Below are 115,343 nucleotides of genomic sequence, written 5' to 3'. Positions count from 1 at the left end.
AACACTGGGTATTGCTGGGCCGTAATGGTTCAGGTAAAACAACGCTGCTAGAGATGATGAATGGCTATGAATTTCCAACGAGAGGCACAGTTGATGTGCTTGGCAATCGCTATGGTCAATGCGACGTTCGTGAAGTACGCAAGAAAATTGGATATATTTCCCAATCGTTATTTGAAAAATTGAACCTAAATGACTTAGTCATCGAGGTTGTAGCGACGGGTGAGTATGCGTATCTCCGCTTCTATGAAGAGATTCCACAAGAAGTGAAAGATCGCGCATTTGCTATGCTGGAACGTGTACGACTTCCACATCTCGCTGGCCAACCACTGGGCACGCTCTCGCAAGGTGAGCGGAAAAAGGTCATGCTTGCCAGATCCCTGATGATGCAGCCAGATATTCTTATTATGGACGAGCCAGCTGCTGGATTGGATTTGTACGAGAGAGAGCTCCTCTTAGCGGACATCAACGATTTAAGTAAACAAGACATTACTGTTGTTTATGTAACGCACCACATCGAGGAAATCGTTCCTTTATTTACGCATGTCGCCATTATCGAACAAGGTAAATTGATTGCTGCAGGACGCAAAGAAGAAGTATTAACACCAGAGAACATTCGTCAAGCTTTCGCAATCGATATTTCATTGGAATGGTACCAAGATCGTCCGTGGATTAAAGTAATTGGTGGTAAATAAGCAAGGCAGATAAGCACTGAAAGCAAGAACGTAAATTACATTAAGGATGCGGCTATGACACAATTAACGACCTATATAGGAACCTCGAATCATGGATTTGCGCAATATGCACAAGACGAAATTCGCAAGTTGTTTCCATTGACCAAATTTACTTTGTTGATACCAACAGAGGTATTTTATTTCCAAGTTCCTGATGATGCCAATCAAGTGATTCCAGCGCTGCAAGATCAAGAACCTATTTTTCTACGTCATGTGCAGCCTGTTCATCAAGAATGGGAGCTTTCCCGTACGGATGCGGATATTGCGCATGTAAAGGCTTGGGTTCGTGAAGCCTATGCCTCTGGACTTTTTGTTTTTGGTGAGAAAATAGCTACGCAAATTCGCAAAGAAGAGCGGGCCGATGTGCCGTATGCTCCTTTTGCTATTAAAGCTGCGATCGATGAAATTCTTACAGCGGAGTGTGGAGCTGACCCCGTAGTTCGGTATGCGGACCACATTATTTCGGTTTATATCAGCGCAAAGAAGTTGTTCATCGGTATTTCCAAACCGGCAGAAAACTTGTCGGACTGGTCAGGTGGCGCAATTCGCTTCATGAAGGAAGAGGATCAGATTTCACGGGCAAAGTTTAAGCTTTTGGAAGCAGAACAGCGGTTTGGTATTGATTTTAGCGTAGCACGCAAAGCGATTGATATTGGAGCTGCTCCTGGTGGATGGACGTCATTGCTGCTAGAACGTGGCTTGAAAGTAACAGCTATCGATCCAGCGGCCATGAATCCTAGACTTCTCGGTAATCCGCTGTTGACGTTCTTAAAGAAAAATGCCGGAGATGTGAAGCTTCGCGAAAATGAGTTTGATTTACTTGTGTGTGACATGAGTTGGGACCCGCGGCAAATGGGACGTCTCGTGGCGGATCTGCTTTTCTCTTTACAAAGTGGAGGTACCGCGATCATTACAGTGAAACTCATGCACAAAAAACCGTTCCAAACCGTGCGTGATATCTTACGTATTTTTGAGGACTCCCTATTCCTCTTAAAAGCGAAGCAGCTATTTCATAATCGGGAAGAACTAACTCTTTATTTACAGAAGATATAAAATTTGGAAGATTAACTGGATTTTCTAACCACCCTCCCTTATAATCAAGTGCATTATGGCTTGCTTACAAGAGGGGGTTTTTAGTTATCGATATGCACACACCGCAGTGGCAGGGCTTGCTGATTGGAGGAAGATACCGACTTATCTCTCTGCTTGGTCAAGGGGGTATGAGTCAAGTGTATCTAGCCGAGGATGAGAAACTAAGAGGAAAGCGCTGGGCTGTAAAGGAAATCCTATTTTCAGATACAGATACGAACACATTTTTGGAAGAAGCAGAAATGCTCGCCAAACTTGGACATGCGCAGCTGCCTCAATTAGTGGACTATTTTATCACGGAAGAGAAAAAAGGGTATCTGGTGATGGATTACATCGAAGGCCCCACGTTACAAGATTTATTCGAACAGCATCATCGTGAGATGCCAATCACACAAATTGTCCAAATTGCTTTTCAACTCATTGATATTTTCCACTATTTACACACCTTTCAGCCTCGACCGATTATTTACCGCGATCTCAAACCTTCCAATGTGATGCTCAATGAACATAGCCAAGTGCGATTAATCGATTTCGGCGTAGCCAGGCAATTTAAGCAAGGGCAAGCATCGGATACCATGCAAATGGGAACCATTGGATTCGCAGCTCCTGAACAATATTTAGGTCAACAAACCGATGCTCGTAGCGATCTATACACGCTGGGATCCTTACTGTATTACTTATTATCTGGCGGCCACTACGCGTATCTCACTCCCAAGCCTTTGGGACAGCTGAAATCAGGGATTCCTGAAGATTTACTTACAACGATTCATCTACTTCTGCAAGACCAGCCCCAGAACCGCTGCCAAACTGCGATGGAAGTCAGACATAGACTTCGTTCTATGTACCCCGATGAGCCTTCTTCCAATTCAAAACAGAAACACACGTCTCCCATAAAAATTACAGACCAATTAATCGTCGTAGGCGGACTCTTTGCAGGTATAGGTGCAACATTTACAGCAGTAACCTTAGCGAGGATCTTGCATGCGCTACAAATTCCCAACGCGTTAGTCGAACACCCCACGATTGATCCTGATTTGTATATGCTGCTCTACGGTGATCGGCATGCCCCTGATACGTATAAATTCCCCTCACAGCTCCTACAAGACCCAACACTCATGCATACTTCAACGGTATGGACAAATGGTTTTACCACATGGGTACCCACAGACCCTGATGGCATGGCAGGCATTTGGCAATCGACAGATTCATTTAAGTTGCTGCACATGATCAAAAAGCCGATCGTCCTATGGGACGTTTCGACTCAGTGGGAGCACCCTGCTGTTCAGGAGCTATGCAATTGTGCGGATGAGATTATTGTCATGATAGATGCTTCGCCGGGCAAATGTTCACGACCAAGTTCGCGCAAATATTTGGATCTTTTTGAATCGTATCAGAAGCGTGGCATACCTGTGCATTATATTGCTAGAGGAAATATTCCTTCGCAATTCCGAAAAGAATGGGAGAGTTCTTTACCAGCGGTTCCGTTGTGTACGATGCCAGAAATTCCTAGAGACGATGTGCTGAACGCGATTTGGAAAGGGGAGTGCATTCAGGATGCTCCCACTTATTTGCCTACTTTTTTCGAAGCGCTCAAGCCATTTCTACGTGAAATGCTTCCAAAAGAAAGCCTTAAATCATTGGATCGGCCCCAAAGGAAATCTTTATTTTCTAAATTTAATAAGCTAGGTTAGGTTTTTTATTCAGCTGATAAATTGTCCAGGCGAGTAGGGTAGCAAAGCATGACCATAATAAATAAGGAACTAATAACCAAGCTGCCAGTTTGGAATAGGGAATAGTTGCATAAATTAACATAAACGTTGTGATTGCGACTAACACTGTGTCCAGAAAAGCTAGACGTACATTTTTTAATTTAAATTCAAAAAAGGTGAATGCTTGATTGGCTACATAGTTGATAAGCAAAATCAGAACATAACTAGTTGCAGCCTGCTGAAAGCCGTCTGTTGAGATGTAGACGATGGCAACAGAGGCTGAGATGAGCGCGTAGATAATGGCCCATGCGATTCCAAACAACTTGGCTGGCGGATTCCAACTTGGTTTTTTCAGAGTAGCGTAGTAAGTGAGATCTGTTGGGAATAGTACGCCTGAAATCGAGAAAAGTGCATAAGTAATCAAAAAAACGATGATAAACGTAAACACATGGAAGCACCTCCTGTGAATTGTATAGCTTGTTTTAATATATTCCGCAATAAGGATTAGTTATAACCAAATCTAGCCAAAAGTGTGGTATGATGAGTCATATTTTGTAGAGGAAATGAGGGGGGAACAGTCATGGAGCAGAGATATTCGAGAGAATCCAGATGTTTCAAAACATCGCGTATTTTTCCGACAGACGTGAATAATCACAATACGCTATTTGGTGGTAAGTTGATGTCCTACATTGATGACATTGCTTCCATTGCTGCACATAAACATTGTCGCAGATCGGTAGTTACAGCATCAACGGATTCGGTTGACTTTTTATACCCCATTCATACGTCAGATTCTGTCTGTTTAGAGTCATTCGTAACTTGGACAGGCAAAAGCTCGATGGAAGTTTTTGTTAAGGTCGTGACGGAAGATTTAAAATCTGGCGCAAGAAAAATAGCTGCCACTTCTTTTTTAACTTTTGTTGCCTTAGATGAAAACAAGGTACCTGTGGAGGTGCCTGATGTCATTCCAGAGACAGAAGAGGAGAAAAAGCTGCATGAATCCGCACCTCATCGTGCTGAGATGAGACGGCTTCGCCGCGTGGAAAGTAAAAAGTTGGCGAGCTTTTTCACGATGAAGTATCCGTGGGAATAAAGGGATTGATTTATTAGGGAAATGTGGTACAATTTGGGTAATTGAATATCGGACAAGCGGAAGCACCGCTGATGATGGAGTTGATCTCCCTCATCGGCGCGTGCTTTTTTGTTGTTCCGAAACGGGAAGGAGGACGTAAATGAAAGCCGAAACGACCACGCGTGTGGCTATTGTACTTGCCATTATGAGTTGTGTTCTCATTGGAAGTGGTGTGTACGCCAAGTTTTCGGGATAATCTCATGTAGGAAAAAGGAGATGTTAAAGTGAACAAACTGCAATTATACGTCTTAGATGACGATACGTCTTATGCGGAGCGATTAGCCTTATTTATTCGATCTACGGATGCTACTATGCAGCTGCAAGTAAAGCTTTTTACACATTCAGATGTGTTGCTGCAAGAGCTGCAGAAGCCCAATCTCACGGGTGTCTTGCTACTCTCGGAAACCTATTACCCGCTATTGCAGCATCATCGGACGTCTCTGTACAAGATGTTTTTAAGTGCGAATATCATGAATTCAAATGGAGCAGAGAAGGCACTTCCGTTCTTATTCCGATTTCAACCTCTGTATCAATTAATATCGCGTATTCAAGCCTTATATGCGGAGGGCATTCAGGTAGATCATCGTCATTCAACTGGTGTAAACAGGACGCGTGTAATTTCACTCTACAGCAGCAGCGGGTATTCCGGGAAATCGGTTACGGCCGTCCATGTCGCCAAGCAATTGGCATTTCGCGGGGAACGTGTTTTCTATTTGAGCTTGGAGACGATAAGTGCTGCTTCACGGTGGTTACAGGGTGAAACCGCAGGATTATCGCAACTGCTGTATTATTTGAAGAGCTCACCAGAGCAATTCGGTTCCAAACTAGCTTTACTGAAATCACATGATGCAAAGCTGCGCTTTGATTATTTGGTACCAAAAGAACAAATAAGGGAAATGCACGAAATGGGTGGAGATATTGTTCGTCAACTCATCACGTCCATTGTCGAGCTATCGGTGTATGATACGCTCATCATTGATCTGGAATCATCCATACATCCTCGTATTGTGAAAAGTTTGGAGATGAGTGACGAAATTATTTGGCTAGTCAGAGATGACTGTAACGATGCTTTCAAAACAGAGTCGTTATATACACAAATGAGTCATTTCCAGCCCATTCATTTTGTTATGTCGTGTTACAGGGGTAGTCAAACCAATTCATACGATTTTCTTGGAAAAGAAATGAGTTACAGACTTCCTTATATTCCAGAGTGGAAGGTAATCAATAGTCCAGAACAAATCTGGCATTCTGAGCTTTTTTCTGAGCAAGTATATGGGATGCTGGCGAATGTTCTGCAAAGGAATCTTTCGACACCGAATCTGATAGAGGGGGCTGGTTCCTTCGTTGAATCAACAGCTGTTTAATGAGTTAAAGCGGGAGATAAAAGAAAACCTCGATTTATCTAATGAAGTCAGCGATGCGCAATTACAGGGTCACATTGAAGAGTCCATCATTCGTATTGCGACTGGGCAAGGATGGACTTCGAGTGAAATTCAGGCAGGCGTCAAGCGCATATTTGACAGCTTTCGTGGACTAGACATCCTCCAACCACTATTAGATGATCCAACTGTGACAGAGATTATGGTCAATGGTCACACTTGCATTTTCTTTGAACGAATGGGTGCCGTGGAGCGTTATCCTTTCGAACTGGAAAGTGCAGAGAAACTGGAAGATCTGATCCAGATGATTGTATCAAAAGTGAATCGAATCGTTAATCAATCTACCCCGATCGTAGACGCCCGTCTAAAAGACGGTTCACGGGTCAATATCGTACTTCCTCCGGCCTCACTTAGCGGTCCCACATTAACGATTCGGAAGTTTCCAGCGAAGCCAATGAACATGTCAGATTTGATTCGAATGGGGAGTATCTCAGAAGAAGCGGCAGGTCTGCTGCGGATTATGGTTGAAGCGGGTTTTAATCTATTTGTTGGCGGGGGGACGGGGTCAGGGAAAACGACGTTTCTCAACGCGTTAAGTGCTTGGATTCCCGAGCATGAACGGGTAATAACGATCGAAGATTCAGCAGAGCTTCAGATCCAATCTGTGCCTAATCTCGTTCGACTAGAAACTAGGAATGCCAATACGGAAGGGAAAGGAGCGATCACTATGAGAGAGCTGATCCGTTCTTCGCTGCGAATGCGTCCTAATCGAATAATCGTCGGGGAGGTGCGGGGAGCAGAAGCATTAGATATGCTATCGGCGATGAATACGGGTCATGACGGAAGCTTGAGCACGGGTCATGCAAATACCTCCTTGGATATGCTAAGCAGACTGGAAACGATGGTCTTGAGTGCAGCTCCACTGCCTATCGAAGTCATAAGAAAACAAATTGCCTCCGCATTAGATGTTGTGATCCATATTGCAAGGATGCGTGATCGATCACGCAAAGTCACGGAAATTCATCAAGTCGTTGGAGTTATGGATGGCGAAGTGAAGCTTCAGCCTCTCTTTTTATTCGAAGAGGACGGAGAGACGCCAGAAGGCAAAATCATGGGTTCACTGCGTTATACAGGGCAAGCACTTTTCAATTTGGATAAAATCACAATGGCTGGAAAGACGCTGCCGGATTGGTTTATTCCAACCGTTATTTCGTGTGAAGCATCATGATGGTGTGGTTATTGCTTCTTATTGTAGGTGGTGGCAGTTGGCTGCTTCTGTTATATATGGAACGCCGGAAAACTTTGCGAACTACACAACCCATTGAACCATCCCCCATTCACAAATCATCCGCACTAGTTCCCTTCATGGATTACAACCACTATGAATTAACGTCCAAAGAGAAAGCCTATGCTATTCTTTTGCTTGCGGTACCTGCTTTCGTAATTGGATATATTTTCTACCAAAATGTCATGTTATCCCTCGCCTTTTCAGCAACTGGGTTCCTATTTCCAAAGATCCGTCGACAACAGTTGATTCACAAACGCAAACATATGCTGTATGTACAATTTAAGCAAGCGCTCAGTTGTCTTTCCTCTTCGATGACGGTGGGGAAGTCGATTGAGACTGCGTTTCGAGAGGCTTGGGAAGATCTTAAACTTTTGTACCCCGATCCTGCTTGTCTAATTGTTGTTGAGTTCGGTATGATCTGCCGAAAAGTTGATAATGGCGAGCCCATCGAGTCTGCTTTAAAGCATTTTGCTGATCGCAGCCATTTGGAGGACGTTCAGAGCTTTACAGATGTATTTCTGACATGTAAACGAGCAGGTGGGAATCTGGTAGAAGTCATGAAGCGAACAGCCACAGTGATTACTGAAAAATTAGAAATTACACAAGAAATTTCCGTGATGATTGCACAAAAACGTTTTGAATCTAGAGTGCTTGTTATTGCTCCCATTGCAATTGTTGCTGTATTGGCCTTTTCTTCGCCAGATTACATGGAACCGCTCTATAAAGGGAGCGGAATTCTCATCATGACAGTGTGCTTGTTGTTACTTGGAGCCTGTTATGCCCTTACTCAAAAAATTATGGATATCAAGGTGTAGCATGTGGATGTTGATCCTAGGAATAGTTCAAATTGTCATGGGTATGACCTTATATATGCTCGGTCGGCGGAAATATGGCGAACAACTTCATTCCCATGCCTATCCATTCCGACTTAAGTTGTTTCTTCCTTTTAGCTACTATTTGATTGATAAATTTCAATTATTGGAGAAAATGCCTGAGTTCACTTCGAAAATCCATCATAAATGTATGACCTTATACGGGAGAAGCTTGTCGTCGCAAGGCAGTAAATGGTTCTTGGCGGAGCTCATTTCAGCAGGAAGCTTATGTTTATGTATATTTACCTTTTTCGCCATCCTTGCAGGTGAAGATAGTTCATTATTCGTTTGTGGTGTGATTGCTGCTTGTGCGACACCGATGATGATGGTCCGTGACTTGGATACGAAAATACGAAAAAAACAGCAGCAAATGATTCTAGCGCTGCCTGAATTTTTGAGCACGATTGTCCTGTTGGTTAATGCAGGTGAAACGGTGAATCGCGCATGGATACGTTGCGTGCAGGCTAAACCTCATTTAGCGGATTCACCGCTTTTCAAAGAGCTGCTGGTCGCCGTGCATGAGCTTGAAATGAACATCTCTTTCACCAAAGTGCTAGAGGATTTCAGTAAGCGATGTGCCTTACATGAAGTCTCTTTATTCACATCAACGCTTGGGCTGAATTATAAAAGGGGAGGAAATGACTTCGCTGTCGCACTGCAATCACTGTCACTTGAACTGTGGCAGCGGAGGAAAGCTGTGTCTCGAACCTTAGGTGAAGAAGCATCTTCCAAGATGGTATTTCCAATGGTACTTATTTTTGTGGTGGTTATGGTGATCGTCGCTGCACCTGCGCTACTAATGATGAAACAATAAAGGAGAAATGTGGATATGAAGACTGTAATTGAATGCTTTAAGCGAGTGTGGAAAGAAGAAGATGGTCTAGGTACATTGGAGATTCTATTGATTGTTGCTGTGCTTGTCGCGATTGCCATTATTTTTAGAAAATGGATCGTCTCGTGGTTTCAAAAGCTGATTGGTGATGCAAACACAGATCTCAAGGATAATAGCGTGGTTGCACCGTGTGCGCCTAGCCCAACAACGAGCTGTGCGCCATAAACGGTTACTCGGCTTTACGAGAAGCGAACAGGGAAGTTTCACGTTAGAAGCATCCCTGGTGTTTCCAATGATCTTGATTTGTACGGTGTCTCTCTTATTTGTGGGTTTATATGCGTACCAACATGTGTATATCAAACAGTTAGCACGTACAGCGGCGGAACGGCTTGCCTTCACTTGGACGAATAGCTATAAAAATTTGAATCCGGGAAGTTTTAACCCGCAGGAAACAGATGGGCTGTATTGGCGTTTGACGCAGGATCACGCGACTGATTTATTTGGCTTCCTGAGCGGGAGCGGGGGCGCAAGTATAGCACTGCCAACACATCAAGGTGATGACCTTGTGGAACGAAAGCTGGCAAGAGCCTCGAGTTTACTCACAAACGGCGTTACCGGAACGGCAAGTTACAGGAATTATTTGCTCGATCATCAGGTTGAGGTGGATGTAAACAAGTCCTTTCTAATGCCCTCGTTAATGCGAAAATGGTTGCAAACACATACAACAAGTGGAAAAGCAATTGCCCATGTCGTCGATTCCGTTGAACTAATTCGCATGACAGATCTAACCCGCACTTATGTCCCTACATTGGTAGGCCGAATTTCTCCAGAGAAAGCAAAGGCCGCCCTTATCGAGCCTGAGAAAAGTAATTTGTCAGGACCCAAAGTTACTATTCAATCCGAGAGACAAGCCTCTACCTATTTACGATCTCTTGTGGGAGGCCAAGAGGTTGTTCGAACAACCGCATCGGGGAAAAGTAGACTGATAGACGCGCTAGATGCTCGCGGCATTGCCCATCAAGCCTTCTACAGTTTGACAGAAACTCAGCTGCGTACGGAACAGTTGCCAAAGGATGTTGAGCTGCTCCAGCATGATCCAACGGTGAAAGGTGTCGTATGGCACTTTTTCAAAAAAGATGCGAGTGGCAAAGGGATGCCAACAGATGCATTCCGTAAAGAGCTCGAACGCAAAGGGATCGTTGTTGTGATTCACAATTAAGAAGAGTGAGAGAGGAGATGACCTTGAGAAGATTTCTATATGCAGAAAATGGCGCAGTATCGGTATATTTAATACTTATTATCGTGCCGATTTTCTTATTTCAAGCCGTGTTAATCGATTTTGCCCGGATTAAAGCTGCCGAGAAAGAATCGGAATCAGCGGTTCAGGCTGCGTCCCGTTCTGTCATGTCATCCTTCGATTCAGATCTTCAAAAGAGAGGTCTCTATGGGATGGGTCTTTCACAGGAGAATTCTGAACAGTTATTTAGCGAAGTTTTTGCAAAAAACCTTTCTAGTGGTGTTACTGCCAATGCTTTTCATTTTATAGACACCAAAGTGGTGGAAGGCTCCATGCGTGTTACCCCCGTGTATGCGCTCGCTAGTCATGCCATTTTTCAGGGTCAGCTTCTCGAAGATATGAAGTTAAAAGGTCCTATCGAATTCTCGCTGGAAATTGCAGATAAATTTCAAAAAAGCGGAGTGAAAGCGCCATTTCAGATGGGATCACAATTTGCGGAAAATGCAGCGGAAGTTGAGAAACTTATCGATCAACGGGAAGATGCGCTAGATGAAGCGTGGCGCAGTACGGAAGCAATGCATGTCCGAATAACTACTACTCACCTTTACTATCAGAAAAGAATATCGGATTTAGATGCAATGGCTAACCGCATTGGACTCCATACGATTGATGAACTGAGAATCGAGATCAGTCAAGTTAAAGATCAACTGCAATCACTTTCGAACGCGATGAATCAAATGGATCTCTCGATGAGTGCACTGATGACAGCGAGCCCACAAAGTATTCAAGCGGCACTTTCCGCTAGAAGCAACCTTGAACAGCAGTATAGTACACTATCCCAGAAATTGAATGACCTTGAAGCTCTCGTAAAATTAATAATCCAGTACACGGCACTTATTGTTAGCACGAAGTTAGAGGTGGCAGCAAATGAAAGAGACATCTTACAGCATCAGCAGAGTATAGAGCCTGCTTTGCGACTGGCTAAGCAAAAGAATGACGATATTCGGGCAAAGTTAACGGCGATTGGTGGTTCTTCTACTCCTGCGAGTGATAGTCAAGGTGCGAATGATGTATTTCAACATATATCACTTATAGGTGATGACTATTTTTATGATTATCAGACCTCAGTGGCAAGTATCGCTTCTTTGTTTGCCGCATTTCATTCGAAAGTTGAAAGTATCTCTCTGTATACGGCTGAGAACACGAGACAGGTGAATGCAGCAAACGACGCTTATTGGACATTTGCAAATGATTTTTTTAGTAAGAAAAGCCCAATCGAGAAAGCGAGGATGGATGCGAACGATGGGACGAAGGCGAAAAAACAAGTGGAAAGAAATAAGATTCAAGCTGTTTTGGATAAAGCCAAACAAGCGATTGGCGGCTGCAGCCTGATTCCACAATCCAATGAGGAAGCCTTGTATAACAAACTACAGGGTGATACAAGTAATCTTGAAACAGCGAATGTACAAGGATTCTATCAGAAATATCGTCAAGTAAATGCGCAAGATGTAATGATCGGGAACGAAGTTGCCTATGATTTGGATAAAGCGGAATCAACGAGCGTAAGAGCAATGGATATACTGGGAGCGATTACCCAAGCGTCAGAAATGCTTAGGGACGAGTTGTATGTCAATGAATATGCACTGACGAAGTTCAACTATCGTACCTATGGGCTTGAGAAAGATCGGAATGGTCAAGCGAAATTGTCAAATGAGTTGATCGATCCCGGTTCGCACCCATTATCAAATCAAGAAGCTGAGTATCTTTTATATGGATTCTCCTCGTGCGCCGCGAACATCTCAGCTGCCTATGCAGAAATGTTTTCTTTGCGACTTGCAATTCGAACGGTAGATAATTTATTGGATCCCGAAAAAGAATTGCTTAACGTAGGTTCGCCTTTACTCGTATTATTAGTCGCTGCTGCGCAAGGTGCAGTAGAAGCTTTTGCAGATATGAACGCATTAGTGAAGGGGGAGTCCGTTGAATTATCTTCAAAGCTTTCAGTGGCTGTCTTAAAGTTAACGTACAAAGATTATTTGCGTTTATTTCTGATGCTGCACAGCGATAATACGAAGCTAATGGCGAGAATGCAAGCACTAATTGAATTAGAAACAGGTAAGGATCTTACGCAAGCAGCATCTTATATCCAGACCAATGCCACTAGTGAAATTAGATTGTGGTTCATTCCACAAATGATGAAGCTATTTAATGGATCAGATCTTCTAGGATGTAAAGTGGTTGGGACACAATGTCAATTTAATCGGACAGCGATTGTATCTTATTAAAGTGGGAGGAATGAGATTGCTTCGGAAAATGTACAAGGATCAAGAAGGGGGGATCGTGTTAGAGGCAGCTCTTATTTTGCCTATGTTCCTAACTTTTGTAGTTGGTCTGATTCTCTTCATTCAAATAGCCATAGCAGAAATGGCTTTACAAGCTGGTGTTTCTGAAGCGACGAAGTCGATTGCTGGTCAAGTATACCCAGTCCAACTACTAGTACAGGAAGCGAAATCGAAATATGATCAAAGCTCCGCTGCAAATGTGATGAATACGGTGGTAGATCATGTTCAGACGGCACGGAGCCAGGTAGTCAATGCTGAGAATTTTGTGGATCAATATGCGGCCTATATACCTGATTCCGTTCTAGCGCTTGTTCGTTGGGAGCAGGAAAAAAGAGAACTTGGTGAAGGAATGGCAGAAGATGAGTTGGATGCCATGTATGAGTCACAGGTAAAACCGCGTATCCTCGCAGCATTTACGCCAGTCGTATTCGCTTTTTGTGATGCGAAAATCTTACAAACAGGAAACTTTAAAGTCACTGCGGTGACACTTCCAAGCATGGTGCAGAATGAGGATTCATACTTTGGCGTGGAAGCTCAGCTTACGTATAAACTGCCGATCCCTTTTATAAGCCATACCATCGTGTTAAAGAAAAGGGCCTTTGAACGCGCGTGGGTAGGTTCGTCATCCATGTAAAACTGCTGTAACTGAATGCAAGGATGAATTTCGAATGAGGAGTGAAATACCATTTTACTGATCCATGGCATTTTTCTAATTTTTATTACAGTGGCCTTTGTTATTGATGTTCGACTTGCTAAACTGCCCAATAAGTTGACTATGAGCGGAACTGTGCTCGGCGTAGTGTTCCACACAATGAACGAAGGTTGGGAAGGGCTGATTTTTGCATTACTCGGTACGGGGACAGGCCTTGTTATCGTACTTTTCCTCTATGTTATTGGAGCTCTGGGAGCCGGAGATGTCAAGCTTTTTGCAGCCATCGGGGCGTTTATGGGGGTTTCATTTGTCATGCAAACGCTCGTGTATGCCATTCTTTGTGCCGGGATTATTGGCGCTATGCTCTTGCTCATTCAGAAGCAAATGAGAACGACAAGCGAGAAATTAAAGGGCTGGCTCATCTCAATATTTGCTTATCGTCATATAGACACATTATTCGAACTGAAACATCAAAAAAACATCAAGTTTCCATTTATGTATGCAGTTGCACCTAGTGTGGCTGTCACTTGGTACTATTCATTGCTATGAAATGAGGTAGTTGAATGACGGAAGAGGTATTTGGACTCTGTTACGAATTTGTATATCGGCATGGACATTATATGGAGCTATATAAAGAAGAAGGACTTTCCAACAGTGAGTTATCGGTCTTGCAAATCCGCATGCTGGAGGCGAACCAAGTGCCTAGATTGCTTCCACTTGACATCCTGGAGGTGGACGCTAAACTTCGTTTGCAATATAAACTATCTTCAAAACGTATGCTGACGCATGTACTGAAGGTTGAGTCATTCTCCGTGCATCAATTTGCTAAGCTCATGTACGCTATTGTGAGTACGCTGGATGAGAGTAACAATTACATGCTGTTCGAAATCAATTATGTTCTAAAAGAAAATTTCATTTTCATTGGCCAGGACTGGTCGGATATTTATATGACCTATGTCCCGATAGATACACAGCAAGTTGAGGAGGATGTGTTTCCTTCGATAACTAAGCTGATGTGTAAGCTTGCTTCACATATTTCGGAGGAAAAGCAGAATCAGCTGCACGCTTGGATCTCCATGACTTCCAGTTTGAGCAGCTTGCAGGCCTATAAAGATGCATTATTAAAGCTAATGGACGAGCCAGTTCTTATAACTAACACGATGCTAGAAACAACGATCCAGTCAAAAGAACCTTCTGTATTCAATGATATTCCATCAATCAGCAAGGTACCAATAGAATCCCATCTACCAAAGTTGCCAAAAGTAGAAGGAGAAGCAGGGCTGCCTAAAGCACACTGGAAACGGGATGAGTTGACTACAAATGAACATTCCCTCAATCAATCCAATACATATTCGACTAAACAATCTGTCTCTCCAAATGTCACTTCTCTACCAGCGAATAGTCAGAACGCAATGCCGAACATACATACAACAAAAAGCTCAGCTTTTAGCAAGAATGCCATTGCATTTGCATGGCTTCCACTACAACAACGAGCAAAATGGGTTGCCATTGCGGTACTCATCCTTACTATAGCCTTCCTCTGGCAATATTACGCCGCGGAACCCTCAGCTAGTTCATTACAACTCATAGCAGGAATAACTTTACTTTTAGGTGACGTAGGTTTCATTTTGCTAGTTTGGGGCTTTCCAGTCTTTTCAAAAGGAATAACAGCACAAGTTCCATCCTTACCTCATGAAGAAGTTGCTACTTTCGAGGCCACTTCAGAGCCTATGGATATTCAAGCCTATTATCAGAATCTCCCCTTGCATACCACGATTCTTAGTCCTCCGAAACATAATGCGACTGTTTTACTAAGCAAATTACCTATCCAAAAGAGCGGTCCTCGGTTGGAATTTGAAGCTGAGGGTGTGAGTAAAATAGTTCCCATTGACACTAGTCTTTTTATTATTGGTCGAGGCGATTCTAGTATACATGTAAATTGTGAGTTGGAAGTAGCCGGTGTTTCTAGAATCCATGCGGAAATTGTTCAAACGAGCCAAGGGTACCAGCTTCGAGATGCAGGCTCTACGAATGGGACGTATTTGAATGATCAACCACTGGTTATCTATCAAGCATATCCGCTAAAAGATGGGGATATTGTGCGAATTATTCGTCAAGAACTGACATTTCGACTCTAATACAAATAGTTCTACTTCCTGTCTGCCATGAGCAATGGTATAATAAGAAGTCGCGAGGAAAAACGTGATTATCTTAGAACTAGACAGGGGTTTGGTTTTTACAATATGAGTCTTTTAACAATTGAAGATTTAAGCCACAGCTTTGGTGACCGTACATTGTTCAAAAATGTATCGTTTCGTTTGCTAGCTGGTGAACGTGTTGGTATCGTAGGAGCGAATGGCGTGGGGAAATCCACGTTGATGAATATATTAACGGGCAAGCTTTTGAAGGATACAGGTAAGGTAGAATGGACGCCGAGAGTCCACTATGGATATTTGGACCAGCATTCAGTGTTGGCAGCGGGGAGAACGATTCGTGATATTTTACGAGATGCGTTCCTGCCTTTGTATGAAGAAGAGAAAAGAATGATGGCGATTACCGATAAAATGGGAGACGCCACACCAGAGGAACTTGAGGTTCTGCTGGAGGAAATGGGCGAAATTCAAGAGCGCTTGGAGATTGGTGATTTTTATCTGCTTGATGTGAAAATTGAAGAGATGGGTAATGGCCTTGGCTTGAATGCAATTGGTTTAGATCGTGACGTAACATCGCTAAGTGGTGGACAAAGAACAAAAGTTCTTTTAGCGAAGTTGTTATTAGAAAAACCAACAGTCCTTCTGCTGGATGAGCCTACCAACTATTTGGATGTTGAACATATTGAGTGGTTGAAAATGTACTTGAAGGACTATCCTTATGCGTTCATGTTAATTTCACATGATACGGAATTTATGAATGAAGTCGTCAATGTTGTCTATCATTTGGAGTTTTCCAAATTGACAAGATACACAGCGAATTATGAAAAATTCCTGGATATGGCTGAAATGAACAAGGCACAGCACATTGATGCTTATGAGAAGCAGCAGGAGTACATTAAAAAGCAAGAAGATTTCATCGCGCGCAACAAAGCGCGGGCATCAACGTCTACGCGTGCAAAGAGCCGTGAGAAGCAGTTAGATCGAATTGACCGTATTGAACGTCCAGAAACAGCTTTGAAGCCAACGTTCGTATTCAAAGAATCGCGTTCAAGTGGTAGAATCGTATTTGAAGCGCAAGATTTGGAAATTGGGTATGATCGTGCCTTGCTTCCTAGAATGAATGTGACGATAGAACGCGGTGAGAAAATTGCGATCGTCGGCTGCAATGGGGTCGGTAAATCCACACTGTTGAAGACGATACTTGGGAAAATCGAGCCATTCAGCGGTAAAACGTATCGCGGCGATTACTTAAGTCCTGCTTACTTCGAACAAGAAGTCAAAGCGCCTAGCATGACACCGATTGATGATGTGTGGAATTCATTTTCATCCATGACGCAGAATGAAGTCAGAGGAGCACTTGCACGAGTTGGACTTAAGAATGAGCATATTACCCGTGCGATGAGCATGTTAAGTGGCGGTGAGCAGGCGAAAGTTCGTTTGTGCAAGCTGCTCATGCAAGAAAGCAACTGGTTGTTATTCGATGAGCCTACGAACCATTTGGATGTTGTAGCCAAAGAAGAACTTCAAAGAGCTTTGAAAGAGTATAAGGGTACTGTACTTCTCGTCTGCCATGAGCCTGAATTTTATGAAGGCTGGGTAACACGTGTGTGGGACGTGGAAGAATGGTCTGCCAAAGTAACGAGTTAACCAATACGAATGATCGAATCGGAGGAGATAACAATGTTAACGCATGTTGTGTTTTTTAAACTCAAAGATCGCAGTCCTGAAGCCGTGGAAGTAACCAAAGCCGTTCTAACGAATATGGAAGGTAAAATCCCGGTATTACGACACATTGAGGTTGGGACAGACATTCTGCATTTGGAGCGTTCTTACGATATCGCACTGATTACGAAATTTGATTCGCTAGATGATTTGAAGGTTTACGATACTCACCCTGTGCATGAAGAAGTTAAAGCTCACATGAAAACAGTTCTTGATGGAACGTCCATCTGTGTTGATTTTGTAAGCTAACCTACGTTTGAAAAACATAGGAGAACAGTGTAGTATCCTTAGAAGAGGCTCGTTTCTGATGTTGTCAGGGGCTAGCAAATGTTCTGAGGCTGCACTGTTTTTTGTGTGTTTAGCGCAATACATACTTACATATAAAAAAAGGAGGAATCCGAGTTGAAGTCCCAATTAAATAGAGCTTATATGACGGAAGTTCTTGAAATGCTGCTGCGGACTCCTAGTCCAACAGGCTACACACATCACATCATGCAAAAGGTAGAGCTAGAAGTCAGTAAGCTTGGCTTCGAGCTTTCTTATACGAATAAAGGCTGCGGGATTGTTACTATTCCTGGCGCGAGTTCTGATCGCGTTATTGGGATATCTGCACATGTGGATACGCTTGGTGCTATGGTACGTTCTATTAAAGAGAATGGCACACTGAAAATCACATCGCTTGGCGGCTTTATGATGGGCGCGATCGAGAATGAATATGTGCAAATTCACACACGCGATGAGCGAGTTTATGATGGAACGATTCTGACATCTAGACCTTCTGTGCATGTGTATGAAGATGCGAGAGAGTACAAGCGTGATGAAGCGAATATGGAAGTTCGTATTGATGAGCTTGTCTCTTCCAAAAAAGATGTGCAGGCACTTGGCATCCGTGTTGGTGACTATATCTCTTTTGATCCTCGTGTGCAGGTGAAAGAAAATGGGTATGTCAAATCACGTCATCTGGATGACAAAGCTAGTGTGGCTTCATTGTTTGGCCTTCTCAAACTATTGAAAGAACAAGGGATTCAGCCATTCTACACCATCAAGTTGTTCTTCTCTAACTATGAAGAAGTTGGTCATGGCTCCTCATTCATCCCTTCAGATATTACTGATTTTATTGCGGTTGATATGGGAGCGCTTGGGGATGATTTGAGCGGCAGTGAACGCGATGTTTCGATCTGCGCGAAGGATTCGTCTGGTCCTTACGACTATGCGATGACGTCGAAAATGATTGAGCATGCCGAGAAGCTGGAGATCGGCTACGCGGTAGATATTTATCCGCGCTACGGATCGGATGCATCAGCAGCGTTAAGAGGCGGCCGCGACATTCGCGCAGCGCTCATAGGACCTGGTGTTCATGCGTCACATAGCATGGAGCGCACGCATATGGATGCCGTAGTAAACACGGCAGCCCTTCTTGCTGCGTACATCTTGGAGCCGGTACAAGGATGAATATACTTAGCGCAGTAGATATAACCAAAACTTACGGCGACAAGGTGCTCTTCGATGACATCTCGTTCACCCTAAACGAGAAGCAGCGCATTGGCCTCATCGGCGTGAACGGTACGGGCAAGTCCACGCTGCTGAAGATGCTGGCGGGTCTGGAAACACCAGATCGCGGCAAGCTTGTGCACGCGAACCATTTCCGCGTGGAATACTTGCCGCAAAACCCGGAGTTCGATCCGAACTCTACGGTCCTTGAGCAAGTATTTCACGGCGATTCGCCGCTCATGAAGACGCTGCGCGACTATGAGCTGGCCCTTGCTGAGCTTACGCTAGACGCCTCCAACGAGAAAAAGCAAGCGCGACTCTACAGCGCTCAGTCGCGCATGGATGAGCAAGGTGCTTGGGAAGCCAGCACCTTGGCCAAAACGGTGCTGACGAAGCTCGGCATCAGCGAATTCGACAAACCCGTCGGCCTGCTGTCCGGCGGTCAGCGCAAACGCGTTGCCATGGCGCGCGTGCTCATTCAACCGGCCGATCTGCTCATCCTAGATGAGCCGACGAACCATATTGATAACGAGACAGCCATCTGGCTCGAGGAGTTCCTCAGCAAGTGGCGCGGCGCTTTGCTGCTCGTTACCCATGACCGGTACTTCCTAGAGCGGGTCACTACCCGCATTCTGGAGCTGGACCGGGGCAAGATCTATAGCTACGAGGGGAACTACGAGTGGTTCCTCGAGAAAAAGGCGGAGCGGATGGATTCCGAAGCCGCTAGTGAAGATAAGCGGCAGAATCTCCTCCGCCGCGAGCTGGCCTGGCTCCGTCGCGGCGCGAAGGCGCGCACGACGAAACAGAAGGCGCGTATCAACCGCGCCGAGGAATTAAGGGACCGCAAAGTGGACGGTCCCGCTGACAAGCTTGACATGGCGCTGGCGGGCAGCCGCCTTGGCAAAAAGGTGATGGAGCTGGACGACGTCTCCAAGTCTTTCGCAGGCGGGAAGCAGCTGCTCAGCAGCTTCAGCTATATTGTGATGCCGAAGGACCGTCTAGGCATCATTGGTCCGAACGGCAGCGGCAAGTCGACGCTGCTCAATATGCTAGCTGGGCGCATTCAGCCCGACAGCGGCACGATTGAGACAGGTACGACGGTGAAATTGGCGTACTACACGCAAGAGAACGTCGAAATGGACGAGAAAATGCGTGTGATCGAATACATCAAAGAAGCCGCAGAGCAGATTCGCACGTCGGATGGTGAAACCATTTCGGCCGCACAGATGCTAGAGCGCTTCATGTTCTCTCCGAACTTGCAATGGTCGCCAATTGGCAAGCTTTCAGGCGGAGAGCGTCGCAGACTTTATTTGTTACGCACCCTAATGGGGGAACCGAATGTTTTGCTGCTCGATGAGCCGACCAATGACTTGGACATCCAAACTTTGACGATACTGGAAGATTATCTGGATCAATTCTCAGGGGCTGTTATTACGGTTTCCCATGATCGATACTTTTTGGATCGAACAGTTACCCATTTATTTGCGTTCGATGGCAGTGGTGGGATTGAGCCTTTTATCGGCACGTATTCTGATTATTTGGATGATAAGCGAGAACAAGAAGAGGCGGAGCAAGCGAGGAAAGAAGTCATTCGCCAAGCGAGCTCGAAGTCGTCTAGCGGCAGTTCTGCATCAGCGCCATCAAGTGCAAACGCAACTCCAGCTGCGAATCGTCCCAAAAAACTTTCGTTTAAAGACCAAAAGGAATGGGACGAAATCGAGAACACGATTGCTACCTTGGAGGACAAAGTCGACAGCTTGAAAAAGCAAATCGAAAACTCTGGAAGTAACTTCGATCTCGCTCGTGATCTCTATGAACAAGAGCAACAAACCGCTGCAGAGCTTGAAGCTGCAATGGAAAGATGGACTTATTTATCAGAGTTAGTAGAAGAAATAGAGCGAAATAAGTTATGATAGTAGAAGTAGTTCGAAAATCCGACTCGTTGAACATTTATTAAAAGAAAATATTATAAAGGTAGGTATATACACCACATGATTAATGTAAATAACGTGACGCTTCGTTACGGCAAGAGAGCCCTATTCGAAGATGCCAATATTAAATTCACACCAGGAAATTGCTACGGCTTAATCGGAGCCAATGGTGCAGGTAAATCCACATTCCTCAAAATTCTTTCCGGTGAGATCGAGCCGAACACAGGCGAAGTCAGCATCACACCAGGCGAGCGTATGGCTGTCCTGAAACAGAACCATTACGAATTTGATGAAATCGAAGTTTTGAAAACTGTTGTAATGGGTCACTCCCGATTGTACAAAATCATGGAAGAGAAGGATGCTTTGTATGCAAAAGCGGATTTCTCCGAAGAAGATGGCATGAGAGCCGCTGAGCTTGAAGGCGAATTCCAAGATCTTGACGGCTGGCAAGCAGAATCCGACGCAGCAGAGCTGCTAATCGGTCTTGGTATCCCAACATCTTTGCATGATACCAAAATGAAGGATTTAGATGGTAACGAGAAAGTTCGTGTGCTTTTAGCACAAGCGCTATTCGGTAACCCGAACATTCTTCTACTCGATGAGCCTACCAACCATTTGAACATGGAATCCATTAAATGGTTAGAGCACTTCTTGTCCCGTTTCGAAGGTACTGTTATCGTCGTATCTCATGACCGTCACTTCTTGAACCAAGTGTGTACACATATCGCAGATATCGACTTTGGAAAAATTCAAATGTACGTAGGTAACTATGATTGGTGGTATGAGTCTAGCCAATTGGCGTTACGTTTGACACGTGATGCGAATAAGAAAACGGAAGAAAAACGTAAAGAGTTGGAAGCTTTCATCGCGCGCTTTAGTGCGAATGCCTCCAAATCCAAGCAAGCGACTTCACGTAAAAAGCAATTGGAGAAGCTTACACTTGAAGATATTCGTCCTTCTTCCCGTAAATATCCGTTCATTCACTTTAAAGGTGAGCGTGAGGCTGGTAAGCAATTGCTTGCAGTCGAGAGCCTATCCAAAACAATTGACGGTGTTCAAGTATTGAATAATGTTTCGTTTACCCTGAACAAAGGGGATAAAGTCGCATTCGTGGGGCTGGACGGTATTGCCAAAACGACGCTTTTCAAAATTTTGATGGGCGAAATGGAAGCAGACAGCGGGACGTTCTCCTGGGGCATTACAACATCACAAGCGTATTTCCCAAAAGACAGCCAAGATTATTTCAATTCCGATTTAACTCTGGTAGATTGGTTGCGTCAATACTCCAAAGATCCGGATGAGTCATTCCTACGCGGATTCCTAGGACGCATGTTGTTCTCTGGTGAGGAAGCGTTGAAAAAAGCGAATGTTCTTTCCGGGGGAGAGAAAGTACGTTGCATGTTCTCCAAAATGATGTTGAGCGGTGCGAATGTGCTTATTCTTGATGAGCCAACGAACCACTTGGATTTGGAATCCATCACAGCACTTAACAATGGTCTTGTTGATTCCGACTGTACGATGTTGTTCGTCTCCCATGACCATCAGTTCATTCAAACGATTGCAAATCGCGTCATGGAGTTGACACCAAAAGGTATCATCGACAAAATGGTGACGTACGATGAGTATTTGGAAAACGAAGATGTGAAAAAACAGCGCGAAATTCATTACGCATAATCGATATAAGTAAAAAAGTATAAAAAGAAAAAAGCGCCCTGAAGTGTTACTCTCAGGGCGCTTTTAGCTACACAAAGTTGTCTAGCTTCCGCCAGTACGACGGCGTTGGTTATTTACTTTTTTGGTCATTTGGCTTTTCGCAGTTTGATTTGCATTTCCTGCTGCTTTCGGGTTAGCACGCGCTGCGGCTTGATCCGCTTGTTTCTGAGCTAGTTTGGCTTTGATCGCGTCGGCTAAGCTGACTTTTTTGACACCTTGTGATTCGACCTGGTCGGCTTGCTGGTCTTGAGGCTTGTCTGACATAAGAACACCTTCTTTACGTGGTATATTCATAGTATAATCGAATCAAAGAAAAGATGAAAGAAGGTGTGTGGGGATGTTTGATCCAACGATCTATGACAATATCAAAGTCGTGCTCGAAGGAGCCGTCTACGATTTGGATTTGGAAGGTAAAATCATCATAACACGAAGAGAAGATCTGATTGACTTGTCGTCGATGTCTCGCACATTTGCCATTGAGTTTGCACGTAAATTAGGACTTCCTAGCCAAGCCGAAATCTACTTGCATGTTCATTTAAGCGACTTGGCAGCTGAAATTCTAGAGAATCCTACGGCTAAACCGGGTTGTACACTGTTAATTAAACTTCACACGATCGTGAATGATCCCGAATTGGATTGCCCAATGATTGAAGCGCAATTGAATGCGATTTGGGAGCAGCGTCCGCGAATTACACAGCAAATTTCCTATTTATATGGGGAACAACCGGAGGAATACCGCAATCTCATTACGTTATCCTTTGGTCGCAAAATTGATGAGAGCCACCTCGATGACTTTTCTGATTTGATTGATTATGCCTTCGAAAGCTTGGTATGGTTAGATGGAAGAGGGTCGTTGTAAGTCATGCAAGAATTAACTCAGCAAGAATTGTTAAGCAAAGTAAATCAAGATAACGAGAAACCCTTTGCGGTTTTTATGTATACACCGCTTTGCGGGACATGCAAAGTAACGGAGCGAATGCTGGATATTATTCTGGCGATGAAGCCAAAGCTGCCCCTTGTTAAGTGCAATATCAATTTCCTGCCCCAAGTCAGTCAAGAATGGCAGATCGCCAGTGTCCCGTGTGTTGTCATCATTGAACAAGGAAAAGAAAAAGAAATGATCTATCGGATGCAATCCGTGGATGAGCTATATCGTAGGCTAATGCCATTAGTAGAACAAGAATAGGAGTTGTGTATATAATGAGTTTTCAAGTCGGAGATCGTGTTATTGCAGAATATAAAACAGGGGTTTATTTCGGTGAAGTTGTTGAGATGACCTCCAGCATGAAAGCAGCAGTTCGCATTCTAGCTGTGAAGGATCATCCTACACAAGGAGATTTACATAATCCGATGGATCCAAGTGTTGCTTTTTTTCATCAAAGAAGGGCATTATCCCATCAAGAGATTGCGTTAATGCCAATTGCAACGATTCGTCCTTATGCTGGTGAGGTGCCAGATTACCAACTGTCTCTGAAGAGAGCGCTAATGGCTCAGATTGATAAGCTGTCGGACATGGAAGCGTGGGCCCGACGCTCTCTGCAGGAGCTTGATCAGCTGAATAAAGAATATTTTCCACCGTCCAATTAGGAAACTTCTAGGTACAGTTTGGTGCCATCATTGTATTTAAAAATGGCTACATCACCAATGATCTCGATCATCGAGATCATTTTTAATTTTCTGCGAAATTCAAAATGCAATTCATATTCCTTTAATTTCGTTGAAAGTAACTCCATTTGGGAACGTTTATGAGTAAAATTCATCACAGGGATCGATTTATTTTTGAATCGGATCGTGTTTGCTTGCATGTTTAAGCCCTCCTTTACACGAATACTTCTGTTTGCTTACGACTTTACAAGTTTTAGGATACATTTCAAATGTTAAATATGTTTGCGTGCAACTATTAAAAAAGTTTTAGCAATTTATTATATGTGAATAATAACGCTACAGGGCTAGTTCCGATAAGATAAATTTTTGCGGGTCATGATTCGTGGTTGCGGGGAATGTTAACCCCATTTATAATAGATAAGATTGTATTCTAACAGGTTCTGGAGGGTCATAGAAATGACAGAAGCAAAACCAACTCGCATAGGCATTATTGGAGCCGGAAACATCGGAAACGTGCATATGGGGACGTTTAAAAACATAGCTGGGGCTCAACTTGCAGGGGTAACGGATGCGTATTTGCCGCTTGCTGAAACAAGAGCAAAAGAACATAACATTGAGCAGGTATATGCGAATTCAGATAAATTGTTAGATGACCCTACGATTGATGCAGTAGTCATTGCTGTATCGAACGAGTGGCATGCGCCACTTGCGGTGCAAGCGCTAGAAGCTGGTAAACATGTCATGCTTGAGAAGCCGATGGCGATTGATTTAGCGTCAGCACGTCAAATTGTTGAAGCGGAGCGTAAGGCAGGGAAGATTCTCATGATCCCGCATCAAATGCGTTGGGAAGCATCATCGATTGCGGTTAAGGAGCAGGTGGAGAAAGGCGCACTTGGACACATTTATCATGCAAAAGCGAGCTATCTCAGACGTAAAGGCATTCCAGGCTGGGGAACATGGTTTACCCAGATGGACAAATCAGGCGGCGGTCCTCTGATTGATTTAGGTGTACATATGTTAGATTTAACCCTCTATTTGATGGGGAATCCCAAACCGGTTTCCGTATATGGATCAACGTATGCAGAGTTCGGACCACGTAAGCAAGGGATTGGCACATGGGGGGCGCCGAATTGGCAAGGTACTTTTGATGTTGAGGATTTAGCTACTGCTTTGATTAAGTTTGACAATGGGGCAACACTTTCTTTGGATGTCAGCTGGGCGGGTCTCCTTGAAACCGATAATTTACCAGTTGTGCAATTGCTGGGTTCAGAAGGCGGAGCCTATTTGAAAGGCGCAAAAGGCAAGCTTTTTGCAGAAAAATTCGATCGCATTGTAGAGACAGAGCTTTCAGCACCAGCTGCGAATGATGATCCACGTGCACGTATGGTTCAGCATTTCTTGGCTAGTATCGCAAGCGGCTCTCAGCCGATAACGTCTGTTATGACTGGCTACACGAATAATTTGATCCTAGATGCGATTTACCGTTCGTCGCAAACAGGCGATGAAGTGAAATTGAACTGGGACATCGAGTAGACAGGGGCTGCAAGAAGTGAACTGGGAGTTATTTAGCATCATCGGTACGGTTGCCTTCGCAGTCAGTGGTGCGATCGTCGCGATGGAAGAGGAATACGATATTCTAGGTGTGTATGTACTTGGTCTTGTGACCGCATTTGGTGGAGGGATCATCCGTAACCTGTTGATTGGGAAGCCAATCGTACTACTATGGGAGCAAGGGATGTATTTTCAAATCGCCTTGTTTGCCATGACGGTTGTTTTCTTGATGCCAGTGAAATATATTCGAATGTGGAAGACCTGGGAAGCCTTCTTCGATGCGATTGGTCTAGCAGCCTTCGCTATCCAAGGAGCGCTCTATGCGACGAATATGGGGCACCCATTAAGCGCTATTATCGTCGCGGCGGTCCTAACAGGCATTGGCGGAGGGATGGTCCGCGATGTGCTGGCAGGTCGGAAGCCGCTAGTGCTCAAAGATGAAATTTATGCGGTCTGGGGTATGTTAGCGGGAGCATTAGTTGGACTTGGTTGGTCACAGGGCACATGGCAGTTAGCCATTCTATTTGCACTTATCATCATTTTGCGCATGTTCTCAGTTAACTACAAATGGAAACTGCCGAAACGCTCTTTGCGTGATGCTTTAGTGGAATCTACACGAAGATCAGATTCGTAGTCCAATTTACCTGCAGGGTAATCGCTTGAAGATAGGAGGTGTGTCAAATGGAAGCATCTTTAACACAGCAACAGAAAATTTCAGCAGAGACAATTGCAGCACGTATTATTTCCGTGAAGGAGCTGCTGCAAACAGAGTTAGATCTGTATGAAGTATCCAAGGATTCGGAGACCGGCGAACATTATTTGCATTACGCCTACATGCATCGCGATTTCTCGAATACGGGAGAGCCGGAATCTTTTCACTATTTAATGCCTATAGAGAACGATGATGTGCTTGGCATGATTTTTGGCGAGCAAGGATATGCCTACCCCGAACATTGGAAAGCTTCCTTTTTACGAAATGGTCCCGAGGGCTTCTACATCTGGTTTGATCCTTCTCATGAAGCTCAACAAACCGAAGATGAGGCTATTGCAGCAGATTTGCTTAAGAAACTTCGAACTTTTCATGATCAAGGAAATGTGGATCCGGAAGCTGTTCGTAAATTGTTAGAAGAAATGGATGAGACACGAAAGAAAGGCGAATAAAACGCGATAATAGCGTAAATTTGCCCAATAAATACGTTTGTATATGTGCTCCATAAAACTGCGATTGTGCAGCTTTTGTGGAGTTTTTTCATTTGTAATGGGGAAAAATGCGATTAGAAGCGGAACAACCGCATTTTTCCAACTAATAACGGGCATAAAGGGGATAGAAGCAAAGATCTTTCGCGTTATGTTTAGTAAAAATAAGGCAAATGGTCCATATTAACACTAGTGTCAATAGCTGATCAGAAAGGGGGACTCGTACATGGGTATGGCCTCGTATCATTTTGCAAATTTGGATATTCATGAGGAATTGATGCAAGAACTTCGCAATCTGGAATCTCGCATGAAAGAGGAATTAGGGTACGAAATTGCGCTAATTGCGTATACAAAGGAAGCAGATGGACTTCCAAGTAACTAGGACATCTAGTACATATAGAGAAAAGAAATAGGGGGGATGACGATGATAGCTGTGAAAATGTCAGTCATCATGACGGCTGCACTCGTCGGCTTAACAGGGTGTTCAGCAGCACATTCAAATCAACTAGAGAAGGCATCGGTGTCCATTCAAAGCGTTGGTTTATCAGATTCCAGCAATGCCACACGAAAGATGAATGCGAAGGATGTTAACAGCGGTACACAAGTCAATCAAACGACACAAGCTCAATTGGGCAAAGAAGAAAATCCACAACACCAGAACACGTATCTATCCATGAACCGAGAATTGGCAGATCAGGTGATGCAGGAGACACATCTTGGTGGGGCCTCCATTGCTATGACGGATACGAATATTTATGTGGCTGTTGATCTGGGGGAGCTGCAGGATAAACGGGCTACCGAGAAAGCCAAGGAACTAAGCAAAAATAATGATCCGGCAACAGAAGCGGGATTGTTCGGTTCAGGCGTTGGTGCGCAAATGGATTGGGTCTCAGCGAAACCACTGTCTTCAGAGAACTTGAATGCGATTCGACACGTGATTAAGAGGATTTATCCGGATTCGAAGGTGTATATCTCCTCGAACGAGCTTTTCGTCAATCGAATGATGTTCTATGACAGGCAGCAACAAAAAAATAAACGTATGGATACGTACCTATATGAGTTCAATACCATGGTGCACTATACGTTTAATAGCAGCAAATGAGTAATAAATTTAAGGTTCGTGCCTACTGCAGCTCGCGAATTTGTGAGTATGTACATAAAGAGGATGTGATGGTCGCGATCAATTATGAAACGGCATATAGTCTGGCACAGCTATACAATGATTTTCCTTCCAAACCTAGTTGTCCTTCTTGTGGTGAAGCCATTTCTTTTTACGCACATGCGGTTATCGAGGAGCCTTGGCTCACGTGAGAAGCTTGACAATTCGCGGTTTCCTGATAATAGTTAGAGAATATGCAATCAGGAAAGGACAATTACGCGATGATGTCAGGAGTATTGAAGATAGATAGGTTACCACAAGAAGTTCACTCCCACTTGGGAGAGCTTAACCGGATTGTACATACAACAGAGGATTATAAGTTGATTGGCTCAGCTGCCTATGAAGCACCGACAGAGGAGCTGCTTACGGATGCAATTCTTTCACTTTTCTTAGGCAAAAATGTGCTCCTGAAGGGACCGACAGGCTCGGGTAAAACGAAACTAGCTGAGCATGTTTCATCCGTGTTCAACCTACCGATGCACAGTGTGAATTGTTCCACGGATTTAGATGCAGAGGCTTTGCTAGGCTTTAAAACATTGACGCATGATGAACAGGGCAGAAGTGGAATTGCGTTCATTCCAGGACCAATTATGAAAGCAATGACGAAGGGACACCTGCTCTATATTGACGAAATCAATATGGCCAAGCCAGAAACACTCCCATTAATAAATGGTGTATTGGATCACCGCCGATCGATTACCAATCCTTTTACAGGCGAAGTGATTACGGCACATCCGAATTTTAGAGTTGTTGCAGCAATTAATGAGGGATACATAGGTACGGTGCCTTTAAATGAAGCGCTGAAAAATCGTTTCGTCACAATTGATGTCCCTTATCTGCAAGGCGAGCTCTTGTTCCAGTTATTAAAAAGTCGTTCTGTTTTACGTGATGAGAAGCTGATTCGCACTTTCGTACAGCTCTCAGCTGATCTGCTTTCTCTTATTGAGATGGGACAGTTGCCGGATGAAGCGGGATCGATCCGTGCATTGTTAGATGCCTGTGATTTGGCGGCATATATTCCTCCGATGAGAGCAGTGACCCGTGCAATCGCAGATAAGTTAGAGGATGAAAGGGAACGTGCAGCAGTACTCAATACAGCTGAAACGTTACTGTAACGCAATGTTCGTAGGAAGCCTAAGCCGTCTGGATGATAAAATCGATGCCATGCTGCATATGCAGTTGGTGGATTTGGCACGGTTATTTACGAAACGCGGTAAGCTTGAAGTGGAAGCAGCTTATCACGCGCATTATGATGAGTCAGCTAGGCAGATGACAGTGAGCCAATTCTGGTGGGACTATCCGTTGCGCGACAAAACAGCAGGCATGAAAAGCGATGTGTATCTGCGTTGTCTAGGCAGTGCCTGGTTTACAGGGAGTGAGGCTGTCACTGCCTACCTTCACTATTGTACGCAGGCTAAGTTCCCCAAGCTGGCCAATAGTTTATTTGCCCTTTGTGAGGATATGCGCTTAGAGCGGATTTGTCGTAGTCAGCGTCCAGGTACGGGAGCTGTTTTCGTACATCGGCATCGCATCTTAAGTGGATATTTCCAACATAAGCTCCGAACGCATTTGACTAAGAACGAGTTGTCAGATGCTGTTCTGTTATTCGTCTATGGTTGGTTTACTGGAAAGTCGTGGCAGCAGGAGCTGCCAGCATCTTCGATCGGGAGCGAGTTATCGAGCCGTTTAGCCGGGCTTTACGATTTGCTAGAACAAGTGGAAGAAGCAGCGCATACGGCTGATGTTGCAGCTTTATGTGAACGGATGCACAACATGCTGTCCGAGTGGCTAGAACGAGATGCAGCGACAGCGTATTTTTGGACGCAGCAGGGAAGCGGAATCGAGACGCCCTTGCATGCGGATTACAAAGGCGAGCTGAAGCGCGCGAAGCGGCTCGCGAATGAGGATGTGCTCCCCGAGCAAGAGGGGGAGCGTCAATTGCCCGGCCAAGAGCGGCTGCCGACTTGGCATCGCGAGAGCAGCGACCGCAGCCCAGGGCTGCTGCGGTTCGAGCTGGAGCGCGGCGCACGCACCGCCGCGCAGGGCTCTGCGCCCCGTGAGGGCGATGCCGCCGACCAGGCGCTCGCCATTACCCAGGGGCGCTCACAGCGCGCCCAGCGCACCGGCGCCGCCGCTGAGCGGCGCCAAGGCACTTCCGTGCCCGCATCCGCGGGGCACGGGGAAGCCGAGGTCGCCGCGTATGCGACGGCGACCTGGCTTGCGCCTGAACGTCCTACTGCTGCGCAGGAGGACGGGTTCAGGCGCCTCCGCGAGCGCGCAGCGCCGCTCGCGAAGCCCTTGCAGCGTGCGATACGGCGCACGCTGGAGCAGAAGCGGATCGCCCCGCGCGGCGACCGCCTATTCGGGCGGCTCGACAAGCGGCTTACGCGAGCCGTCACGCAAGAGCAGCCGCGCCTCTTCTATAAGAAGCGCGCGCCAGTACCACAGCTCGACGCAGCGTTCGCGCTGCTTGTCGACTGCTCGGCGTCCATGTATGACAAAATGGACGAAACCAAGCTCGGTCTCGTGCTATTCCACGAGACTCTCCAGAATCTCAGAATCCCCCATGAAATTGTGGGATTCTGGGAAGACGCAGACCGCGTCACAGAGCAGGAGGCACCGAACCTGTTCCAGGTTGCGCTGGACTTCGACTCCTGCCTCGCGGCCTCTAGCGGTGCGGCTCTCATGCAGTTAGAGCCGCAGCAGGACAATCGCGATGGCTTTGCAATTCGCGAGATGACGAAGCGGCTGCTGCGGCGCACAGAGCGGCAACGTATCCTCCTCGTATTCTCGGATGGGGAGCCTTCGGCAGCCAATTACAATGATGTCGGCATCCTGGATACGCATGAAGCCGTCCTCCAAGCTAGGCGCCTAGGTGTCGAGGTGATCAGCGTGTTTCTCGCCAATGGCACCGTGCACGAGACACAGCGGAACGCAATGCGCAATATGTATGGGCGCAGCAGTATCGTTGTACCACATGTCGAGGAGCTGCATGAACAGCTCGTGCCGATTTTACGCAAGCTCTTGCTGAAGTCAATCAGTACTTGATTCTTGTTCTAAATTCCTGCACTTGATCCTGCAATTGATCTCGCACTTGATCTCGCACTTGATCTCGCACTTGATCCTGCACTTGATCTCGCACTAGATCTCGCACTTGATCCTGCACTTGATCTCGTACTTGATCTCGCACTTGATCTCGCACTTGATCTCGCTCTTGATCCTGCACTTGATCTCGCACTTGATCTCGCACTTGATCTCGCACTAGAGCTTGTTTCACGCACTCGAATATCGTACTTAACATGCTCACTCGATCTTTAACTGGAAAACCTCCAGTTATTTTCATCATCTAGTTCTGAAATCACCAAATAACATCATAAACTCCAGTTAATTAATCGGATTTATTGCTTTTCTCTCCAAAATCGTTGAATTAACTGGAGAAAATCCATCTATTGGCTTGAAAACCTCAATAGGACGATAAATAGATGTATGTTTTCCATTTATCCCTACTCATTGAAGGTGCCTGAGCTATTCTAAACGTGACGCATATGAGACTTTCAATCGATCTGATCAACCTTTTGCCACGATCTCATCTATCTTTTGCCCTCAAAATCCAGTACAATAGATCAGGGTCATTCTAGGTAAATTTCGCCATACTCCGACAATTATCGGAGGAATTACATACGCAATTATCATTTATTTATTAAACTCATCATACCTTTAGGAGGCTTTTCATCTTATGTACGGTGCACCTTTATCAAACAAGTCCAAAAAAATCATGCTGCTTGGCTCAGGTGAGCTGGGTAAAGAAGTCATCATTGAAGCGCAGCGTCTTGGTATTGAGACGATTGCTGTTGACCGCTATGCGAATGCGCCAGCTATGCAGGTTGCACATCGCAGCCATGTCATTTCCATGCTCGATGGCGAGCAGCTTCGTGCGATTATCGAAAAAGAACGCCCTGACCTTATCGTGCCTGAGATTGAAGCGATTGCGACTTCCGTTCTAGTTGACTTAGAAAAGGAAGGCTACCGTGTTATCCCGACAGCGACTGCTTCTCGTTTGACGATGGACAGAGAAGGAATTCGTCGACTAGCTTCCGAAACATTGGGCTTGCGCACGGCTAAATATGAATTTGCTAACTCTCTTGAAGAGTTGCACGCAGCTGTTGCGGTCATTGGGACACCTTGCGTGATCAAGCCGATCATGAGCTCGTCTGGTAAAGGACAAAGCGTTTGCCGCACGCCTGAGGGTGTAGAAGCTTCTTGGAACATTGCGATGGAAGGCGGTCGTGCCAAAAACGCTCGTGTGATCGTCGAAGAATTTATCCATTTCGAATCCGAAATTACATTATTGACTGTCCGTTCCGTTTCCGGAACAACCTACTGCGAGCCTATCGGTCACATTCAAAAGGATGGCGACTACATCGAATCTTGGCAGCCGCACACGATGTCGGAGCAGCAAATCATAGATGCACAGCACATGGCCAAAACGATTACGGACGCACTCGGCGGACATGGGTTATATGGTGTTGAACTATTCCTGACGGCAGATGGCGTGTACTTCAGTGAAGTATCACCGCGCCCACATGATACAGGAATGGTAACGATGGCTACGCAAGATTTAAGCGAGTTTGCACTGCATGCAAGAGCTATTCTTGGGTTCCCAATTACAGGCATTCGCCTATTAACACCAGGAGCCAGCTACACACTTAAGGCAGATCGCGAGCAAGTTGAATACACTATTAGTGGTATTGATGAAGCGTTATCTGTGCCTAATACGCAAGTTAGAGTGTTTGGCAAGCCAGAAACCAAAGTTGGTCGTCGTATGGCAGTTGCACTAAGTTCAGGACAAACTGTGGAAGAGGCGCGGAGCCTTGCAAAAGAAGCCGCTAGTAAGCTCACATTAAACTACAACTAAAAATTAGTATGACTGCAGTAGCAGTACCTGTCTGAGGTCATCATCCGGAGGCAACCACTATGGAACCCAAAGCAGCAAGACTGTCTCGAACTGTGTTGACAGAAATTATTTTACCAGCGGACACGAACTACCATAACACCGTGTTTGGTGGTCGTGTTATGCAGTATATAGATAAAGTAGCAACAATTGCGTCTATGCGTCATTGTCGGAAGAGCGTCGTCACCGCATCGAGTGACAGCTTGGATTTTTTTGCTCCCGTGAAGCTTGGTGAAGCGATTCAGTTGGAAGCATTCGTAACATGGACGCATCGCAGTTCGATGGAGGTCTACGTGAAGATTGAGTCGGAGAACTTATTGACCGGTGAGAAGAAACACACAGCTACCTCGTTCCTTACATTTGTCGCTTTAGACGAGCAAGGACAGCCGTGTCCCGTGCCTGGCATTATTGCGGAATCGGATGAAGAGAAGCGATTGTTCGAATCAGCGGAAGCGCGTTTTACTGCCCGCAAGCTACGCAAAGAAAACCGTTTATAAGATGTTCATCTGAATGTTTATGCGAGCAGCTCCCCTTGTGGGGGGCTGCTTTTTCCATTTGGAAAAGGAAGGAATAATTGGGTAGCTATTGAATAGTAGTGAAGGAAGGTTCATAATGACTAGTTGGCTTTGACCAGAAGGGGACTATGATGAAAACGCAAATATATGTTGTCAGACACGCAGAATCTCTCTATATCGCTAATAGGGAGAGGGAAAGAGGGCTTACGAATAAGGGGCTAGAGGATGCATTAACCGTTAAAGCGATCTTGGATAAGGTAGACATTGATGTATTTCTATCGAGTCCATATGAGCGTGCTATTCAAACGATTAAAGCAGCTGCCGGTAATAAAGAAATTCGTATCTATGAGGATTTGCGAGAACGAACAATGGGTGATTTTCAGAAAATAGATTTTAAGTTAGCCAAGCAACAAGTATATGAGGACTTTCAGTTTTCATTTATAGAGGGGGAGTCGAGCCAAGAGGCCCAAGACAGAGCAATCCATGTTATCAAACATATTTTGACGGTACATAAAGGGTTAAATGTGGCGATTGGCACGCACGGCGACATCATGACCTTAATGATGAATTATTTTGATCCTCATTTTGATTATAAGTTCTGGGAAACAACTTCGATGCCGGATATATATCTGATGGAATTTCATGATCTTTCGTTAGTTGGGGTTAAGAGACTTTGGGAACGAAAAGATTTGCAACACTAGAACTTTTCAGTTCAATATGAAGTCAAATGGAAGAGGAATTGCTTCCTTCAAGTCATTTCACAGATAAGGATGAACAAATCGTGGACTTTGTTGCGATGAAACAACGAATAGGCAAGCGGTTTCCATTCTTATACGGGCTCCGTGTTAAACAGCTGATTCTCAAAAGACACATTATGAATTGGAACCCGACACTCAAATTTGTATCTGGTAGCAGTCCTCAGAAGCTTACTTATACACTGAAGAAGCATAAATCGATTTTGCGTCGTGTTCTCGGGAATACGGATCCTATTTTACAAGAAAATAAGATCGTGAATTTGAAAATCGCTTTAAAGCAGGTAGATGGGGTAGTGATACATCCTGGGGAAACGTTCTCTTTCTGGAAGCTAATCGGTGTGACTAGCAAGGAGAAAGGCTACATTGAAGGCCTTATGCTGTCATATGGCGAGGTGCGTGTTGGAACCGGGGGAGGGCTGTGTCAGTTAGCAAATATGCTATATTGGTTAGCCTTACATACGCCGCTGGATATTAAAGAGAGACACCATCATAGCTTTGATCTTTTCCCGGATGACCGCAGGGTGATTCCATTTGGGACGGGGACGAGTGTGTTCTATAATTACCTGGATTTGCAATTTTATAATCCTACTCCTTACCGGTTTCAATTTCATCTTCGTGTAACGGAAGAGCACTTAGAAGGTGTAATATACAGCGATTCGGAGCTGACTTTTAGCTATCGAGTGAAAGAGAAGAATCATGAATTCTATCAAAAGGATAGTAAATGGTACAGAGGCAATGAAATTTGGCGGCAAAAGATAAACAAACATGATGATTCGCTCGTGGATGAAGCATTGGTTAATGTGAATCATTCTGAGGTCAAATATATGAAATCTAATGAGTCACAGGAGACATAATGAACAGAGAACATGTGAAGGATTTCCTTCTATTCGGTTGGAAGCAAGCGTTATGCTGCATTTTCCCGGTTGTCATATTTTTGACATTGGCAGTATCTAAAGTGTTGCCATTACCGCTCCTGCATCGCTATGATTTCATTTTACTCGTATGCATTCTTGCCCAAGTTGTACTCGTGTGGACGAAACTGGAAAGTGTGGATGAACTCAAGGTTATCACTGTGTTTCACATTATTGGACTCGGTCTCGAGTTATATAAAGTGCACATGGGTTCGTGGTCATATCCGGAGGAAGGCTGGACCAAAATAGGGGGAGTTCCCCTGTACAGCGGCTTCATGTATGCCAGTGTCTCCAGTTATGTGTGTCAGGCATGGAAACGATTTGATTTGCATTTGATCCATTGGCCTCGAACATCGATTGCTATTATCATGTCGGTAAGTATTTATGCCAATTTTTTTACTCATCATTTTGCCTATGATATTCGATGGGTTCTCATAGCCTTAATCGTGATTCTGTTTTACAAATCGCATATTCGCTTTACGGTAACAACCAAAACGTATCGCATGCACACGATCCTTTCGTTTATGTTAGTCGCTTTCTTTATTTGGCTAGCTGAAAATATTTCGACTTTTCTTGGTGCTTGGCGTTATCCGGATCAAGAAATTTCTTGGCGAATTGTCCATTGGGGTAAAATAAGCTCCTGGTTCATGCTAGTGATTATTACGATCATTATTGTGGCGGAGTTGAAGCGGATTAAATATCCTGAGCAAGTTAAAGGTGCGAATTAGCCTGTGATTCAAAAGAAAGAAGACCCCAGAGCAGCTCTGAGGGTCTTCTTTATTGCAATTCATAGATTACTTAGCTCCGCCTTCAGCGAGAATAGTTTCCCAAATTGCACCTTTACCGTAAAGTTCTTTGTTCACTTTATCCCAACCGCCCAAGTATTCGATATTGAATAGACCAGCTGGAGTTGTGTAATTTTTCTCATATTGCTTAGCGACTTCAGGAAGCACAGAGCGGAAGCCTTTGTCAGCAAAAACTTTTTGAGCATCAGCAGAGAACAGGTAGTTATAGAACGCTTGAACAGCTTCGCGGTTACCGTGCTTATCTACATATTTATCGATAATTGCAACTGGATTCTCAATGGAAGTCGTGTATTGTGGAACCACTTCTACATATTTTTTGCCAGTTTGGATACGAGCAATAAGCTCATTCTCATAAGTGATGATCGCGTCGCCAACACCTTTATCGAACGTAGTTAGGGAATCAGCGCCACTCTTATCGAGAACTTTAATATTTTTGTAGATTTTAGCTACAAGATCTTTCGCTACGGCAGGATCTTGTTTACCAGCAGCTTCGGAGATTTTGAGTCCAGCTCCATAAACCGCATTAATGTCCCATTTAGCTCCACCAGATGTGCTTGGGTTCGGGATCAGAACTTCAACGCCTGGCTTTGTCAGATCAGACCAATCCTTAATACCTTTTGGATTTCCTTCACGAACGCCAATAGCGGCGATAGATGTCGTTACGAAACCTTTTTGCGGCGTGTTTTTCCAGTCATGTGTGATTAGACCTTTTTCCACGATTTTTTGAATATCGCCTTCGAGAGAGAGAGGAGCGATGTCCGCTTCAAAGCCTTGAATGATAGCTGTTGCTTGTGAACCAGAAGCCACATAGGATTCTTGGAATTCAACGGTCGTACCTGTTTTCTTTTTATAATCTTCTTTAAATTTAGGCAGGATCACTTCAAAAGAATCTTTTAGGATGGAGTAGGCTCCAATCGTAATTGTAACCTTACCGCCTTCGGTTTTGGGTGCTGCACTTGCAGCAACTGTTGCTGCGGCTGTTGGAGCGCTTGTGCTAGCGGTTTTCGTTGTGCCTGATCCGCAAGCTGTTAGGGTAATACTTGCTGTGAATAAGGCTGCAGTAACGAGTCCAAGTGTTTTGAAATTTTTCATGGTTAACAACTCCCCTTCTTGTCTAAAGCTTATTTTTTTGTAAAATCATATGAAGACAGGCTGCGGATCTTGTTTCGCCTGATTATCAATCCAGGTTGTACCTGATTGGGTGAATACAGAGATCTGGTGGATCAAGATGTTGACTTCATCGCCAACTTGATAGATGCGTTCTTTCACGGGCTGATAAGCGAAAAGCTTAAATTGACCTGTATCCATTTCCAAATACCATGAATCTCCGCGGAAGTGAACATGTGTGACTTTGCCTTTTTCGCCCGCTGTCGCCAAATGACTGACATTGTGCGGACGAACTTCGATATTCTCAGGTCGGATGAGCACATTCACATCAGGATGCCATTTGCCATCCTGTTGAAGATCAGCAAGAGTTGGGAATCCGACAAGCGGCGAATAGGAGGAGAGCACATTGGATTCGCCAATAAAGGAAGCGGCGAAAGGGGAAGCGGGTTTCGTGTAAATCTCCCATGGACTTCCTTGCTGTTCGATTTTTCCGCCTTGGACCAAAATGATTTCATCAGCAACTTCGATCGCCTCATCCTGATCATGGGTAACGAAAAGCGTCGTCACTTTAAATTCACTGATGAGATTTCGCAGCCAGACGCGAAGTTCTTTACGGATCTTGGCATCAATCGCGGCGAAGGGTTCGTCAAGAAGGAGCAGCCGCGGTTCGGGTGCTAATGCTCTAGCGAAAGCAACGCGTTGGCGTTGGCCGCCAGACAGCTGGTGCGGATATTTGCGCTCATGACCAGCGAGACCCATTAAGTTCAACAGGTAAGAAACACGGTCTTGAATCTCAGCTTTCGATTTCTTAAGCACTTTGAGCCCATAAGCGACGTTATCAAATACAGTCATATGCTTGAAGAGCGCGTAGCTTTGAAATACGAAGCCAATGCCTCTTTCCTGAACAGGGAGATGAGTCGCAAGCTTGCCATCGAAATAAATATCGCCGCCAGTTGGACTTTCAAGTCCTGACAACATCCGTAGGATGGAGGTTTTACCGCCACCGCTCGGTCCAATCAATCCAACAAGATGCCCTTCTTGTATTTTGAAATTAACATCTTTGATCGCATGAAATTCACCGTAATGTTTATTTAAGTTGGTTACTTCAATGTGCATGTGGGGATCCTCCTCCATGAGTTCTCGTTGCTTCGCTTCTGCGTTTCAACCACTCTAACGCTAACAAAATCGTGATGGATATGAGACCTAATACGAAAGCTACGCTATTAGCAGCAATGAGCTGGAACTGCTCAGCATCTTGATATACGAGTGTCGTAGCTGTTTGAGTTTGATTAATAATGTTGCCTGAGACAACAAGGATAGATCCGAACTCACCAAGTGAGCGAGCGATGGTTAAAATTAACCCATACACGACACCCCATCGAATACTCGGCCATGTGACTTGGAAGAACGTGCGAAAAGGGCCTGCGCCTAAAGTTGCCGAAGCTTCCTCGGACTGAGTTCCGATCTCCTCAAGTAAAGGTACTACTTCACGTACCATGAGAGGGAAGGTGATGAACATGGTCGCAATCACCATACCTGGAATCGCATAAACAATTTTCATGTTATGGTCTTCAAGGAATGTGCCTAATGCTGTGTTTGGACCGAAGATTAAAATAACCATTAAACCTACAATGATAGGCGATACAGCAAACGGCAGATCGATTAGAGCATTAATGATTGGTTTCAACCAACGTGAAATCCATGAGCCTCTAACAATTTCTAAAGAAATATAAATGCCAATAATTGCGTTAAGAATAGTTACAATGGCGACAATGATGGCTGATATCTTCAGTGCGTGAAGTGCTTCAGGGCGTGTAAGTGCATCTAGGAAAGCGCGTGGACCATCTTCAAATGCGCCAAATGTTATCCCTAAGAAAGGCAATATGATTAGTAGGAATATGACCAAAAAAGAAATGCCGATCAGTAATCTTCTCATGCTATCCGCCCCTTTCCGCGTGTCCCGATATGGACTGCCCATAGAATCAGGACGGAAAGTGTGAGGAGGACTAGCGAGATAGCAGCTGCGCCTTCAGGATTGTAGTTCTGCGTTTCACCATATATATAGACCGATGCCACCATTGTTTTCCCGGGTAAATTACCTGAGATTAAAGCAATGGCACCAAATTCTGCAAGTGATCGAGAAAAAGCGAGCATGCTGCCAGCAATCGTACCAGGTAATAGTGCTGGTAATACGATGCGATAGAATGTATAGAACCTGTTTGCTCCTAGTGTAAAGCTTGCTTGTTCTTCTGCTGGATCAATCTGCTCCAATAGCGGTTGAACCGTTCGTACCACGAAGGGAAAAGTAACGAAGATGAGACCGATCACGATGGCAGTTTGATTATAGAGAAGTTTAATCCCTACAGAGTCTAGCCAAGATCCTAGTGGACTTTGTGGACCTAGTAGCGTTAGAAACATTAATCCAGCAACTGAGGTTGGGAGTGCGAAAGGGAGGTCGACCATGCTGTTCAAGATACTCTGTCCTCGGAAACGATATCTGACAAGTACATAGGCGATAATCGTTCCTATTATTGCTTGAATGACTGTTGCTATAATGCTTAGCTTAACTGTTAATACAATTGACTTCCATGCTAAAGGTCCTGTGACTTCTTTCCAAAAAGGCTCCCATCCTAACGAAAATCCTTTGACGTAGATGGTGGCAATGGGGATAAGAAGAAACACAATTAAGTAGCCTATAAGCACGGATCGAACCGTCGCCTTGAAAACCTTGTTCTGCATGGAACACCACCTATTCTCATAAAGCATACCAACTTACTTGGTTTTATTAAAATGACTATAACAGCGCCAGGATTATTCTGTCAATATCTAATTTAGGAAAAAATAAGTGAGGTCAAGTTTTTTGCCATATATAGTAGTAATAAAATAAAAAGAAAAAGATTTATGAAAAGACTCGCAGTAGGGAAGGCTACATGTACAAGCTGTATTTTAAAAATGCATGGATAAATATGTGAATTGTGCATTGACACCAATATTTTGCCATGCTAAGATATGTTTACATTCTAATTCCGAGTAAATTCATAAGAATAATATGAGTAATGAAAGGGAGTTACCAGCATGGAGCATGCCATCACGATTCAAAGCGAAGATGTCGAATTAGCCGCAACATTACATTACCCTACACAGCAACCCACAGCGGTTAAAGCCGATTGTCAGCGTTGGCCCTTAATCATCATTTGTCACGGATTTATTGGGAGTCGAATCGGTGTGGACCGGCTTTTTGTTAAGGCGGCTCGTTCTTTTAGTGCACAAGGTTATTTAGTTCTTCGTTTTGATTACGGCGGATGTGGTGAGAGTACTGGGGATTATGGCGCAGGTGGCCTAGATGTCCTCATTGAGCAGACTCGCCGAGTTATTGATTATGGTGTTTCAATAGATTGTGTAGATCTGAGTCGTGTTATTCTACTTGGACATAGCTTAGGTGGAGCCGCGGCAGTTCTAACAGCAGCGAAAGATCATCGTGTTAAAACACTAGTTCTTTGGTCAGCTGTTGCACATCCACACAACGATATTATGCGAATAGTCGGCAAAAACGAATATGAGAAACTGCCTTTAGGTGGTTCGATCGATCATCATGGATATAAACTGACAAGTCGATTCTTTGAATCTTTATCTCAGCATCAACCTTTTGAGCAATTACGTAAATTTACTGGCGATGTTTTTGTTGTCCATGGCACTGCTGATGAAACGATACCCGTCGATTATGCGCCTTTATATCAGAAGATGTTTTGGCTGCGTAAAGAAGGTCAATGCGACTTAGAACTCGTGTATCAAGCAAATCATACGTACTCGACGACACCTTCAACGACAGAATTGCTGGAGAAAACAGGAGATTGGCTGAATTATATGTATAAACGAAACAATGAGTGGAATGATTGGACAATTTAAATTGACTTGGAGGCATGAGAATGGCGAAACCACTAGAGCTGGATGAAATTTGGGTAGAGCGCATTAAGCAAATATTAGAAGGTTTAGAATACGGATCTGTGCAAATTGTTGTCCACGATGGCAAGATTACACAGATCGATAAAACGGAAAGAAAAAGGTTTGAAACGTCGGCAAGCCCGCAAGCTCAAACCCCTTTGCAAGCTGTGAAATCAAATAAACAAAAGAGTAAAGTATAACTTCATAATGCACTTATTCAGGTGGCCCTCATTCCTTCGGAATGGGGGCTGTTTTCATTCCTAAGAAAGCGTATACTAAAGAGGGAGAACAGCGGGATTTGGAAGGAGAATCTTATGCGTAAAGGGTACTTTATTTGGGAAGATACGCAGGGAATCAAGCACTATGTGTACGAGTGGCTTCCTTCGGAAGACATGGATATAAAGGGACTCGTGCAAATTGCCCATGGGATGGCAGAAACGGCTGCCAGATATGAGCGTTTGGCTGAAGTGTTAACACAGAATGGCTACGCAGTTTATGCCAATGATCATTTGGGTCATGGACAAACGGCAGGTTCCCTGGATGCCGTTGGCAAGTTTGGCAAGAATAGCTTTCATGCTATGGCTGATGTCATGGGGCAAATCACTATACAAATTCGGAATCGCTATGATCATAACAGCGAGTTACCTATACAAGATGATAAACGAGATCACTTGCCACTATTCGTTCTGGGGCATAGTATGGGGTCATTTTTAACCCAGTACTATATGGTCTCCTATATGGAGCGTTATCCGACTCATGTGCAGGGGATTATGTTGTCGGGGTCAAATGGAAAAGAAGGTGCAGCGCTGAATGCAGGGATTGCGATTGCGACTGTTGAAGCAGCGATTCGAGGGGATCATTTTAGAAGCTTGATGTTGACCGCGCTGTCTTTCGGAAACTTTAACGCTAGATTTAAGCCAAACCGAACGGCATTTGATTGGTTGAGCCGAGATGACCATGAAGTTGATGCCTATATGAAGGATCCCTATTGCGGCGGTATCTTCACTTCTGGTTATTTCAGAGATTTCTTTAAAGGTCTGAAGGAAATTCATCAACCGCAGCATGTAAATCGTATTCGGAAGGATGTCCCTATCTATATTTTTTCAGGTGAGGAAGACCCGGTTGGTGGGCAAGGAAAAGGTGTGCGCAGACTCATTCGCGAGTACGAAAAGCTTGGGATTCAAGATATCAGCTATAAGCTGTATCCAGGCGGCAGACATGAGATGTTGAATGAAATTAACCGCGATGAGGTAATGGGGGACATTGTTGCGAGGTTGGATAGTTGGATGGCAACTTAGTGGAAAGCATAGATGCCAGATTAACATGAATAAATTGCTGAAAAAGCTGTTCTAACTGGTCAAAAAGAGCCAGTCGGAGCAGCTTTTTTCTGCGCGAAATTAAGCGTTTCGCTCTAGTTGACTACGAATGCCTTCGCGATCGATTTGAATCCAGTATTCTACGATTCTATCATTCTCTACGCGATAAACGGCGCTAGCAATTTCGATAATCGTTTGACCTGTTGGCGGGTAGCCATCAACTTCTCCGATATGCTTACCAGTCTGTTTCCATCGCACATAGACACGATTCTCTTGAGCTAGGAGTTCCTGAATTTCTAATTGAAAATCGCCATAGACGGCGAGCATCTCACGCACATGCTCCGCATAATTCGCTGGTGATCGATGAACAGTCGTTTCATTTTCAGCGGTCATTTGATGGGCTAGCACTTGTTCAGCCATGAAGTCATGAGCCGCATCGGGCTGCTTGCCAGAACGAACGAGTTGGAAGAACTGTTGGACGAGATCTTTTGGGGATATAGGCATCTGTGTTGGCTCCTTCAGCTAGAATGGAATAGTGATAAGTATTGAAAGTATAGGGGAATGTAGAGCGGAGTTCAAGAGGCAGATCTGCCTAGTGAGCGTTTTTGCTAGCGTTGAAACATTTAGGGATACATGCACGTTTATGAAATAGGTAAATGTTGTTTGTGGGGTCATAAAAAGAAGGGGGAGTACTATTGCGGAGATTACTAAGTTTGATTGTGATGATGGTAATCGGTTTAACTATCATGACAGGAATTAATTCATCGACAGCTTATGCTTGTTCTTGTGCCCAACCGCAAACGGTTGAAGAACAATTGAGTCATTCGGAAGCTGTTTTTGCTGGACGTGTTCTTGAAGTGAAGGGGCAAAGTAACTCAAAGAGCGGTATGACGAAGGCAGCGGTATTTGAAGTTAGCCGTATTTGGAAAGGTGGCACGGAATCTCAGATCACTGTTCATACTGGAAGTGGCGGTGGAGATTGTGGTTTTAATTTTGAAAAAGGGAAGGAATATTTGGTTTATGCGCATCCCTCAACGATGTACGGCAATAAAGAGTTGCTAGTAACTATCATTTGTGATCGGACAAAAGGTTTAGATCAAGCGCAAGAGGATCTTGCTGCCTTAGGCGTGGGAAAAATTCCGACGGAACAAGTTCGGATTGATGGAGGAGATTCGGGTCAGATAGACCCAACGATCTGGATCGCGCTGACTGGTGTTGTAGTAGTCGGCATTATTGGAGCTACGATTGTCATTGTTCGGCGGAAAATGAGATAAAAGAAGCCCCCTTCGCGTTGCGCAAAGGGGGCTCGCTTGTGGCTGCTGATCTAAGCCAGCAGCTTCTTAAACTCCGCGGTCAGCAGCGGCACGACCTCGAACAGATCGCCGACGATGCCGTAGTCGGCCACTTTGAAGATCGGCGCCTCCGCATCCTTGTTGATGGCGATGATGACGCGCGAAGAGCTCATCCCCGCCAAATGTTGAATGGCGCCGCTAATGCCGCACGCGATGTAAATTTCCGGCGTCACGACCTTGCCGGTCTGGCCGATCTGCATCGCGTATTCGCAGTAACCCGCGTCGCAGGCTCCGCGGGATGCCCCAACAGCGCCGCCTAAGACGGCAGCCAGCTCTTCGAGCGGCTGGAAGCCATCGGCGCTGCGCACGCCCCGTCCGCCGGAGACCACGATCTTGGCTTCAGCCAAGTCGATCGCGCCGGACGTTTTCTTGACGACCTCCCGGATGATGCTGCGCAGGGAGGGAGCGGGGTAAGCAACATCGATAAGCTGTGCTTGACGCGAAGCGTCAGGCTCAGTGGCTGCGATGTTGTTCGGTCTTATCGTGACGACCCATGGCGCGTCAGGGTCGGTAAACGCTTTCTTTTCGACTGCTTTGCCCGCGTAAAGCGGTCGGGTGAACAGCACGTTATCGCCGCTGCGCTCGATGGCGGTAACGTCGGAGATTTGGCCAGCAGAGAGGGACGCTGCAGCCAAAGGAGCAAGATCACGGCCGATAGCCGTGTGGCCGAAGTATAGTGCTTGCGGTCCTGCGATAGCAGTAACAGCAAGCAATGCGCTTAGATAAGCTTCCGAGCTATAGCTCTCAAGCTGCGGATCTTCAACGACATAGATGGCTTCTGCGCCATAAGCGGCAAGTTCGCCAGCTAATGCTTTCGTACCTGCACCGCCAATCAAGACAGCAGCCAATGTATCGCCATCAGCAGCAGATAGCTGCGCTGAACGTAATGCCTCAAAGGATACTTGACGAAGCTTGCCACTGCGAGCTTCTGCAACTACGAGAAATTGTTTTGCCATCGTTGTAGCCTCCCTAAAATAAATAGTTTCGGTGGGTAACCTGTATGTTCGGGATGTCGTTTAGATCACTTTGGATTCGTTACGCAGTGCTTGAACGAGTTCAGTCACTTGGTGAGGGAGATCGCCCTTGAGGATGCGACCCGCTTGACGTTCGGGTGGAAGAGATAGAGCCAGTCGAGCTGTTTTGGCCAGGATCGCGTCTGAACCTGGAATATCATCAAGGGTTAAGTGCTGGAATGGTTTCTTCTTCGCCTTCATAATGCCAGGAAGAGAAGGATATCTAGGTTCATTTAAGCCTTGTTGCGCCGTAAATAGTGCAGGGAGAGGAACCTCGATCACTTCGATATCGCCTTCAGCATCACGGTGAACGACAGCTTCATTACCGGAAATATCTAGTTTTGTGATCGACGCTACATGGGGGAGTCCGAGCAATGTAGCAAGTCGTATGGCGACTTGGCCAGCACCGTTATCGACAGAGAAATTACCACCAAGCAAGAGGTCGACGGATTGTTCGCGCAAATACGCGGCCAAAATCTCAGCAATTTCAAATTCATCGCCCAAAATCCGATCATCAGTAATCAAGACAGCCTCATCCGCGCCCATCGCAAGAGCAGTTCGAAGTGCTTCCGCTGTTCGATCAGGTCCGATCGATAGAAGCGTCACTTTACCGCCATGCTCATCGCGAAGCTGAATAGCTTGCTCGACAGCATACTCGTCGTAGGGATTAATGACGAACTTCGCGCCATCCTCTTGAATAACGCCGCCTTGCAAGACGATTTTCTCCTCTGTATCAAACGTTTGCTTCAATAATACAAAAATGTCCATAGCCAAGCTCCCTCCTGAATATACATGAAATAAGAACTTTAAATGGTGGTCTTTGAAGCCATGCTTACGTCTCAATGCCTCTCAAGAAAAAATCAAGTGTAGGGCCAACCTGTGCGGTTAACGAATATTTCTGGCCAGAAATTAGCCAAGAGGTAACGACTTCATCCATGCCTCCAAAAATCAGGAGTCGCACAAGCTTAACATCCAGATTGGAACGGAAGCTGCCGTCATTCTTTCCTTTTTCTAATATATTTTCAATGAGGATAATATATCTCTTTAGGGCAAGACCAATCTCTTGGCGAAGCTCCAAATCACTTTGACGAAGCTCAATTTGCGTGAGGTAGGCCATATGAATGTTATTTTCTAGCTCGCTAAAATGAATTTCACAGATTTTGCGCAACGCATCCTTCGCGCTCGTGCTTTCACGAACCGCCAGATTGAATTTCTCTACAAGCTCGCCTAACTTCTCTTGAAAAAGACTAGTTAAGATATCCTCCTTCTTCTTGAAGTAGAGATAGATGGTGCCATCTGCGACGCCGGCTTCTTTGGCGATACGCGAAACTTGGGATTTATGAAACCCATTTTCCGCAAATACCTTTAACGCGCCTTCGAGAATCGCATAATACTTGTCTGGTTTTTTGCCACTTGTCAAGGAGATCACCTCGGTGTTAGAATACAAATATCGGTGAATGAATACTCATTCATTTTTGTAATTTCATCATAAAATACGCAGTACGCCTTGTCAACGACTTATTCCGCTTAACCAAGCAAGTAGGGAGGTTTGTCGGCTTACTCTTCACATGGAAGCAGGTTTCTACTCTTATTTTAAAAGGGACGAATGGAATTTGCTTTTTTACGAATGAGGAATGTAAGCGTTAACAAAAACGTCTATTAACAAATTAAATAAAAGGAGGGTCCTCCATGACCGGTACGCTGATTCAGTTTCTCCTTTTTCTGGCGGTTACGGGTTTGGCACTCTACGGGTTCGGCCGGGTTGTGTATCACCGATACTTATACATTCAGTTGGGGAAATCGGTGGATTTGAAGAAGGAAGCTAGCTTAAGGCTCAAGGGGTTTGCGGTTCAAGTGTTTGGCCAGACGAAGTTATTGAAGGATAAAAAGAGCGGCATTATGCATATCGTGATTTTTTATGGCTTCATTATTCTACAGCTAGGCGCCTTGGACCTTATTTTAAAAGGACTAATTGACCATGGGTTACCTATTCCTGGTTATGACTACTTCACCCTTATGCAGGAAGTGACGGTTGGGTTGATCGTACTGGCCATGGGCTACGCGACTTACCGACGCTATGTTGAAAAGCTAAAACGCCTTAAGCGAGGCTGGAAGCCAAGTATTGTTGTGTTTTTTATCATGTTCCTGATGTTATCTGTTGTGATTAGCGGTGGCTTTGAACGAGTGCGTGAGGGGCTTCCGGCATCTGGCTTCGCACCACTCACATCCATTTGGGCAGCGATGTTCGATGAGATTTCAACTTCAGCGGCGACCATTGGTTTCTATGCGGGATGGTGGATGCATCTATTGATTCTGCTTGCTTTCCTCATATATGTGCCGCAGTCCAAGCATTTTCACATTATAACCGCTCCGATCAACATCTTGCTGCGGCGCACAGAGCCGACAGGGAAGCTTGCTTCACTGAATTTGGAAGATGAAAATGCGGAGACATTCGGAGTTGGCAAGATTGAAGAATTTACGCAAAAGCAGATGCTGGATCTCTACTCCTGTGTAGAATGTGGTCGTTGTACGAGCGTATGTCCTGCTAACACGACTGGAAAACTGCTATCACCGATGCATCTGATTACGAAGCTGCGCGATCATTTGACAGAGAAGGGTGCTGCCATTACGTCGAAGTCGCCTTGGGTGCCGGCCATGGTGTTTGCACCAGAGTCGCAAGGGAACCCACTTGAGGTTGAGCTTATCGGAGGTGTGATCACCGAGGAAGAGCTGTGGGCTTGTACAACCTGTCGAAACTGTGAGGATCAATGTCCAGTAGCGAATGAGCATGTGGATAAAATTATTGATATGCGCAGGCACTTGGTGCTGACGCAAGGCAGTATGCCGCATGATGGGCAGCGAGCGCTGCAAAATATCGAAAGACAAGGCAATCCTTGGGGGATTTCCCGCAATGATCGTGTGAAATGGGTCAAAGAGGTTGATCCGGAAGATGCGCTTGAAGTGCGAACGGTTAAGGAGAATCCAACGTTTGAGTATCTGTTCTTCTTGGGCTCCATGGGTGCCTATGACAATCGCAGTCGCAAAATAACACATGCATTCGTGAAATTAATGAAGGAGGCTGGTATCTCTTTTGCCATTTTAGGAAATGAGGAAAAAAATTCAGGTGATACCCCGCGTCGGATGGGGAATGAATTCCTGTTCCAACAGCTGTGTGCGGATAATATCGCTACTTTTCAAAAGTACAAGGTCAAGAAAATCGTCACGACATGCCCGCATACGTACCACACGTTCAAAAACGAGTATCCCGAATTTGGCTTAACGGCAGAGGTTTTTCATCATACAGAACTGCTGGATCTATGGGTGAAAGAAGAGCGCTTGACTCCGCAATTCGAGGTCAATGAACGCATAACGTACCACGATTCTTGTTACTTAGGTCGCTATAACGAGGTGTATGAGGAGCCACGCAACGTGTTGCGGGCGATTCCTGGTGTGGAACTTGTGGAACAAGCGCGTTCTCGTGAGAACAGCATGTGCTGTGGAGCGGGCGGAGGCATGATGTGGATGGAGGAAACGGCGGGTACTCGTGTAAATGTGGCGCGTACGGAGCAACTTCTGAGTGTCAAACCAACGGTGATCTCCTCGGCGTGTCCTTATTGTTTGACGATGGTGGAGGATGGTACGAAGCTGAAAGAAGTCGAGGAGCAGGTAAAAGCAAGGGATATCGCAGAGATTCTGGCACAATCGGTGTTTGGTCTATCGAAAAACTAAGAATATGCTTTCGAAGCCAGTTTTTCTATCGAAAAACTTAAGTGATGCTTTCGAAGCCAGTTTTCTAACGAAAACTTTAAGGAGATGATCTCATGACAACTATTCGTACAGCAGCGGTAATCGGTTCGGGTGTAATGGGTTCCGGTATTGCTGCTCATTTGGCCAACGTAGGTATTCCTGTCTTATTGCTAGATCGTGTGCCTGATCAGTTAACGCCGCAAGAAGAAGCAGCAGGGTTTACGCTAGATCATCCTAAAGTACGAAATCGGTTTGCAGTCGGTGCCTTGGAGAAGCTTGGAAAGACTAATCCGGCTCCCTTGTATAGTGAAACTTTTGCCTCGCGCATCACACCAGGGAATATTGAAGATGATTTGTCAAAGCTAAGCCAAGTGGACTGGATCGTCGAAGTCATTATCGAAAATTTACAGGCTAAACAAGAGCTTATTGCTCGGATTGAAAAAGTGTGGAAGCCTGGAACGATTGTCTCATCGAATACGTCGGGGATCTCAATTAATGCCATGGTTGCAAATGCGAGTGCTGAATTTAAAAAGAATTTTCTAGGGACTCATTTCTTTAATCCGCCACGCTATATGAAATTATTGGAAATTATTCCGAATGAACAAACAGATCCAGCAATTATATCCTTCATGCATGATTTTTGTGAGAAAAAACTTGGTAAAGGTGTTGTGCAAGCGAAAGACACGCCTAATTTTATAAGTAATCGGATTGGTACTTACGGTTTGCTAATTACATTGCGTGAAATGTTGGCCAATGGCTATACGGTAGAAGAAGTAGATGCGGTGACAGGACCTGCCATGGGGAGGCCGAAAAGTGCAACTTTCCGCACACTGGATCTCGTTGGACTCGATACATTCGTGCATGTAGCGAACAATGTGTTTGATCTTGTAACGGATCCGGTAGAGAAGGATGTCTTCGATACGCCTGATATTTTGAAACAGATGGTGGTCAAAGGCTGGATTGGGGAGAAGCAAGGTCAAGGCTTTTATAAGAAAGTGAAGACGGCTGAAGGTAAAGAAATTCAAGCTTTGAACTTGGAAACGATGGAATACGCAGTAGGTCGCAAAATTAGCTCAGCATCGTTGGAGGCTGCCAAACAGGCAAAGGGGACTGCCCAGAAGCTGAAAGCCTTGCTGGGTGCGAAGGATCGGTATTCGGATCTGGCGTGGAACATTTTGAAGCCAGTATTGCTATACGCAGCTGACAAACGCGACGAAATTGCGGATAACATCGTGGACATCGATAATGCGCTCAAGTGGGGCTTTAACTGGGAGTTGGGTCCTTTTGAAACGTGGGACGCAATTGGACTGAAACGTTCGGTGGAACGCATGGAAGCGGAAGGCAGCACCGTGCCGGAGTGGGTGAAAGCGTGGATTGACGCGGGTCATGACAGCTTCTATGAGCGAAAAGAGGGTCGCACATTCGCGATCTTGAATGGGGAACTTCGTGAGGTGGAGTCGCGGCCAGAAATCATCTCATTGGCGTCTCTTAAGCAGCAAAACAAAGTCATCCGCTCGAACAGCGGAGCGAGCTTAATTGATATTGGTGACGACGTAGCTTGCTTGGAGTTCAACTCTCCCAATAATGCAATTGGGGCTGATATTCTCACGATGATTCAGCAGAGTGTCGATGAGGTGCGTAGTAATTATCGAGGGCTAGTTGTGGCCAATGAAGGTAAAAACTTCTGTGTTGGCGCTAATCTGATGCTCTTATTGATGGAAGCGCAGGACGGCGAGTGGGATGAAGTGGATGGCATCATTCGGTTATTCCAGAACGCGATGTTGAAGTTGAAAAGACTGGATAGACCAGTTGTTGCTGCTCCTCATAAAATGACGCTCGGCGGAGGCGTGGAGGCTTGCATGCCGGCGGATCAAACGATTTTCTCAGCGGAGACGTATTACGGACTCGTTGAGACGGGAGTAGGACTTATTCCTGCGGGGGGCGGTTGTAAAGAATTAGCACTGCTGGCTAGTCAGCAAGTGAGAGATCCGGAAGTTGATCTACAGCCGTGGATCAATGCAGCGTTCGAGACGGTGGCAATGGCGAAAGTATCCACGAGCGGCCATGATACGAAACGTCTCGGGTATATGCGAGCGCAAGATTCCGTCGTCGTGAATCCAGATCATCGGATTTATGAAGCGAAGCAAGCTGTGCTTCGGATGGATGCCGCTGGTTATACAGCTCCAGCGGTGGAGAAAATTCGCGTGGTTGGCGAGAATGGAAAGGCCGTTATGCAGGTTGGTGCCTATTCGATGCTGAAAGGCGGCTACATTAGTGCACATGACCAGCTGATTGCGAATAAGCTCGCACATGTGTTGGCTGGGGGAAATGTGCCTGCGGGTACATTGGTGACGGAGCAATATATGCTCGATTTGGAGCGTGAAGCTTTCTTGAGTCTATGTGGTGAGATCAAGACGCAGCAGCGGATGCAGCATATGCTCGCGAAGGGGAAAGCGTTGAGGAATTAAGTTGCTGGCGTTGACACACGTCAAAATGAGCTCAGGATGAGACACAATTTGTGAAGTATGATCCCCAACTATTCCTAATGAGGTGAGTTCGATGAAGGAAGCCGTCATTGTATCCATAACACGTACCGCCGTAGGGCGAGCAAAAAAAGGCAGTTTTGCGCAAACGCGCGCGGAAGATCTAGGTAAAGCCGTACTCGAAGAGGCTGTACGGCGCGTTCCTGGGCTCGACAAAGGTGATGTCGAGGACATTATCATCGGGTGCGCGATGCCCGAAGGCGAGCAAGGGCTGAACTTCGCCCGCACGATGTCGCTGTATGCGGGCTTTCCTGTGACCGTGCCGGCCATCACGGTCAATCGCTTCTGTTCCTCCGGCTTGCAGGCCATCGCCTATGCGGCGGAGCGCATTATGCTCGGCCACGCCGAGGTGGTCATCGCCGGAGGCGTTGAGAGCATGAGCCACGTCCCGATGACGGGCTTCAAGCTCTCGCCGCATCCGCGGCTGGTCGAGACCATGCCCGAGGTGTACATGGGCATGGGGCATACGGCCGAAGCCGTCGCAACGCGCTTCGGCATCTCGCGCGAAGCGCAGGATGGCTTCGCGACGCGCAGCCATCAGAAGGCAGCGGCGGCCATCGCAGCCGGCCGCTTCTCAGACGAGATCGTGCCGGTGAGCACGACCGTGAAGGGCGTCGACGAACGAGGCAAAGCCTACGTTCGTGAGTACGTGTTTGCCACGGATGAGGGCGTTCGCCCCGATACATCCGTGGAAGGTCTAAGCAAGCTGAAGCCTGCGTTCAGCTTGGGGGGCTCTGTGACGGCGGGTAACGCGTCACAGACGTCAGACGGCGCTGCGGCGGCCGTGCTGATGAGCCGAGAACGCGCAGAAGCGCTCGGGCTGAAGCCGATGGCGACGTTCCTGTCCTTTGCGCTTTCCGGTGTGGAGCCGGAAATTATGGGCGTTGGGCCCGTCAAAGCGATCCCGAAGGCGCTCCAGATGGCTGGAATTACACAAGATCAAGTTGATCTTTTTGAGATTAATGAAGCTTTTGCTTCACAGTGCGTGCATATTGTTCGCGAACTGGATATAGATGAAGAGAAGGTTAATGTGAACGGGGGCGCAATTGCACTGGGCCATCCACTTGGCTGCACAGGTGCAAAGCTTTCAACAAGTTTAATTTATGAACTGCAGCGCCGAGGCGGCGGGTATGGTGTTGTGTCGATGTGTATTGGCGGCGGCATGGGAGCGGCTGGTGTGTTTCAAGTTCATGCAGTGGAATAATCACAAAAATATCTTATCTTTCATATGTGTTTCTAATCATTATCCCAAATCATAAGGAGAGTTGACTCATGACGAACAAAATCGTAGGCGGAAGCTTTGTTATATCGGATCTTGATTTTCATTCCATCGTAACACCGGAGGATTTCACGGAAGAACATCGCATGATTGCAGAAACAACACGTGACTATGTGAATGGGGAAGTTATGCCGAATGATGAGCACTTGGAGAAGCTGGATTATGATTTGACCGTTAAACTCATGCGCAGCGCAGGTGACTTAGGGTTACTAGGAGCAGATGTGCCAGAAATTTATGGCGGCCTAGGGTTGGATAAGGTTAGCTCTACGATTATCAGTGAAAACTTAGCGCGTGCTTCTTCTTTTGCCTTATCCATTGGCGCGCACGTCGGGATCGGAACGCTGCCAATCGTGTTCTTCGGAACGCCAGAGCAGAAGAAAAAGTATCTGCCTGATTTAGCTACTGGAGCGAAAATCGCTGCCTATTGTTTAACAGAGCCAACTTCTGGATCAGATGCCCTTGGTGCCAAAACGACGGCTCGACTATCGGAAGACGGAAAACATTACCTTTTAAACGGTTCGAAACTTTATATCACTAATGCCGGATTTGCTGACATTTTCATCGTCTATGCGAAGATTAATGGAACAGACTTTACTGCTTTTATCGTGGAAAAAGGTGATCCAGGCTTTACCATGGGACCTGAAGAAAAGAAGATGGGGATTAAAGGCTCATCGACACGTCCATTATTTTTTGAAGATGTAAAGGTACCTGTAGAAAACCTGCTTGGAGAAATTGGCAAAGGTCATCTGATTGCTTTTAACATTCTAAATATCGGTCGTTATAAGTTAGCTGTTGGTTGTCTAGGTGCATCTAAGGAGACGATTGAGCTTGCATCGAAATATGCCAATACGCGCCAACAGTTCCAAACACCGATATCGCGATTTCCTTTAATTGGTAAAAAGTTGGCAGAAATGAACATTCAAACCTATATCCTAGAGAGTATGGTATACCGGACGACTGGTTTATTTGATACGATTCTCAAGGATATTGACCATTCTAGTCCAGAGGCAGGCAAAATTTCGGCTAAGGGTATTTCTGAGTATGCGTTGGAATGCTCGATCAATAAAGTCTTTGCTTCGGAAGTTCTTGACTTTGTTGCGGATGAGGGATTACAAATTCATGGCGGTTACGGCTTTATTCAAGAGTATAAAGTGGAACGGATCTACCGTGACTCGCGGATTAATCGTATTTTCGAAGGGACGAATGAAATTAATCGCTTGCTCATTCCGGGTACCTTAGTGAAGAAAGCAATGAAAGGTGAACTGCCTTTGTTGCAAAAAGCTCAAGAGCTGCAAGGTGACTTACTTGGCTACATGCCAGGCCAAACGTTCGAGGGGACGTTAGAAGAAGAAGCTCATCTTGTGAGCATGGCGAAGAAAGTATTCCTCATGGTAGGCGGCCTAGCTGTACAGAAATACGGAATGGCTCTTGAGAAGAATCAAGAGGTGTTGAGCAACCTGGCTGATATCATGATTCAAATTTTTGCTGCAGAAAGTGGACTGCTTCGTACCCAAAAACTCATTGACAAACAAGGCGAAAGTAAGGCGAAAAACGCCATTCAGATCACGACGGTATTTATTCATGAGGCTTTTGACAAAATTGAGGCATATGCGAAAGAAGCACTCAGTACGATGGAAGAAGGAGATGTGCTTCGGACTCAACTATCTATACTCAAGAAGCTCTCTAGACGCAGCAGTGTCAATACGGTGGGGTTGAAGCGCGACATCGCCGCACGTGTAATTCAGGGTGAGAAATTCATCGGATGAGTCTTGGGAGTCAAGAACCTGAAGGGGATGGTTTTGTATGAGGGAGACAAAGCCTTGGCTGCGTCATTATCCAGCGGAAGTGGCGCCGACTTACGAGTACCCGAAACATAATCTAGCACGTCTGTTGGTTGATTCAGCACATCAATTTCCCGAACGGCCTGCCTTGTATTTCTTGGGGAAAAAGCTATCGTATCGCGAATTGCTTCATGCGTCTTATCAATTTGCTCACGTGTTAATGGATCTTGGGGTACGTCCAGGGGAACGGGTGTCGATTATGCTGCCGAATTGTCCTTCGGCAATCATTGCGTATTTCGGCACGTTAATGATGGGTGGAATTGTCGTGATGACGAATCCGCTTTATGTGGAGAGAGAGCTGATTCATCAGCTCTCTGATTCAGAAGTTGTCGTCATAATCACATTGGATTTGCTATTTGATCGCGTTCAGAAGGCAAAATCACGGACATTCTTGCGCCATGTTATCGTAACTTCGATTAAGGATTATTTACCGTTTCCTAAGAATCTTCTATATCCGATTAAAATGAAAAAGGATGGCGCCAAGCTCGATGTGACCTATGGTGAAGGTGTTTATGCATTCAAGAAGTTATTGCGAGCAGCTTCGGCTGAGCCGATTTGTGTAGATGTCAACGCGGACGAAGATATTGCTTTACTTCAATACACAGGTGGAACAACAGGGCTCTCTAAGGGGGTCATGCTGACACACACCAATTTAATTTCAAATACGTATCAGACGAGTCATTGGTGTTATCAAGTCGAACCTGGCGGAGATCGTTACTTAGGTGCCATTCCGTGCTTCCATGTCTTCGGTTTGACGGTTCTTCTGAACCAAGCCATGTATCGCGCAGGCATGCTGATTCTCATTCCTAAGTTTGATATTGATATGATTCTTGATACCATTCACAAATTAAGACCGACCATTTTCCCAGGTGCACCTACCATGTATGTCGCGTTAATCAATCATAAACGGGTGAAAGAAGTTGATATTTCTTCCATTAATGTTTGTGTAAGCGGTTCAGCGCCACTGCCCTTGGAGGTTCAAGAGCGATTTGAAGCATTGACCGGAGGTAGATTAATTGAAGGTTATGGGCTGACAGAGGCTTCACCTGTTACCCATGCCAATCCAATCTGGGGATTCCGTAAAATTATGTCCATCGGCGTTCCTTTTCCGGATACCGTAACGAAAGTCGTGGATTCTGACTCTGGGGAGGAAATGCCGATTGGTGAGATCGGTGAAATTATTATTAAAGGCCCTCAAATTATGAAGGGGTACTGGAAACGGGAGCAAGAAACGGCAAAGACGATCAAAGATGGCTGGTTATATACCGGAGATATGGGACGTATGGATGAGGATGGTTTCTTTTCGATCGTTGACCGGAAAAAGGATTTGATTATTGCAGGTGGCTTTAATATTTATCCGCGTGATATTGAAGAAGTTCTCTACGAGCATCCAGCGATTCTGGAAGCGGCTGTGGCAGGTGTTCCTGATGAATACCGTGGCGAAACTGTGAAAGCTTTTATCGTACTTAGAGAAGGGATGACACTCTCGGAGAAAGAGCTCGATGTTTGGTGCAGAGAACGGTTGGCTGCTTATAAAGTGCCTCGTAAAGTTGAGTTCCGGAAGTCTCTGCCCAAAACGATGATTGGGAAGGTCCTCCGTCGGCAATTACTAGAGGAAGAAGTCAAGCAGTAAATAGCAGGGCTATCATACGTAGGGCAGCCCTTACAAAGAAGGAGGGAGTCCAATGGATGATGGAAATGATCGTATCGTAAGAAAATTGCAGCAACTCGCCGCAGCAGCGGAGCCCACCTTCTGGGGCTATCTGGGTTGTGAATTTGTCGGTATAACGAATGGTATCATCACAATCGCATTGGATGCGAAGCCGCATCATTTAAACCCCATTGGCATGGTTCATGGGGGTGTCACATCTTCGTTGTTGGATACTGCAATGGGAATAATCGCTATGATCGCGAGGCCAGAGGAGAAAGTTGTTACAACAAACTTGAATGTGCATTTTGTGTCTCCCCTCTATGCAGGAAGACTGCTTGTAACAGCGGAACTTGTCCATCAATCGCGTAAAATGATTACAGCGCAAGGCCGAGTTGAGGACAGTGAAGGTAATTTGGGGACGATCGGGACAGGAACGTTTCGTGTGATTTAGTTGAAGCTTCAGCATAAGGAGCCTTCATTACTACGGAGATCGTGGTTGTGAGGGTTCTTTTTATTAAATATATGTCATATAACATTACATATAATTAATAATTTTCATGAAAATTTCATAAATTTTTATTTGATGTTATGTTTTATGACGTAAATGCATTGACGTGTACCATTTGATCATCCTATAATCGATTAAAAGGCATAGGGGGGAAGCACGATGCATCTTACCATTCGTGAAGCGTTGGCGATTTATCCATTAACGGAAGCAAAGTTAGTCGCCGGAAAACAAGGGGAATCCCGTATTGTTAAATCAGTCAATGTCATGGACGCTCCTGACATTGCCGATTGGACAAAATCAGGTGAAATGCTGTTTACTACAGCCTTCGCGATGAAAGACAGCCCGCAAGAAACCGTGAACCTCCTGCGCAAATTAAATGACCGCGGAGCTGCAGGTCTAGGGATTAAGCTCGGGAGATTTTGGACGGAGCTGCCGCAAATCGTTATGGACGAAGCGGATCGATTACATTTTCCAATTATTGAAATGCCATTTCAGTTCACGTTCTCAGATCAAATGAATGCGTTGTTTAATGCTGAATATCGCCGGAATACAGAATTGCTGCAAACGGTGCTCGAAAAGCAGAAGAAGCTGATGCAGTTCGGACTGAAACAAGATAACATGAACGCTATGTTTCAGCTTATCAGCGAAATTCTAGGATATCCGATGGCAGTTGTTGGAGCAAGGGGGCGAGTCTTATATAACACAAGTACATGGCATGCCGAGCAGCTTGCTCAGAACTGGCCGAAAAAGCGAAAATCAGGCTGGGTCTACGCAGGAAAAGATAGAGCGTATCGCGTTAGTTTACAGCAACAAGATGATGAGCCATTAGGACAATTATTAATCATTCCTGATGTTGTTCTGCTGGCTACTGTGGAGGAAGGTTTGTTCCAACAAGCCGCAGATATTCTCTCGTTCCATATGAGTTATACGTTCCGTTCGCATGTTGAAGCTTCTGCTGAGCGGGATTTGCAGAATAACTTGATCCGCTACTTGGAAAAAGGAACGTCCCTTGAGGAGTTTATGGAGCAAGCGGAAGCGAGAGGTTTATTCATTTTTACAGGTGCTTACCAATGTGTCATTGGAAAGAGTAAGAATCCATCATTGATTCAGGATGCTGGGAATGAAAAGCTTAAGGAAGTTAAGCAATATTTGGAATCTCATACGAAATCCAGCAATGTGCGAGGGCATCATTTTATCCTGAAGGATCATCTGTTTTCAATCTATTCCACGACGCAAGCGGATGGATTTCCCGAAGAAGAGTTGTCACAGCTATTAAGCAAGTATGAACGGGAAGCTGGACATGTGTCTGAGCGAGAAGGCATGGTGTTCTATACATCAGCACTGAAAGTGAAGCCTACTGCACTTCGCGAGGCGTACTTGGAATGTGGTGAGACGGGGCGAATGGCGGAGAAACTCTGTTTGCCAGACCGTGTTCTGCATTATGAAACGATCGAATTTGCTCATCTCTTTCAGCACTTGTCGTCTCCAATGATGGAAGATTACTGTGCGAAGATTCTACGTCCTCTTTTAGAGAAGGATCCGGAGTACTCTCAAGAAATGATTCGTACGCTTGAAGTATTTATTCGAAACGACGGTCAAGTTAGTGAGGCTGCTAAGCAATTATTCATTCATCGTAATACCGTTACGTATCGGTTGGAGAAAATTAGTGATCTACTGCAAGTTGATTTCAAAAAAGTAAATGATCTCTTGAAGTTGAAGGCGGTCTTCTTATTCCGTCAATTCTTGCAAGTGAGATCTTAAGACACCAGAACCCTTAATTGCTAATCAGCAGTTAAGGGTTTTGTTTTTGAGTAGAGGCATATTGACACGGATTACTTAGTTGGAGTAAGCAGCATGAGGAAATATAATGTGGAATTCCGTATGTTCGTAAAATAGCTGGATATTATCGAATATTCAGTGGCATTTAGTGTAAATAGATGCATAATTTCCAGTTATTACTTATTTATCATAAGTGCCCAGCTTTCCTAGAACCCCACCTTTAGTTGCATAAGCGAAGTCGTTACCTTATAATTTTGAGGAGAAAGTAGAGAAAGGAGATGTGAAACATGTCTGCATGGAAAGAGTTAACGACGTTATCTGAGTGGCAGGAAGTGCTTGATCGTTCTACGGAAAAGCCTGCTGTCGTTCTAAAGCACAGTACAACATGTCCGGTAAGTGCGAGTGCACTTGATGAATACGAACAATACTTATCTGGCACACACAATGAGGCTGTGGATTATTTCTTGGTGAAGGTGATTGAGTCCCGTCCTGTTTCGAATCAAATCGCAGAGGACCTAGGTATCAAGCATGCATCCCCACAAATTCTTTATTTCAAAAATAAAGAATCTATCTGGAATACATCCCACTGGTCTGTGACGAATAAGCATATGTCCGCAGTACTAGATTAATTATTTAACGTATATACAGCCCTTCGTTTTATCTACGTGATGTAGGTGGGACGGAGGGCTTTTTTATGCCTGTGTTTAATTGAACGTCGTTTAAAAAAGATTGGCAAGCCGAACATCCTCCTATATACTTATTTGACGACAACATGACAGTAATTTTCAGCTAAGGAGTTCGTTATTCATGAATGCAATGAACAAAACAAAAATTCCCATCCCGATTTTTCTTGTAATCGGTATTATTGCTATATCTTTTTCCTCCATATTTGTAAAATGGTCTGACGCATCAGCAGCGGTCATCGCGATGTACAGACTTTTTATGACGAATGTCTTAATGCTGCCATTCCTATGGAATTACCGCAAAGAGTTTCAGAGAATTCAAATGAAAGATTGGCTTCGCACGGCTATATCTGGCATTGCGCTTGGTTTGCACTTTTTATTTTGGATGGATTCGCTGCGCTATACGACGGTTGCAAGCTCGACTGCGATTTTAACGCTTGAGCCGATTTTTGTGCTGGTTGGTGCCTTCTTGCTTTATGGTGTTCGGACAAGCCGTACCGCTATCATAGCCATGTGTATTGCAATTCTAGGAGCTATTTGTATCGGTTGGGGCGATTTTCAATTCTCAGGTGAAGCGCTGAAAGGCGATGTGCTGTCCTTCGTTGGGACGATTGCTGTTGCCTTTCATATGTTACTTGGCAAAAGCTTGAGAGAGCGCATTTCAGCCTATGTGTACAGCTTTCTTGTATTCTTGTTTGCGGGACTAACGCTCGCGGTGACGAATATTTACTCAGGTGAAGCATTCACAGGCTATCCAATGAAGGAATGGGGAATCTTTTTCCTGCTTGCATTCGTCTCCACGATATTCGGACACTATGTGTTTAACTGGTTGCTTAAATATATGAAAGCTTCATCGGTATCGATGACGGTACTAGGGGAACCGCTGGGTGCGTCGATATTGGCCTATTTCCTATTAGGTGAAACGATTACGACGATGCAGCTTTTGGCTGGTTGTTTACTGCTTGTTGGTGTAGCTTTGTTCTTGCGAAGCAATGAGAAACCGTAAGGGTTTCTTGTACTCTTTTATTGAACGAAGGTTAATAACGGTGTGAGATGGAGGCAGGAGCAGCATGAGGTTTCGAGATTTTCATCGCAATGTAAAATTAAGAATAGGCTTATCCTTTCTATCGGGCACTGCGAATAATATGGTGCTGCCATTTATGTCGATCTATTTCTCAGGAAAATTAGGGGATACACTTGCTGGTTTGGTTGTTATTCTTGGTATTTTGGCAGGTGTCGTTGCTGGTATCATCGGCGGATATTATTCAGATCGATTTGGCAGGAAGAAGCTGATGCTCGCTGCAGAAATAGGTTGGATGCTCTGTTTCCTACTTATGGCAGTAGCAAATTCACCGTGGTGGGAGTCACCAATCGCAACCTTTCTCCTAATGATTGTCGTGAGTGTATGCTGGGGGATTCATGGGCCAGCTAATGAGGCTATGCTGCTGGATGCCACGCAGCCTGAGGAACGTAAATTCATGTATGCGATCATGTATTGGATGAATAATCTATCTTTTGCAATCGCGGGGATGGCTGGTGCATTTTTATTTAAATCCTATTTATTTGAATTGTTTATAGCGTTGTCCGTAATTGGTTTGGTTACCAGCATCGTTACATATGTATGTATTCAGGATGACTATAAGGCTCAAATGATGGCGAAAAGCAATAAAACGAAGGGGACGCGTCCTTCAATTTGGACGAATTACCGGATGGTACTGCGTGACAAAACGTTTCTGATTTTCACAATTGCTTCTTTATTGTTGGTATCGGTGGAGTTTCATTTGGGGAACTATGTCGCTGTTCGTTTGGGGAAAGAGATGATAGATACGCCGTTTCTTCCGTGGCTGACGGATGCCTGGCGCATTGATGGCTTCCAAATGCTGGGGTTTATACGTACGGAGAATACGGTACTTGTGGTTGTTCTCTCGGTGTTTATGGGGGTGCTGATGCGTCGATTTACGGATCGTAATGTGCTATTTCTCGGCTATGCTTGCTATATTGCTGGGTATAGCTATCTGGCTTACAGTAATCACCCTGAATTACTCTTACTTTCGATGCTGATCGCTACCGTAGGTGAATTGATGTACGTGCCAATAAAGCAAGCCTACCTCGGTAACATGGCTCCCGACCATTCACGCAGCTCCTATATGGCCTTGTATGGCATGGTATATAGAGGAGCTACGTTTCTGGGCGGTCTAGGGGTAATCCTAGGCGGGATGCTGTCTTCCTGGCTCATGGCCTCATTAATTGCCATCAGTGGTGTGATCGGTATGGTGATGTTTTATTCGATACTGACACAGCTGGAAGAGCGGAAACAGGGTTACTTTGCCGCTGCAAATTCTTCTTTTATGGAAGCCAATAAAGCAGGTTTAGACAGCACTTCATAAGCGGTGTAAGCTAGTGCCTTCGCCGTGAAGAGCATGCTGTCAAGTGCAGGCTCAGTCATAGCGAGATCACGGAATTCCTTCGTATGGAGCAAATGTCGCTCACCCACCACCTTCACGAAAGGGTGAATGGTAGGGCATTGTGTGGAGACATTGCCGAGATCCAAGGATCCGTGGTCTTTGCCGATTTCAATTTCTTTCGGGTTGATACCGAGCTCGAACAATTGGTCTGTGAAAACGTTGGATAAGATCTCATTTGTGCGCAGCTCATCGTACGAGTATTCGTAGAAGGATGTATTCAGTGTGCAGCCAGTTTGAAGGGCAGCGCCTTCTGCACAGTGAAGGACCTTCTGAACGAGCTCATTCGTGTACGTGCGTGTCGCTGAGCGGACGTAAAATCTTGCAACCGCATAGTCCGGGATGATGTTGGGCGCTTTGCCGCCTTCACTGATGATGCCATGAATGCGAGCATCTGATTTGAGCTGTTGGCGCAGCGCATTGATGCTGTTGAATAGCTGCAGGACTGCATCAAGCGCATTAATGCCTTCATAGGGTTGTGCCGCGGCGTGTGCTGAGCGGCCGAAGAATTCATATTGGATGGCATCCATTGCCAGTGATTCGCCTGATTTTTCATACGTATAATAAGGATGGGCCATGAGTGCGATGTCGACATCGTGAAAAAGCCCGGCTGCCGCCATAGGAACTTTGGCGCCTTTGGTTTCTTCGGCAGGCGTACCGTAGACGCGGATACTGCCGCCAGTTGCTGCTAAAGCCGCTTTGAGGCCGATTGCAGCCCCGATGCTCATCATGCAGATGAGATGATGACCACAAGCGTGACCGAGCTCAGGGAGTGCATCGTACTCAGCCATGAAGGCAACGATGGGTCCGGGTTTGCCTGAGTCGTAAGTTGCGATGAATGCGGTAGGAATATCTAAAACAGCACGTTCAATTGTAAAGCCATGGTAGGCGAGTTCTTCGGTTAAACGTGCGAATGCAAGGAATTCTTCATGCCCAAGTTCCGGGTTTGCCCCAATAAAACGGGAAATATCTTTGAATCTTGCGGCATTGTTTTCTATTGTTTGAGCGATTGTTGATTTCATAGAAGTTGGCTCCTTTGTTGAATGGTTCTTCTCTCCATTGTAGTATATAGAAGCAAGAACTACCAAATGCAATGTCATAATGGCTGAACACTAGATCATGGATGTTAAAGAAAGTGGAGGGAACGACTATGATGAAATATGGAGCAGAGCATGAAGAAACCCGATTTAGCTTATGTTTTCTTGAAGCGGAGAGCCGGGGTCAGTGGCAGGATGTGTACCTTGGCATTCAATTGGCAGAAGGTGAAGATCTTCCTGAAGGGCTGATTGATCCATCTATCCTTGTCATTTGTAATTCCGATGGAGACATTGTACAGATTGTCCTCCATGATGAAGGCTGTGATAGTGAATTCCAATTCACGTATGCAGAGAAAGCACAAATTGAAACATATGTAAATCAGCATGTAAGCGTAAAAAAAACGACGAATGAACCCCTGTAGGTATCCCTTCCCAAACTGGGCGGTGGCGCATATAGTAATATACGTCACGCTTTAGGGGAGAGGATAGCGATGGAAAAAAGAATTCAATACTTGGCGTTTGGTGATTCTTTAACCGTTGGTTATGGTGCTGAAGAAGGTCAAGGCTTCGTTTCGGTGTATCGACAAAGGTTGGAATGTCTGCTGAATGTACCTGTTACCTTGCGTCATGCCGGCACGAATGGTGCCACGACAGCGCAGTTGCTTGAGACTATCGAGTCTGATCAAGAGCTTCAGAAGGATATTCAAGAAGCGACTCTCATTACAATTACAGCTGGCGGTAACGATCTCATTCAAGCGGCTATTCCCTTCTTTTATGACGGCGATAACTCGGTACTCAAAACTGCTTTACAAACGTATGAGTCCAACTATCGTAAACTCATCGCACAAATTGAAAAGCTGCGGCAAGGTATACAAACTCCCTACCTACTGGCCTTAATCGGTTTATATAATCCCTTACCGCAAATACCGGATGCTGCCTATTGGGTACAACGGTTTAATCTTTTTCTGCGCAAATTAGAGCAGCCGCATATACAAGTCGTGCAGGTTTACGATGCTTTTGTCGGTCAAGCGGCACTTTTTCTAGCTGAGGATGCCATCCATCCCAATGAATTAGGCTATGAGAAGGTAGCGAACCAATTAGAGGTCGCTGTAACCTTGCAGCAGCTGCAGCAGTTGTTTATCTAAATGAAACTATCTCACATACCCGAAAATGGAAATGAAATGACAGGCGCTGCCAGCCAGCACGAATAAGTGCCATATGGCATGGTGATAGGGAATGCGCCTCCATACATAGAAGATCGAGCCGAGTGTGTAGAGAAGACCGCCGACAATTAGCCATACAATGCCGCCTAGCGGCAATTGCGCATAGAGCGGTTTGAACGCGATCACGATCAACCACCCCATGAAGATATAACACAGGGTTGAAACGAGAACGAATCTTTTTACGAAAAATAACTTTAACACGATGCCAATGAGGGCTAAGCCCCATATGACACCAAAAAACGACCACCCGAGTGTCCCTCGCAACGTAACGAGTAGATAAGGGGTGTAGGTTCCAGCGATTAACACATAGATGGCGGAGTGATCCAGGACTTCAAAAATATCTTTTATTTTTGTCTGAGTAACACTGTGTAATAGTGTGGAGCATGTATACAGTAGAACCAGCGCTGTACCGAAAATGCTGAAGCTGACGATATGCCAAGCGTTTCCGTGTGTGCAAGCTTGTACAAGGAGCAGAATGAGTGCGGCTATGCTGAGGATGACACCAATCCCATGCGTGAGCGCATTCGCTTTCTCTTCTTTGACTGAATATTGCATAGTTAACCCTTCTTTCTTATTGGTGAATAGAGAATCCCTATATAGATTGGACGATGAATCGATGTATTTACCTTCATTTCAACTGAATAATAAAGTCGCCCTAGTGACCGGAGCCGGCAGAGGTATTGGTAGAGCTCTGGCAATTGGTTTAGCAGAGGCTGGCGCGGATGTCGCTATTTTTGCAAGAACGGCAGCGGATTTAGACAATGTTGCTGAAGAAATTCGCGCATTAGGTAGACAAGCTTATCCATACACCGTGGACGTTACGAATCGGGAGCAAATTGAAGAGGCTGTCGCCGCTATTATTGCTCAGACGGATCGTATTGATATCCTTATTAATAATGCTGGCATGAACATCCGCAGTCAAGCTTTGGCAGTAACGGACGAAGAATGGGATACGATCATGCAGACGAACTTAAAATCAGCGTTTCTGTGCTCACAGATTGTAGGTCGTCACATGCAGCAGCGTGAATATGGGCGAATCATCAATATTGCGTCAGTTGCGGGTCAGGTGGCTTTGCGTACAGGTGTCGTATACGCTGCAACAAAAGCGGCGATGATCCAGATGACCAAAGTGCTTGCACTGGAGTGGGGGAAATATGGCATCCTGGTGAATGGGATCGGGCCTTGGTATTTCAAAACTCCCCTGACGGAGAAAATACTGAATCAGCCCGATTATTTAGCGGAAATTATCGCTCGCACGCCGCTGCGCCGTGTTGGTGAATTAGAGGAGCTAGTCGGACCTGCGGTATTCTTGGCATCTGATGCGGCTAATTATGTCACAGGTCAGACACTTTTTGTGGATGGTGGTATGACAATATACGGATTTTAGCGAAATTTGTCTAAATATGTAGAATTAGGGTCGTAGATTCGCGAAACCTATCACCATTTATGTCGTACTACTAGATAAGCCAAAAAATAAGAAATGAGTGGACCCCATGACGACAATCAAGATTATCACGGACAGCAGCTGCGACCTTCCTAGAACGACTATAGACGAAATAGGAGTAGGGATCGTTCCCTTATCTGTGCAATTTGGCGAGGAATGTATGCCGACAGATATGGATCTTGCTGATTTCTATGCAAGGATGAAGCGGGAGAGCGCGTTGCCTAAGACCTCAAGTCCTTCACCTGGACACTTCCTTAGTGAGTATCAGAAGGGTGGGTCGGATCAAGATATTCTTGTAATATGTCTATCATCGGCTTTAAGCTCTACGTATCATCACGCGGTTATGGCGAAAGAGATGCTGCAGGAGGAAGGTTATACTGGCCGCATCGAAGTCATCGATTCAAAGACAACTTCGCTAGGATTGGGTGTACTTGTGTATCAAGCAGCCAAAATGGTGGAGAGTGGACATGCTTATGAAACGGTAGTAGCTGCGATTCAACAAGCCGTTACGAGTTCGGGTACGTTCTTTTTCTTAGATACGCTAGAGAATGTTATAAAAGGCGGGAGACTCGACAGAGTGCGCGGCGCGGTAGCTTCCGTCTTGAATATTAAGCTGCTCATGAAAGCTAGTGAGGAAGGCGCGATTGAGGTTGTTGAGAAGATTCGCGGCTCACAGAATGCCTTGAAGCGATTAATTTCATTCCTTGGTGATAAAGAGCATGATTATGAGAAGGACGTTATTGCTATCGCCCACAGTAACTGTGAACCAAGAGCTCGTGAGTTCATGGTTCAGCTGTTGGAGAAGCATCCGTTTCGCAATGTACTGTTCGCCAATATGGGTACTGTGATAGGTACCTATGCTGGTGAAGGCGGGGTATTAGTCGCCTATTAAGAGAAAAAGACACCTATTGCTCGATCGGAATGATCGGAGGCGTAGGTGTCTTTTTCTGTTCCCTTTGAGTTGGAATGGTTGAACACAATTCGTTTCTTTACAGGGGTAACTCTGTTGTCGTGATGTCCGCTTGATCCGTTGTAACTAGCGGCGACATTTCTCCGGTCACGAGCAGCCAAAGCTCATGTAGCGCACGTGTACAGCCGACATAAAGCAGTTTGGCATCCATAAGCGTCGCTTCATAGTGCTCCGCGGTCACGTCCATCAGGAGCACGGCGTCAAATTCTAATCCCTTTGTCAGATAAACGGGTAACACGGAAATTCCACCTCGATAGACACGTTGCTTAGAGGTGATGAGATTGGTTTCTATCCCAGCAAGCGTCAAAGCGTCATGCAACTCTTGAGCCTGCTTCTCTGTTCGAGCAACGACAGCAATGGTGCTGGAGGTGCCTGATTGCAAGCTTTGTATCGCTTGCTGTAGAAGTGGCAGTCGTTCTTTCAGTGACGTTTGCAGCACGCGAACTTTGTTTCCGCTGCGGAAGACGGGAACAGCTAGCAGCGGGCTGCTTACGCCGCGTTGAAGGACAGAATTCGCAAACTGGATGATTTCCATTGTGGAACGATAGCTTCGTTCTAGTTCGAAGTATCCTGTTTCTTCTTCTTTGAACAAGCTGGAAAATTCCTTCCATTCCTGAATGCCTTGATAGGCATGTATACCTTGTGATAAATCACCAAGAATCGTGAAGGAGCTGTTACGTGTGTACGAATCCAACACGGCGACTTGGAAAGGTGAGAAGTCTTGTGCTTCATCAATGACAACATGATCGAATAATCGGTCCGACGTAATACCATGGAGTCGTGTATGGATGTAGAGTAGAGGAGCTAGATCCTCGAGTTGGACTTCCTTCTTTTTGAAAAGCTTTGCAGATGCCGTTACGATTGACTCCGGTATCTCCTGGAGCAGATTAGCCGGTAAGCTGTCTGGTCGACCTTTGTCAGTGAACAGCATTTTGTAGAACGTGAATGCTGTATATTCAGGCCAAGCCGTCAGATAGGTGCGGAGCTTCTGTGCAGATTTCTTTTTCAACTCTTTTTTCAAGCTTTGCTCCCAAACCTTCTCAAGCTGGATTTCCATCCATCGCTTGATCCGCGCAACGACGCGCTCACGACGTTTGATCAGTGGGTAATGTTTGTTTTCAACGAAAAACCACTCGCGAATGGTGGCGATGGGCAGCTTAACGCCATCCCATGGCGAGAAGTCTGCGGTAGGTACATAAGTTGTTTCAAGGCGACTGAGACAATCGTCCAAGTAGTCTTTAAATGCGACGGCACCTTTGAAGCGTCCTGGCGCTTGGTCGTCGACCGGTGGCCTTTTGCTTCCCAGAGCAAACCAACGCTGTAATGTCAGCTCTTGGTCTGCGATTTGTACTTCATGGTCGAGCACTTCCAGCGCCCAATCGGTAAAGGTACTCTGCTGAATGTTGCCGACACCGAGTTCAGGTAAGACACCTGAAATATAGTCCAAGAACATGGAGTTGGGCGCGAAAATGATCATGCGCTCAGCCCGTACCTGTTCACGGTATTGATAGAGAAGGAATGCGAGTCGGTGCAAGGCAACGGTCGTTTTACCACTTCCTGCGACACCTTGAATAATAAGTGCGGTGTTCTTAGCGGCACGAATAATGCGATCTTGTTCCGCTTGAATTGTGGAGACGATATCGCGTAGTTTGTTATCTTTATTTTCGCCCAATCGGTAGAGCAAGAACTCATCACCGACAGAGAGGGAGTCTTCATTGCGGTCGTAGGTATCGACAACACGCTGGAGAATTTGCTTGCGCACAACGAGATTTCGTTTCAAATAGACTAAGCCGTTGATAAGACCGTCAGGTGAATCATACGAAGCAGCGTCTAAACCACCTGTGAAGGAATAGAATAGGCTTGCTACTGGAGCGCGCCAATCAATGACCAGAAGTCGACCCGTTCGCTCGTCTTCAACGCCAGCTTTGCCGATGTAAAGCGGAACAGGTGAACCCGTGCCTGTTTCTTCAAAGTCCAAGCGACCGAAATAAGGTTCATCAATAGCTTTGGATAAGTTGTGCCTGCCATTCTCACGCAAAACTTCAAGAGCTTGCTCAGTTAAATCGGGACCATAATAAACCGGAGTAGCGCGAAGCCGTTCCAGTTGTTTATCGATTTCCTTATTCGTCTGTTCGAGCCTTTGCAGTTCTTCTTGATAGGCACTTTGAGTCTTTGTGTCCAAGATCAGTTACCTCCTAAGATCAGATGTTGTCTATGGATTTATCATAAACAGGTAAACACTATAACACACCTGACTGGAGATAGAAAGCGAATCTGGGAAAATCTTCGCCTTACCATTTGGGCTTCTGTGGAAAGGAATGGTATACTCAGGAGGTACGCAAATTAATTAATGGAGGCGAAGAGATTCATGTCGATTTATGATATCGAGGTCCAAACGATTACAGGGGAAACACAAACACTTTCAACATATAAAGGAAAGGCGCTTCTCATTGTAAATACCGCGAGTGCTTGCGGACTTACCCCTCACTATAAGGGGCTTCAAGCTCTTTATGAGCAATATCAGGATAAAGGACTCGTTGTACTTGGCTTTCCATGTAACCAATTCGCTGGGCAAGAGCCTGGTACGAATGAAGAAATTCAAGCTTTTTGCGAGTTAAATTACAAAGTATCCTTCCCATTGTTTGATAAGATCGATGTAAAAGGTGAGCATGCTCATCCGCTGTATACGTATTTGCTTAGCCATACGCCTGAGCCTTACCGCACGGGCGAAATTGAATGGAATTTCGTGAAATTCTTAGTAGATCCAAGTGGTCAAGTGGTTAAACAATACGGTGCACGTACAGAACCAGCAGACATTAGTGCAGATATCGAAGCTGTTTTAGCTTAATTGATTAAGAAAAGAGGTGGACGAGCAGTGGGGTCCCGAAACGGGTTTATTTATGCCCATCCCGATGATGAAACATTCTTAAGCGGATGCCTGATTCGCCGTCTTGCTGATGAAGGAGAAGAGGTTGTCTTACTTCTTGCCACACGTGGCGATGCAGGTAGACAAGGGTTAGAGCGTGCGAAGAATCGGCAGGAATTAGCCGAATTACGTGAGCAAGAAATGTTAGTAGCAGCGGAAATCCTGGGGATTTCCGAGGTTGAGCACCTAGGCTGGCCTGACGGTCAGTTGGATGAAGTTGATTTTCAAACATTAGTGCAACAGATTATTACATTTATTCAGCATCATGAAGTGGAGAATGTCTATACGTTTGCGGAAGATGGCGGTAATGGTCATCGTGACCACGTGGCTATTTCTAAGGCGACTACGGCAGCTGTACACAGTGGCGAATGTCCGAGTGTAAAGAGATTGTATTATGGATTTTCGCCACTCATGCGGACCCAAGGACATCAACCATCCATTCTAATTGATACGGAGACGATGTGGACTGTGAAGGCCGCTGCGCTTAAAGCTCATCAAACCCAGCATGTCACGATTGGGAGACACTTTGGCAACCTTATTGATTTTCCAGCGGAAAGAAGATGGGAAGCCTTTGTGCTCGGTTGGCAGGATGGTGTTTATTGGCCATAGCAAGACACAGAATCAAAGTGGTTTATCAATGAAGGAATGAGAGGAAGGTGAAGGGGATGCCTCTTCATGCACGAATTGAAGCGATTCTTATCGCTGACGATCCTGCGACATTCGTGACGAGAGAACTTGAACGTGTAGAGCTCCAATTTGGCGGAATCGAAGGTGATCGTCATTTTGGCATTTTAGCGAAAGCGAATATTCGTCAACCCATGTACAAGCGTGGTCAAGAGATCATGAATCGACGTCAGCTGAGTATCGTTTCTGTGGAGGAGCTGCAGGGAATTGCTGAGCGGATTGGCGTGAAAGAGATCCAACCGGCATGGCTGGGTGCGAATATCGTCACTAGCGGTGTCCCCGAGTTAACCAAGCTACCAATGGGAATCCGGATGATGCTTCCTAGTGGTGGTGGGCTTGTATGTGAAGGGGAGAATGAGCCGTGTTCGGGTCCAGGACGTATCATTGCCGAACATTATCAAGACCCCTTACTTACGAAGCTTTTTATTCAAAGGGCACAGCAAGCTAGAGGGATTGTTGCCTATGTAGAGCGTCCAGGTGAGCTCAAAGTGGGGGATCTTGTCCAAATTAATAATTAATTGCTGATGTACCCCCAGAAACGGAGCGCTTGTTACGAATGAGCTTGAAGAGTAAGTCATTCATCGGTTCTAGGGGAGTGTAAGAATGTCTCTTTGTAATTGTCTTAAATGTGGACGCGTCTTCATCTCGAAATGGGAAACTAGATGTACAAGTTGTTTGCAGCTAGTTCTAGTGGATTCGAACAAAGTGAAGGATTTTGTGCGAACAAATCCCCGCGCGACACTTATTGAAATATACCATCAGACAGGGGTCTCCCTTCAGACAATAAAGGAATTAATGAGAGCCTAACCGCTTGAGCTAATAAAGGAGCTTGCACGTATGCCTCATATGATTATTAGAGGAATCAGCGTTTCGCACATCCAGTCCATAAGCACGGCGCTTATTGCGGAGTTAGCAGAGGTCTGTTCCTGTGGCATTGACAACTTCATGTTGGAATGTCTGCCAACTGTCTCTATCTTTCAAGGTGAGGTTTGTGATACCTATCCCTTTATCGAAGTAGGCTGGTTTGAGCGCGGGCAAGAAATTCGTGATGCCTATGCCGAAGTCCTGACGAGGCATATCATGTCGCTTGGCATACCAGAGGTAGAAATTGCTTTCAAGGTATACCGAGAAGATAGTTATTATTGGAATGGCAAGTTAATTTAACACATTCTCCCTGTTTAGGCAGTGATTGTGCGCAATAAAACCTAATGAACCTCTTATTCCACTTTTAAAGTGGGGTAAGAGGTTTTTTGGTGTTGTAGATTTCCGCTAGGCATGCGCTGTCTTTACAGAACGTTTTCATCACGTAGGACATAAAAATGAATAAGGATGAAGGGGCGACGCCACATATCAAATACAACGAAATAAAGTGGAAAGAAGGAGGTCATAAGGTGATTTCGATTAGTCTTTGTATGATTGTTAAAAATGAAGAGCAATCGCTTGGGCGATGCCTGCACTCGGTACGAGAGGTTGCAGACGAAATCGTCATCGTGGATACGGGGTCGACGGATCGGACGAAAGAGATTGCAGCTTCGTTCGGAGCTAAAATCTACGATTTTACATGGATCGATGATTTCGGAGCCGCTCGTAATTTTTCATTTTCGAAAGCTACACAAACCTATATCATGTGGCTGGATGCGGATGATGAATTTGAAGAAGTAGACCGCTTGAAATTATTGCAATTAAAAGCTGATCTTGATCCAACGATTGATAGTGTGACGATGAATTATCATTTGAGCTTTAATGAAGCGGGGCAAGTGACATCAAGTTTGAGACGCAATCGCTTAGTTCGCCGAGATCGAGGCTTTCAGTGGGAAGGGCCTGTGCATGAAGTTCTGATCGTTGGTGGTCATGTCTTCGCAGCTGATGTTGCAGTCACACATAAAAAAGATAAAGAACATACCGATCGCAATTTGCGGATCTATCGCAAAAGGGAAGCCGCTAACGAGGACTTCTCCCCACGTGATCTCTATTATTTTGCCAATGAATTACGGGATCATGGGCTTCATAAAGAAGCGATTGCCTACTATGAACGGTTCTTGGATACGAAGAAGGGATGGATTGAGGATGTCTATTCCACCTGTCTGAAACTGGGAGATAGTTATGGCGTGCTAAAAGAAAAAGATCAGCAAATTCGGGCCTATTTCCGAGCGCTAAGTTATGATAAGCCACGTGCAGAGATGTGTTGCCGAGTAGGCGCTTATTTTTTCAATAACAATGCGATCCCGTTAGCCGCCTACTGGTACGAAACAGCAACAACCCTTGGGAATCCGCAAGGTTTAATGGGTAAAGTGGATCATGCGGCATGGACATGGCTGCCTCATCTTCAATTATGCCTCTGTTACGATCGGTTAGGGGACAAAATAAAGGCAAATGAGCATAACGAAAAGGCTTATCACATACACCCAACGCATCCAAGCATGCTTCATAATCGTGCCTATTTCGCGAAAGTGCTCAACAAGGATAGCGCGACATGAGGTTGTGTTTCTACAATCCGATATAGGGGGGGATTGACGTGTATAAGCGAACGAACAAAACAGTTAATGCAGGTAATCGTAAATTTACGATTAGCTTATGCATGATTGTGAAAAATGAAGAGAACGCCTTGCCTGCGTGTTTGAAATCTGTGGCTGGCATCCCAGATGAGATTATCATCGTGGATACTGGCTCAACCGATCGAACGAAAGAACTTGCGGCAACATTTACGGATAAGATCTATGATTTCCAGTGGATTGATCATTTTGCGGCAGCACGGAATTTCGCCTTCTCCAAAGCGACCATGGACTATATCCTATGGTTGGATGCGGATGATGTTGTCTTGGAGCGAGATCGTTGGCTCTTTTTAGACCTTATCTGTACGATGAATCCGCTAGTTGATCGTGTAACAATGCCATATAATCTCGGCTTTGATGCGAATGGCAACGTCTCGACCTCACTTCGTCGTAATCGTTTGGTTCGACGCGATCGTCATTTTCAGTGGATTGGCCCTGTCCATGAATACTTAGCAGCTTCTGGCAGTTTTCTTGATAGTGATGTAGCGATCACTCACAAGAAAGATAAAGAATATACCGATAGGAATTTACGTATTTACCGCAAACGTTTGGAGCAAGGGGAAAAATTCGGTGAACGTGATTTATTTTATTTCGCTAATGAACTACGGGATCATGCACAGTATGAGGAAGCGACTACGTACTATCTAGAATTTCTTGCAACCAATGGCTGGGTAGAGGATAAAATTAATGCTACGCTGAATTTGGCAGATTGTTACGCTCAGTTGAATGATCGAGATGCCCAGATGATGTCTTTATTACGTGCGTTTGAGTTAGACCAGCCACGGGCAGTGACTTGTTGCCGGATCGGTGCGATTTTTATTAACGAAAGCAGCTATGCAAATGCCGTTTACTGGTATGAGAAAGCCTATCAAACGCCTGGAAAAGATAGTATAGCTTTAACAGATCATAGCGCATGGACCTGGTTGCCGCATGTTCAATTATGTTTGTGCTATGATAGGCTCGGAGACGTGAATAAAGCTAAACATCATAATGATATCGCATATTCCTATCACCCTACACATCCTGCGATTCTTCATAATCGCGCTTATTTTGCCAAAATATTGACTAATCCATCGTGATGGTTGAGTAGACTTCTAAAGCCCTTTATGGGTTTTTTTTATGCCAAATTAATCACTTCTTTATTGTGTGTGGAGGTGCTTTTTGATTTCTAGCAAGTAATGAATGAATTTGAAATTAGATCATCCGTTCTTTCAATCCTTCATAACTTTTTGTTATTCCTCCCCCAACATAGTTGAAGTACAAGCGATAGCTGCTTAATGTTACAGTATGGTTAAGCCAAAGCAAAACGCCCAAACTAAGGGGGAATACAATGTCAAAACATATTTTAATGGTAGTTACAACTGCCGATAGAATAAATGAGCATGAACAAACAGGCTTATGGTTATCAGAGTTTGGCGAGCCGTACACAGCATTTATTAATAAGGGATATACGGTTACAATAGCAAGTCCTTTAGGTGGGAAAGTTCCTCTTGATCATAGAAGCCTGGAAGGCACGTCCTCAGAAATGTTAGATATGGCCAAATTTCTGAACGATTCCATTGCGTTGGAAAGCGTGAACGAAATTAAATCTTATGATGCTATTTTTATCCCAGGTGGACATGGAACTATGTTTGATATGCCCGATAACGAGTTACTTCAATCTAAGATCCGTACGATGTATGAAGCTGGAAAAATTGTTGCTGCCGTGTGTCATGGTCCTGCTGCCCTTGTTGGGGTGAAATTGTCGAATGGAGCTCCATTAGTAGCAGGAAAAACGATCGCCGCTTTTACCGATGAGGAAGAAAGAGAAACGACATTAGACCAGTACATGCCATTCTTATTAGAAACACGACTTCGCGAATTGGGAGCTAATGTCGTAGTAGCACCAAACTGGACAGACAATGTTCAAGTAGATGGGATTCTCATTACAAGTCAAAATCCACAATCTGCGGAAAGTGCCGCAAAAGAAGTTATTCGTTTATTAAGTTATTAATATTTTACCTAAATTCGTTTATATAATGCGTAATATGCATTGTTGAGACCAATAATATATTCGGATTCACTTGCTCAATGATAAGTATACCGATGGAATCTAAAATTATTCGGAAATGTAGGAGGACTCATAAATGATAACTCAACTTACAACAGCTCAAAAAATCTTGAAAGCTTGGAAAATGCATCATAACAGCGTGATTCAATTGGTTGATCAATTGCCCGAAACGAGCGGTAACTGGAGTCCTTGGGACGGCGGTATGACCACTCTGGAACTAGTACACCATCTCGCTTGGACGCCTGAGTTCTTTTTTGCTCAGATCGAGAAGCGTGACATGAATATACCGGCAGTTCCTTCGACCATTGCTGAAGCTCGTGAACTTGTGAAACGTTTGACGCCAGTGACGGAGCAAAAGCTGAATGATTACACCGACTCAAAGCTTCAGGATATCTCCACAATAAATATTAACGGTGTTGATATTACAGAGCAGATCGAGGAAATGTTTTATCGTCTAGTCGCGCATGAAGCGCATCACAAAGGACAACTATTTGTCTATGCTCGTATACTTGGTGCAAAACCACCATTCTATGTAGATCTAAGTATGTAAGTTTTGTTAGGCATTTTTGATGTTTAGAAATGAGCATTCTTTATGGACGCTTGAAAGAAGCATTCAAAAAAGCTTGAGAAAACAAGCTTTTTTTTTGTGTACAGTGATTTGAACAAATATAAAGGAGAATGTCTTTTGACTAATCACATTAAAGAAAGAATCGTAGATAATTATGTTCATGCGTATGAAAAACTTAGTAAGTTGAGTGGATTGTTTTCATTCGTTGAGAATGATCGCATTCAGCGTTGCGAATCCAATATCTCGTTTGGTCTAATTAATAGTGTATTATCCTATAAACGTTCGGAATCAAAGGATCCTGTTGACGAAGTCAAAGAAATTGAAGATTCGTATACGGAAAAAGGACAGCAATTATTTTGGTTATTTTACTCCCATGAAGCTGATGAACTCGTTGAAAAAGCTTTACTCGCTAACAAGTTCCGAGCACTTGAAGAGAATGAGATGACAGGATTCGCATTATCATTAGAAAATTGGTCTTCCGATCTGCACATTCGTGGATTTGAACTTCAGGCAGTACGAACAGAAGTAGAACTTGAAACATACAGGAAAGTAGTTCTAGCAGGATTTGATATACCTGAAACCTTGCAGGATATCTTTTGTCGGATTTTTGTAGATGCACCTAGTCATGACAAGGCATTTCAACATTACGTAGGATACATGGAAGGTGAACCTGTAACTGCAATCACTGTGTTCAAGGATGGCGGGGAAGTGGGCATCTATAATGTCGCAACACCAGAAGCTTACCGTAGGAAAGGATATGCAAGAACGGCTATTGCTCAGGTGTTGCGTGAGATACAGAATCAGGGAGTGAAACAAGCAGTTATTATTGCTACTCCGATGGCAAAGAGTGTGTATCCAGCTGTTGGATTTAAAAAGGAACTGACTATCCTTATATTTTCGAAGTAATTCCTATGTAATAGGATCGCATCAGCATGAGCTTCTTTGTGTGATAGTAGCATCAACTTTTACTTCAACTCTAACTATTTCAATGCAAAACTGATGATGTCTTTACGAAGCAGATCAGAATTCCTGTGAAGTTGGACGCAGAACGATCTCATTAATATCGACTTCCACCGGCTGTTCGATGGCAAAGGATATGGCTCGTGCCACCGCGCTAGCGGGTATGGCGGATTTATAGAAATCCAACACAGTAGACTGAGCCGTGCCCGTGGTGTTGTACTTCAGGTCACTGTCCACAGCTCCAGGCTCGATAGACGTTACCCGCACTTTGTCACCGACTTCATGACGCAGGCCTTCTGAAATCGCGCGCACAGCGAATTTCGTACCCGAATAGACGGTGCCACCAGGCGAGAAGACCTTGATCCCGGCAACCGAGCTGATGTTGATGATGTGCCCGTTTTTCTGGGCAAGGAAGCCCGGTAGGACAGCAGCGATGCCGTACAGTACCCCTTTCAGGTTGATGTCGATCATCGCGTCCCACTCGTCGGTGTTCACCTCGGCCATGGGACGGATCGGCATAAGACCAGCGTTGTTGACGAGCACGTCCAGTTTGCCGAATTCGGCAATGAGCGAATCTACGACAGCCTTGAATTGTTGCTTGTCAACTACATCGAGCTGATAGGCGCGGGCTTTGCCGCCAGCGACTTTGATTTGTTCAACCACCTCGTCGAGCTTGTCCTTCCGGCGCGCTGCCACTGCCACGATCGCTCCCTTGGATGCAAGGAGGCGCGCGGTCTCCGCTCCGAGACCGGTGCCGCCGCCCGTGATTAGAACAACCTTATTCTCAATACCTTCGCTCATGATACATCTCCTCTGTGAATGAATGGGGTTTAAGCCCTTTCTTTCGAAGCTTTGATAGCTTGGATTAATCAAAACTCCACTCCTAAGGGCTTGTAAAATACCGCCAATGGGTTTCCGACAAAGATAAGGTATACAGGAAGTGATGGGATTATTAGTAAATCATGAACACCAATTTTTGTTAAAATGAGTTAATTTTAAAAACGTCCACCCCATGAATATCATGGATTTAACTGGACAAATTAAGCCGAAAGAACAAACCAACGAACACAAAGCAGACTGCTATGGAGAATAGCCGTCTGTTTTGTGTTTATAAAACACGGATTGAACTACTCGTATGTTGTTGTGGAATAACCAGAAGGTATGAGGGATGGATATGAGGATAGAATGGTTGGAATCCTTTCAGTTAACTGCGGAATTGAAGAGCTTAACGAAAGCCAGTGAATCCTTGCATATTAGTCAACCTGCGTTAAGCAAGCAAATCCGCAATCTAGAGGATGATATAGGAGCGAAACTTTTGTTGCGTTCGTCCAGCGGCGTGACGCTGACGCCATCTGGCCAAATTTTACTAGAAAGAAGCAGAAAAATTATTGGTGAAGTCAATACAATGAGAAGAGAGATTGCGTTAAGTGTAGATGGAGGGAAGGCAGACCTGACTATTGGATCTTGGCCAAGCGTCTCGACGATATACTTACCCACTCTAATTGCTGGTAAATTACAGGCAGGAATGAATTTGGATATCAAATTTAGAGTGTATTATACTTTTTTTGAATTGCTGACAAATATGGAAAACGGAACGCTCGATGCCATTTTTATGGATGACCGAGGAATGAAACATCCATTTCACACTACACCAGTTTTCATGGAGGACTTCTTACTGTTCGTTAACGTCAATCATCCTTTCTTCGGAAATAAGGAGAATGTATTCTTCGATGAGATAAAGGATGAAACCTTTGTTATGTTACCTGAAGGATGTGACGTCCGGTTGTTGGTTGAGAAGGAATTTGCAATTAGAGGGCAAAAACTGAATATTGCATTAGAACTCGAACTAGGCCAAGGCATTCTCGGCTTTATACAAGCCAACTTGGGAATAGCTATTTTGCCTGCAATCTTCGTTAACCAGATCAATGAAACGATGAAGGCCATACCCATTTCTGACTTTAGTATGAAGCGTCGAATCTCTGTCATTACTCGCGAGGAATCCGTAAGTAAGCTGTTGTTAGGCTTTATTTAATTACGCAACGCCAATCTTCTTTATAAAGCAACTCATCTCTCATAACTTTTTGTTATTGCCTATCAAACATAACGGTAGTACAATCCACGGCCTCGTAGTGCTAGAGTATAGCTACATCGAGAAGATATTGATTGCCACAAACATAGCCCCATTCTACTCTACTTGATTGGGAAATCTTGTTAGGTGAAGTGAAGAACCGCGATCTGAGGCAATCTTAATTCTATAAGATGAAGAATACTGGTTGTATAAATAGGTAATAGGAGAGAAAGTAGAATGGAAACTAACTTAGTAACTCATGCCCATATCGAGATTGAAAAGATTGAACAAGAGGCATGGTTTGACTTATTCACCACGGCAACTGATAATAATGCCCTAAATTCAAGCGTTACTTGCACGCGTTTTGGAACGAGTGTTGCCCTTGCAGATCCAACGACTCCCATTTTTACGTTCAATCGAGTCCTCGGTTTAGGAATTGGAAAACCTGCAAGCAAAGCAGAAGTGGAACTAGCAATTGCCTGGATGAATGAATATGCGGCCTCTTCATATGCCTTGCAAATTGCACCGACAGCACATCTTGATACTATTGAAACGCAAGTTCAAGCAAAAGGACTTAAACGTACTGGAAACGGTTTGGCAAAATTTTATCGTAATGCAACGCCTGCGGTAAGTCATCCCAATCAATCTTCACTTGAAGTGAAGATAGTGACACCACAATGTGCTGCAGACTTTGGTCATGTTGTGCAGGCAGGGTTCGGATTGCCTGAGTCAGTTATTCCATGGTTTTCTGCCTTGGTTGGAAGACCTAAATGGAAGGTATACGTGGCATACGATAAAAGTGTTCCTGTAGCTTGTGGAGCTATGTACATAGATAACAGCTGGGCTTGGTTTGGGGTTGATGCGACATTGGTGGAATATCGGGGCCGTGGAGCTCAGAATGCATTAATTAAGCGTCGAATAACAGATGGGATTTCTGCAGGAGTTATTGGATTCACTGCAGAAACGGGACAGCCGTCTGAAGGAGAAGAGAACAACAATAAGTCATACTCTAACTACCTCCTGGCAGGATTTAATCGCTTGTACATTCGTCCAAACTATGTAAATAAGTAATGAAACTTCATTTATATATAGGTGTTATTTAACATAACTTCGTGAATGTTCTAACAATAGATAACTTATTCATTGATATTTGTTACACCAATCAGGAACTCGTACATTCTCCACCGTCTACATGCAATACTTGACCGGTAACAAAACTGGAATCATCCGATGCTAAGTAAACCCAAGTAGGAGCTAACTCAAAGGGCTGTCCAGATCGCTTCATAGGGTTGTTGGTACCCCACAGTGCTATTTCATCACTGGTCATACTTGCGGGAATTAAAGGAGTCCAAACCCGTCCCGGTGCGACTGCATTAACCCGGATACCTTGACTTGCTACACCACTTGCAAGTGCTCTGGTGAAACCTACAATGGCAGATTTACTTGCCGTATAGTCCAACAATAACTTTTGACCGATATAAGCAACTATTGATGTAGTATTAATAATTGTACTCCCTGCTTTCAAGTGAGGAAGAGCTGCTCTTGTTGTGTAGAAATGAGAATATACATTTACGGTAAAGATTTCGTCGAATTGTTCATCTGAAATATCTGTTAGTGAGTTTTGCTGAAATTGGACACCTACATGATTCACAAGCGTGTCTAACTTTCCGAAAAAGGCGATTGTTTTTTCCACGATATCAATGCATTGCTGCTTATTACGCAAATCACCTGGAAGAAGTAGACAACGCTGTCCTAATTGTTCTACTCGCGTTTTTGTTCGATGTGCATCCTCATGCTCATCCAAATATGAAATGGCTACGTCAGCACCTTCTTTAGCAAAAATAATCGCTATCGCAGCTCCCATACCGCTATCTCCGCCAGTAATCAATGCCACTTTCCCTTTTAATTTTTCACTACCTTTGTAATTAGGATTTTCAAGGATAGGGGTAGGAACCATGAGTTTTTCTATCCCTGGATGTCGAAGCTGTTGTTGCTCTGGAAATGAAATCGGAATCTCTTCATATTTTGTTATTTTCCCGTAGTACGGATAAAGGGGGAATGGATCATTTTTTTTATTCAGCTCAAACCATTTTTGCAGTTCTCGAATTTCGTTCTCAATATTGTCACTACTCATAGCTGACAGTCCTCCTCAGCTTGTAATTTCAAAATAATCTATGCTCTCATGCTAAAAATCATGCCTCTCGCCATTTTTAGAGCTTTGAGAATCATTTTGGCTAAAATAAAATAGAATGTATCTCATATGCCTAAATAAGGAGGAGACCCCAATGAGGTTGATTTTTAGTTCCCAAGTAAATTCATTACTAATTAATCGTACAAATGAAAAAGTTACGATGGAATACATCAATTACTCGTGGCCAATGCCTGTTATTTCAATTAGACCGCCATATTATGCGAATCCCCGTTATGAGCCAGAGTACGCCATAATATAAGCATGTTTAATATTTCGAATACTATAAACCGTCCAGCACCAGTTACCCTATTGCTTTATTGAATTGATATTTACTTACGAATCTGCCGATGATATAATAATGGGATTAAGAAAGTATTGTTTAAAAGGTCCAGAGGGAGTAACTCGGGCCTTTTTTGTTTGCAGTTTTCGTTCTCATCTTTGAGTAGATATATTAATTAAGGAGCGATAACCTGTTGAAAACATTAATTATTGCGGAAAAACCCGATATGGGGCGAAACATAGCTGCCGCAATAGAACCGAAAGCCAAAAATATGAGGTCCCATCTTGAAGGTGAGCAATATATCATCACTTGGGCAATCGGACATTTGATTGAGTTGGCTGAACCAGATCAGTATGATGACAAATATAAAAAATGGAATATTAATCATCTTCCTATCATTCCTGCCGAGTTTAAATTGATTCCTAATCCCCGTACCTATGATCAACTTAAGGTAATTGCGGAGTTGGCGAAGAAATGTAATCAATTGGTCAATGCCTGCGATGCGGGGCGAGAAGGGCAGCACATTTTCTCCCTGATTCAACGTCATCTTGGGCTAAATCAACCTGTTAAACGGCTTTGGATCTCCGATTTAACCTCGGAAACCATTCGTAATGGCTTTGCCACTTTAAAAGATGGGGCAGAATACGAGAATCTGACGCGTGCCGCGCGCTCTCGCAGTGAAGCGGATTGGTTAATCGGGATGAATGGGTCACGAGCGTTTACGACGAAGCATAATGTGTTACTGTCCGTGGGACGCGTTCAAACACCGGTTCTTGCACTCATCTATGATCGTCAGAAGCAAATTGAGGCGTTCTCTTCGCTAAAATTTTATGAATTGGAAGGACATTTTGCACAGGGAGACACGGCCTATCGCGGCATGTGGCAAGGTGATCGTTTCACAGATGGTGAGAAAGCGCAGGCGCTTGCAGCGAAAGTGAAAGGGAAGGCAGCTCGCATTCAATCCTATGAAGTCAAAGAAACGAAAGAATTCCCATTCAAATTGTATGATTTGACCTTGCTGCAACGTGAAGCGAACGGGAAATATGCCTTCTCCGCCAAGAAGACCTTGGATACTGCGCAAGCTTTGTATGAGAAGCATAAAGTTATTTCTTACCCTAGAACCAATTCCAACTATGTGACCGAGCAAAATATTCCTGACATGCATAAGGCGCTTAATGCGTTGCAAGGAACGGCTTATCATGAACTCGTTCAAGGTGCGAATCGCAATCTTGTTCATATTAATAACAAATTCATTTGTAATCCAACCAAGGTTGAAGATCACCACGCCATTTTGCCTACGAATAAGAAAGCTTCTGGACTTAGCCCAGACGAGCAAAAATTGTACGATCTCATCGTCAGACGATTCCTTTCGCAATTTTACCCGCCAGCTGCTTACAAGGTTCATACGGTTATGACAGAAGTGGAGCAAGAGCTGTTCAAGACGACAGTCAAAGAACTATTGTCGCTAGGCTGGAAAGTTATTTATGCCGATCAGAAGAAGGAAAAAGCGAAGGCAACGAAAGGCAAAGAGAAGGAAGAGGAAGAAGACGAAGAGGTCGAAGTGAATGAGCCATTCTCGATAGATGCCAATGGAGACGTCACTTGTACGGATGCGATTGTAAAGGAAAAGGACACGCAACCGCCTAAGTATTTCAATGAAGGAACGCTGCTGAAGGCGATGGAGAGTGCAGGGAAGCAGATTGAAGATGAAGAGCTCCGCGATGCGATGAAAGACTCCGGTTTGGGCACTCCTGCGACACGGGCAGCAACCATCGAGCGCTTGAAGAAGGTTGGCTACATCGACATGCAAGGGAAGAAAATCATTTTGACCCAGAAGGGCCGAATGGTAGTCGAGTTGATTCGCGGAGCGGGAATCGAGCTGTTGACTTCCCCGGAGATGACGGGGCAATGGGAGCGCAGATTGAATGAGATCTCCCGTGGTACAGCGTCGGACGAGCAGTTCATGCATAATGTGAAAAGATTCGCGACACTGATTGTTGATAAAGTGCGAAAGCAAGCAAGGGCTTCGAAAACGGATTTCGAGGGTGAAAATGCGCCAGAGGCAACTGGTAAACGGGGCTCATCCTCAGCCAAGTCAGCATCTCGCGGTGAGGGTGGAACGAAAACGCCAACCAAGAAGAAATCGCCAGCTGAGAAATCGACAGGCGACGGAGCGAGTACGTTTATCGCTACTTGTCCACGACCAGGCTGCGGTGGCTCGCTCTTTATGGGACGCAAAGGTTACGGCTGCTCTCATTATAAGGAAGGTTGCAGCTTCGTCATTTGGAAAGAAAGCTTCGGACGTAGCTTAACGGACACGCAGGTGCAAGCCCTCGTCCAAAAAGGGAAAACAACCAAACTAAAATTAGTCCTGGCTGACGGCACAGAAACGGATGGGAAAATAGTACTGAAGGATGTCGCGACAGGTGCATTAGGCACGGAATGAGCAGATGGGGGAACTACGGCGTGAGGTCTTTAACGAACGATTGGTTGGCGATTTTGGCAGAGGAGTTTCAAGCACCGTACTTTAAGGAACTGCAGCAATTTCTCAAAGAAGAATATGCCCAGCAAACGATTTATCCACCTGAAGATGAGGTATTTAGTGCGTTGGAGTGGACCTCCTTTGCGGATACGAAGGTCGTTATTCTTGGGCAAGACCCTTATCATGGCAGCGGCCAAGCCCATGGTCTTAGCTTCTCTGTGAAACCAGGGACCGTGATCCCGCCTTCTCTGCGAAATATGTATAAAGAATTAGCGGCAGATCTAGACTGTCCCATCCCGGAGCATGGTTATTTGAAAGCTTGGGCAGAACAAGGCGTTCTCTTGTTAAATACCGTATTAACTGTCCGTGAGGCGCAGCCTAATTCACATAAAGGAAAAGGGTGGGAACGGTTCACGGATCAGATTATTCGAGCGTTAAGTGCGCGTGAGAACCCTGTCATTTTTGTGTTATGGGGAAGCCATGCGCAGGCTAAGACAGCTTTAATCGATGCAACGAGACATGTGATCCTAACTTCTGCCCATCCGAGCCCGCTATCAGCGTATCGCGGATTCTTTGGCAGCAAACCTTTTTCTAATGTGAATACGGTTCTGAAACGACTTCAAGTGACAGCAATCGACTGGAATATCCCAAATATATATGTAAAAAAACCATGAATGACAAGATTCATGGTTTTTTTACATATATAGACTCAAACTGCAGTTTGGTATCGAATACTATATTTAAGTTCTGTAAATGTGTGAGGACTCTCTATAAAATGGGCTGTACATGAGTAATGGGTAAGCGTAAGTCGCAATCTTTACCTGTTTCATAGGAGCGGTTACCAAGGACATCCCGTAAGGCATCATAATCAGCTTCCGTACCTCGTTGTAGTACTTGAATGGCGGCTTGGAGTACAAGAGTGGCGTCGTTCATTGCTGTATCCAAAAGCTCCCATACGCTAAAAGAATAAGTTTCATTTAGATCAGTGGGGCAGTTCCAAGTGGTCTTCGCTTCATTGAAATAATCGAGCGGAGCGGGATTCTTCTTAAATACCAATGGTGATATTTGACCGAATGTCAATATTCGCTTAATTCCGTTAGGATCATGAAATAGTCGTTGCGCACGAATCATGTCCAAATAGGCGATATCCCAGTCGTTATCGTCGCGCATCTGAGACGCCATTTCAGGATGATGAATCGCAGTTGCAGCGGAAAGTGCAGGAACAATGCCGAGTGGGAACTTTTCACCTACATATATTTCTTTCCAGACCGGTGTTTTCCACGTTTGAATATTTCGTTCATGCTTTGCGTAGATGGTATCCATAATGATTTCAAAGCGTTGGTGGTCCCATTTCTTGAAGCCTGACTTATAGAATACATAAGGGTGTAAATTACGATCTAACACATGGTGCGTTATAAATCCGAGCACGTAAAGAACGGCAGGATTATAGATGCCTCTGCCTTGTACCTGACGAATCAGATCAAGTAAAAAGGGGCCGCAGGATTCCTTGTGCATGAGACTACCGAGTTCATTTAAAGTCTTATCTTTTTTCCAAGGTAGGAAGTTGTGGTAAAAAAGAAAATCAGGTCCTTGGCAGCCTAATGAAAAAATATGCCGCTGTTGTTTATCGTTCAGAATCGATGAATGACCTAATTGGTTCATAACTTTTTGTCCAAAAATGAGATGTGTCCAAATATTAGGCAAGGGAGCATCCTCCTAGGTATGAGCTAATGATTTTTATATTCTAACATACGGATGAAACCCTAGGGCACATTTCGCGAACAATTTCACTGTAAAAGGGTAAAAAGGCAGGATTAGTGCGGGTATTGTCGAATCTATCAAGCGATGATGGGCTACATCAAAGCCTGTACCATGGGGGATAAAAATATGACTAAGCAATCGGAAATGGAGCCTTCGTTCGATACGATTTTTGAATTTACAACAATGGGAATGGCTCTGATTTCGCTTGAAGGTCAGTGGTTGAGATTGAACCACAGTCTATGCGATATTCTTGGATATTCCGAGACAGAGCTTCTTGCAACGAATATTAAGGCATTATTAGAGCCTGCCCTACAGGGGGATTTCGTTACTGTTTTTGAAAAACTACAACTTGGAGCGTTGCCCGAGTATCAATCGAACATACGCATACAACATAAGAATTTAAAGATGCTGTATGTAGACTGGCGGATGTCTGTTCTAAGAGATACAGACAATGAGCCCCAAGCCTTCATTGTTCAAGTGAAGGAAACCTCGGAACAGTCAGAGATGGAACGAAAGTTGGCGGAAAGCGAACAACGTTATAAGTCATTAATTGAACATAATCCTGCAGGTATTCTTACTTGTGACATACACGGACGCATTCAAGGTGCCAATCCAGCCATGGAGCGGATCCTAGGCTACTCGAAAGATGAACTCCTGTTACGATTGATCCATCATTTATTTCAACCTAAGGATCCGAATCTTGTTCAAGCAGAAGGTATGCATTTGCGAAATGATAACTATATGTTGATATTTCAACAAGCGAATGGAGATACCATTGAATTGGGTGTGAAAAATGTACCTATTATTGTTAATGGTACATTGGATGGTGTGTATTTAATTGCAAAAGATATCACACAGTTCAACCGTGACCGGGAATCGCTGCGCATCGCACAACAAGATCTTCACGACACAGTGAGAAGACAACAAGGAATGACGTTGAAATTCCGGAGAATAAATGGAAATTACATCCATACTTTGTGTGACGGAGAGCTTCTGTATCGGTTGGGCTATCAGCCATCTCACATTTTAGGGAAAACATTATATGAAATTTGGCCAACGATGTTGGCGACTTCCATAGAAGCCTATTACCATCGTGCATGGAACGGCGAGGAAAATGTGATGTTTGAGTCGACATTCCGGGGAATTACGTATCTCACCTCCTTGCGACCGATCATGGAGAATGAGCGCATGATTGAGGTTATAGGCTCGTGTGTGGATATCACGGAACGGAAACAGATGGAGATAGAGCTCCGTGAGACGAAAGAACTGCTCGAGTCTGTTATTAATAACACGTCCGACGCGATTAGTGTATTGGATTTAAATGCGAGAGTTATTTCTGTCAATGCGGCGCATGAACATATTTTTGGCTGGAGTCAAGAAGAATTAATGGGCAGTACATTACCGATTTATCCGAGCTATTTGGAAAATGAACGTAAAGAAATGTACGAGCAGCTTCGACTAGGAAAGCAGATATCGGGGAAAGAGTCTGTGCGGCTTCGCAAAGATGGTCGACTTATCCATGTAAGCATTACAAAAACTCCGATCAAGAATGAAAAGGGTGAAATTTTCGGGTTCGCTGCAATTACTAGAGATATCACAGAGCGTAACCAAACGGAAGAACTTCTTCGGAAGTCAGACAAGCTTGCCGTTGCTGGCCAGCTCGCGGCGGGACTTGCGCATGAAATTCGAAATCCACTGACCTCTCTCCGTGGCTTCTTGCAGTTGCTGCAGCATGATTTGAAAGACAAGAAACATTATTTTGACATTATGTTATCCGAACTGGATCGCATTAATTTCATTGTAAGTGAATTTCTTGTAATCGCGAAGCCGGAGGCAATTACCTATAAGAAAAGTAGTTTAGAAAAGATCTTGCAATCCGTCATTGCGCTGTTGGATACACAGGCTGTTCTTTGCAATGTAGAATTGTTATTAGAGTTCCAAACCGAAATCCCTGAAATTACTTGTTCGGAAATGCATTTGAAGCAATTATTCATCAATTTGATCAAAAATGCGATGGAAGCCATCTCAAAAGATGGACAGATTAAATTGATTGTTTCGTTACATGGGGAAGATTTGATCCGAGTACGGACACAAGATAATGGGAGCGGGATTCCAGAGGATAGAATGAAGCAGCTAGGAGAGCCTTTCTATACGACGAAGGAAAAAGGGACAGGGTTAGGATTAATGATGTGTTTCAAGATTGTAGAAGCGCACAGAGGAACGATGAGCATTGAGAGTCAAGTGGGCTATGGGACTACGATTGATGTCTACTTACCTACGGATAAGAACGAGCCAAATCTTGTGACTTAAGTTACACAATAAAATAGAAAACCGCCGACCGAAGGATACGGAAACGGCGGTTTTCATATGTTTTAGAAAGCAATACTAAACTCCGATGTTTCTCTTGAGTACCAAGTGGATATTTCGGGGTTATTTTCGTTGTAAACTTGTACGTGATCTGGTGTGTATTTATTGATAATCCCTGTATTTACCTGGTAATAAACGCCTAGCTGATCGAGTGACCATACAAATACAGGCGTTTTCGTTAGCGCCGCGGCAAATAATTCTGAATCCGTATCTAGTAGTTTAGTCCCGTAAATCATCGATACACCTCTGTCTTATGGATAGGATTGTAACTCACTTATTAATAGAGACAGCATGGCAAATGAAATCATCACACTGTGTTTTTAATTTTTTTGTATCTACATCAGGCTTCATATGCTCACTACTTTGAGGATTGCCAAAAATATGTAGAATATAAGCAGTCGATGCTAGAAATTTTATTCTTGGATTTAGTAAGCGGCAATAACGAGCGAAGAATCTGAGGAATCGCAAAGGAAAAAAAAGAGGGTTCCCTCCCGTTTGAATTCCTTGTATAATAGGTAAGCTTTGCTGAATTGACAGTAGGTAAATTATGATTGGGTAGAAGGAGAAAGGGGTCAATGGCAGTGATTGTGGTTGGGGGAATGATCGGTCTTGGTAAGACATCTGTATCCACTTTGCTTGGACAAGAATTAAATTCGAATGTTTTTTATGAGAGTGTCGATGATAATCCGATTTTACCGCTTTTTTATACAGCGTCACCGGAGGAGATCGAGAAACATCGTTATCCTTTTCTCCTGCAATTGCACTTTTTAAATACGAGATTCAAGGCCATTAAACAGGCGTTAGTACATAATCGTAATGTACTGGATAGAAGTATTTATGAGGATTGGTATTTTGCGAAAGTAAATCGCGAACTTGGACGTATTTCTCAGTTGGAGTTCGATGTATACGAAGGTTTGGCAGACAATATGATGTCGGAGTTGGCAGAACTTCCGAAGAAAGCGCCTGATTTGATGGTGTATTTAAAAGCTTCTTTCGAGACGGTTATGCACCGTATCGGACTTCGCGGCCGCAGCTTTGAACAGGATCAATCGTTGGTTGATTATTACCGTCAACTTTGGTCAGGTTATGATGATTGGGTCATGAATCATTATCATGCATCCGAGGTTCTGATCGTTGATATGGATCGCGTCGATGTTGTTAATCGTAAGGCAGATGCTATTCAACTTGTTGAAGAAGTTAAAGCGAAATTATCAGATTTGGCCATCGTATAGTAGTTAAAATCGAAATTTGTCGAATTGTCGAAAAGACCCCCTCAAACCTGAGGGGGTCTTTCGAATCTTATAGGTAGCAAAGCAAATCAAATGTTATAATCCGAGAAAGCGAAGGTGATGAAATTGTTGTTTATCGTATGTTACAAAGGCAAGCCTATGAGTGCACCATTGCCGAAATTAGCAGCAACGGAAAAAATGTTGAAGCTTAGTCGATCATTTGCCAATTTGGAGCTTGTCGAAGTGCAGCAACAACAATGGCAGAAAGCTTCGAATATCTAGGACCATACATAAGACGAACGAACATGACAACTCCTTAATCTTCGATTAGGGAGTTTTTTGTGTTGCCTAATCTATGATAGAGTGAGTATACATTCATGTACATCGATGTGGAGGTTATTCGAACTATGTTATTAGAAGTTATTGCTACTTCACTGTTAGATGCTAAGCGAGCAGAGGCCGGAGGCGCAGATCGGATTGAACTCGTAGCGGATTTGCGGCAAGGCGGATTAACACCTGAGTTAGCACTTGTTCATCAAATTACTTCCTCTGTCTCCATACCCGTGAACGTAATGATCCGCCCGCATGCCCGCTCATTTCATATGTCAGAAGAAGATATAGCCGCTATGCTTGAATCGATCAAACACGTTGAGCAAGCAGGTGCCAATGCCCTCGTATTTGGCGTGCTTACACCCGAATTAAAGATTGATATCTATCATCTTAACATGCTATTAAAGGCTACTTCTTTGCCTGTTACCTTCCATCGCGCATTCGATGAAGTGTCGCAACAAACAGAAGCATTGCAGTTGCTGCTGTCCTATCAACAAATTCATACCGTACTCACATCGGGAGGTGCCTCGAGCGCCCTCCAGGCGGTGGACCAGATTCGCTTTCTCAACGACATGACTAGCGGAAGCCATTTGAACATCTTGCCAGGTGGTGGACTTACGCTTGAAACTCTGTCTTCATTCGTTCGTGCAACAGGGGTGCGAAGTGTTCACCTAGGCACTGCAGTTAGAGAAAATGGCAGTGTGAACGAGCCCGTTGATGAAAATAAGGTGCGGATAGCAAGAATGCTTTTAGATGAAATCATCCAACATTCGAATCTTAAGGAGGAACACTTGTGAACATTCTAATTCTTGGCGGCACCAAATTTCTAGGAAGGGCACTGGCGGAAGAAGCGCTCGCGCAAGGGCACGAAGTGACCTTATTCCATCGCGGTCTGCATGATGCGCATGCCCTACCACAAGCTCGGCACATCCTAGGAGATCGGAATGATGATTTATCTAAATTGCGTGGCTTTGAGTGGGACGCGGTGATTGATACAAGTGGCTATCAGCCGGAGTCCGTTGAAGCTTCCACGAACACATTAAAGCATATTGCGAAGCAGTATACATTCATTTCTACCGTTTCTGCCTATGCGAATTTAAAGCAAGTTCATTTAGATGAAACGGCTGAAGTGTTGCGCGTAGAGGACGCGGCAGATCCAGGACAGCGTTATGGAGCGCTAAAAGCAGAATGTGAGAAGGTCGTTGAAGAGGCATTTCCACAGGGAGCGCTCATTATTCGGCCAGGTCTCATTGTTGGTCCGAATGACGCCTCAGATCGATTCACATACTGGCCAGCTCGCTTGAAGCGAGGGGGGTACGTTGTCGTTCCCCTGCCGCGAGAAAGGAAACTTCAGTTCGTAGATGTGCGAGACCTTGCAGCATGGACGCTGGCGTTGATTGAGCAAGGAGTCACAGGGACTTTTCATGCTAGTGGTAGTGATTACACGATGGAAGAGCTTGTGAATGCTTGTAGGTCTAGTGACAACGATTCAAAGATCACCTGGGTGACGGAAGAATTTTTAGTCGCACAAGAAGTGGGTCCTTGGATGGAACTGCCGCTCTGGCTGCCAAGCGATAGCTTAATCGGCATGTTGCAGCTTAACAACTCGAAAGCGTTCCACGCGGGATTAAAAACTAGGCCGCTGGGCGAAACAGTTAGAGATACACTGGCTTGGGAACAAAGTCGTGATCCGGCGGCGGCTAGAGTTGCTGGATTGAAGCCTGAGCGTGAGGAGCAATTGCTGCGGGATTGGGAAGCTTTCACAGGAGCAAAGAACTGAGAGTTGTCTATCCGCCGGGGCAATTCGTGCAAAATCGTGCGACGAAAATAATTTGAGTTTTGTCCACGCGGCGAGCGAATAGCTGCTGGTTTCTGAATATAATGGAAGAGTAAACTCTGAGAAGATGAGGTGCTGTCCATGTACGATTCCACAGATATTCAAAGTAACAAGGGAATGGCTATTCTTGCGTACATTTTGTTTTTCATCCCGTTAATCGCAGCGAAAGAATCGAAGTACGCGTGGTACCATGCTAATCAAGGTCTTACTTTGTTCCTAGCATGGGTCATTGTGAATGTTGTACTAGGCATTATTCCGTTTATTGGTTGGATCCTACAGCCGATTGCGAACTTGGCTTTGGTCGTTTTGGCTATTCTGGGTATTGTCGCGGCAGCGCAAGGTCAAGTCAAGCCACTTCCCATTATCGGCAGCTATACACTTCTGAAGTAGAGCATACATAATAGTAAGGGCTGACTATCCGTAGATAATCTACGATGGTCAGCTCTTTTTCATTTTTTAAGAAATTTGCATGCGAAAGCCACTAATATGGAATGATAAGAGTGAAAGGGGATTGAAATGTCCTATCGATCGCCTTGTTAAATCGAGCAGCATTCATTGTTGGTGAAATTTTGTCCAAATTTTGATCATCGTGTGAATAAAATATGAACAAAATTAATTTTTTGTGTTATACTATTTATGAAGCACTTACATTTAAGTCAGGAGTTGTGATGACAATGTCAAATAGAGCCGTTTCCGTGAAATCAGTTGAACGTGTTGAACGAGATGTAATGCCATTAGTGAAATTAATGACGTTTGCTGCGTGGGCGTTGCTTGCTATAGGTTTGGTTCTTAGCTTGGTTAGTTTAGAGAGCTTCAGTGATACCAACACGACATTAATGGTTGGCATTGGGTTCATGGTAGGTAGTGTCCACATTTATGTGATTCGTACAGCGATTCATTTGGTTCATTCTCGTAATGTTGCCAAAGGTGAATGAGAACGAGGGTTCGGTGGAATACTAGGCAAGCCTTTCAAGTCTAAAACTTGGAAGGCTTTTTGCTGTTCATATTTTTCCAGCAGAGTCAACAAACGTTCTGTGACATTTGTTTTACATTACTACGTCGAACCGTTGACGTATTTGTTAAGTTGACTTTGTGATGGTGAACTTTGATGAACAAGATGATATGTTGATTACAGGTAGGATTTGTTGATTGGGAGGTTAAAGTGGATGAAGAAGAGAAAGCTTGTACAAGCAGGGATGCTCTTCATGATGGTCGCCATCATCGTAGTACTTTCTGGCTGCAGCCAAGCTATGGTGTTGGATCCTAAAGGACCCGTAGGTGCTGAGCAAAGAGATTTGATTGTGATTGCAACCATTTTATGCGGGGTAATCCTCGTTCCAGTTCTTGCACTAACAGCATGGATTGTATGGCGATATCGCGATAGCAAAAGTAATAAGGCATCGTATAAACCCAATTGGTCTCACAGCACGTCACTCGAAATTGTATGGTGGACTGTGCCGATCATCATTATTGTCACATTGGCTGTTGTAACGTTGAAGTACACATATGCGTTAGAGCCTTCAAAGCCATTGAAGTCGGATAAAGAACCAATAACGATTCAAGTGACATCACTTGATTGGAAGTGGCTGTTTACCTATCCAGAGCAAGGAATTGCCACGGTGAATTACTTGCAAATTCCTGAAGATACACCGATTAAGTTTGAGCTTACATCTGATGCACCAATGAACTCCTTCTGGATTCCACAGTTAGGTGGGCAAATTTACACCATGTCAGGTATGGCGATGACACTCTACCTACAAGCAGATGAGATCGGACATTATTTCGGTACAGGAGCGAATTTCAGTGGAGAGCACTTCGCTGATATGACATTCGATGTGAATGCAACGTCGAAAGAAGATTTTGATTCCTTTATTGAAAAGACGAAGAAAGTGCCTACGAAATTAACCAAAGAAGGTTATGAGGAGCTAGCAATGCCGGGTAAATCTGGCGTGAAGTATTTCTCATCGGTTCCTGAGGGGCTTTTTGAACAAATCGTAAACAAATATACGAATGGTCAGTCCGTTCACAATGGTCACGGTGCTGGCGGTCATGACATGAAAGACACGAAAGACTCAAAGGATACGAAAAAAGAAAGCTCTATGGATCATACACAAATGGATCATAGTCAGATGAATATGTCGAAATAGTTGGATATAGATCAAAGTTTCATGAAAGGGAGATCTGCTCATGCTGGATAAAATAAAAGATTTTGCATCCGAGTTTTTCGTAACGGGCGATCCAATGATTCTGGGAGCTCAGGTTAGTATCGGGCTCTCGTTAGTAGCCATGGTATTCGTACTCACCTTTTTCCGAAAATGGGGTTGGCTGTGGCGTGAATGGTTGACAAGCGTTGACCATAAGCGAATCGGGATCATGTATATTATCTGTTCGTTATTAATGCTATTCCGCGGTGGTGTAGATGCACTTCTAATGAGGTTGCAGCTAGCGATTCCGGATAGCCAGTTCTTACAACCAGATCACTATAATCAAATTTTCACAACGCATGGTGTAATCATGATTTTATTCATGGCGATGCCGCTTATGTTTGGTTTATTCAACATTGTTGTTCCTCTGCAAATTGGAGCGCGCGATGTCGCATACCCATTCTTGAACTCACTGAGTTTCTGGATGTTCTTCTGGGGTGCCATGCTTTTCAACGTTTCATTCGTTATCGGTGGTTCACCAGATGCAGGTTGGCTCAGCTATCCGCCACTTTCCGAATTGTCACATAGCCCAGGAGTGGGCCAGAACTTCTACATTTGGGGCATTCAAATTTCAGGTATCGGGAGTTTGGCAACAGGGATTAACTTCATTGTGACCATTTTGAAAATGCGTACACCAGGTATGAAATTGATGAAAATGCCAATGTTTACGTGGTCCGTATTTTCAAGCTGTATTATGATTATCTTTGCTTTTCCAATCTTAACAGTGACACTTGCGTTACTATTCTTAGACCGCTTCTTCGGTGCTCATTTCTTCACCTTGGACGGCGGCGGAAATCCGATGATGTATATCAACTTAATTTGGATGTGGGGGCACCCTGAGGTTTATATTGTGGTGATTCCAGCTTTCGGGATTTTCTCAGAAATCGTATCGACTTTCTCGAGGAAGAAGCTATTCGGTTATAAATCGATGGTATTTGCGATGTTAATCATCAGCTTGCTGTCCTTCTTTACCTGGGCGCATCATTTCTTCACGATGGGATCCGGCGCGGACGTGAATGCTTTCTTCGCAATAAGTACGATGCTCATTGCAATTCCAACGGGGGCAAAAGTATTTAACTGGCTCTTCACGATGTTCCGAGGAAAAATTCGCTTTACAACACCGATGCTATGGACGATTGCCTTTATTCCATGCTTTGTTGTTGGGGGAATGACAGGGGTCTTGTTATCTGTTGCTCCTGCTGATTTTCAATTCCACAATAGCTATTTCTTGATCGCGCATTTCCATCAAGTATTAATTGGTGGGGTAGCATTTGGATATTTCGCAGGACTTTATTACTGGTGGCCAAAAATGTTCGGATTCAAGCTGAATGAGCATTTGGGTAAATGGGCGTTCTGGGTGTGGAACATCGGTTTCTATGTTTGTTTCATGCCGCAATACTTCCTGGGTTTAGACGGAATGACGCGTCGTACCTACACGTATAGCTGGGATATGGGCTGGGGCCCGCTTAACATGGTTTCAACTGTCGGCGGTTTCTTAATGGGTCTTGGTTTCATATTCCAAGTATGGCAAATCGCTCACTCCATTAAGTTCAGAGAACAAGATGTTACGGGCGATCCGTGGGATGCACGTACACTGGAATGGTCCATTCCTTCACCAGCACCACTGTACAACTTTGCAGTGCTGCCTAAAGCAGAAGTGGCTGACGCTTGGTGGGAAGCGAAGCAAGGGAAGAAACAACCGAGACCAACTACGTATGAACCGATTCATATGCCTAAAAACTCAGCAATTCCGTTTATTATATCGTTGTTATGGTTTTTTGCGGGCTTCGGATTCGTCTGGGATTGGATGTGGCTAACCATTCCATCATTAATTGGTGTTGCCATCTGTATGATTGCTCGTTCCTTCAGCTATGATACGGATTACTATATTCCAGCGGATGAAGTGAAGAAGACGGAAGATGCCGCTTGGAAAGGAGTGAAGGTGTAATGGCACACACAGCTGCACATGGTGCACACGACCATGGACACGATCATGAGCAAGAACATGAATCGCTCAAAACGTTTGGTTTTTGGATATTTCTAATCACAGACGTTATTTTATTCGGCTCGCTATTTGCGACCTATATCGTCCTTCACCAAAATACGAATGGCGGACCAACCCCAGAAGAATTATTCAAGATGCCGGGAATCATCGCGGAAACCTTCATCTTGCTGACAAGTAGCTTTACAAGCGGCTTAGCTGTATTGGGGATGCACAAAGGAAATCTGAAGCAACTAATAGGCTGGTTGATTGTGACCGTAATATTAGGAGCATCATTCGTTGGATTAGAGCTCTCAGAATTCATTACTATGGTTAATCATGAGGGCGCAACAATCTCCACGAGTGCTTTCCTGTCTGCCTTCTTTACATTAGTAGGTACGCACGGTCTGCACGTTTCCGTTGGTTTACTTTGGATGATTGGTCTAATTTTTCAATTGAAACGCCGCGGGATCACAACAGTTACGAAACGTAAAGTAGAGATCATTTCCTTGTATTGGCATTTTCTGGACGTCGTTTGGATCTTCGTCTTTACGGTCGTCTATCTCATGGGGGTGATGTAAGTGAGCCAACCACATACACAATCTCATAACAATCACGAGTCGCATGGATCATTGAAATCGTATATCATCGGGTTTGCGCTATCGATCATTTTGACCATCATTCCACTTGTTGTTGTCATGAACCATATGCTTGGGAAAACAGGTACATTAGTTTTAATTTTAGTCATGGCCGTTTTGCAATTTGCTGTACAATTGTTCTTCTTCATGCATGTCAAAGAAGGCGAGAATGCACGGTGGAACATCATGGCGCTGCTATTTGGTCTAGTTATTCTAGTAACCATCGTTGCCGGTTCCATCTGGATCATGACCTATAATACAGTCGCGCATTAAATTAGTTAATAGCATGAAGCATTAGACGTTCTCAGCCATCTGTAAAGAGGCTGAGGGCGTCTTTTTTCGTTCTTAACTCATGGAGAGCCCTCAGCGAGTAAAAGGGTTGTCTTTTTAATCTATTTCATGATACATTATGTATCAGAGATACTAAATGTATCAGTCATCATGAAAGCCAAGCTAAATTTATGAACGGAGAGGAGCCAAATGATCCGACGAAACCAACGTTTCCGTAATCAACTCGATGATCACCTCGTTCATTTGCACAAGAATTTGTTCATTAGTCATGCTGATCCGCAGTACCATGAGAAGGTTATTCGTTATTTGGATGCGAATTCACCAGAGTCGCATTTCAATCTCGGGCAGAAGTTTCGTGAGAGAGGGAATTGGAAGAGAGCAAGGTTTCATTATACGGAAGTGCTTAAAACGTATCCCTCGCCATTCTATTCGGCGGCGAATCGCGCGATTCATCTTTTAGATGAGCAGCAAGCGGCTCACCTTGCGAATCTAGAGATGACGGTGCCCGTGAAGCCCAAGCCCTTATTACCCCCTTTTATGAAAATGCTGTTGCTGGTCCTTCTGATTCTCAATGTAATCTTGGTAACGTTCTTTGCGGGTAATCAGACGATTTCTAGAACGATAAGCAAAATGAAGGTATGGGGAGTAGGCACGCAGGTGACCTATGAAACAGTGGACAAGCCGTTTATCCTGTATCTCTCGCCAGAAGCATCACATGCTGAAATCGAGAATAGGCTTCATGATCAAGCCTTGGTTTTAGCAAAAGAAATACCGAAATCTGCGATACTGATTTATGGCATAGTCACAGCAGATAACAGGGATCAAGGGAAAACCATGCTGCTGACCAATGAGGAGGATACGAAGCGTGCGAGTGTCCTTGCCACTTATCGGCCAGACGCAGATGCCATGGTTCACATCCGGTTTCTGAACCCTGAATTTGAAGAGCACCAACCGCTTAGCGCGTTTGGTGCTAATTTAGTTCGAACAGCTTTGGAATCGTATCGTAAGGATATCGGACAAACTCCCGCTCATATAGATGAACTCTTGCAGGCCTATCCCCATAATTATTTGAGCTTTATCCCCATCGAAGCGGTTTCTGGATCTAATGAAGTCAAAACTATCTACGATGGCGAAGGGGGATGGGTGTATGACCCTAAGTCAGCAGACATTGCGCATATGTTTTATGCGAATGCAGCAAGCGGTGCAGGCGTTCCCTACGATCCTGTCCATCTGGAAATAGATAAAGACGAGTATCATCTGAAGCTCGTAAGCGGCCCTTATCTACTCTGGGATAAAGAAATTGGGCTTGGTGCCAACGGAAGCACGCCAGAAGGCGAATTTCGGGTCGTAGACCGCGTGAAGCAGCCTCAAGGGAAGACAAGTCAAAGCTACGGTGAAGCGGGCTTAGGACTAGGCGCAATCGCTTTACATGGCACGTACGATGAAAGTTCGATCGGAGGAAATAAATCGTTAGGTTGTATTCGTTTGACGAATGAGGACATCCAGCAGGTATTTCCATTCGTCCCCAAAGGGGCCGAGGTGCGCATACAATCCAATGGGAATACGCCAAAACTGCTTGGTTTGGTGAAACAAACCTCGCTTCTTATTCCGTTACAGGTTCCTGCTCATACCGAATCTGCGGCGGGCGTTATTTTCCACTGGTTAGGATAAAAAGCAGTTGAAGCTTACCGAGAGAACACGCTCGGAAGACTCAACTGCTTTTTTAACATGCTGTAGGTGATTAACTACATTAAATTTTCTGGGTTTAGTTTTTCTAACTCTGGAATAACGAATCGACCGTCTTTACGAATAAGCACATCATCGAAATAAATTTCGCCGCCGCCGTACTCAGGACGTTGAATTAAGACCATGTCCCAGTGAACGGAAGAACGGTTCGTATTGTCTGCCGTTTCATAAGCTTGACCTGGCGTAAAGTGGATACTTCCGTCAATTTTCTCATCAAATAAGATATCTTTCATTGGATGTTGGATGTAAGGGTTCACACCAATCGCGAATTCGCCAATGTAGCGAGCGCCGTCATCTGTATCCAGGATCTCATTCAACTTCTTCGTATCATTACTTGTTGCATTGATGATGCGGCCATTCTCGAAAGTCAGCACAATGTTCTCAAAAGAAGTTCCGGAATAAATCGTTGGTGTGTTGTAACTAATAACACCGTTCACGGAATCTTTCACAGGGGCGGTGTAAACTTCGCCATCTGGAATATTACGACGCCCGGAGCAAGGTACAGCACCGATATCTTTTATCGAGAAGCTGAGATCCGTGTTCTTAGCGACCAAACGCACACGATCGGTTCGGTTCATCAGATCAACAAGTGATTCCATGGCCTTCGCCATTTTGCTGTAATCGAGGTTGCAAACGTTAAAGTAGAAATCTTCAAAGGCTTCTGTGCTTTTACCCGCTAGTTGAGCCATGGACGGATTCGGGTAGCGCATAACGACCCATTTGGTGTTATTTATCCGCTCATCGAAGATTGGACGTTGGAAGTACTTCAGGAACAGCTTCATTTGTTCATCAGGCACATCCGAGGATTCTGTAATGTTATCGCCGCTGCGAACAGCCACATAAGCATCCATTTGTTTCATGCGAGCAAGCTCAATATCCGACCATGCGCTGAATTGGGCTTGTGTTCCTTTCATTTGCAGGCTACGAGTAATCGCTGGATCACGTAATTCGATGAATGGATTACCTCCAGCAGCATAAACTTCCTCGATCAAACATTTCGCAAGCTCAGGATCTTTTACACCAATCATTTCAATCAATATGTTCTCACCGGGCTGCAGGCTCACGGAATACCGAATAATGTTTCGGGCAAAAATTTGAAGTCTCGGATCTCTCATACGGTAGGTCTCCCTTAATTAAAAATATGTACTTATAAATTATAACGCAACACGTTGGCGTAATCCAATCGGGTCATGGCTTCAAGGAGTTGGAAGGGGTATACTACGTATAGGAGCTTGGAAATTGAAAGAGTCATCAAGATGTAAGGACAACTAGAGGAGGTAGCTATGGCACGAGATCAAATCAAAGTACCCTTTGGGTACGAACCCCCAGCTGAATCCCAGAAGGGTACCGTCCTCGTATTTGAAACATTCGAAGACTGGACAGCGCACGAGATCAGCGCCTGTATCGCCTGGGCAGAAGAAAGAAAATTCGTACGTGCAATCTTTTATCCACAACATGAGGAAACCCTGCGTAGGATGGAGATTCGGACAGAAATGCCGTATTATGCCCGTGTGAAACATTTGGAGCAATTGTTAGAGGATGTAGATTCCACCCTGCAGATTGAATTGGATAAATGGGAAGGCAAACGCAAGAAGTACACGCCGCTGGATACGTCGTTAAGTTTTCTGACTGAGAAATCGCCTGGTCCCCACTTTATTTGTATGAGCGATCGCTATGCGAATCTTTTCGTTACCTACCCATCCTTCAAAGAGTGGATTAAAAAAGCAAGACTCGTCATATTTACGCAGTTCCGTGTGCCCCTTCATGGCAAGCTACATGACTATGCCGAGAGATGGGAAACGGTGGATTTTGGGAATGGTTCTTAAATTTTGGAAGTCTAATTATCAATTAACGACATTAATAATGGTGATTATTGTGGCGGGAATGAGCCAAGGGATGCTCCTGCCACTTCTCACGATTTTACTTGATCGAGCTGGTGTTTCAACAGATACGAATGGTTTAAATGCTGCGGCTTTATATATAGGTATCTTTGCGACGATGTTCTTCATCGAGAAGCCGGTACGACGGTTTGGTTATAAACCGGTCATTATGATCGGCATGAGCTTAATCATCATCGCGAATTGTTTGTTTCCTGTATGGCAGCAGGTTGGTTTTTGGTTCGTCCTGCGGCTGCTTGTAGGAATTGGCGATAGCGCCTTACATTTTGCCACACAGCTCTGGATTGTTGCCTCTAGTCCGAAAGAGAAGAGAGGACGCAATATCTCCTTGTATGGCATGGCATATGGGGTAGGCTTTAGTATAGGGCCTTTAGGTATCACTTTATTAAAAGCAGGTATTTGGATGCCTTTCCTAGTGACAAGCTGCTTCTTTCTTTTGATCTTAATCTTGCTAACTAGGCTAAAGAACGAAAAGCCTGAACGGTCAGAACGTGCAGAAGCCGCCCATAAACGAGCAACGACCGTCATTTCATTAGCATGGTTTCCACTTGTAACCTCTTTGCTCTTTGGCTATATGGAAGCCGCAATGAATAGCAACTTTCCTCTCTACGGTCTGCGAATCGGGATATCGGAGACTACGATTGGGCTCTTACTCCCTGTCACGGGAATTGGTGGACTCATTATGCAACTGCCTCTTGGGATATGGAGCGATCGTGTGGGGCGAAAGCCCATTCTAATGGGTACAGCCATCGTAGGGGCTTTGGCGTTCGCTTTCGTGCCCTTCGTGGGGACAAACCTTTGGGGACTTGGGATATGTTTAGGTGTAGCAGGCGGCATGGTGGGGTCGTTTTTCTCCCTTGGTCTTGCCTACGCGGCCGATATTTTGCCACGGCATTTACTGCCAACGGCCAATATCATTGCGTCGATTCAATACAGCGTAGGAAGCATCATCGGTCCTTTAGTTGGCGGAATGGCGTTGCACTATCTGAACGTTGCCAGTATTTTTTACTTTCTTGCGCTTGTCTACTTGCTGTTCGGTATCTCCGGTTTCATTTTCAGAGCACGGACAGAATGAGAAAAAGCCACTTTCCTTAGCTAGGAAGGTGGCTCTTTGTCATTTGAGAAGCTAGCCAATTTCGTAATTAGCGGCTTGATCGGTCATATAGCGTTCTGTCAAAATGGTTAGCAAAGAGATGCCAATTTGATTTTCTCCGCCTTCCGGTATGATGATGTCCGCATATTTCTTCGAAGGCTCTATAAACGCATCATGCATGGGTTTAACTGTCGTCAAATATTGGTCGAAAACGGATTGTAAAGAACGGCCGCGTTCGTTAATATCACGAGACAATCGACGAAGGATGCGAACGTCGGGATCTGTATCTACGAAGACCTTAATATTCAATGCGCTGCGCAGCTCTTCATCGGTTAGAACGTGAATGCCTTCGATCAACACAATCGGCTTAACTTCAATATGGATCGTTTCTTCCGAGCGAGCATGTTGTGAAAAATCGTAGACAGGAATGTCGACAGCCTGCCCATTTCTTAACTGTGTCAGATGCTGAAGAAGCAAATTATTTTCAAATGCACGAGGATGATCGTAATTAATGCGTTCCCGCTCTTCAAAAGTAATGCCGCTATGATGAAGATAATAATTATCTTGTGATATTAATGTCACATTCGCGGATCCGAGTTTTGTCATAATCGATTTCGCTACTGTTGTTTTACCTGAGCCGGTACCTCCGGCAATTCCAATCACGAGCATGTAAGTAGTGCCTCCCCAAATAACTTGAAAACCTTCCTACGTAGTTTAACATAATGTGCACATAAAAAGAAAAAGCGATCGAATATCGATCACTTTAGGAGGGATGAAGCGGTTATCGAACCTGCTTAGGTGTATGAAACTTCTCTTGATTGGCCCCGATATCTTGGGCGGCTTGGTTCAATTGTTCAAAGGTTTGCTTAATTTGCTGCCCGAACTGATCATTGGCAAACTCAGCTAATTGTTGTTGGGCTTGTCTAACCTGCTGATCGGCTTGTACAAGTGCGGCTTGTGCGGATTGGATCGCATTAGGATTGGCTTCCGTTATAGCGACCTGCAGCTTATGCTGGGCATCTTGTGCTTGCAGGATAGCATGATCAGCTGCGTCAATGGCATGCTGAACCGGTTGTTGATGTTGATTGGTTCCTGTCATGGGGGAGGACCTCCTTAAGGGTCAAAAAGATAAGGGAGAAGCTGTGAAAAGCGACTTTACTACATTGCACCAAAACTGGGGAAATAATTCGGATTCGGGAAATGAAATTATTTCCTGGGTAAGCGCAAAATGTGAGCGTTACCAAGAAGATTCGACATTAATTGTCAGACAATTTTGAATAAATGGACTATTCAAGAAATATAACGCTATCTTACACATGTTTCCAAAATAAAAGTGGACAAATTTACTGATTATTCTTAAGCTAGAGAAGATAGTTTTTTGGCATGTTTAGACAATAAAAACATCTTCACGGGGGATGACAAATGAATAGATTCAAGAGTTTTTATTTGTTAACAGCATTAACAATCGTTATTTCCGGTTGTAGTACAGCTAAAACGACTACGTCTACCACAACTACCTTTACACCTACGCTAGAGGTTGCTTACGTGGTTAAAGACGATACCGTGACCTTGGATCTTACAACCGATCTGAAGTTATCGAAGGAACATTATGATCAACAACGTGTGCAAGGTGAAGGTCATGTTCATATATCGTTAGATAAAGGCGAGAAGATTGTTGTTACAACGAATCAAAAGGTATTGGATCATTTACCCAAAGGGCCTCATGAAGTGAAGGTCTCCTTACATAATAACGACCATACGCCATACGACGTAAGTAAAACAATTACGTTTGATGTGAAGTAGGTGTGAGTGGATGTTTTCTCGCTCAAAGAAGCTTAGCTTACAGAAACGTATTGTTTTTCTCGTCACAGCTGTGACGGCTGGTATGATTTCGACGATGATGGTGTTTGACACGATCAGTTTAAATCAATCGATTCGAGAAGCCTATGTCAGTCAAATTAGCGGTATGACGATTGCGATTAATGGAAGGTATGAAGAGTCGCGATCCATTACGGATATTCAGCAAATCTTCGACTACATTCAGTATAAGAATAATCGGGTTCTGGATATGAAGCTTTATGACAAGCAAGGGAAAATTCTTGCCGCTTCGGAACGGAAGGAAATAGGAACGATTCTGAATGAGACGAAGATCGTGATTCCGAAGCAAGACCAAACGATTGTAGACCGTATTCCTATCGCAGAGAATGAAAAACCAATCGTTCGCTTAACGGCACCCTTGCAAGAGGATGGTGCTGTCGTTGGTGCAGTTGAAGTTATTTTCGATTCATCGGAAGAAGAGCAGCTGCTCAAACAAAGAACTAAGCTTATCCTGATCGTTGGACTTAGTATTGCTATTATTCTCTCCGTGTTATTGTGGCTCATTCTACGTGTCATTGTGATACGTCCACTAAGCCTCTTACGTGAGGCAGCATTAATTGTTAAACAGGGTGGAGAACTGCCTAAATTGCATTTCAAGGCATCCCCGGAAATAGCCGAGGTATCAGAAGCCTTTAATGATATGGTCGGTGATTTGGATGAACGGTATCAGGAGCTGCAGCAGGCATTGAATACGTTGCAGGTCACGCAAGATCAACTCGTTCATTCAGAAAAAATGGGGGCACTAGGCGGCTTAGTTGCCGGTGTATCGCATGAAATTAACACACCTATCGGAATTGGTGTAACCGCAATCAGTTACTTGGATCAGAAGACGAAACAGTTTCAATTGTTATATGAGTCTGGGAAGATGAAGAAATCTGATTTAGAGCAATATCTCGCCATAGCACATGAGACGAATGTCATGGTACAGTCCAATTTGGAGCGAGCTTCTTCGTTAGTGAAAAGCTTCAAACAAATTTCTGTGGATCAGAGCGTGGAAATGAAGCGAACCTTCCTTGTCAAAGAATATATGGAGGGAATAAGTGCAAGCTTGAAGCCTGCGCTTAAGAAAACACATATTTTCTTGAATGTCATCTGCGATGATCAACTTCAGTTGTACACATACCCTGGTGCACTCTCCCAAATCATTACGAATTTAGTTATGAATTCGATGAATCATGCTTATGATGCTGACGATGAAGGTAACATATGTATGCATGTTTTTGAATATTCCGAGCATATTCTGCTTGCCTATTCTGACGATGGTAAAGGGATGACGGAAGACGTGCTGTCTCATATTTTTGATCCGTTTTTCACAACGAGCCGCGGACAAGGCGGGACAGGCTTAGGCATGAATATCGTTTATAATCTCGTAAAAGAATCCTTAAATGGCACGATACATTGTTCAAGTGTACGGGGGCGAGGCAGCTTATTTACAATTACAATCCCTAAAGAGGAGGAAGCGGAGCTATGACCAAGGAACTGGAGTCTGTCGATCAGGATGAGCTTCTTTTTGCTGAAGAGGAAGACAGTGAAATAGCGAATCTAAGGACTGTTGAACAAGACCCGTGGATTGTTCTTATTGTGGATGATGAAAAACAGATACATCAAGTAACCAAAATGGTCTTGCATGATTTTGAATTTGCTGGCAGGAAGTTGGCGTTTCACAGCGCATTCTCTGCCTTGGAAGCCAAACAGCTACTAAGAGAGCAGCCGCAGACAGCACTTGTGTTACTTGATGTTGTCATGGAACACGAGGACGCTGGCTTGCAGATTGTGAAATTTATTCGTGAGGAATTAAATAATCAAGCTGTACGCATTATTTTGCGGACTGGACAACCAGGCCAAGCGCCGGAACGAACGGTCATTATGGATTATGACATTAATGATTATAAAGAAAAGACAGAGCTAACGTCGCAGAAGTTGTTTACCACGGTAGTTACGGCGCTTCGCTCATTCCGGGATATCAAAACGATTGAGAAAAGCAGAATCGGTTTAGAAGAAATCATTAAGTCATCGGCTACTTTATTTGAGTTACAATCCATGAAAAAATTTGCTTCAGGCGTCCTCACGCAAATGACTTCCATCGTGAATTTACATAAGAACGCCATTCATTGCAGCTTTGCTGTGACTAAAGGTGTTGAGGATATCTATATTCTTGCAGCCAGCGGGGATTACGCCACGAATCAAGATGCTAGAGCACGAGATGTGGTTCCTGTGGAGGTTCTTGAGGAAATTGAGATGGCCTTTCAAACGCGCAAAAGCAGCTTTGCTGCGGATCGTTTCGTCATCTATTTCCAAAGCAAAATGGGGATGGAAAACGTCATTTATATGAATGGCTTCAATGCTCTTAGTGAATGGGAGCAGTACCTCGTTGATATTTATTGTGCCAATGTATCAGTTGCCTTCGAGAATATTTATCTCAATAATGAGCTAGAGAGCACGCAACAAGAAATCATTTATACAATGGGGGAAATTACGGAAACGCGTTCGCAGGAAACGGGTCATCATGTGAAACGAGTAGCTGAATATTCCCGCCTACTAGCATTGAAATATGGCTTGTCGGAGCAAGAGGCTGAAATCATTCGATTAGCCACACCGATGCATGACGTGGGTAAAGTGGGAATACCGGATGCCATTCTTAATAAACCGGGCTCCTTATCGACGGAAGAATTTGAAATCATGAAAACTCATTCTCGTTTAGGCTATGAAATGCTCAAGCATTCGAATAAGAAGGTGCTGCATGCCGCGGCGATTATTGCCCATCAGCATCATGAACGATATGACGGTACTGGTTATCCACAGGGATTGAGTGGGGAAAACATCCACCTATATGGTCGCATTACAGCGCTAGCTGATGTTTTTGATGCCTTGTGCAGCGATCGTGTATATAAGAAAGCTTGGGAATTAGATCGTGTATTGGAATTATTGAAGTTAGAACGAGGAAAACATTTTGACCCAGCGATTGTCGACCTCTTTCTAAGCAACCTGGATGAATTTCTCGTCATCAAAGACATGTATAAAGAAAATCGTTAATAGCCTTAAACAATTCTTTTCTGATACTAAACCCTTGTTCTTTATGAACAGGGGTTTTTGGTCATAATAGGAACCTATTCGAAAATTACAGACAGAAAAGTTGACGTACACGTTAAATTTCGGCAAAAATACGGATGAACTGTGATTTCCCCTAATTTGTCTTAGAAAGTAGAAGGAAATCTTCGTCTTTGTCTCATTTTCGAAGAAAGAAGGCCGTTTCTTTTGATTTACAATTCCTGTATGCTAGAAAGGGGCTTTAGACAGACAGAAAGAAGGTGTCACCATGGAAGGGATTGGACTCGTACTGGAAGGCGGAGGTATGCGAGGCGTATACACCGCGGGAGTCTTGGAATACTTTATGGAGCAAAATTTATATTTCCCCTATGTGGTGGGCGTTTCAGCAGGGGCATGCAATGCCGTTTCCTATATTTCTAAACAACCTGGGCGGAATAAAAAAGTGACGATTGGCTATGTCGCGGATCACCGTTATCTAAGCTATCGTAACTTATTGCGCAGTAAAAGCATATTTGGTATGGATTTTATTTTTAATGAGCTGCCGAACCGGCTAGAACCATTTGATTATGACACGTTCTATGCCTCCTCGCAGCAATTTGCCATTGGTACAACAGATGCACATACAGGGGAGCCCATTTATTTCACAAAACATGAACTACAGCAGCAAACGATGCCTATCGTTCAAGCTTCTAGTTCGTTGCCATTTGTGGCTACTCCGATTCATTTTGAAGGCAGAACCTTATTTGATGGCGGATTGGTTGACCCGATCCCGGTTCAGAAGTCAGTGGCTGACGGTAATCGAAAACACGTTATTATATTAACGAAGGAGCTTGGCTACCGGAAGCGGCCGTTCAAACAGCGCTGGTTAGCGAAGAGCTTTTATCCGAAATATAACGGCTTAGTAAATGTGCTTGTGAATCGCAGCGAGATTTACAATAACACGCTCGAGACGCTTGAACGCATGCAAGCAGATGGAAGTGCGATCATTATCCGACCTTCAACCAAAGTGGAAGTGGGACGGATGGAGAAAGATCCGCGCAAGTTAGAGAAACTACATGATCTTGGCTATGAAGATGCGAAGAGGTTAGGATCGCAATTAAAAGAATGGTTACTTCAATAGCTTCGTACAGGCAAGTTAAACCATAATAAAAGAAACCACTTTCTAAACATAGAAAGTGGTTTTGTGTTTTAATTGTGTATGGTTTTGTGCCGAAACAGATAAAGAATAAAGAGTAAAGGGATGTAAGCGTAAATAAAGTAAAAACCAATTTCAGCAACATGCATGCCTAACCAGTTGATCTTCACGCGATCATTAATCGGCAGAGAGGCTATAAAGAGTATGATCAGAATCAGAAAGAGTGAATAAGTCGGTTTAAGATGGGTGACTCTTTTCATTATTCGGGTACAACTCCAAATCGACAAACAAAGTGTAGGGATGATAATTAAAAGCCAAACACTTATGAAGATGAATTCGACTCTGGCTATAAGAGAAAATTCAATCACTTTTATCATCACTAAAGTAGGCCAGTAGGTGTGTTTTAATAGCCCCTGACTATAATACATGAGCGTTACAATCGATAATATCGTGTATTTGCAAGTAGTCGCGAATATAGCCAATTGTGCCCACTTCCGATTCTTTTCGGGTGATTTTATAAATGGAAAGTAGATCAACAGCGTTTCAAATCCCATAAACATGATGCCCGCGTATCTAAATGAAGAAAGAAATTCGGATATGGAGTGATTAAAGATTGGCATGAGATTATCGAGATGTCCATATTTGAAATTGAAATACATGAACAGAGGTAATACCGTAGATATAATAACTCCGAAAAAACTGTAGCCAACTAACACACGAAATCCACCAGAAACGACATAGAAGATGATACTGATGAGTAAGAAGGCTAATATCCAAGTTTGAAGTGTAGGGAACATCCAAACTTGAATGATCTCGATGTAACTGCGAAATAAGGTTAGGGCCGTGATGAAATAGTAACCAACCATGATGAAAGAAAAGGTATTTCCTACGTATTTACCAAGTAAGATCCGATGTAGGTCAATCACATCCTTGGCTGGATTCCCAAGCATTTTAAATATCATCCAGATGATGACGTGTAGGCTTACTCCCATAAGCAGAACCGAAATCCAAGCATCGTTCTCAGCAAATTCAAAAATGATATTTTGAAAACTTAAAGCACCAATCCCCACTAAGGAGCTATAGATAAGAAAAAAAACAAAGAATCCGGAAATCATGTAATTTTCCTTCACCAGTTTTTCCACTAATGCCCAACTCCCAAAAGTAATATGTTAATTTCTGTATGTACATCAAATTTCAATTTGGTATATTGGCGATTATTGAAATCTGACTCAGACCAATGGCGTTGGCGAATTTCAGTAAGATGTCCAAATCCAATCGGATCTACCGCATTTTTTTGGAAATTTTCCAACATAAGTTTAATATCGGTTGTTAATTGATGTTCGTATTGATTCTTCAAACGCATCATATCCTCTTTATTTGTGGAGACATTGGAAGTAACTGGGTAATCCCGAAGCTCGATATTTAGTTTAAGTGAAATCATGACGGTATCATCTGTCACATGCATGTTTCGTTTTGAATTCACAATTTTAAATGAAATTCGTTTGTTGTCATCATCAGTAAAGTTGTATGTGCTGGTCATAGCATTGGTTTTATCGTCTTTTAGCAGTTTAATCAACAATCCTTCTTTAGCTGGAAGCATAAGCTTTAACTTATCGTTTTGAAATACACCGATACCATCCATTTGTAGAATACCTTTGGGGTTTCGAAACAATATTGGCAAAAAGACATCTTGTCCTTCTCCAAAGTATTGATCGAGAAACAAGTGGCCATTTGTGTTAGGGGTATTCCCACTCTCCATATTTTGTTTAATCAGATCAGATAAATAACTTGGTGGATATTTTAAAGTTTCGTTTAAGATATCACTTGCAAGTTCGTTAGTTAAAACAATTCTTGAGTTATTACTCATAAGAGGATCTCGAATGATGGTGGCAGCCAAATTGGAAATACCTCTTCGTGCCATTTTTTCACTTAGAATAAGTGTTTGTAATTGACCGATTGCGATAGGATGATCCGATTGTGCTGTAAAAAGGGTAAGTACTTCATTAAACGTTTTTGCTTCTCCATTTATCAGAGATAATCCAACTTGTTTGTTATACGCATAATAAGTACCGCTAGCTTTAAATGTATCCCCTTGCAAGTCAAAGCCAATACTTTGCATGAGTTTAATTCGATCTACAATTTGTTCTTTCGCGCATCCGGATAACAGGAAGCAAAAAATGAGGAAAAGATATCTGTACATGGACTCAATTTCCCTTACTATAATTTATTCGTTATTATAATCGTCACTAACATCGTTCTTTTTGTTTACCTTATACCTTTGAAGCGAGAGTGGGCGTAAGTACCTTGGTCGATTATAGGTAAGGTTAAGGGAGGAGCGAATAAAACTATCTCTGAATTCACGAAAACGAAATGGGAACATAGGAGAAATGTAAGGCGTACCTAAAGACTTTAATCGCAACAAATGACCTAATAGAATAACTAACCCAATGACAACACCTAGACCACCCCAAGCTGCAGCTAAGCACATAAATGGAAACCGCAAGAAGCGAATGGTGTTAGCCATTTTAAAGATAGGTGTAGCAAAAGAGGAAAGTGCAGAAAGAGAAACAATGATAATTAAAATATTGCTTGTCAGCGCGGCTTGAACAGCTGCTTCGCCGAGTACGATACCACCTACTATCCCCAGGGTTTGTCCTACTTTAGTAGGCAACCTAGCGCCAGCTTCACGTAACAACTCGACAGTTAATTCCAACAGCAATACTTCAAAGATAGGTGCAAAAGGGACGTTCGCTCTTGATTCAATAATCGGTGCTAGAAGTGATTGCGGGATAACGGAATAATGAAAGGTTAGCACCGCAACATAGATGGGAGAAGCAAGTATGGAAAAGGCAATGCCGAAATAGCGTATACACCGAAAAAATGAGCCTAACACCCAAGGTAAGTAATAATCTTCTGGTGAAATGAAAAAATCAAACACGGTGGTTGGTCCTGAAATGACGTAAGGAGAACCATTGCTTAATAGCGCCACTTGGCCATTTAAAAGGTTAAATTTCGTTCTGTCTACACGCTCAGAAGACATGAATAACGGGAAAGGTGAGTTGGCGTTATCTGCGATGACTTGGTCAAGGATGGAACTATCAAAGATAACGTCGAAATTTAGATCTAAGAGTCTTTGTCTAATCGTATTAACATGCTGCGGATTGCAAATACCATCCAGATATACAATCATGACTCTTGTCTGTGAAAGAGTTCCAATTATATGTTCTTCGAATCGTAGCTTGTCCGAAATAATTTCTTTGCGGAGCAAATTAAGATTCGTATCGATATCTTCTACAAAGCCAACTTTTGGCCCAATTACGCTATACTCATTGTCTGCTTCATTATTGCTTCTGTACCCCAGTTGGAGATCCGCAACGTTGACTAAAAGCCCTTCATTTAAATTAGATTCCAACTGAACATAGATATAGCCTTTCATCAAACTTCGTGAAATTTCTTCTACATTGGACGACATGCTGATCTTTTCAAGTGGAATCATCTGTTGCAAGACAAGAAGGTTCGTGATCTCCATTTTTGAGGTTTGTAGACGATGTAGTATTTCATGTTGGAGCAGTTTCGGGTCTACAATGGCATTGCAATATGTAAAATGAATTCGTTTATCTTGAATGATATGGACAGATTGTACCAAATCATGGGATTTAATCGTATCTTTCAAAGATGTGTATAAGTTTTGTTGAATTTGGAGTCACTCCTTACCCTATAATTCTTCACCCTTATTATGCAACGGCAGATGGAAAGTATACCCAGACCAAGAAAGAGCTGAAGTTATTGATTGGTATAGATTACTTGCATAATTAGTTCAGTAGGGGTATATTAATGTAAATTGAATAGCAACCTTCCGGGAGCTTGAGTAGTCAGGCTGAGAGTGCGGGATATACCGCTGACCGTTCGATCTGATCTAGATAATGCTAGTGCAGAGAATGATTGTACACCACTATAAGTGTGCTAATGTCAACGTATACGCCGCGAGAGACTTTTGGTCTTTAGCGGCTTTTTTATATCTATGGACTGCTAGGGTAGTGCCAGCGTAGAGATTTCAATATAAATGCACATCCAACGCTTCTATCGTTGGGACTAACATTTTCTACACATGGCGCTCCCGGATGTCGGGGGCTTTTCCTTATGCAACAAGAGATACTGAGAGGGGAAAGAAGAACATGAAATGGAACAAAATAGCACCACTAGTACTCGTGAGTTTCACCGTCTTCATGGCAGGCTGTGGCAATGACACTGGCCAATCAGCTCAACCAACAGCTGGAGGCAAAAAGCTAACCGATGTGAAAGTTGTCCTGGATTGGACACCGAACACCAACCATACAGGCTTGTATGTTGCGAAGGATCAAGGTTTTTTTGAGCAAGAGGGCTTGAATGTTCAGATTATTGCACCTGGCGAAGGCGGAGCGGATACGATGATCGCATCTGGGGCGGCAGAGTTTGGTGTGAGTTATCAAGAAAGTATTACACAAGGGCGTATTCAAAGTGTGCCGTTAGTCTCGATTGCTGCAGTTATTCAACATAATACATCTGGCTTTGCTTCACCTGTTGCGAAGAATATCAAAACTCCAAAAGATTTTGAAAACAAATCTTACGGCGGATGGGGAGCTCCAGCGGAAAGTGCGATGATTGATTCATTAATGCAAGCGGAAAAAGCAGATCCGTCAAAAGTAAAAATGCTCAATATTGGTGATGCGGATTATTTTACAGCGGTCAAACGTGATATCGATTTTGCTTGGATTTATTACGCTTGGACGGGTGTAGATGCAGAACTACGCGGTGAGCCGCTCAACATGATTTATTTAAACAAATATTCGGATAAACTGGATTATTATACACCGGTTTTGGCGACAAATGAGAAGATGATCTCATCGAAGCCGGACATCGTGAAAGCTTTCGTGGCTGCAGCGTCCAAAGGTTATCAATTCGCGATATCGAAACCGGAAGATGCGGCTAATATTTTGATAAAAGCTGTTCCTGATTTAGATGCGAAGCTCGTTGTTGCCAGTCAAAAATGGTTAAGCCCACGCTATCAGGACGATGCTGCTCGTTGGGGTGAACAAAAAAAATCCGTTTGGGAAAATTACGCAACATGGATGCTCGACCACAAGCTTTTAGAGAAAAAGCTAGATGTGGATGCGGCATTTACGAATTCATTTTTACCTGAGAGTAAGAAATAATCTGAAGTCCGAAAAGAGGAGAATTCCCATGGCTAATGCACTTGTTAGTATTCAAATCATTCCCAAAACCGTGAATGGCGAAAACGTCATTCCTTACGTTGACCGTGCGATCGAAGTCATCGCTAAGTCAGGTGTTAAATATTTTGTATCTCCATTGGAAACGACGATGGAAGGTGAATTAGATCAACTTATGCTGATTATTCAAGATATGAACACGGCCATGATTGATATGGGCAGTCCGAATGTAATATCTCAAGTGAAAATTTACTTCAATCCGTCCGGAGCCTCGATGGACAAACTTACGGAGAAATACAGATAATGAACATCCATCGCTGGATCAAAGCAGGATGGCCGCCACTTGTGGTAGTCATCCTTCTGTTGTTTATTTGGCAGCTTGCCGTCACATGGGCAGGCACGGCAGACTGGTTGCTTCCGAGTCCGCTCAAGATATGGCGAGACGGTACCACAGATATGCCTCGCGTGTGGATGCATATGTGGGCTACCGTGCGTTTGATGTGCATCGGCTTTAGTGTAGGAGCCCTTGGTGGTGTGTTGGTTGCCAGCGTCTTACATAGGCTGCCATTCGTTAAAGCGGGTTTTTATCCGCTGCTCATTTTAACTCAAAACATCCCAGTCATTGCATTGGGACCGTTATTAATTATTTTATTTGGTTTTGGCCTTTTACCTAAACTTATTTTAATTTCACTTGTTTGTTTCTTTCCTGTAACCATGTCTACGTTAGATGGCTTTATGCAAACAGATCGCAGCATGCACAATTACATGCAAATGATCGGTGCTTCGAAACGCCAAATTTTCTATAAATTAGAGCTACCTCATGCACTGCCATTTCTATTCACTGGGCTCAAAATATCTGCCACTTACAGTGTCATGGGGGCTGTTATCGCGGAATGGTTAGGCGGAAATGTAGGACTGGGCTATTATATGATCTTGCAAAAATCAGCTTTTCGTGCAGATCGCGAATTTGTTGCCATCGGGATTATCGTAATCCTGAGTTTACTCTTCTTCTGGCTGATTGCAGGGCTTGAAAAGCTCGTTATTCGTTGGAATGTCAAACGATCTTCATAGGAAAGGGGGGACAGCAACAATGAGTAAATTGAAGCTTACTGGGATTCACCATGCGTTCAGAAGCAAAAAAAGCAACGTTTCCGTACTCGCAGATATTGATCTGCATGTCGATCAAGGCGAGTTTGTTTCCATTATAGGACCCTCTGGCAGCGGTAAGAGTACCTTATTCCATATCATTGGCGGACTCGTTCAGCCGACATCTGGGGATGTGTGGTTGGATGGTGAGAACGTGACAGGCAAAAAAGGTTTGATTTCCTACATGCCGCAGCAACCATCGCTATTTCCTTGGCGCTCCATTGAGGAAAATGTGGCGCTTGGGAATGAAGTAGCAGGAGCGTCACGAAGCTCAGCGATCGTCAAAGCAAGAGAATGGCTGCCCAAAGTTGGCTTAGGCGGTTATGAACGTGAGCTCCCTCATGTGCTCTCAGGCGGAATGCAGCAGCGAGTTTCCTTTTTGCGGGCGTTGTTAAGTCCTCGAGAACTCATGTGCCTAGATGAGCCTTTTGGCTCGTTAGATGCCTTAACACGGCTCGATATGCAGGCATGGTTGATCAATATATGGGAGCAAAATAAACGCTCCATTTTATTTGTCACCCATAGTATCGAGGAAGCGCTCTTTCTATCTGATCGGATCTATGTGTTTTCGAATAAACCGGCTGTGATTTTGGAAGAGGTAAAGGTTCCATTTGCACGACCAAGACGGGAAGACGTGCAACAGGATCCTGCATTCTTAGCCTTAAGACAACATATTCAAGGACTCTTGCGACGGGAGAAAACAAGTTATGCGGGTCATTGATGCACATATTCATCTAGATATGTATTCGGAAGCATCGGCCAAGGCGATCATTGCGGATCTGGATGCTTCACAGGTTCAAGCTTTGATAGCAGTATCCAGACATTTGGCATCCTGCCAAGCTACGAAGCAATTACAGATACTTGCGCCAGATCGCGTGTTTGCGGCTTATGGATTTCATCCCGAGCAGGAACTACCCACGGAAACCCAGTTGGAGACATTACTCGACTGGATGCGTGAGCACAGAAATGACATGATCGCGGTTGGCGAAGTGGGGCTGCCTTATTACACGCGTCAAGAAGTCGAAATGGCGGGTCTCACGTTTGACTTAGCACCTTACATCCTGCTGCTAGATCGTTTCTTGCGTCTTGCTGCCGAGTGGAACAAGCCAGTCGTGCTCCATGCTGTGTATGAAGATGCCGAGATTGTATGTGACTTACTTGCAAAATATGAGCTCAAGAGAGCACATTTTCACTGGTTCAAAGGATCAGAAGTAACGATAGCTCGTATGATTGATGCTGGTTATTTCATTTCGATTACGCCAGATGTGCATTATGAGGAAGAAATTCGCTCACTTGTTCGGCAGTATCCATTGGAGCTCATGATGGTTGAAACAGACGGGCCTTGGCCGTTTGAGGGGCCATTTGCAGGTGAAGAAACGCATCCGCGCATGATTCATGCCGTAATTGAGCAGATTGCAGAGTTAAAAGGGAAATCGGTGTCAGAAACGGCGGCAATTTTAAGCGAGAACACGCATCGTTTTTATCAGTTGTCATGAGGTCTTCACTAAATCCAACTGGACAAGTGTTCGCCTTCGCTTTATAATAAAATAGAACACATGTTCGATATTCGGATGAGGTGAGAGAATAACATGACAAACCGATGCGGTTGGGTCAACGAAGACCCTTTATATCAAGATTACCATGACCATGAATGGGGAGTTCCCGTCCATGATGATCGCGTCTTGTTTGAGATGTTAAATTTGGAAGGCGCACAAGCTGGCTTAAGCTGGTATACGATTTTGAAGAAGCGGGACAACTACCGACAAGCGTTCGATGGCTTTGATCCACATGTCATTGTCAACTACGATGATGCGAAGTTGCAGGATTTACTCCAAAATCCTGGTATTGTGCGCAATCGCTTGAAAGTTGCTTCCGTTGTTCAGAACGCAAAAGCGTTTCTCAAAGTACAACAAGAGTTCGGTACGTTTGACTCGTACATCTGGAGCTTCGTAGGTGGAGAACCGATTCAGAATAAATGGGAAGACAGTCGTCAATTACCCGCCAAAACGGACATCTCTGATCGTATGAGTAAGGATTTAAAGAAGCGCGGATTTAAGTTCGTGGGTTCAACGATCTGTTATGCCTATATGCAGGCTGTGGGTATGGTAAATGATCACACGCAAACTTGTTTCTGTTATCGTAGCGAGTAGCTTGTTGGTGAGACGAAAAGCGAGTGAGTAATGCGAGTAATATACTCAAACAGAAATAGAATGTAGGTAAACATAAGGCCATCTGAAGGACGAATCGTCCGAATCAGATGGCCTTATTGTGCTTCAATTGGCATGTTGGAGTTGTTTCTCTATTAAGTTGGCTTTGATCATATAAATCCGCTTGCGGATGTAGAAATCATAGACAGCGCCAGTAAGTTCTTTCGGTTTAATGCGGTTGTTCGTGTCGTTATCTATGATTGTCACCGACCCATCGTCATAAAACTTGAACGTGTAGTCGGCATAATAAGAGTGAGCATCGTCAAGTAAGGCATCGATCTGTTCGGGAAGCAGATGGTCAGTGTCACACAATGCCTTGTGGTACCAATAATCTCTCTCGATAAAACGGAAATTGTGACTGGGGTTCATCATGTTAACAACCTCCTCATCTAATTGGAACATTTGTTCTTGTTTTCATTATAGCAAACAAGTGTTCGTAATGGAAGAGGAAACTTTGAAAAAAGGTAATACTTTCATAGATTCGTAGGTTGGTTGGGAAAAAGGGGCAGACAGGGGGGCAGAATGAGGGAGAGAGGATCAGACAGGGGAGAGCGGGGGAGAACGGAACGTACGGGGGCAGATGAGAATAGGCAGGGGAGACAGGAACAGACCAGACCAGACCAGACCAGACCAGACCGGAACAGATATGAACAAAGCGGGGCAGAAAGGGAAGGATCGGAACTGAGAGGGCAGAGGGATCGGAACAGAAAAGGAAAGACGGAACAGACCGGAACAGACCCGATCAGGACCAACACTCCCATCCGTCGCCAACCTGTTGGACAAATTCTGAAAAACCTGCAAAAGTACATCTTTCAAAGCGCTATCCATGCCTCCAGAGAGGAATTGATGCGAAAGCTCCTAGGCCCCCTAACTAAACTGGAGTCTTCCTACCCATTTTATTAAAATAGGGATAAGGGAGATGATTCGGCATGGGAAAAAGGTTAAAAGAAGAAGAACGTCTTAAAA

Annotated in this window: 116 protein-coding genes (1 of these 116 running past the window's edge); 90 read left to right on the top strand and 26 right to left on the bottom strand. The window is 44.4% G+C overall.

Features of this window, described 5'->3' with window-relative positions; all coding sequences use genetic code 11:
- The 3 genes from AC58QM_RS04620 to AC58QM_RS04610 form a co-directional block, all read left to right on the top strand.
- Window positions 1-692 carry the 3' portion of an ABC transporter ATP-binding protein gene (locus tag AC58QM_RS04620; protein ID WP_310223868.1) on the top strand. The gene continues 82 nt to the left of window position 1, outside the view, so 692 of the gene's 774 nt are visible here — the last part of the coding sequence; its start codon lies off the left edge, out of view; the stop codon is at window positions 690-692.
- A 54-nt stretch (window positions 693-746) separates the two neighbouring features.
- Entirely contained in the window at window positions 747-1,784 is a 1,038-nt protein-coding gene (locus AC58QM_RS04615) for an SAM-dependent methyltransferase (RefSeq protein WP_497281805.1), read from the top strand.
- A 92-nt stretch (window positions 1,785-1,876) separates the two neighbouring features.
- Window positions 1,877-3,511, top strand: a complete 1,635-nt coding sequence (locus AC58QM_RS04610) for a serine/threonine protein kinase (protein ID WP_497281803.1) — start codon at window positions 1,877-1,879, stop codon at window positions 3,509-3,511.
- Here the strand turns inward: AC58QM_RS04610 and AC58QM_RS04605 are convergent.
- The gene (locus tag AC58QM_RS04605; protein ID WP_497281801.1) at window positions 3,495-3,977 is read right to left on the bottom strand and encodes a TspO/MBR family protein; all 483 of its coding nucleotides are present in this window, start codon (window positions 3,975-3,977) and stop codon (window positions 3,495-3,497) included. The two genes, AC58QM_RS04610 and AC58QM_RS04605, sit on opposite strands and share 17 nt — an antisense overlap.
- Before the next feature lie 132 nt (window positions 3,978-4,109).
- On the opposite strand from AC58QM_RS04605, the gene AC58QM_RS04600 reads away from it, so the two are divergent.
- The 16 genes from AC58QM_RS04600 to AC58QM_RS04525 all read left to right on the top strand — a co-directional run bounded on the left by AC58QM_RS04600 (window position 4,110) and on the right by AC58QM_RS04525 (window position 22,234).
- Window positions 4,110-4,622, top strand: a complete 513-nt coding sequence (locus tag AC58QM_RS04600; protein ID WP_497281799.1) for an acyl-CoA thioesterase — start codon at window positions 4,110-4,112, stop codon at window positions 4,620-4,622.
- Window positions 4,623-4,885: 263 nt separating this feature from the next.
- Complete coding sequence (locus AC58QM_RS04595; RefSeq protein ID WP_497281797.1) at window positions 4,886-6,025, top strand: hypothetical protein; 1,140 nt, start codon at window positions 4,886-4,888, stop codon at window positions 6,023-6,025.
- Window positions 6,006-7,268, top strand: a complete 1,263-nt coding sequence (locus AC58QM_RS04590) for a TadA family conjugal transfer-associated ATPase (RefSeq protein WP_497281795.1) — start codon at window positions 6,006-6,008, stop codon at window positions 7,266-7,268. The genes AC58QM_RS04595 and AC58QM_RS04590 overlap by 20 nt, the downstream gene beginning before the upstream one ends.
- The gene (locus tag AC58QM_RS04585; RefSeq protein WP_497281793.1) at window positions 7,265-8,143 is read left to right on the top strand and encodes a type II secretion system F family protein; all 879 of its coding nucleotides are present in this window, start codon (window positions 7,265-7,267) and stop codon (window positions 8,141-8,143) included. The genes AC58QM_RS04590 and AC58QM_RS04585 overlap by 4 nt, the downstream gene beginning before the upstream one ends.
- Before the next feature lie 7 nt (window positions 8,144-8,150).
- Window positions 8,151-9,014, top strand: coding sequence for a type II secretion system F family protein (locus AC58QM_RS04580; RefSeq protein ID WP_497281791.1), 864 nt, complete (start codon window positions 8,151-8,153; stop codon window positions 9,012-9,014).
- Window positions 9,015-9,029: 15 nt separating this feature from the next.
- Window positions 9,030-9,257: a Flp1 family type IVb pilin gene (locus AC58QM_RS04575; RefSeq protein ID WP_497281789.1), complete on the top strand. Its 228-nt coding sequence runs from the start codon at window positions 9,030-9,032 to the stop codon at window positions 9,255-9,257.
- Window positions 9,258-9,315: 58 nt separating this feature from the next.
- Window positions 9,316-10,251 carry a hypothetical protein gene (locus AC58QM_RS04570; RefSeq protein WP_497281787.1) on the top strand — a complete coding sequence of 312 codons (936 nt, stop codon included), beginning with the start codon at window positions 9,316-9,318 and terminating at the stop codon, window positions 10,249-10,251.
- Between the two features lie 23 nt (window positions 10,252-10,274).
- Window positions 10,275-12,554, top strand: a complete 2,280-nt coding sequence (locus AC58QM_RS04565) for a hypothetical protein (RefSeq protein ID WP_497281785.1) — start codon at window positions 10,275-10,277, stop codon at window positions 12,552-12,554.
- Between the two features lie 16 nt (window positions 12,555-12,570).
- Window positions 12,571-13,245 (top strand): TadE/TadG family type IV pilus assembly protein, encoded by a 675-nt coding sequence (locus AC58QM_RS04560; RefSeq protein ID WP_497281783.1) that lies wholly within the window; start codon window positions 12,571-12,573, stop codon window positions 13,243-13,245.
- 51 nt (window positions 13,246-13,296) lie between these two features.
- Window positions 13,297-13,812: an A24 family peptidase gene (locus AC58QM_RS04555; RefSeq protein WP_497282751.1), complete on the top strand. Its 516-nt coding sequence runs from the start codon at window positions 13,297-13,299 to the stop codon at window positions 13,810-13,812.
- A 14-nt stretch (window positions 13,813-13,826) separates the two neighbouring features.
- The gene (locus tag AC58QM_RS04550; protein ID WP_497281781.1) at window positions 13,827-15,401 is read left to right on the top strand and encodes a DUF6382 domain-containing protein; all 1,575 of its coding nucleotides are present in this window, start codon (window positions 13,827-13,829) and stop codon (window positions 15,399-15,401) included.
- A 105-nt stretch (window positions 15,402-15,506) separates the two neighbouring features.
- A complete protein-coding gene (locus AC58QM_RS04545; protein ID WP_497281779.1) occupies window positions 15,507-17,063 on the top strand; it encodes an ABC-F family ATP-binding cassette domain-containing protein in 1,557 nt (518 codons plus the stop codon).
- A 33-nt stretch (window positions 17,064-17,096) separates the two neighbouring features.
- Window positions 17,097-17,387 carry a Dabb family protein gene (locus AC58QM_RS04540; RefSeq protein ID WP_497240083.1) on the top strand — a complete coding sequence of 97 codons (291 nt, stop codon included), beginning with the start codon at window positions 17,097-17,099 and terminating at the stop codon, window positions 17,385-17,387.
- A 153-nt stretch (window positions 17,388-17,540) separates the two neighbouring features.
- Window positions 17,541-18,590 carry a M42 family metallopeptidase gene (locus tag AC58QM_RS04535; RefSeq protein WP_497281777.1) on the top strand — a complete coding sequence of 350 codons (1,050 nt, stop codon included), beginning with the start codon at window positions 17,541-17,543 and terminating at the stop codon, window positions 18,588-18,590.
- Window positions 18,587-20,542 (top strand): ABC-F family ATP-binding cassette domain-containing protein, encoded by a 1,956-nt coding sequence (locus AC58QM_RS04530; RefSeq protein WP_497281775.1) that lies wholly within the window; start codon window positions 18,587-18,589, stop codon window positions 20,540-20,542. The genes AC58QM_RS04535 and AC58QM_RS04530 overlap by 4 nt, the downstream gene beginning before the upstream one ends.
- A 78-nt stretch (window positions 20,543-20,620) precedes the next feature.
- Window positions 20,621-22,234: an ABC-F family ATP-binding cassette domain-containing protein gene (locus tag AC58QM_RS04525; RefSeq protein ID WP_497281773.1), complete on the top strand. Its 1,614-nt coding sequence runs from the start codon at window positions 20,621-20,623 to the stop codon at window positions 22,232-22,234.
- A gap of 81 nt (window positions 22,235-22,315) precedes the next feature.
- On the opposite strand, the gene AC58QM_RS04520 is transcribed toward AC58QM_RS04525, so the two are convergent.
- The gene (locus tag AC58QM_RS04520; RefSeq protein ID WP_497281771.1) at window positions 22,316-22,537 is read right to left on the bottom strand and encodes a hypothetical protein; all 222 of its coding nucleotides are present in this window, start codon (window positions 22,535-22,537) and stop codon (window positions 22,316-22,318) included.
- A 73-nt stretch (window positions 22,538-22,610) separates the two neighbouring features.
- On the opposite strand from AC58QM_RS04520, the gene AC58QM_RS04515 reads away from it, so the two are divergent.
- The 3 genes from AC58QM_RS04515 to kapB are packed head-to-tail and all read left to right on the top strand — an operon-like array spanning window position 22,611 to window position 23,860.
- Window positions 22,611-23,132, top strand: coding sequence for a hypothetical protein (locus tag AC58QM_RS04515; RefSeq protein ID WP_310223906.1), 522 nt, complete (start codon window positions 22,611-22,613; stop codon window positions 23,130-23,132).
- Window positions 23,133-23,135: 3 nt separating this feature from the next.
- Window positions 23,136-23,459, top strand: coding sequence for a thioredoxin family protein (locus tag AC58QM_RS04510; protein ID WP_497281769.1), 324 nt, complete (start codon window positions 23,136-23,138; stop codon window positions 23,457-23,459).
- Between the two features lie 14 nt (window positions 23,460-23,473).
- Window positions 23,474-23,860, top strand: coding sequence for a kinase-associated lipoprotein KapB (kapB, locus tag AC58QM_RS04505; protein WP_497281767.1), 387 nt, complete (start codon window positions 23,474-23,476; stop codon window positions 23,858-23,860).
- Here the strand turns inward: kapB and AC58QM_RS04500 are convergent.
- Window positions 23,857-24,078, bottom strand: coding sequence for a hypothetical protein (locus AC58QM_RS04500; protein WP_056621044.1), 222 nt, complete (start codon window positions 24,076-24,078; stop codon window positions 23,857-23,859). The two genes, kapB and AC58QM_RS04500, sit on opposite strands and share 4 nt — an antisense overlap.
- Before the next feature lie 256 nt (window positions 24,079-24,334).
- Between AC58QM_RS04500 and AC58QM_RS04495 the strand changes: the two genes are divergently transcribed.
- The 7 genes from AC58QM_RS04495 to AC58QM_RS04465 all read left to right on the top strand — a co-directional run bounded on the left by AC58QM_RS04495 (window position 24,335) and on the right by AC58QM_RS04465 (window position 30,833).
- The gene (locus tag AC58QM_RS04495) at window positions 24,335-25,411 is read left to right on the top strand and encodes a Gfo/Idh/MocA family protein (RefSeq protein ID WP_497281765.1); all 1,077 of its coding nucleotides are present in this window, start codon (window positions 24,335-24,337) and stop codon (window positions 25,409-25,411) included.
- A 16-nt stretch (window positions 25,412-25,427) separates the two neighbouring features.
- A complete protein-coding gene (locus AC58QM_RS04490) occupies window positions 25,428-26,063 on the top strand; it encodes a trimeric intracellular cation channel family protein (protein WP_497281763.1) in 636 nt (211 codons plus the stop codon).
- A 47-nt stretch (window positions 26,064-26,110) separates the two neighbouring features.
- Window positions 26,111-26,590 carry a hypothetical protein gene (locus AC58QM_RS04485; protein WP_497281761.1) on the top strand — a complete coding sequence of 160 codons (480 nt, stop codon included), beginning with the start codon at window positions 26,111-26,113 and terminating at the stop codon, window positions 26,588-26,590.
- A gap of 262 nt (window positions 26,591-26,852) precedes the next feature.
- On the top strand, window positions 26,853-27,008 hold the full coding sequence (locus AC58QM_RS04480; RefSeq protein WP_497281759.1) for a hypothetical protein: 156 nt from the start codon (window positions 26,853-26,855) through the stop codon (window positions 27,006-27,008).
- A 42-nt stretch (window positions 27,009-27,050) separates the two neighbouring features.
- Window positions 27,051-27,728, top strand: coding sequence for a hypothetical protein (locus AC58QM_RS04475; protein WP_497281757.1), 678 nt, complete (start codon window positions 27,051-27,053; stop codon window positions 27,726-27,728).
- Between the two features lie 281 nt (window positions 27,729-28,009).
- Window positions 28,010-28,900 (top strand): ATP-binding protein, encoded by an 891-nt coding sequence (locus tag AC58QM_RS04470; RefSeq protein WP_497282749.1) that lies wholly within the window; start codon window positions 28,010-28,012, stop codon window positions 28,898-28,900.
- Entirely contained in the window at window positions 28,863-30,833 is a 1,971-nt protein-coding gene (locus AC58QM_RS04465) for a nitric oxide reductase activation protein NorD (protein ID WP_497281756.1), read from the top strand. The genes AC58QM_RS04470 and AC58QM_RS04465 overlap by 38 nt, the downstream gene beginning before the upstream one ends.
- On the opposite strand, the gene AC58QM_RS04460 is transcribed toward AC58QM_RS04465, so the two are convergent.
- A complete protein-coding gene (locus tag AC58QM_RS04460) occupies window positions 30,823-31,131 on the bottom strand; it encodes a hypothetical protein (protein WP_497281755.1) in 309 nt (102 codons plus the stop codon). The genes AC58QM_RS04465 and AC58QM_RS04460 overlap by 11 nt on opposite strands.
- A gap of 390 nt (window positions 31,132-31,521) precedes the next feature.
- Here AC58QM_RS04460 and purT point away from each other — a divergent pair, with 390 nt between their 5' ends.
- The 5 genes from purT to AC58QM_RS04435 all read left to right on the top strand — a co-directional run bounded on the left by purT (window position 31,522) and on the right by AC58QM_RS04435 (window position 35,645).
- Window positions 31,522-32,700, top strand: a complete 1,179-nt coding sequence (gene purT / locus AC58QM_RS04455) for a formate-dependent phosphoribosylglycinamide formyltransferase (RefSeq protein WP_497281753.1) — start codon at window positions 31,522-31,524, stop codon at window positions 32,698-32,700.
- 59 nt (window positions 32,701-32,759) lie between these two features.
- On the top strand, window positions 32,760-33,233 hold the full coding sequence (locus tag AC58QM_RS04450) for an acyl-CoA thioesterase (RefSeq protein ID WP_497281752.1): 474 nt from the start codon (window positions 32,760-32,762) through the stop codon (window positions 33,231-33,233).
- Between the two features lie 146 nt (window positions 33,234-33,379).
- On the top strand, window positions 33,380-33,952 hold the full coding sequence (locus AC58QM_RS04445; protein WP_497281750.1) for a histidine phosphatase family protein: 573 nt from the start codon (window positions 33,380-33,382) through the stop codon (window positions 33,950-33,952).
- A gap of 26 nt (window positions 33,953-33,978) precedes the next feature.
- Window positions 33,979-34,860 (top strand): VanW family protein, encoded by an 882-nt coding sequence (locus AC58QM_RS04440; RefSeq protein ID WP_497281748.1) that lies wholly within the window; start codon window positions 33,979-33,981, stop codon window positions 34,858-34,860.
- The gene (locus AC58QM_RS04435; RefSeq protein WP_497281746.1) at window positions 34,860-35,645 is read left to right on the top strand and encodes a DUF817 domain-containing protein; all 786 of its coding nucleotides are present in this window, start codon (window positions 34,860-34,862) and stop codon (window positions 35,643-35,645) included. The genes AC58QM_RS04440 and AC58QM_RS04435 overlap by 1 nt, the downstream gene beginning before the upstream one ends.
- A gap of 66 nt (window positions 35,646-35,711) precedes the next feature.
- On the opposite strand, the gene AC58QM_RS04430 is transcribed toward AC58QM_RS04435, so the two are convergent.
- From AC58QM_RS04430 to cysT, 4 genes are read right to left on the bottom strand one after another with little or no spacing between them, the layout of a single operon-like run.
- Window positions 35,712-36,815 (bottom strand): sulfate ABC transporter substrate-binding protein, encoded by a 1,104-nt coding sequence (locus AC58QM_RS04430; protein ID WP_497281745.1) that lies wholly within the window; start codon window positions 36,813-36,815, stop codon window positions 35,712-35,714.
- A 45-nt stretch (window positions 36,816-36,860) separates the two neighbouring features.
- The gene (locus AC58QM_RS04425; RefSeq protein ID WP_497281743.1) at window positions 36,861-37,946 is read right to left on the bottom strand and encodes an ABC transporter ATP-binding protein; all 1,086 of its coding nucleotides are present in this window, start codon (window positions 37,944-37,946) and stop codon (window positions 36,861-36,863) included.
- The gene (locus AC58QM_RS04420) at window positions 37,936-38,766 is read right to left on the bottom strand and encodes a sulfate ABC transporter permease subunit (RefSeq protein WP_497281741.1); all 831 of its coding nucleotides are present in this window, start codon (window positions 38,764-38,766) and stop codon (window positions 37,936-37,938) included. The genes AC58QM_RS04425 and AC58QM_RS04420 overlap by 11 nt, the downstream gene beginning before the upstream one ends.
- Window positions 38,763-39,569: a sulfate ABC transporter permease subunit CysT gene (gene cysT, locus AC58QM_RS04415; protein WP_497281739.1), complete on the bottom strand. Its 807-nt coding sequence runs from the start codon at window positions 39,567-39,569 to the stop codon at window positions 38,763-38,765. The genes AC58QM_RS04420 and cysT overlap by 4 nt, the downstream gene beginning before the upstream one ends.
- 336 nt (window positions 39,570-39,905) lie before the next feature.
- Here cysT and AC58QM_RS04410 point away from each other — a divergent pair, with 336 nt between their 5' ends.
- From AC58QM_RS04410 to AC58QM_RS04400, 3 genes are all read left to right on the top strand, one after another.
- Window positions 39,906-40,736, top strand: a complete 831-nt coding sequence (locus AC58QM_RS04410) for an alpha/beta hydrolase family protein (protein ID WP_497281737.1) — start codon at window positions 39,906-39,908, stop codon at window positions 40,734-40,736.
- A gap of 20 nt (window positions 40,737-40,756) precedes the next feature.
- On the top strand, window positions 40,757-40,972 hold the full coding sequence (locus tag AC58QM_RS04405) for a YezD family protein (RefSeq protein ID WP_497281735.1): 216 nt from the start codon (window positions 40,757-40,759) through the stop codon (window positions 40,970-40,972).
- A 114-nt stretch (window positions 40,973-41,086) separates the two neighbouring features.
- Window positions 41,087-42,070 carry an alpha/beta fold hydrolase gene (locus AC58QM_RS04400; protein WP_497281733.1) on the top strand — a complete coding sequence of 328 codons (984 nt, stop codon included), beginning with the start codon at window positions 41,087-41,089 and terminating at the stop codon, window positions 42,068-42,070.
- A 99-nt stretch (window positions 42,071-42,169) separates the two neighbouring features.
- On the opposite strand, the gene AC58QM_RS04395 is transcribed toward AC58QM_RS04400, so the two are convergent.
- On the bottom strand, window positions 42,170-42,592 hold the full coding sequence (locus tag AC58QM_RS04395; protein WP_497281731.1) for an ester cyclase: 423 nt from the start codon (window positions 42,590-42,592) through the stop codon (window positions 42,170-42,172).
- Window positions 42,593-42,783: 191 nt separating this feature from the next.
- On the opposite strand from AC58QM_RS04395, the gene AC58QM_RS04390 reads away from it, so the two are divergent.
- On the top strand, window positions 42,784-43,362 hold the full coding sequence (locus tag AC58QM_RS04390) for a hypothetical protein (RefSeq protein WP_497281729.1): 579 nt from the start codon (window positions 42,784-42,786) through the stop codon (window positions 43,360-43,362).
- A gap of 50 nt (window positions 43,363-43,412) precedes the next feature.
- On the opposite strand, the gene AC58QM_RS04385 is transcribed toward AC58QM_RS04390, so the two are convergent.
- From AC58QM_RS04385 to fadR, 3 genes are all read right to left on the bottom strand, one after another.
- A complete protein-coding gene (locus tag AC58QM_RS04385; RefSeq protein ID WP_497281727.1) occupies window positions 43,413-44,396 on the bottom strand; it encodes an electron transfer flavoprotein subunit alpha/FixB family protein in 984 nt (327 codons plus the stop codon).
- A gap of 60 nt (window positions 44,397-44,456) precedes the next feature.
- The gene (locus AC58QM_RS04380) at window positions 44,457-45,221 is read right to left on the bottom strand and encodes an electron transfer flavoprotein subunit beta/FixA family protein (RefSeq protein WP_497281725.1); all 765 of its coding nucleotides are present in this window, start codon (window positions 45,219-45,221) and stop codon (window positions 44,457-44,459) included.
- A 64-nt stretch (window positions 45,222-45,285) separates the two neighbouring features.
- On the bottom strand, window positions 45,286-45,873 hold the full coding sequence (gene fadR, locus AC58QM_RS04375; RefSeq protein WP_497281724.1) for a fatty acid metabolism transcriptional regulator FadR: 588 nt from the start codon (window positions 45,871-45,873) through the stop codon (window positions 45,286-45,288).
- Between the two features lie 269 nt (window positions 45,874-46,142).
- On the opposite strand from fadR, the gene AC58QM_RS04370 reads away from it, so the two are divergent.
- The 10 genes from AC58QM_RS04370 to AC58QM_RS04325 all read left to right on the top strand — a co-directional run bounded on the left by AC58QM_RS04370 (window position 46,143) and on the right by AC58QM_RS04325 (window position 60,871).
- Window positions 46,143-48,182, top strand: coding sequence for a (Fe-S)-binding protein (locus tag AC58QM_RS04370; protein WP_497281722.1), 2,040 nt, complete (start codon window positions 46,143-46,145; stop codon window positions 48,180-48,182).
- 92 nt (window positions 48,183-48,274) lie between these two features.
- Window positions 48,275-50,668 carry a 3-hydroxyacyl-CoA dehydrogenase/enoyl-CoA hydratase family protein gene (locus AC58QM_RS04365; RefSeq protein WP_497281720.1) on the top strand — a complete coding sequence of 798 codons (2,394 nt, stop codon included), beginning with the start codon at window positions 48,275-48,277 and terminating at the stop codon, window positions 50,666-50,668.
- 91 nt (window positions 50,669-50,759) lie between these two features.
- On the top strand, window positions 50,760-51,947 hold the full coding sequence (locus AC58QM_RS04360) for an acetyl-CoA C-acyltransferase (RefSeq protein ID WP_497281719.1): 1,188 nt from the start codon (window positions 50,760-50,762) through the stop codon (window positions 51,945-51,947).
- 68 nt (window positions 51,948-52,015) lie between these two features.
- Complete coding sequence (locus tag AC58QM_RS04355; protein WP_497281717.1) at window positions 52,016-53,788, top strand: acyl-CoA dehydrogenase FadE; 1,773 nt, start codon at window positions 52,016-52,018, stop codon at window positions 53,786-53,788.
- 37 nt (window positions 53,789-53,825) lie between these two features.
- Window positions 53,826-55,496, top strand: a complete 1,671-nt coding sequence (locus tag AC58QM_RS04350; protein WP_497281715.1) for a long-chain-fatty-acid--CoA ligase — start codon at window positions 53,826-53,828, stop codon at window positions 55,494-55,496.
- Between the two features lie 52 nt (window positions 55,497-55,548).
- Window positions 55,549-55,965, top strand: a complete 417-nt coding sequence (locus AC58QM_RS04345) for a PaaI family thioesterase (RefSeq protein ID WP_497281713.1) — start codon at window positions 55,549-55,551, stop codon at window positions 55,963-55,965.
- A gap of 216 nt (window positions 55,966-56,181) precedes the next feature.
- Entirely contained in the window at window positions 56,182-57,783 is a 1,602-nt protein-coding gene (locus AC58QM_RS04340; protein ID WP_497281712.1) for a PucR family transcriptional regulator, read from the top strand.
- 305 nt (window positions 57,784-58,088) lie between these two features.
- Window positions 58,089-58,430: a bacillithiol system redox-active protein YtxJ gene (gene ytxJ, locus AC58QM_RS04335; protein ID WP_497281711.1), complete on the top strand. Its 342-nt coding sequence runs from the start codon at window positions 58,089-58,091 to the stop codon at window positions 58,428-58,430.
- A gap of 178 nt (window positions 58,431-58,608) precedes the next feature.
- Window positions 58,609-59,490: a DMT family transporter gene (locus AC58QM_RS04330; RefSeq protein WP_497281709.1), complete on the top strand. Its 882-nt coding sequence runs from the start codon at window positions 58,609-58,611 to the stop codon at window positions 59,488-59,490.
- Window positions 59,491-59,554: 64 nt separating this feature from the next.
- Window positions 59,555-60,871, top strand: coding sequence for an MDR family MFS transporter (locus tag AC58QM_RS04325; RefSeq protein ID WP_497281708.1), 1,317 nt, complete (start codon window positions 59,555-59,557; stop codon window positions 60,869-60,871).
- Here the strand turns inward: AC58QM_RS04325 and AC58QM_RS04320 are convergent.
- On the bottom strand, window positions 60,805-61,968 hold the full coding sequence (locus AC58QM_RS04320) for a M20 family metallopeptidase (protein ID WP_497281707.1): 1,164 nt from the start codon (window positions 61,966-61,968) through the stop codon (window positions 60,805-60,807). The genes AC58QM_RS04325 and AC58QM_RS04320 overlap by 67 nt on opposite strands.
- A gap of 128 nt (window positions 61,969-62,096) precedes the next feature.
- On the opposite strand from AC58QM_RS04320, the gene AC58QM_RS04315 reads away from it, so the two are divergent.
- Window positions 62,097-62,405 (top strand): hypothetical protein, encoded by a 309-nt coding sequence (locus tag AC58QM_RS04315; RefSeq protein WP_497281705.1) that lies wholly within the window; start codon window positions 62,097-62,099, stop codon window positions 62,403-62,405.
- A gap of 69 nt (window positions 62,406-62,474) precedes the next feature.
- Window positions 62,475-63,128, top strand: a complete 654-nt coding sequence (locus AC58QM_RS04310) for a GDSL-type esterase/lipase family protein (RefSeq protein WP_497281703.1) — start codon at window positions 62,475-62,477, stop codon at window positions 63,126-63,128.
- Between the two features lie 6 nt (window positions 63,129-63,134).
- Here the strand turns inward: AC58QM_RS04310 and trhA are convergent, their stop codons facing one another.
- Window positions 63,135-63,761: a PAQR family membrane homeostasis protein TrhA gene (gene trhA / locus AC58QM_RS04305; RefSeq protein WP_497281702.1), complete on the bottom strand. Its 627-nt coding sequence runs from the start codon at window positions 63,759-63,761 to the stop codon at window positions 63,135-63,137.
- A gap of 61 nt (window positions 63,762-63,822) precedes the next feature.
- On the opposite strand from trhA, the gene AC58QM_RS04300 reads away from it, so the two are divergent.
- On the top strand, window positions 63,823-64,593 hold the full coding sequence (locus tag AC58QM_RS04300) for an SDR family NAD(P)-dependent oxidoreductase (protein ID WP_497281700.1): 771 nt from the start codon (window positions 63,823-63,825) through the stop codon (window positions 64,591-64,593).
- A 106-nt stretch (window positions 64,594-64,699) separates the two neighbouring features.
- A complete protein-coding gene (locus AC58QM_RS04295) occupies window positions 64,700-65,542 on the top strand; it encodes a DegV family protein (protein ID WP_497281699.1) in 843 nt (280 codons plus the stop codon).
- Between the two features lie 97 nt (window positions 65,543-65,639).
- On the opposite strand, the gene AC58QM_RS04290 is transcribed toward AC58QM_RS04295, so the two are convergent.
- Window positions 65,640-67,802, bottom strand: coding sequence for a HelD family protein (locus tag AC58QM_RS04290; RefSeq protein ID WP_497281698.1), 2,163 nt, complete (start codon window positions 67,800-67,802; stop codon window positions 65,640-65,642).
- 186 nt (window positions 67,803-67,988) lie between these two features.
- On the opposite strand from AC58QM_RS04290, the gene AC58QM_RS04285 reads away from it, so the two are divergent.
- The 9 genes from AC58QM_RS04285 (at window position 67,989) to AC58QM_RS04245 (ending at window position 75,306) form a co-directional block, all read left to right on the top strand.
- Window positions 67,989-68,468 carry a glutathione peroxidase gene (locus AC58QM_RS04285; RefSeq protein WP_497281696.1) on the top strand — a complete coding sequence of 160 codons (480 nt, stop codon included), beginning with the start codon at window positions 67,989-67,991 and terminating at the stop codon, window positions 68,466-68,468.
- 27 nt (window positions 68,469-68,495) lie between these two features.
- Window positions 68,496-69,155: a PIG-L deacetylase family protein gene (locus tag AC58QM_RS04280; protein WP_497281694.1), complete on the top strand. Its 660-nt coding sequence runs from the start codon at window positions 68,496-68,498 to the stop codon at window positions 69,153-69,155.
- Between the two features lie 56 nt (window positions 69,156-69,211).
- Window positions 69,212-69,748 carry an MOSC domain-containing protein gene (locus AC58QM_RS04275; RefSeq protein WP_497281693.1) on the top strand — a complete coding sequence of 179 codons (537 nt, stop codon included), beginning with the start codon at window positions 69,212-69,214 and terminating at the stop codon, window positions 69,746-69,748.
- Between the two features lie 319 nt (window positions 69,749-70,067).
- Complete coding sequence (locus AC58QM_RS04270) at window positions 70,068-70,394, top strand: DUF1904 family protein (RefSeq protein WP_497281691.1); 327 nt, start codon at window positions 70,068-70,070, stop codon at window positions 70,392-70,394.
- Window positions 70,395-70,621: 227 nt separating this feature from the next.
- Window positions 70,622-71,707 carry a tetratricopeptide repeat-containing glycosyltransferase family 2 protein gene (locus tag AC58QM_RS04265; protein WP_497281689.1) on the top strand — a complete coding sequence of 362 codons (1,086 nt, stop codon included), beginning with the start codon at window positions 70,622-70,624 and terminating at the stop codon, window positions 71,705-71,707.
- 101 nt (window positions 71,708-71,808) lie between these two features.
- Window positions 71,809-72,861, top strand: a complete 1,053-nt coding sequence (locus AC58QM_RS04260; protein WP_497282747.1) for a glycosyltransferase — start codon at window positions 71,809-71,811, stop codon at window positions 72,859-72,861.
- 251 nt (window positions 72,862-73,112) lie between these two features.
- Entirely contained in the window at window positions 73,113-73,775 is a 663-nt protein-coding gene (locus AC58QM_RS04255; protein ID WP_497281688.1) for a type 1 glutamine amidotransferase domain-containing protein, read from the top strand.
- A gap of 133 nt (window positions 73,776-73,908) precedes the next feature.
- Complete coding sequence (locus tag AC58QM_RS04250; protein ID WP_497281686.1) at window positions 73,909-74,382, top strand: DinB family protein; 474 nt, start codon at window positions 73,909-73,911, stop codon at window positions 74,380-74,382.
- A gap of 135 nt (window positions 74,383-74,517) precedes the next feature.
- Window positions 74,518-75,306: a GNAT family N-acetyltransferase gene (locus AC58QM_RS04245; RefSeq protein ID WP_497281684.1), complete on the top strand. Its 789-nt coding sequence runs from the start codon at window positions 74,518-74,520 to the stop codon at window positions 75,304-75,306.
- Between the two features lie 114 nt (window positions 75,307-75,420).
- Here the strand turns inward: AC58QM_RS04245 and AC58QM_RS04240 are convergent, their stop codons facing one another.
- Window positions 75,421-76,161, bottom strand: a complete 741-nt coding sequence (locus AC58QM_RS04240) for an SDR family oxidoreductase (protein WP_497281683.1) — start codon at window positions 76,159-76,161, stop codon at window positions 75,421-75,423.
- Window positions 76,162-76,528: 367 nt separating this feature from the next.
- Here AC58QM_RS04240 and AC58QM_RS04235 point away from each other — a divergent pair, with 367 nt between their 5' ends.
- Both AC58QM_RS04235 and AC58QM_RS04230 read left to right on the top strand, forming a co-directional pair.
- On the top strand, window positions 76,529-77,392 hold the full coding sequence (locus AC58QM_RS04235) for a LysR family transcriptional regulator (protein WP_497281682.1): 864 nt from the start codon (window positions 76,529-76,531) through the stop codon (window positions 77,390-77,392).
- 273 nt (window positions 77,393-77,665) lie between these two features.
- Entirely contained in the window at window positions 77,666-78,499 is an 834-nt protein-coding gene (locus AC58QM_RS04230) for a hypothetical protein (RefSeq protein ID WP_497281680.1), read from the top strand.
- 91 nt (window positions 78,500-78,590) lie between these two features.
- Here AC58QM_RS04230 and AC58QM_RS04225 read toward each other — a convergent pair whose 3' ends face one another.
- The gene (locus AC58QM_RS04225; RefSeq protein WP_497281678.1) at window positions 78,591-79,562 is read right to left on the bottom strand and encodes an SDR family oxidoreductase; all 972 of its coding nucleotides are present in this window, start codon (window positions 79,560-79,562) and stop codon (window positions 78,591-78,593) included.
- Between the two features lie 530 nt (window positions 79,563-80,092).
- On the opposite strand from AC58QM_RS04225, the gene AC58QM_RS04220 reads away from it, so the two are divergent.
- Together AC58QM_RS04220 and AC58QM_RS04215 are read left to right on the top strand one after the other, a co-directional pair.
- Window positions 80,093-82,345: a type IA DNA topoisomerase gene (locus AC58QM_RS04220; RefSeq protein ID WP_497281676.1), complete on the top strand. Its 2,253-nt coding sequence runs from the start codon at window positions 80,093-80,095 to the stop codon at window positions 82,343-82,345.
- 20 nt (window positions 82,346-82,365) lie between these two features.
- Window positions 82,366-83,055 carry a uracil-DNA glycosylase gene (locus AC58QM_RS04215; RefSeq protein ID WP_497281674.1) on the top strand — a complete coding sequence of 230 codons (690 nt, stop codon included), beginning with the start codon at window positions 82,366-82,368 and terminating at the stop codon, window positions 83,053-83,055.
- Window positions 83,056-83,149: 94 nt separating this feature from the next.
- Here the strand turns inward: AC58QM_RS04215 and AC58QM_RS04210 are convergent, their stop codons facing one another.
- On the bottom strand, window positions 83,150-84,085 hold the full coding sequence (locus AC58QM_RS04210; protein WP_497281672.1) for a zinc dependent phospholipase C family protein: 936 nt from the start codon (window positions 84,083-84,085) through the stop codon (window positions 83,150-83,152).
- A gap of 183 nt (window positions 84,086-84,268) precedes the next feature.
- Between AC58QM_RS04210 and AC58QM_RS04205 the strand changes: the two genes are divergently transcribed.
- A complete protein-coding gene (locus AC58QM_RS04205) occupies window positions 84,269-86,452 on the top strand; it encodes a PAS domain S-box protein (RefSeq protein ID WP_497281670.1) in 2,184 nt (727 codons plus the stop codon).
- Window positions 86,453-86,514: 62 nt separating this feature from the next.
- Here AC58QM_RS04205 and AC58QM_RS04200 read toward each other — a convergent pair whose 3' ends face one another.
- Window positions 86,515-86,745 carry a hypothetical protein gene (locus AC58QM_RS04200; protein ID WP_497281668.1) on the bottom strand — a complete coding sequence of 77 codons (231 nt, stop codon included), beginning with the start codon at window positions 86,743-86,745 and terminating at the stop codon, window positions 86,515-86,517.
- 78 nt (window positions 86,746-86,823) lie between these two features.
- Between AC58QM_RS04200 and AC58QM_RS04195 the strand changes: the two genes are divergently transcribed.
- From AC58QM_RS04195 to AC58QM_RS04140, 12 genes are all read left to right on the top strand, one after another.
- Window positions 86,824-86,967, top strand: a complete 144-nt coding sequence (locus AC58QM_RS04195; RefSeq protein WP_497281666.1) for a DUF3900 domain-containing protein — start codon at window positions 86,824-86,826, stop codon at window positions 86,965-86,967.
- Between the two features lie 117 nt (window positions 86,968-87,084).
- Window positions 87,085-87,741, top strand: coding sequence for a deoxynucleoside kinase (locus tag AC58QM_RS04190; RefSeq protein WP_497281664.1), 657 nt, complete (start codon window positions 87,085-87,087; stop codon window positions 87,739-87,741).
- Between the two features lie 117 nt (window positions 87,742-87,858).
- Window positions 87,859-88,020 (top strand): hypothetical protein, encoded by a 162-nt coding sequence (locus tag AC58QM_RS04185; protein ID WP_310224019.1) that lies wholly within the window; start codon window positions 87,859-87,861, stop codon window positions 88,018-88,020.
- Window positions 88,021-88,145: 125 nt separating this feature from the next.
- Window positions 88,146-88,865 (top strand): copper homeostasis protein CutC, encoded by a 720-nt coding sequence (locus tag AC58QM_RS04180; protein WP_497281662.1) that lies wholly within the window; start codon window positions 88,146-88,148, stop codon window positions 88,863-88,865.
- The gene (locus AC58QM_RS04175; protein ID WP_497281660.1) at window positions 88,862-89,848 is read left to right on the top strand and encodes an NAD-dependent epimerase/dehydratase family protein; all 987 of its coding nucleotides are present in this window, start codon (window positions 88,862-88,864) and stop codon (window positions 89,846-89,848) included. The genes AC58QM_RS04180 and AC58QM_RS04175 overlap by 4 nt, the downstream gene beginning before the upstream one ends.
- Before the next feature lie 138 nt (window positions 89,849-89,986).
- Window positions 89,987-90,295, top strand: a complete 309-nt coding sequence (locus AC58QM_RS04170) for a DUF4870 domain-containing protein (protein ID WP_497281658.1) — start codon at window positions 89,987-89,989, stop codon at window positions 90,293-90,295.
- A 284-nt stretch (window positions 90,296-90,579) separates the two neighbouring features.
- Window positions 90,580-90,840, top strand: coding sequence for a hypothetical protein (locus AC58QM_RS04165; RefSeq protein WP_497281657.1), 261 nt, complete (start codon window positions 90,580-90,582; stop codon window positions 90,838-90,840).
- Window positions 90,841-91,071: 231 nt separating this feature from the next.
- A complete protein-coding gene (gene cyoA / locus AC58QM_RS04160; protein WP_497281655.1) occupies window positions 91,072-92,052 on the top strand; it encodes a ubiquinol oxidase subunit II in 981 nt (326 codons plus the stop codon).
- Between the two features lie 40 nt (window positions 92,053-92,092).
- The gene (locus AC58QM_RS04155) at window positions 92,093-94,057 is read left to right on the top strand and encodes a cbb3-type cytochrome c oxidase subunit I (protein ID WP_497281653.1); all 1,965 of its coding nucleotides are present in this window, start codon (window positions 92,093-92,095) and stop codon (window positions 94,055-94,057) included.
- Entirely contained in the window at window positions 94,057-94,671 is a 615-nt protein-coding gene (cyoC, locus tag AC58QM_RS04150; protein ID WP_497281652.1) for a cytochrome o ubiquinol oxidase subunit III, read from the top strand. The genes AC58QM_RS04155 and cyoC overlap by 1 nt, the downstream gene beginning before the upstream one ends.
- On the top strand, window positions 94,672-95,001 hold the full coding sequence (gene cyoD, locus AC58QM_RS04145; protein ID WP_497281650.1) for a cytochrome o ubiquinol oxidase subunit IV: 330 nt from the start codon (window positions 94,672-94,674) through the stop codon (window positions 94,999-95,001). It abuts the gene before it with no gap.
- A gap of 207 nt (window positions 95,002-95,208) precedes the next feature.
- Window positions 95,209-96,690 carry a L,D-transpeptidase family protein gene (locus AC58QM_RS04140; RefSeq protein WP_497281648.1) on the top strand — a complete coding sequence of 494 codons (1,482 nt, stop codon included), beginning with the start codon at window positions 95,209-95,211 and terminating at the stop codon, window positions 96,688-96,690.
- Window positions 96,691-96,764: 74 nt separating this feature from the next.
- Here the strand turns inward: AC58QM_RS04140 and AC58QM_RS04135 are convergent, their stop codons facing one another.
- Entirely contained in the window at window positions 96,765-97,880 is a 1,116-nt protein-coding gene (locus AC58QM_RS04135) for an aminopeptidase (RefSeq protein ID WP_497281646.1), read from the bottom strand.
- A gap of 168 nt (window positions 97,881-98,048) precedes the next feature.
- Here AC58QM_RS04135 and AC58QM_RS04130 point away from each other — a divergent pair, with 168 nt between their 5' ends.
- Both AC58QM_RS04130 and AC58QM_RS04125 read left to right on the top strand, forming a co-directional pair.
- Entirely contained in the window at window positions 98,049-98,591 is a 543-nt protein-coding gene (locus AC58QM_RS04130) for a hypothetical protein (RefSeq protein WP_497281644.1), read from the top strand.
- On the top strand, window positions 98,581-99,738 hold the full coding sequence (locus tag AC58QM_RS04125) for an MFS transporter (RefSeq protein ID WP_497281642.1): 1,158 nt from the start codon (window positions 98,581-98,583) through the stop codon (window positions 99,736-99,738). Before AC58QM_RS04130 ends, AC58QM_RS04125 begins: the two co-directional genes overlap by 11 nt.
- Window positions 99,739-99,789: 51 nt before the next feature.
- Here the strand turns inward: AC58QM_RS04125 and udk are convergent, their stop codons facing one another.
- Together udk and AC58QM_RS04115 are read right to left on the bottom strand one after the other, a co-directional pair.
- Window positions 99,790-100,425 (bottom strand): uridine kinase, encoded by a 636-nt coding sequence (gene udk, locus AC58QM_RS04120; protein WP_497281640.1) that lies wholly within the window; start codon window positions 100,423-100,425, stop codon window positions 99,790-99,792.
- A 112-nt stretch (window positions 100,426-100,537) separates the two neighbouring features.
- Window positions 100,538-100,855, bottom strand: a complete 318-nt coding sequence (locus AC58QM_RS04115) for a hypothetical protein (protein WP_310224049.1) — start codon at window positions 100,853-100,855, stop codon at window positions 100,538-100,540.
- 323 nt (window positions 100,856-101,178) lie between these two features.
- Here AC58QM_RS04115 and AC58QM_RS04110 point away from each other — a divergent pair, with 323 nt between their 5' ends.
- The 4 genes from AC58QM_RS04110 (at window position 101,179) to AC58QM_RS04095 (ending at window position 105,802) form a co-directional block, all read left to right on the top strand.
- Window positions 101,179-101,559: a hypothetical protein gene (locus AC58QM_RS04110; protein ID WP_497281638.1), complete on the top strand. Its 381-nt coding sequence runs from the start codon at window positions 101,179-101,181 to the stop codon at window positions 101,557-101,559.
- A gap of 10 nt (window positions 101,560-101,569) precedes the next feature.
- Window positions 101,570-103,105: a sensor histidine kinase gene (locus AC58QM_RS04105; RefSeq protein ID WP_497281636.1), complete on the top strand. Its 1,536-nt coding sequence runs from the start codon at window positions 101,570-101,572 to the stop codon at window positions 103,103-103,105.
- Entirely contained in the window at window positions 103,102-104,667 is a 1,566-nt protein-coding gene (locus AC58QM_RS04100; protein ID WP_497281635.1) for a DUF3369 domain-containing protein, read from the top strand. The genes AC58QM_RS04105 and AC58QM_RS04100 overlap by 4 nt, the downstream gene beginning before the upstream one ends.
- Before the next feature lie 283 nt (window positions 104,668-104,950).
- Window positions 104,951-105,802 (top strand): patatin-like phospholipase family protein, encoded by an 852-nt coding sequence (locus AC58QM_RS04095; protein WP_497281633.1) that lies wholly within the window; start codon window positions 104,951-104,953, stop codon window positions 105,800-105,802.
- Window positions 105,803-105,870: 68 nt separating this feature from the next.
- On the opposite strand, the gene AC58QM_RS04090 is transcribed toward AC58QM_RS04095, so the two are convergent.
- The 3 genes from AC58QM_RS04090 to AC58QM_RS04080 are packed head-to-tail and all read right to left on the bottom strand — an operon-like array spanning window position 105,871 to window position 109,514.
- On the bottom strand, window positions 105,871-106,959 hold the full coding sequence (locus AC58QM_RS04090) for a GerAB/ArcD/ProY family transporter (protein WP_497281631.1): 1,089 nt from the start codon (window positions 106,957-106,959) through the stop codon (window positions 105,871-105,873).
- Window positions 106,959-108,017 carry a Ger(x)C family spore germination protein gene (locus tag AC58QM_RS04085; RefSeq protein ID WP_497281629.1) on the bottom strand — a complete coding sequence of 353 codons (1,059 nt, stop codon included), beginning with the start codon at window positions 108,015-108,017 and terminating at the stop codon, window positions 106,959-106,961. Before AC58QM_RS04085 ends, AC58QM_RS04090 begins: the two co-directional genes overlap by 1 nt.
- 24 nt (window positions 108,018-108,041) lie before the next feature.
- A complete protein-coding gene (locus AC58QM_RS04080) occupies window positions 108,042-109,514 on the bottom strand; it encodes a spore germination protein (RefSeq protein WP_497282745.1) in 1,473 nt (490 codons plus the stop codon).
- A gap of 478 nt (window positions 109,515-109,992) precedes the next feature.
- On the opposite strand from AC58QM_RS04080, the gene AC58QM_RS04075 reads away from it, so the two are divergent.
- From AC58QM_RS04075 to AC58QM_RS04050, 6 genes are all read left to right on the top strand, one after another.
- Window positions 109,993-111,009, top strand: a complete 1,017-nt coding sequence (locus tag AC58QM_RS04075; RefSeq protein WP_497281627.1) for an ABC transporter substrate-binding protein — start codon at window positions 109,993-109,995, stop codon at window positions 111,007-111,009.
- A gap of 28 nt (window positions 111,010-111,037) precedes the next feature.
- Window positions 111,038-111,328, top strand: a complete 291-nt coding sequence (locus AC58QM_RS04070) for a thiamine-binding protein (RefSeq protein WP_497281625.1) — start codon at window positions 111,038-111,040, stop codon at window positions 111,326-111,328.
- The gene (locus tag AC58QM_RS04065; protein ID WP_497281623.1) at window positions 111,328-112,095 is read left to right on the top strand and encodes an ABC transporter permease; all 768 of its coding nucleotides are present in this window, start codon (window positions 111,328-111,330) and stop codon (window positions 112,093-112,095) included. The genes AC58QM_RS04070 and AC58QM_RS04065 overlap by 1 nt, the downstream gene beginning before the upstream one ends.
- A gap of 19 nt (window positions 112,096-112,114) precedes the next feature.
- The gene (locus AC58QM_RS04060; RefSeq protein ID WP_497281621.1) at window positions 112,115-112,891 is read left to right on the top strand and encodes an ABC transporter ATP-binding protein; all 777 of its coding nucleotides are present in this window, start codon (window positions 112,115-112,117) and stop codon (window positions 112,889-112,891) included.
- Window positions 112,878-113,666, top strand: a complete 789-nt coding sequence (locus tag AC58QM_RS04055) for a TatD family hydrolase (protein ID WP_497281619.1) — start codon at window positions 112,878-112,880, stop codon at window positions 113,664-113,666. The genes AC58QM_RS04060 and AC58QM_RS04055 overlap by 14 nt, the downstream gene beginning before the upstream one ends.
- Window positions 113,667-113,759: 93 nt before the next feature.
- Window positions 113,760-114,320 (top strand): DNA-3-methyladenine glycosylase I, encoded by a 561-nt coding sequence (locus AC58QM_RS04050; RefSeq protein WP_497281617.1) that lies wholly within the window; start codon window positions 113,760-113,762, stop codon window positions 114,318-114,320.
- Between the two features lie 123 nt (window positions 114,321-114,443).
- Here AC58QM_RS04050 and AC58QM_RS04045 read toward each other — a convergent pair whose 3' ends face one another.
- A complete protein-coding gene (locus AC58QM_RS04045; protein WP_497281616.1) occupies window positions 114,444-114,749 on the bottom strand; it encodes a hypothetical protein in 306 nt (101 codons plus the stop codon).
- Window positions 114,750-115,343 lie beyond the last annotated feature (594 nt).

This window comes from Paenibacillus sp. J22P165, assembly GCF_059692015.1.
Note: the sequence above shows the minus strand (reverse complement) of the source record. Positions and strands in the feature narration are given on the sequence as shown.

Coding starts and splice junctions, on each gene's coding strand:
- AC58QM_RS04225 (WP_497281678.1), bottom strand. CDS start 79,562: ATGAGTAGTGACAATATTGAGAACGAAATTCGAGAACTGCAAAAATGG.
- AC58QM_RS04615 (WP_497281805.1), top strand. CDS start 747: ATGACACAATTAACGACCTATATAGGAACCTCGAATCATGGATTTGCG.
- AC58QM_RS04155 (WP_497281653.1), top strand. CDS start 92,093: ATGCTGGATAAAATAAAAGATTTTGCATCCGAGTTTTTCGTAACGGGC.
- AC58QM_RS04070 (WP_497281625.1), top strand. CDS start 111,038: ATGGCTAATGCACTTGTTAGTATTCAAATCATTCCCAAAACCGTGAAT.
- AC58QM_RS04110 (WP_497281638.1), top strand. CDS start 101,179: ATGAATAGATTCAAGAGTTTTTATTTGTTAACAGCATTAACAATCGTT.
- AC58QM_RS04055 (WP_497281619.1), top strand. CDS start 112,878: ATGCGGGTCATTGATGCACATATTCATCTAGATATGTATTCGGAAGCA.
- AC58QM_RS04510 (WP_497281769.1), top strand. CDS start 23,136: ATGCAAGAATTAACTCAGCAAGAATTGTTAAGCAAAGTAAATCAAGAT.
- AC58QM_RS04410 (WP_497281737.1), top strand. CDS start 39,906: ATGGAGCATGCCATCACGATTCAAAGCGAAGATGTCGAATTAGCCGCA.
- AC58QM_RS04100 (WP_497281635.1), top strand. CDS start 103,102: ATGACCAAGGAACTGGAGTCTGTCGATCAGGATGAGCTTCTTTTTGCT.
- AC58QM_RS04575 (WP_497281789.1), top strand. CDS start 9,030: ATGAAGACTGTAATTGAATGCTTTAAGCGAGTGTGGAAAGAAGAAGAT.
- AC58QM_RS04275 (WP_497281693.1), top strand. CDS start 69,212: ATGCCTCTTCATGCACGAATTGAAGCGATTCTTATCGCTGACGATCCT.
- AC58QM_RS04460 (WP_497281755.1), bottom strand. CDS start 31,131: ATGATGAAAATAACTGGAGGTTTTCCAGTTAAAGATCGAGTGAGCATG.
- AC58QM_RS04050 (WP_497281617.1), top strand. CDS start 113,760: ATGACAAACCGATGCGGTTGGGTCAACGAAGACCCTTTATATCAAGAT.
- AC58QM_RS04355 (WP_497281717.1), top strand. CDS start 52,016: ATGACGAACAAAATCGTAGGCGGAAGCTTTGTTATATCGGATCTTGAT.
- ytxJ (WP_497281711.1), top strand. CDS start 58,089: ATGTCTGCATGGAAAGAGTTAACGACGTTATCTGAGTGGCAGGAAGTG.
- AC58QM_RS04470 (WP_497282749.1), top strand. CDS start 28,010: ATGTCAGGAGTATTGAAGATAGATAGGTTACCACAAGAAGTTCACTCC.
- AC58QM_RS04530 (WP_497281775.1), top strand. CDS start 18,587: ATGAATATACTTAGCGCAGTAGATATAACCAAAACTTACGGCGACAAG.
- AC58QM_RS04545 (WP_497281779.1), top strand. CDS start 15,507: ATGAGTCTTTTAACAATTGAAGATTTAAGCCACAGCTTTGGTGACCGT.
- AC58QM_RS04065 (WP_497281623.1), top strand. CDS start 111,328: ATGAACATCCATCGCTGGATCAAAGCAGGATGGCCGCCACTTGTGGTA.
- AC58QM_RS04495 (WP_497281765.1), top strand. CDS start 24,335: ATGACAGAAGCAAAACCAACTCGCATAGGCATTATTGGAGCCGGAAAC.
- AC58QM_RS04405 (WP_497281735.1), top strand. CDS start 40,757: ATGGCGAAACCACTAGAGCTGGATGAAATTTGGGTAGAGCGCATTAAG.
- AC58QM_RS04475 (WP_497281757.1), top strand. CDS start 27,051: ATGATAGCTGTGAAAATGTCAGTCATCATGACGGCTGCACTCGTCGGC.
- AC58QM_RS04285 (WP_497281696.1), top strand. CDS start 67,989: ATGTCGATTTATGATATCGAGGTCCAAACGATTACAGGGGAAACACAA.
- AC58QM_RS04345 (WP_497281713.1), top strand. CDS start 55,549: ATGGATGATGGAAATGATCGTATCGTAAGAAAATTGCAGCAACTCGCC.
- AC58QM_RS04270 (WP_497281691.1), top strand. CDS start 70,068: ATGCCTCATATGATTATTAGAGGAATCAGCGTTTCGCACATCCAGTCC.
- AC58QM_RS04600 (WP_497281799.1), top strand. CDS start 4,110: ATGGAGCAGAGATATTCGAGAGAATCCAGATGTTTCAAAACATCGCGT.
- AC58QM_RS04350 (WP_497281715.1), top strand. CDS start 53,826: ATGAGGGAGACAAAGCCTTGGCTGCGTCATTATCCAGCGGAAGTGGCG.
- AC58QM_RS04045 (WP_497281616.1), bottom strand. CDS start 114,749: ATGATGAACCCCAGTCACAATTTCCGTTTTATCGAGAGAGATTATTGG.
- AC58QM_RS04235 (WP_497281682.1), top strand. CDS start 76,529: ATGGATATGAGGATAGAATGGTTGGAATCCTTTCAGTTAACTGCGGAA.
- AC58QM_RS04340 (WP_497281712.1), top strand. CDS start 56,182: ATGCATCTTACCATTCGTGAAGCGTTGGCGATTTATCCATTAACGGAA.
- AC58QM_RS04435 (WP_497281746.1), top strand. CDS start 34,860: ATGAACAGAGAACATGTGAAGGATTTCCTTCTATTCGGTTGGAAGCAA.
- AC58QM_RS04430 (WP_497281745.1), bottom strand. CDS start 36,815: ATGAAAAATTTCAAAACACTTGGACTCGTTACTGCAGCCTTATTCACA.
- AC58QM_RS04200 (WP_497281668.1), bottom strand. CDS start 86,745: ATGATTTACGGGACTAAACTACTAGATACGGATTCAGAATTATTTGCC.
- AC58QM_RS04610 (WP_497281803.1), top strand. CDS start 1,877: ATGCACACACCGCAGTGGCAGGGCTTGCTGATTGGAGGAAGATACCGA.
- AC58QM_RS04420 (WP_497281741.1), bottom strand. CDS start 38,766: ATGAGAAGATTACTGATCGGCATTTCTTTTTTGGTCATATTCCTACTA.
- AC58QM_RS04300 (WP_497281700.1), top strand. CDS start 63,823: ATGTATTTACCTTCATTTCAACTGAATAATAAAGTCGCCCTAGTGACC.
- AC58QM_RS04125 (WP_497281642.1), top strand. CDS start 98,581: ATGGTTCTTAAATTTTGGAAGTCTAATTATCAATTAACGACATTAATA.
- cyoA (WP_497281655.1), top strand. CDS start 91,072: ATGAAGAAGAGAAAGCTTGTACAAGCAGGGATGCTCTTCATGATGGTC.
- AC58QM_RS04085 (WP_497281629.1), bottom strand. CDS start 108,017: ATGTACAGATATCTTTTCCTCATTTTTTGCTTCCTGTTATCCGGATGC.
- AC58QM_RS04255 (WP_497281688.1), top strand. CDS start 73,113: ATGTCAAAACATATTTTAATGGTAGTTACAACTGCCGATAGAATAAAT.
- AC58QM_RS04135 (WP_497281646.1), bottom strand. CDS start 97,880: ATGAGAGATCCGAGACTTCAAATTTTTGCCCGAAACATTATTCGGTAT.
- trhA (WP_497281702.1), bottom strand. CDS start 63,761: ATGCAATATTCAGTCAAAGAAGAGAAAGCGAATGCGCTCACGCATGGG.
- AC58QM_RS04540 (WP_497240083.1), top strand. CDS start 17,097: ATGTTAACGCATGTTGTGTTTTTTAAACTCAAAGATCGCAGTCCTGAA.
- AC58QM_RS04325 (WP_497281708.1), top strand. CDS start 59,555: ATGAGGTTTCGAGATTTTCATCGCAATGTAAAATTAAGAATAGGCTTA.
- AC58QM_RS04130 (WP_497281644.1), top strand. CDS start 98,049: ATGGCACGAGATCAAATCAAAGTACCCTTTGGGTACGAACCCCCAGCT.
- AC58QM_RS04185 (WP_310224019.1), top strand. CDS start 87,859: ATGAAATTGTTGTTTATCGTATGTTACAAAGGCAAGCCTATGAGTGCA.
- AC58QM_RS04450 (WP_497281752.1), top strand. CDS start 32,760: ATGGAACCCAAAGCAGCAAGACTGTCTCGAACTGTGTTGACAGAAATT.
- AC58QM_RS04230 (WP_497281680.1), top strand. CDS start 77,666: ATGGAAACTAACTTAGTAACTCATGCCCATATCGAGATTGAAAAGATT.
- AC58QM_RS04105 (WP_497281636.1), top strand. CDS start 101,570: ATGTTTTCTCGCTCAAAGAAGCTTAGCTTACAGAAACGTATTGTTTTT.
- AC58QM_RS04095 (WP_497281633.1), top strand. CDS start 104,951: ATGGAAGGGATTGGACTCGTACTGGAAGGCGGAGGTATGCGAGGCGTA.
- AC58QM_RS04240 (WP_497281683.1), bottom strand. CDS start 76,161: ATGAGCGAAGGTATTGAGAATAAGGTTGTTCTAATCACGGGCGGCGGC.
- AC58QM_RS04395 (WP_497281731.1), bottom strand. CDS start 42,592: ATGCCTATATCCCCAAAAGATCTCGTCCAACAGTTCTTCCAACTCGTT.
- AC58QM_RS04140 (WP_497281648.1), top strand. CDS start 95,209: ATGATCCGACGAAACCAACGTTTCCGTAATCAACTCGATGATCACCTC.
- kapB (WP_497281767.1), top strand. CDS start 23,474: ATGAGTTTTCAAGTCGGAGATCGTGTTATTGCAGAATATAAAACAGGG.
- AC58QM_RS04380 (WP_497281725.1), bottom strand. CDS start 45,221: ATGGACATTTTTGTATTATTGAAGCAAACGTTTGATACAGAGGAGAAA.
- AC58QM_RS04115 (WP_310224049.1), bottom strand. CDS start 100,855: ATGACAGGAACCAATCAACATCAACAACCGGTTCAGCATGCCATTGAC.
- AC58QM_RS04485 (WP_497281761.1), top strand. CDS start 26,111: ATGGAAGCATCTTTAACACAGCAACAGAAAATTTCAGCAGAGACAATT.
- cysT (WP_497281739.1), bottom strand. CDS start 39,569: ATGCAGAACAAGGTTTTCAAGGCGACGGTTCGATCCGTGCTTATAGGC.
- AC58QM_RS04500 (WP_056621044.1), bottom strand. CDS start 24,078: ATGCAAGCAAACACGATCCGATTCAAAAATAAATCGATCCCTGTGATG.
- AC58QM_RS04550 (WP_497281781.1), top strand. CDS start 13,827: ATGACGGAAGAGGTATTTGGACTCTGTTACGAATTTGTATATCGGCAT.
- cyoC (WP_497281652.1), top strand. CDS start 94,057: ATGGCACACACAGCTGCACATGGTGCACACGACCATGGACACGATCAT.
- AC58QM_RS04370 (WP_497281722.1), top strand. CDS start 46,143: ATGACCGGTACGCTGATTCAGTTTCTCCTTTTTCTGGCGGTTACGGGT.
- purT (WP_497281753.1), top strand. CDS start 31,522: ATGTACGGTGCACCTTTATCAAACAAGTCCAAAAAAATCATGCTGCTT.
- AC58QM_RS04180 (WP_497281662.1), top strand. CDS start 88,146: ATGTTATTAGAAGTTATTGCTACTTCACTGTTAGATGCTAAGCGAGCA.
- AC58QM_RS04480 (WP_497281759.1), top strand. CDS start 26,853: ATGGGTATGGCCTCGTATCATTTTGCAAATTTGGATATTCATGAGGAA.
- AC58QM_RS04520 (WP_497281771.1), bottom strand. CDS start 22,537: ATGTCAGACAAGCCTCAAGACCAGCAAGCCGACCAGGTCGAATCACAA.
- AC58QM_RS04190 (WP_497281664.1), top strand. CDS start 87,085: ATGGCAGTGATTGTGGTTGGGGGAATGATCGGTCTTGGTAAGACATCT.
- AC58QM_RS04295 (WP_497281699.1), top strand. CDS start 64,700: ATGACGACAATCAAGATTATCACGGACAGCAGCTGCGACCTTCCTAGA.
- AC58QM_RS04170 (WP_497281658.1), top strand. CDS start 89,987: ATGTACGATTCCACAGATATTCAAAGTAACAAGGGAATGGCTATTCTT.
- AC58QM_RS04425 (WP_497281743.1), bottom strand. CDS start 37,946: ATGCACATTGAAGTAACCAACTTAAATAAACATTACGGTGAATTTCAT.
- AC58QM_RS04585 (WP_497281793.1), top strand. CDS start 7,265: ATGATGGTGTGGTTATTGCTTCTTATTGTAGGTGGTGGCAGTTGGCTG.
- AC58QM_RS04580 (WP_497281791.1), top strand. CDS start 8,151: ATGTTGATCCTAGGAATAGTTCAAATTGTCATGGGTATGACCTTATAT.
- AC58QM_RS04320 (WP_497281707.1), bottom strand. CDS start 61,968: ATGAAATCAACAATCGCTCAAACAATAGAAAACAATGCCGCAAGATTC.
- AC58QM_RS04385 (WP_497281727.1), bottom strand. CDS start 44,396: ATGGCAAAACAATTTCTCGTAGTTGCAGAAGCTCGCAGTGGCAAGCTT.
- AC58QM_RS04360 (WP_497281719.1), top strand. CDS start 50,760: ATGAAGGAAGCCGTCATTGTATCCATAACACGTACCGCCGTAGGGCGA.
- AC58QM_RS04365 (WP_497281720.1), top strand. CDS start 48,275: ATGACAACTATTCGTACAGCAGCGGTAATCGGTTCGGGTGTAATGGGT.
- udk (WP_497281640.1), bottom strand. CDS start 100,425: ATGCTCGTGATTGGAATTGCCGGAGGTACCGGCTCAGGTAAAACAACA.
- AC58QM_RS04260 (WP_497282747.1), top strand. CDS start 71,809: ATGATTGTGAAAAATGAAGAGAACGCCTTGCCTGCGTGTTTGAAATCT.
- AC58QM_RS04165 (WP_497281657.1), top strand. CDS start 90,580: ATGTCAAATAGAGCCGTTTCCGTGAAATCAGTTGAACGTGTTGAACGA.
- AC58QM_RS04060 (WP_497281621.1), top strand. CDS start 112,115: ATGAGTAAATTGAAGCTTACTGGGATTCACCATGCGTTCAGAAGCAAA.
- AC58QM_RS04315 (WP_497281705.1), top strand. CDS start 62,097: ATGATGAAATATGGAGCAGAGCATGAAGAAACCCGATTTAGCTTATGT.
- AC58QM_RS04525 (WP_497281773.1), top strand. CDS start 20,621: ATGATTAATGTAAATAACGTGACGCTTCGTTACGGCAAGAGAGCCCTA.
- AC58QM_RS04400 (WP_497281733.1), top strand. CDS start 41,087: ATGCGTAAAGGGTACTTTATTTGGGAAGATACGCAGGGAATCAAGCAC.
- AC58QM_RS04445 (WP_497281750.1), top strand. CDS start 33,380: ATGATGAAAACGCAAATATATGTTGTCAGACACGCAGAATCTCTCTAT.
- AC58QM_RS04205 (WP_497281670.1), top strand. CDS start 84,269: ATGACTAAGCAATCGGAAATGGAGCCTTCGTTCGATACGATTTTTGAA.
- AC58QM_RS04075 (WP_497281627.1), top strand. CDS start 109,993: ATGAAATGGAACAAAATAGCACCACTAGTACTCGTGAGTTTCACCGTC.
- AC58QM_RS04330 (WP_497281709.1), top strand. CDS start 58,609: ATGAATGCAATGAACAAAACAAAAATTCCCATCCCGATTTTTCTTGTA.
- AC58QM_RS04310 (WP_497281703.1), top strand. CDS start 62,475: ATGGAAAAAAGAATTCAATACTTGGCGTTTGGTGATTCTTTAACCGTT.
- AC58QM_RS04515 (WP_310223906.1), top strand. CDS start 22,611: ATGTTTGATCCAACGATCTATGACAATATCAAAGTCGTGCTCGAAGGA.
- AC58QM_RS04440 (WP_497281748.1), top strand. CDS start 33,979: ATGGAAGAGGAATTGCTTCCTTCAAGTCATTTCACAGATAAGGATGAA.
- AC58QM_RS04250 (WP_497281686.1), top strand. CDS start 73,909: ATGATAACTCAACTTACAACAGCTCAAAAAATCTTGAAAGCTTGGAAA.